The sequence below is a fragment of the Paraburkholderia youngii genome (genome assembly GCF_013366925.1).
Lineage (GTDB): Bacteria > Pseudomonadota > Gammaproteobacteria > Burkholderiales > Burkholderiaceae > Paraburkholderia > Paraburkholderia youngii.
This window is the reverse complement of the sequence record NZ_JAALDK010000001.1, coordinates 4,467,732-4,583,074: the sequence shown is the minus strand read 5'-3', so window position 1 is coordinate 4,583,074 and position 115,343 is coordinate 4,467,732. Positions and strand designations below refer to the sequence as shown.

Sequence of the window (115,343 nt, the reverse complement as noted above, 5' to 3'; positions counted from 1 at the left end):
GAACAACAAGGTGCGCGTGCGCATCGTCGCGAGCGCGGTGCTGCTCGCCGGCTTCTGCGTGCCGCTGCTGGCGGTCGGCCCGGTGGCCGAACGGATGCAGGCGCGCCTGAACACGATCGTCAATCTGCACGACGACCAGAGCTACGCGGCCCGCAACGAGTTCTACGCGACCTTCGCGAAGACCGCGTTTACCGACGTGTCGGGCGAGGGCATGGGCGCGACCGGCACCTCGACGAAGCTCTCCAACGACGGCGGCCAGCTCGGCCAGTACGGCAACTTCGACAGCGGCGTGATGAACGTTCCGTTCGTGCTCGGCTGGCCCGGCACCCTGCTGTACATGTCCGGCATCGTGTGGCTGCTGACGCGCGCGGTGCTCGCGTCGTTCAGGCTGCGCGACGACAAGTTCGTCTCCGCGTGCCTGAGCCTGTGTCTTGCGACCTTCGCGATGCTGGTGTTCACGAACTCGCTGGTCGGCACCGGCGGCCTGCTGCTTTTCATGGGCGCTTTTTCGATTCTTTCCGCGGTTCACTACGAAAAGATGAACCGCGCACGCACGCTATTTCTCCACGGAGGCACGGATTGAGAGTCGCCATAGTCACGCACGTAGTGCGTCATAACGACGGCCAGGGGCGCGTCAATCACGAGATCGCGCGCGCGGCGCTCGACGAGAACATCCGCGTGACGCTGGTCGCGTCGCACGTGGCGCCCGAACTGCTCGCGCATCCGAACGTGCGCTGGGCGCCGGTGAAGATCGGCCGCTGGTGGCCGACCAATCTGCTGCGCCAGCAGGTGTTCGCTCTCAAGAGCGCGCTATGGCTGCGCGCGCATCGGCGCGACTACGACGTGCTGCACGTGAACGGCTTCATCACGTGGATGCGCGCCGACGTCAATACCTCGCATTTCGTGCACAGCGGCTGGTTCGCGAGCAAGTACTACCCGTTCGGTTTGACGAAGGGCGTGTGGTCCGCGTACCAGTCGGTCTATACGCGCTGCAATGCGCTGCTCGAACGCTGGGCGTACCGGCGCTCGAAGGTGATCACCGCGGTGTCGCAGAAGGTCGCCGACGAAATCCGCGCGATCGGCCTCACGCCCCGCAACCGCGTGGACGTGATCTACAACGGCGTCGACACGCAAGGCTTCGCGGCGGCGAGCGGCGATCGCGCGAAGTTTCGGTTACCGGACGATGCGTTCCTGCTGCTGTTCGTCGGCGATCTGCGCACCCCGCGCAAGAATCTCGGCACCGTGCTCGCCGCATTGAAGCATCTGCCCGAGCACGTGCAGATCGCGGTGGCCGGCTTTCTGCCGGGCAGCCCGTATCCGGAACAGGCGAAGGCGCTCGGCATCGCGCATCGGGTGCATTTTCTCGGGCTGGTGAAGGAGATGCCAGTGCTGATGCATTCGGTCGACGCGTTCGTGTTTCCATCGCGCTACGAAGCGATGAGTCTGTCGCTGCTCGAAGCGATGGCGGCGGGCCTGCCCGTCGTGACCGCGCGCACCGCGGGCGGCGCCGAGATCATCACGCCGGAGTGCGGCATCGTGCTCGACGATCCCGACGACCCGCAGGCGCTCGCTCGCGCAGTCGCGCAACTCGCCGGCGACGACACCGCGCGCCGCGCGATGGGCCAGGCCGCCAGCGAGCTCGCAACCGGCTTCGGCTGGGCGCGCATGGCCGCGCAATACATCGCGCTGTACCGGCAACTGGCCGGGCAGCAGGAAAACCGCCGGCGTAGCCGGACGGAGGCGACGGTCGTCGCGCAGAACGATGCGCTGACACTGAATCATCTCGCCGGACAGAAGAGCGTGGAATGAACGCGCGAGCCGCGCCATCCACGCAACGGCATAGCAACTCACCGCAAGCAACACACAGGGGCACACCATCATGACGACTGGCTCAATCAAATCACTGCAGATCGGGATGCACTGGTTTCCCGAACGCGCGGGCGGCCTCGACCGCATGTACTACTCGCTGGTCGGCGCGCTGCCGGGCGCGGGCGTCGCGGTGCGCGGCGTCGTCGCCGGCTCGCCGAAAGTCGCGGCCGATACCGGTGGCGCGATCAACGGCTTCGGTTCGGCCGCACAGTCGCTGCCGTTGCGGCTGATGGCGGCACGCCGCGCGCTGCGCCAGGAGATCCGCAGGTCGCGGCCCGATGTGATTTCATCACACTTCGCGCTCTATACGTTTCCGGGCCTCGACGTGACGCGCGGCATTCCGCAGGTGTCGCATTTCCAGGGGCCGTGGGCCGACGAGAGCCACGTCGAAGGCGCCGATTCGCTCGGCCAGCGCGCGAAGCGTTATCTGGAGCAGTCGGTGTACGCGCGTTCGTCGCGGCTGATCGTACTGTCGGACGCGTTCGGCAAGATCCTGACGACGCGCTACGGCATCTCACCGGAGCGCGTGCGCGTGGTGCCGGGCTGCGTCGACGTCGAGCAGTTCAATCTGCCGATCACGCAGGCCGAAGCGCGTCTGCGTCTGCAATTGCCGCAGGATCGGCCGATCGTGCTGGCGGTGCGACGGCTGGTGCGGCGCATGGGTCTCGAAGATCTGATCGATGCGGTGAAGCTGGTGAAACGCAGCGCGCCCGACGTGCTGCTGCTGATCGCGGGCAAGGGTCGGCTCGAAAGCGAGCTTCAGGCGCGCATCGACGAGGCGGGGCTCGAACACAACGTGAAGCTGCTCGGCTTCGTGCCCGATCAGCATCTGGCGGCACTGTATCGCGCGGCCAATCTCAGCGTCGTACCGACTGTCGCGCTGGAAGGCTTCGGGCTCATCACGGTCGAATCGCTTGCGTCGGGCACGCCGGTGCTGGTGACGCCGGTCGGCGGATTGCCGGAGGCGGTGGCGGGCTTGTCGCCGGATCTGGTGTTGCCGGAGACCGGCGCAGCGGCGATCGCCGCGGGTCTCGCCGGCGCGTTCAACGGCACGCTAAAGCTGCCCGATGAGGATGCATGCCGCCGCTATGCGCGCGAGCACTTCGATAACGCAGTGATCGCGAAGCGGGTCGCGGCGGTGTATGCCGAAGCGATCGCGGGGGACGCACTGCATTGAAGCGCAGTGGGCTAGCGAAAAAAACAGGCCGAAAATAACGGCATTTTTCTGTCGAACTTGAGCCCGGATCAGCCCTTATTCACGAATTTTCGACCTTATTTTTCAAATCCCTAAAACGTGTGGTTCGGCATCGACTCCGTCACGTTGACGTCACACATCCGCGACGATAATCCCCGCGCCCGAAAGTACAAAAACACACGGGCGTCCCGCTCAATGCGTGGACCTTGTATTTTCAGACCTCGGGGATTCTCAGATGACCATCCGTCACCGCATCACGCTACTCGTCATTCTGATGCTCGTCGCGCTATCCGCCATTGGTGGATACGCTGTGCTTCAGACTCGCAACAGCGCCGCCAACGTCAGGCAGGTGACCCAGGGTGTCGTGCCGAGCGCGCTCGCGTCGGCCGACCTCGTGTCGCAGCTCAAGGACGTGCAGCTCGCGATGATGACGCTCGTCTATGCGCCTGACGAGAACATGGTCTCGCAGGCGCGCGACCTGCTGAAGAGCAAGGAAGCGTCGCTGCACGCGGCGCTCGACGTGCAGGCGAAGGCCGCGCAAGGTCAGGCCCAAACCGGGCTCGTGAGTCAGGCGCGCGACAGCCTCGCCAACTATTTCAACGCGGTCAACGACACCGCGAGGATGAAGGCCGACGGCAAGAACGAACTGGCGCAGGCGTATCTGTTCGCAAACGTCGCGCAATACCGCGATGAGCTCGAAGGCATCGTCGAGACGCTGCGAATCGAGAAGAACCGCCAGAAAGACGCCGCGATCGACGACCTGAACAGCGCGCTCGCCACCACGACGACGGCGATCGGCGCCGCGACCGGCGCGGCCATCGTCGTGCTGCTGCTGATCAGCGCGCTGCTGTATCGGCAGATCACCCGGCCGCTGAGCCGCATGCAGGTGGAGATGAGCGAGATCGCGGCAAGCCAGGACTTCACGCGCCGCGTGCCGGTCGGCCGCATGGACGAGATCGGTCATTCGATCGTCGCGTTCAACGGCATGATCGAGAAGATCCAGCAAAGCTCGCTGCAGTTGAAGCAGAAGACCGCCGATATCCAGGCGATGCTGCAAAACATGCAGCAGGGGATTCTGACTGTGGTCGAAGGCGTGGTCGTGCATCCGGAATACTCCGCGTATCTGGAGGCCATCTTCGAGACTCGCGAGATTGCGGGCCGTCCGCTGCTCGACCTCGTGTTCGGCGGCACCGGTATCAACAGCGATGAGCTCGCGCAGATCGAAGCGGCGCTGCACGCATGTATCGGTGAAGACAGCATGAACTTCGAGTTCAATCAGCACCTGCTCGTCAACGAGATCGCCAAGCCGATGGCCGATGGCCGCGTGAAGACGCTCGACCTGAGCTGGTCGGCGATCACCGACGAACACGACGTCGTGCAGCGTTTGATGCTGTGCGTGCGCGACGTGACCGAACTGCGCGCGCTCGCCGCCGAGGCCGGCGAACAGAAGCGCCGGTTGGAAATGATCGGCGAGATTCTCGCGGTGAGCCAGGAGAAATTCCATCACTTCGTCGAAAGCGCGACGGGCTTCATCAGCGAAAACGAGCGGATCATCCGTCAGCATCACGAGCCGAGTCTCGAAGCGGTCGCCGAGCTGTTCCGCAATATGCACACCGTCAAGGGCAATGCACGCACCTACAGCCTTCAGCATCTGACCGGCGTCGTCCACGAAACCGAACAGCGTTACGACGCATTGCGCCGCGCGGACGGCGGTGAAGCGTGGGACCAGCAGCTTCTGATCGACGATCTGCAGCGCGTGAAGGCTGCGCTCGAAACCTACGCGACGATCAACGAAGTGAGCCTCGGCCGCAAGGGTCCGGGCCAGAACGGCGCGGTGGATCGCTACCTGATGGTCGATCGCGAGTTGATCCAGAAGCAGTTGGACTTGCTCGAAAGCGCCGATCCGGCCGACCGGGACGCACTCGTGTCGATGCGCGAATCGTTGCAGCGCGAGCTGCGTCTGTTGGGCACCGAATCGATCTACGAAGCGCTCGCGGGCGTGCTCGAATCGCTGCCGTCTCTGGCGGCCGAACTCGGCAAGGAAGCGCCGATCGTCAGCATCGACAACAACGGTTATCGCGTGCGCAGCGAGGTCAGCAATACGCTGCGTAATGTGTTCACGCACCTGCTGCGCAATTCGGTCGATCACGGCATCGAGCCCGCCGCCGAGCGTATCGCGAACGGCAAGGACGCGGCCGGCGTCATCGGGTTGGAAGTGGGCGTCGACCATCACGCGCTGCAGATCACCATCAGCGACGACGGCCGGGGTCTCGCGCTCGCAAAGATCCGTGCCGCGGCGATCGAACGCGGCTGGATCGACGCCGATGCCGCGCTCAGCGACGAAGCGATTGCCGAGCTGATCTTCCGTTCCGGCTTTTCGACCGCGCAGAGCGTCAGCGAGATTTCGGGCCGCGGCGTCGGGATGGATGCGGTGCGCGATTTCGTGCGGCGCGAGCGTGGCCGCATCGAATTGCGTTTCACCGACGATCGTCGCGGCGCCGACTATCGCCGCTTTCAGACCGTCGTATCGTTCCCCGAGGACTGGGCGGTCGACAGTCTCGATGCGTCCACCGATGCAGCGCGCGAGCGTGACGCGGATGCGGTAGCAGGCTGATCGCCTGATCGATTGAACGAAGCGAAGGGAGCAGGTCGTGTTTGAAAGCTATCTTGTGGTCGCAGGCGTTGGCGGTATCGTCTGCGCGCTCGCGACGGGAATTTATTATCGTCGGGGGCTTCGCGCCAGTGCGGAAACGCAGCGTGTCGACACGCTCGCGCGGCAAGCCCTCGAGCAGCAACTCGACGCGGCGCTCCAGGCCGGCGAGCAGGCCAACGGCGAGCGCGCCGCCCTGGAGGCGATGCTCGCCGATCTGCGCGCGCAGGCCGAGCAGGGCGAGCGCAATCGCGAATCATTGCAGGCGAGCCTCGACGCCGCGAGCACGCGAAGCGACGAATGGCGGCAGCATGCGACGCGGATCGCGCACGAGGCCGCCCGACTGAAGACGCTGACGATCACGTTCGAGCGCTGGCACGAGCAGATGATTTCGCTGATGTCGCAGAACCGCGACATGCACAAGAAGAACCAGGAACTGTCGTCGATCGTGCAGCACGTGCTGATCGTTTCGCTGAATGCGTCGATCGAAGCGGCGCGCGCCGGCACCGCGGGTCGCGGCTTTTCGATCGTCGCGGGCGAAGTGCGCTCGCTCGCGTCGCGCTCGCAGGAACTGTCGAAGAGCTATCAGGAGAGTCTGCATCGCAACGATCTGACGACCGCGGCGACGTTCCAGGACATCCAGGCCGGCGGCAAGATGATCACGGCGTCGCTCGGCGGCGTCGAAGCGCTGGCGACCCAGTTTCAATCCAGGCTCGAGCAGGCCGCAGCGTGATTACCGATCAGGCGTTGCAAAGCATCGCGGACATCTTCTGTCACGCGGCTCGCGCGAGATTGCCCGCGACGCCGGGTGATGCGTGCGAGATCAGCGCGGTGCCGAGGTGGGATCGCGATCATCCGCCCGGACCTTGCGCGATGGCGCTGACGATCTCGTCGATCGGTTTTCGTCTGCTGTTCGTGCTGCATTTCAGCAAGGACGAAGCAACGCGCGCGTACTACGCGAGCGGCGACACGACGCGTTCGCTGTCGGAAACGCTGATGGAACTCGGCAACCTGTGCTGCGGCTACATGAACCAGCAACTGGTCGAGCATTTCCCCGATCTCGGCATGTCGACGCCGTATGAATTGAACAGCCGCTGTATCGAGTATCTGGACGAGTTGCGGCCCGATCACGTGTGGGCGTACGAGCTGACGATCGGCGCGGCGGCCCGGCTGGGCGTGACGTTATGCATATGCGCGCAGGCGCCACTCGATTTCAAGGCTGAACTCGCGGCGGCTGACGAGGCCGAAGGCGAACTCGAACTTTTCTAGCAACACTGCATTCGCAGACTGAAACACGATGAATACCAGCAAGCCCGTCAGCAAGGTGCTCGTGCTCGACGACTGTCCGGCACACGCGCAAGCGCTGAAACTCTTTTTCGACGAGCACAATCTGATAGCACTGAAGGTGCGCGACAGCAGCCGCCTCGGCTCGGTGCTCGCCACCAATATCGATCTCGGCGGCGTTCTGTTGGCGGACAACTACGGTGGATCGGTCGAACAGGCGGCGACGACCGCGGCGCGGATCAATAAGTTGCGCCCCGAACTGCCGGTAATCCTGCGTTCGAGCGGCAACGCGCCGCTCGAACAGCTTCCGAAGCCGTTGAAGAACGCGGCATGCGCGCATTTCCATGGCGCCGATCTGACGGCGCTGCGTGAAGCCGTCGATCAATACATCTTCAGCCTCGACTTCCCGAATGCGCTCGTGCGCGGCATCGCCGAGATCACGGAAGCGCGGCTCGCCACGTTATTCGACGGCGTCACCGTGCAACGCGACACGCCGAGCGTCGTACGCGATCGCATCATCTTCGGCGAGGTGTTCAGCCTGATTCCGCTCGAAGGCACCTGGTGCCGCGGCTATATGTTGATGCAGGCCGAAGAGGAACCGCTGCTCGGAATGATCGAGCGCGATCGCGCCGCACGCGGTCCCGGCATGGGCGCGGCGCAAGCAGGCTTTCGCGATCTGAACAATGTGCTCGGCGAATTGACGAATCTGATCTGGGGCGCGTTCAAGGACCGGTTCCTCGCTGCGCGGAACGCTCGCGAAGCGAGCCAGGTGCAGGTGCCTCTGCTCGTCAATCACAAGCACCGCTATATCTCGTTCGGCTCGGACAATCCGCAGTTGCGGTTTCAATACCGATTGAGCCACGCGGCGAGCGGACAGTCGGTGTCGATCGACCAGCGCTTCGTTTTCAACCTGAGCTGGTCACCCGAAGATTTTTCTGAAAACACGGTGGATGTCGACGATCTCGTCGAGTCCGGCGAACTGGATCTGTTTTGATACAACGCGTCGATGACGCAAGGGAATGGCTATGGCAAAGATTCTGGTGGTGGACGATTCGAGCACGGTACGCGAAGAAGTGGCGGGCTTTCTGGCGAAAAACGGTCTGGACGTCGCGACCGCCATCGACGGCAAGGATGGTCTTACGAAGCTGAAGACGGATTCGAATATCCGCCTGATCGTAAGCGACGTGAACATGCCGAACATGGACGGCCTGACGATGGTCGAAAAAATTCGCGGCGAACTCGCGAACAAGACCGTCAACGTGATCATGCTGACGACCGAAAGCAGCCCAGCAATGAAGGAGCGCGGCAAGGCCGCCGGCGTGAAGGGCTGGATCGTCAAACCGTTCAAGGGCGAAGCGGTGCTGGAGACGTTCCGCAAACTGGCGGGTTGACGCAATAGTGTGCGGCGAACCCGCCGCACACGGATGCCGTGTTAGAACGTCTCGTGGTGCTCGTTGCGTGCGATGTCCGCCTGCACCATCATCTGGCACAGCTGTTCGAGGGAGGTTCGCGGTTGCCAGCCGAGCGTGTCGCGCGCCTTGTCCGCGCAGCCGATCAGCAGGTCCACTTCGGCCGGCCGATAGAACTTCGGGTTCACGCGCACGAGCGTCTTGCCGGTTGCGACATTGATGCCGGTCTCGCGCTCGTCCTTGCCCGACCATTCCAACTGGAAGCCGGCCGCCGTGAACGCCATGCGCACGAAATCGCGAACCGTTTCGGTGCGACCGGTCGCGAGCACGAAGGTGTCCGGAGCGTCGGCCTGCAACATGCGCCACATGCCCTCGACGTATTCGAGCGCGAAGCCCCAGTCGCGCTGCGCGCTGAGGTTGCCCAGTTCGAGCACGTCCTGCTTGCCGAGCTTGATCTTCGCGACCGTGTCGGTGATCTTGCGCGTGACGAATTCTCGGCCACGTAGCGGCGATTCGTGATTGAACAGAATGCCGCTGCTCGCGAACAGGTTGTACGACTCGCGATAGTTGATCGTCGACCAGTGCGCGAACAGCTTCGCGATGCCATACGGGCTGCGCGGGTAGAACGGCGTGCTTTCGCGTTGCGGCACCGCCTGCACGAGACCGAACATCTCGGAGGTCGATGCCTGGTAGAAGCGCGTCTTCGGGCTCAGGATACGCAGGCCTTCGAGCAGATTCAGCGCGCCGACACCGGTCACTTCGGCGGTGGTCACCGGCTGGTCGAACGACACGCCGACGAAGCTCTGCGCGGCGAGGTTGTACAACTCGTCGGCCTGCGTGCCGTCGAGCAGACGCAGCGTCGAGCCGAGGTCGGTGAGGTCGTGTTCGACCAGACGCAGATTCGGATGATCGAGCACGCCAAGCTCACGCATGCGCCAGAAGTTGACCGAACTCGTGCGCCGGTAGGTGCCGGTCACGTGATAGCCCTTGTCGAGCAGCAGCTTGGTCAGATAGGCGCCGTCCTGTCCGGATACGCCGGTGATGATCGCTTTGCGTGGTTGGCTCATAGCTTGCCTTCTAGTTTGTGAATGAAAAAAGAACGAAACGCGCGTAAAAGCGGGGCTCAATGTGTTTCGTCAAGCAGTCGCCGCACCAACGGTTCGACGACTCGATAGTCCTGTTCGGCCTTCAGCCGGTACAACTCCGGTTTCGGATGCGCGCCGTCCGACATCAGCGATTTCCAGTCGGGCAGGCCGCTCACATACTCGTATTGATCGACGAGCGGCACCTGCTGTTCGGCGGCCACGCGTCGCGTCATCGCGACCATCGTCGCCAGCATCGCGTTGAGCCGGTTATCGGGCATCGGGTTCGAGGTCTGCAAAACAGGCTGCTTGCCGAGTGCTCGCGCCGTTTGCACAAGCGATGTTTCGGCCGCGTAGAACTGCTCGGGCGTCTGGCTTTGCATCACTTCGTTGATGCCGTAGTTGATCAGCACGATTCGCGCGGACGAGACGGCGAGACGTTCGCGCCACGGCAGGCCCCCCGTCGGTCCCGCGCGGCGATTGCCGGTGCCGTCGCGCAACTGCCAGGCCATCGTGCCGCCGACGCCGTAGTTCGTGACGCGCACGCGCTCGCCGTCATGCGCCTGCAACGCCTGCTGCAGATACGTGACGGCATTGCGCGCTTGCGGGCCGCAGTGGCCATCGCTGCAGGTGATGCCGAGCGTGGTCGAATCGCCGTACGCGTCGATCAGCACTTGCGTCGGCGATGACGTTGGCGGCTCGTCCACGGCCGCGCTCGTTGTCGGCGCGAGTAACGTCAGCGCCGACACGACGCCCAGCACGCGGGCAGCAACAACGGCCAGGTGGTTCATGCGCGGCTTTGCGGTGCTTGCCGCGCAACGCTGGCGCCGGCAGTCGCCGCCGCTCTCGTGCCGCGCGTGGCGAAAATCAGGCGCTTCTCGAACGCGAACCATGTGATGCTCGCGTACACGAGCGTGATCGCTAGCGCGATCACGGCGCTAAGATAGCGATTCAGATGCAGCGGCCACACCACGTACAGCACGCTCAGGTGAATCAGATAGATCGTGTAGCTGATCGTGCCGATATAAACGAGCACGGGGTTGCACAACAGTCGCTTGACGATGCCCTTGCTCTGCAGTGCGATCACCACGATCGACGTGCACAGCACCAGCGACACGCTATAGAGCCCCGCATTCGACAACGGCGTGTTCGCCGCGCGAAAACGCGGGAAGTGCAGATGCAGCCATGCCAGCACCGCGAGGGCGGCGAGCGCGCCGAGCACCGCGAGTCCCTTGTACGGTTCGAGCGCATTTCGATCACGCCGCACGGCCACCGCGAGCAGCGCGCCGGCCGCGAGCAGATCCAGGCGGAACGGCGTCAGGTAATAGATCGGCCAGAACGAATCGAACCACGGCGTCGCAAGCGCGCGCAGCAGCGGCACCAGCACGATCAGCGCCGCCGCCACGCCGCCGAGCAGACGCTCGGGTACGAGCAGGATCACGAACGGCCAGAAGATGTAGAACTGCTCTTCGACCGCGAGCGACCACAGCACGTTGAGGCTTTCGTGACCGCTTTGATTGAGCGCATCGCCGATATTGGTCGCGAAAAACGCGTACCAGTACCAGTGCTGTGCCCACGCGAGGCCGAACAGCACCGACGACACGGCCATCAGCAGCAGGTACGGCGGCAGGATGCGGCGCGCGCGCCGCGCATAGAAATAGCTGAAATACGACTGCTGACGCGACTTGCGATCGAGCAGGATGCCGCTGATGAGAAAGCCGCTCAAAACGAAAAACAGATCGACGCCCATCCATAGCGGCGCTTTCAACGCGTGCTGTGCGAATACCGCTAGCACGGCGATCGCACGCAGACCGTCGAGTTGCACGATGCGGGAATGGGAGGGCGCGAGGGGCAATGCGCTGGCTGTCATGAACCGTCCATGGTGTAAAGCGGATGGGCCGGGCGAAGGGCCGCGCGGTTCGCAACGGATAGCCGGCGAACAGGCGCGCGCTTCGCGTCGCAACTGAAGTGCAATCGATTCTAGGGAAAAGAAAATCGAGAAAAAATCTGTTGGAATGGGTTAATTGAATCAGATTGAAACAGGGTATTTCTTTGGCCATTCCAGAAAGATTTATATGGTTATGTGGCGGGCGCCGGGCAGTCCGCAATAAATGCGTATTGCGTGATCCCACATCGCTACGAACGGAAGATCGCGGCGACGGAGGCGCGCGCGACGCCGCGGCTTTCGTTTTCATCGATTTTTAAATTCATTTCTTTTGCGACGTATAAGCGAACGAATATTTTTGAATTATTTTCGACTTTCGTCATTGCATTTTTTCCGCGTAACTTAGTCGTGCGGACGGCTGCCTTCAGGCGCCGCGCTTCAATCGGTTGCGCTTCGTTTCGCTTTACCACATCACTGATTTTCGCCCCGAGCGGGCACGGGTCCGCGTGCATCGCGTTGACCGGACATCGACTGGAGGTTCCGCCTTGCGCCGCATCACGTTCAAAAGCTGGTTCGCCCTGACAGCCTGCGCCGCCGGCGTCCTCGCCGCAACGGCCGTTCTGCCGGCTCGCGCCGAAACCGCGTTGAACGCGAAGACCTCATGGATCGGCAACAGCTTTGGCTTCGGCGATGGCACATGGACGCAGATCAACATCACCGCGATCGCGGTCACGCCGGACGGCAAGGTCTATACGAACGCGCCGTGGGATGAAAGCGGCGCCGAAGCGAGCGTCTATCAGGACGGCAAGATGCTCGGCTTCGCGGGTGGCACGCATGGCTGGGGCAACGCCGGCGGCAATGCGATCGCGGTCAACCGCAAATATGCGTTCGTCGCGATCGCGGTCGGCAATGAGAAGGGGCACCTGGTCGAGCCGGGCGTATGGCCGGACAAGGGCAAACAATGGTTCGGCATTTCGCGGCGCCTGATCGGCGAGCCGAAGCGCGTGGCACCGTTTCAGCCCGCCGCCAAAAACGCGGACCCGCATGCGCAACTCGCGGCCGGCTTTCTGATGATGAACGAAGTGCCGACCGGCACGAACGCGGAGATCGACGGGCTCGCTGCGAACGACACGACGCTGTTCGCGGCCAATACCGCACGCAATCGCATCGAAGTCTACGATGCCGAGTCGATGCAGCAGAAGGCGACGTGGAGCGTGCACGAGCCTGGACGTCTCGCGCTCGCACCCGACGGCACGCTCTGGGTGCTGAGCGGCACACGCAGCGATCGCGCGCCGGGCATCGAGCATTACACCGCGACCGGTCAGCGCATCGATGAAACCATCACGCTGCCAGCCGACACGGTCGCGGTCGACCTCGCCGTCGATGTGCAAGGCCGCCTGCTGATCGCCGACAACGGTCCGCGCCAGCAGGTGCTGTTCTTCACGAAGCGCGACGGCCGCTACACGGCGTCGGGCACGCTCGGCGAGCGCGGCGGCATTTTCAGCGGCGTCGCGGGCAAGCCGGGACCGTTGCGATTCAACGGCTTGACTGGCGTGGGTGTCGATGCGCGCGGCAACGTGTACGTGTCGACCAATGGCATCGGTCCGCGTTACGAGCCGATCGGCGCGGGCCTCGGCGCGACGCTCGAAAGCTACGCGCCGGACGGCAAGCGCAACTGGCAGGTCGAAGGGCTGCTGTTCGTCGACGGCGCGTGGATCGATCCGGCCCGGCCCGACAGCGTCTATACCGGCAACAAGCGCTTCGAGCTCGATCTGTCGAAGCCGTCGGGGCAGGACTGGAAATACGCGGGATTCCTGTCGAATCGGTTCAAGTACCCGGACGATCCGGTGTTCCATACCGACCAGTATCCGGGCCTGCCGATCGCGCGGCGGTTGAAGGGGCGCACGTTCCTCTATCTGAGCGACATGTATGCGGACCATCTGAAGATCTATCGCTTCGATCCGCAGCACGACGGCGAGAGCGCGATTCCGTCTGGATTTATCGCAGGCCGCGAGCGCGCGGTCACGAAGGTGCCGAATGCGCCGCCGGGCGGTGACTGGATCTGGCGCGACACGAATGGCGATGGCCAGTTCGAGCGCGACGAATACACGCTGAACACGAGCGGCACGAAGCTCGCGGGCGGCTGGGGGTGGTGGGTCGATACGGCCGGCGACATCTGGCGCACCCGGGATACGAAGGGCATCTATCGCTTCCGTTTCGGCGGACTCGATGCGAAGGGCAACCCTGTCTACTCGTACTCGAACCTGGCGCAGTACCCGGTGCCGGCACCGTTCAGCGAACTGCATCGCGCGATCTATGAACCGGACACCGACACGATGTACGTAAGCGGCTATACGGCCGATATGCCGACCGCGCAGGGCTTCTGGAAGGAAGTGGGGCGTGTGCTGGTGCGCTACGACAAGTGGTCGAGCGGCAAGCCGGTGCAGCGTTACGCGATCGACTTGCCGTGGCAGACGCAGAGCAAGCCGATCGCGACGATCATCGGCGTCACCGTCGAAGGGCAATACGTGTTCGGCGTCGAGCCGGTCGGCGCGGTGCACGTGTGGGACAAGGACAGCGGCAAGGAACTCGGCGTGATCCGGCCGGGCCCCGAAGTGGGCCGCGCGTCGGGCTGGGTCGACGTGCCGAACGGCATCAGCGCGACGAAGCGCGCCGATGGCGAGTACCTGGTGTTCGTCGAGGAAGACGCGCGCGGCAAGGTGCTGATGTATCGCTGGAAGCCTTGAGGTGCGTTGGCCTCGCTGACGCAGCCCCGCACGCAATCTAACCGCAAAACCCAAGGGATTCGATGGACAAAGGCATTCTCAGGAACGTAGCGATCAATTTTTTCGGGCTCGTGCTGCCGACGTTCGTGTCGCTCGTGACCGTGCCGGCGTATATCCGGCTGCTCGGCGTCGAGCGCTACGGTGTGATCAGTCTCGTGTGGACGCTGATCGGCTACTTCGGGATTCTCGATCTCGGCATGAGCATGGCCGCGCAGAACCATATTTCGAAGGCGCGCGCGTCGGGCGATCAGCGGGAAAGCGCGCGCGTGTTCTGGAGCGCGACGTGGCTCAATCTGACGACCGGCGTGGTCGGCGGTTTGATCATCTACTTCGGTGCGTTCCTGTACACCGCGTATTTCACGAAGGTGTCGCCCGAGCTGCAGCACGAAGTGTATATGGCGCTGCCGTGGCTCGCGGTCGCGATTCCGATCGCGAACGTGTCGTGGGTGTTCGCGGGCGCGATCAATGGCGCGGAACGCTTCGGCGTCTACAACACGAATCAGACCATCGGCACGTTCCTGTTCCAGCTTCTGCCGCTCGGTGCCGCGTTGTGGCTCGGCGCGACCTTGCAGAATGTACTCGCCGCGGCCGTGGTCGCGCGGATTCTCGCGGCGCTGCTGCTCGGCCGCTACGCGCTGAAAGTGCTTGAGATACGCAGCATTGAACCGCCGCGGCTCGGCGTCTCGAAAGGGCTGTTCAACTTCGGCGGCTGGATGCTGATCGCGAGCGTGACGACGATGGTCGCCGATTCGCTCGATCGCGTGATGCTCGGATCACGCCTCGGCGCGCGTTTCGTCACGTACTACACGGTGCCGCAGAATCTCGTCACGCGTCTGAACATCGTGCCGACCGCGCTGGTGCGCACGCTGTTTCCGCGGCTGTCGGCGGTCGGCCGCGCGGATGCCGACACGATCACGCAGCAGTCGCTCGAATTTCTCAACGGCGTGTTCACGCCGGTCGCGCTCGTTGCGATGCTGGTGCTCGAACCGTTCCTGCATCTGTGGGTCGGCAACGAGATCGCGACGGTCGCGGCGCCCGTCGGCCGCATCATGATCGTTGCCGTGTGGCTCGTCGGCCAGGCGAACGTGACGCGCATCCTGATTCAGTCACAGGTCAATCCAGCCACCGCCGCGCGCATCGGGCTCGTCGAGTTGCCGCTGTTCGCCGGCGCATTGTGGCTCGGGATCACGCATTTCGGGCTGACGGGCGCGGCGGTCGCGGTTTCCGCGCGCGCACTGTTCGACTACGCGGTACTGCTGCATTTCGCGGCGATCCGCGCGCGCCAGATCGTGCTCGACATGCTCGCCCATCTCGCCTTCCTGCTCGCCAGCCTGTGGCTCGCGAGCTTCCTGCCGAGCCTCGCGCTCGCGATCGCCGCTGGCTTGCTGATGGTCGGCGCGAACGTCGCGTGGTCGATCACGATGACGCCCGCCTTGCGCAATCTTGCGCGTTCACTGCTATTGCGACTGAATCCGAGGAAAAGCGCATGAATCACGACGTCCTTGAAAAAAACCTGTTGAGGCCTGCGACGCGCGGCGCGCTCGACGAACTGACGAGCGTGCCAGGCATGCAGCCGGCAGTGCGCCGTACCACGCCGCGCGCGGACAGAAACGTGCGCATTGCGATCGTGCACGATTGGCTCGTCACCTACGCGGGCGCGGAGAAAGTGCTCGAGCAGATCATCGCGTGCTTTCCCGATGCGGACCTGTTCAGCCTCGTGGACTTTCTCGACGATCGCAGCTTCCTGCGCGGCAAGACGGTGACGACGTCGTTCATCCAGAAACTGCCGCTCGCGCGCAGCAAGTACCGCTCGTATCTGCCGCTGATGCCGCTCGCGATCGAACAGCTCGACGTGTCGGCGTACGACGTGGTGATTTCGAGCAGTCACGCGGTCGCCAAGGGCATTCTCACCGGTCCCGACCAGGTGCATATCAGCTACGTGCATTCGCCTATCCGCTATGCGTGGGATTTGCAGCATCAGTATCTGCAGCAGTCGAAGCTGACCAACGGCCCGAAGTCGGCACTCGCCCGGCTGATTCTGCATTACATACGCAACTGGGATATCCGCACGTCGAACTCGGTCGACGGCTTCATCGCGAACTCGGCGTTCATCGCGCGACGCATCAAGAAGGTGTATCAGCGCGACGCGCAAGTGATCTTCCCGCCGGTCGATGTCGACGCGTTCACGCTGTGCACGCAGAAGGAAGACTTTTATCTGACCGCGTCGCGGATGGTGCCGTACAAGAAAATCGATCTGATCGTCGAGGCGTTCGCGCGGATGCCCGAGCGCAAGCTCGTCGTGATCGGCGACGGACCCGACATGGCGAAGATCCGCGCGAAGGCGGGGCCGAACGTCGAGATCATGGGCTATCAGCCGTTCAAGGTGCTGAAGGACCGCATGAGCCGCGCGAAGGCATTCGTGTTCGCGGCCGAAGAGGACTTCGGCATTTCGGTGGTCGAGGCGCAGGCTTGCGGCACGCCGGTGATCGCCTACGGCAAGGGCGGGGCGCTCGAAACCGTGCGCGATCTGTCGGAGCCGAACCCGACCGGCATGTTCTTCGATGAACAGGATGCCGACTCGATCATCGCTGCCGTGAATCGTTTCGACGAGCTTGGGCACCGGTTCCAGCCGGAGCATTGCCGCGGCAACGCCGAGCAGTTTTCGGCCGCGCATTTCCGCGAGCGCTTTTTCGCGCAGGTGCGCGCGGCGGTGCCCGCGCTGCGCGCCGCGACGCTGCCGCCCTATACGCCATATCGGCCGGGCGCGCAGAGCGCAGCGAACGTGCCGCGCATTCTCGCCGTCGATCAGAGCGGCGTGCTCGGCGGCGCCGAGCTGTCGCTGCTCGAAATCGTCAAGGCGCTGCGCTCGCGCATCGAGGTCGTGCTGTTCGACGACGGGCCGTTCAATACCGCGCTCGCGAAGACCGGCGTCGAGGTCTCCGTGCTCGATGCCGGAGTGCTGAAAAACGTGCGCAAGCAGGGCGGTTCGCTGCCGAAAGGTCAGGCATTGAAGGGGCTCATCTCACTCGTGCGTGCCACCGCGAAACGGGCGCGCAATGCGGACGTGATCTACGCGAATACGCAGCGTGCGATGGTGATCGGCGCAGTGGCCGGCAAGCTCGCGAGACGGCCGGTGGTCTGGCATTTGCGCGACATCGTCAGCGCCGAGCATTTCGGCGGCAAGCAGCTCGCGATCATCAAGTGGTGCGCGCGGCTCGGCCTCACGCACGTGATCGCCAATTCGGCAGCGTCGGCGCAGGCGTTCGCGAAGCTCACGCGGTTCGACGGCAAGCGCATCGACGTCGTATTCAATGGGATCGACGCGGAGCCGTTCGACGCGTTGCGCACGGTGCCGCAAGCGGTGCTGCGCGAGCGCCTGAATCTGCCGCGCGACGCGTTCCTCGTCGGCTCGTTCAGCCGCCTTGCGCGTTGGAAGGGACAGCATGTGCTGCTCGAAGCGATGGTGCTCAATCCGCAGATGCATGCGGTGCTGGTCGGCGCGGCGCTGTTCGGCGAGGACCAGTACGAAATGGAACTGCGTGCCTTCGTTGCCGCACACGCGCTGGGCGAGCGGGTGCATTTTCTCGGCTTCCAGCACGATATTGCCGCCTGCATGTGCGCGGTCGACGCGGTCGTGCATACGTCGATCACGCCGGAGCCCTTCGGCCGAGTGATCGTCGAGGGGATGCTCGCGCAGCGGCCGGTCGTGGCGTCGCGCGCGGGCGGCGTGCTCGAAATCATCGAGGACTACGAGAACGGCGTCCTGTGTACGCCGGGCGACGCGCATGCGCTCGCCGATACGCTCGCCGAATTGCGCTCGAACGGCGACTTGCGCGACAAGCTGGTCGAGAACGGCTATCGGACCGCCCAGGAGCGTTTCGGCACGCGCAGCTATGTGGATGGGGTCGCGGGGATTCTGAAGAGTGTGGCGGGGCGGTAGAGCGGGGTTTTTTTTTTGCGCGAGGGTAGACAGGGGCTTGGCCAGTCCTTGCTTGGCGTGACGGGGCGGAAGTCGAATGACCTTCGCTCCGTTTTTTTGCGCGCCGCGCGCGTGGCATCTAACAACCCTCGCGCGGCGACCAGTAGATTACTCGCTCAGAAGGCGCTTCAACTCGTCAAGAAATGAGGCTGTAGTGTGGCCCCACAGATTAGGATCAAACCCTGAACCGTAATCTCTTTCGAACGCAGAATCCAAGTCGGACGGATGTTCATTCATGAACGAATTTATTTCATCAATTATCTCTTTTCGGTATTCCGTTGAACTATCATTTTTATAGCATGAGACAATTTCAGAGATTGTGTTTCCCCAAAGATCAAAATCTTCATTGAAATACGCACCGAAAAGCTCGTACATTCTGGGGTGGCGGTCAGATAACATTTTCCATTCTACGCTCCGTTTTTTGCAAGGGGAGACGAGTGCATTACTCGCTCAGAATGCGCTTGAGTTCCTCAAGAAACGATGCAGTCGTGTGACCCCATAGCTTCGGATTAAAATCATGTCCGTACATTTCATAGAAGGCACTATCTAGGTTTTCGCCGAAGTTCTCTGCCAGCTGGTTAATTTCGTTGATAGCAGACTTGCGCATTTTCGAAGTAATCGCATTCTTATAGATGCCGACGATTTCTTCAATCGAGTCCCCGATATAGTGATAATCCTGATTGAGATATCCGCCAAACAGAATATCGAGATTTGGGTATGAAGGGTTATTTTCTGTGTGGCTCATAATTTGGTTGCATATGACGTAATAATGTAATATGGCATTCCATTATATGTTTCATGCTTCAATACTAGCCGGATTCCATGTAGTCGAATTAACTCCCCTGTTTCCCTAACCACTCCATAGCCAATATCCCGGCCAGCGTTTTCGTTTAAGACTAAATGATAATTTGGCCGAGACCGTGACCAGGATCTGATTTTAATGGAATTAATTCGCACAATTCTCGAAATGGCCAATTCTGCTGTTTTCAGGTCGTAGAAAGAAGATGCGACGTCCATTTTAGGATATTTTCTCAGGCGCGCCCTCAAATACTCCTCTGACATTGCCAATGTGCTCCTTTATTGTATGCCCTCCGAGCCTCGGATTTAGGGCTTTTGCTTCATGCATTTGCAGATTGATCCGGCCCATCGTGACGCTGGCCACGCGCGCAGCCTTGATCGATCCCGCGAATCCAAACGGCACGATCATATCGACTGACAGGCCGATATTATTCGCCATGTCAGGACTGGCCTTCATCGCCTCGGCCAGTTTCGTCGTACCTTGCTGGATCAGCGTGGCGGTATCCCGGCCTGTCCAGATTTGGCGTACACCTGCCGACACCGTATCTGAGCCATGTACGCCGAACACAACACATCCGGCCTTGCTTGCCATCGTCGGTTCCGGAAGCACGCAAAGCGTTGCCGCCCCAACCATTTCCAGTACCCCGCCGACTACCTGCAAGCCGCCCCATAGCCGGTTGGAAAGCATTTCGGCGGGGTTGATAGACTGCCGGGAGAGCACCGCAGCCAGTTGCGGCGCACTGAGTATCACGCGCACTGTGCCCGAATCCTGTTGATACGACATCCTGAATTCCTCCGTAGCGATTGGGGTTGCCACGCTAGCAGGCGAATACGGGGATGTGGAATGGGCGATGGATGATTTTGATGGCCATTTGCGCGCGCGAATCAAACCGCGCATGACGAGCGCCTTTTCGCGGGCGGTCGCAATCGAAACTTCGGGATGCATACCTAAGCCCCCGTCGCGGCACTTGGCCGTTACGGGGTTGACACAGCGCAGGGTGTACTTACGCCTTGAGACTCCCCGACCACTTCATCGCGGGCATTTCGACCAGCCGATAGAAGACATAGGCAGCCGGCACCGCGACCAACATATAACCAAACGACGGCCAGATCGACACCTGCAGCGACGAACGAAACAGCCACGCCGAGAGAAGCACGAAGATCGGCAGATGAATCAGATACAGCGAGAAGCTGAAGTCACCCACGCGGGACAGCAAGCGCGACAGCGCACGCGACCCAGTGCGAAGCAGCGCGAGCACGCCACTCCCTTCGTGTTGCGGGTCATTGGGCACATCGAGCGCCTTGTACAGATAGCACGCGAAGCCAAGCGCCCAGATCTGGAACGCACCGTACTGACCGAAATGAAACGCGACGCAGCCTGCCGCGATCAATCCCGCCGCGAGAACGTACAGCAATGCGGGCGCGCGCGCCTCTCCTGCGTTGCGCGCCCTGACATCGGCGATCCACGCGCCGAGCATCCACGAGAACCAGTACGACGTGAAGAACTGCAGATCATGTCGCTCCAGCCCATACGCGGACGCAACGTTGATCACCGCGACGAGCGCGAGCACGGCATTCATGCCGATGCGCCGCCGCAGCGCGAACAGCAGCGGATAGATCGCATAGAACTGCACTTCGAGCGACAGCGTCCACAGCGCGCCGTTCGAGCCATACGTTTTGCCCGCCACACCCTGCAGTGAAAACAGATTGACCAGAAACGGCTGCCAGCCGATCTCGCGAATCTTGTGACTGACGGGCGGCAATTGCAGGCTCAGCGAATCGAGCGCGAAGGTCAGTACCAGCGCCGCGAGCAGCACCGGATAGATGCGCGCGAAGCGCCGCAGCCAGAAGTTGCCTGCATCGAGCCGGTAAGCGGGATTGCCCGCGAGCCGCAGCGCGCCGCCGCGATGGATGCAGTAGCCGCTGATCACGAAGAACATCGGCACGCCGGCCGAGCCCCATGCGATCGGAAACGTCAGATACGCGGCGAGACTGCCCGGACTCAACGAATGTCCGACGCTCTGATGAAACGCCTGCATGCCGACCCACGCGATCTGGCGGCAATGAAAATAGGCGACCAGCAGCGCGGCGAAACCTCGCATCGCGTCGATCACATGCTCCTTGCCGACGCTATCGATACGCGCGTCGCTGCGAGCGTGCGCCGCGGCCGGGTTTTTCTCGGGGCGCGGCAGCGGGGAGAGGGGCAGGGATGAGCCGGCGGCATCCAGTGCTGGGTCGCTCATACGCGGTCCTTATCTGAAGCGGAAAAGAGAAAAAATCGACGCGGAATCGGCCTTCGAGCGGGCGTCCTTGCGCACCCCGCGACGCATCCATGCTAGAGCACCACAATCCCACAAAATGATTAAAAAATTGCGTTTCGAATTGAATCGGCATCTATTTTGTGACGAATTGTAATTACGCGGTGATGTATCGAGCGTCGAATTATTTATCGCTTTTGTCGTGCTAATTTAGATCAAGGATTCTCTGACCCGAGGTGAAGTCATGAACCTGCATTTACTGGCCGGCATCGCCGTCCTGCTGATCCTGGTGGCCGCCTCCGCTTACCGCGATGCCTTGCGCAACGAGCCGATCCGTCGCTACAGAATGAACCCAGGCAAGCTGCCGCCCGTTGACGAACAGGACTGACGTGCTGCCGAAGCCGGTCGCCAGATCGCCAGACGGGCCACGCCAAGGCTGTCCGAAAGGTAAGACTTTCGGATTTGTCATTCGCCTCCCGGCAAATATATGCGTAGCAATTTGCTCTCAATTTTTCGCAATATCGCATTGCGATTGATGCATGAATTATCCGAATTAAATCGGAGAAAGACCGCTTCCGTGAACCTCGCAGATTTTTCTGCTAGTCTTGCGCCGACATCGATTGGCCGCCAGGTCCGCGAACACACCAACTTCTAACCGATGTGGGAATGCCTACCATGCTGAAAGTCACCAAAGCCGTGTTTCCCGTAGCGGGCCTCGGGACACGATTCCTGCCGGCTACCAAAGCAAGTCCGAAGGAAATGCTGCCGATCGTCGACAAGCCGCTGATCCAGTACGCGGTCGAAGAAGCGATCGCCGCCGGCATCACCGAGATGATCTTCGTGACGGGCCGCAGCAAGCGCGCGATCGAAGATCACTTCGATAAATCCTATGAGATCGAGTCCGAACTCGAAGCGCGCAACAAGCAGAAACTGCTCGATCTGGTTCGCAGCATCAAACCGGCCAACGTCGACTGCTTTTACGTGCGCCAGGCCGAAGCGCTCGGTCTCGGCCATGCGGTGCTGTGCGCCGAAAAACTGGTGGGCGACAGCCCCTTCGCGGTGATACTCGCCGACGACCTGCTGCATAGCTCGAAGCCTGTGATGAGCCAGTTGGTCGATACCTTCAATCACTACCACAGCTCGGTGATCGGCGTCGAAACGATCGCGCGCGAGGACAGCCGTTCGTACGGCGTCGTCGACGGCCGCGAGTGGGAAGACAACGTGATCAAACTGTCGGGCATCGTCGAGAAGCCGGCGCCGGACGAGGCGCCGTCGAATCTCGGCGTGGTGGGGCGCTACGTGCTGATGCCGACGATCTTCAAGCATATCCGCGCGCTGAAGCCGGGCGCGGGCGGCGAGCTGCAACTGACGGACGCGGTGCAGTCGCTGCTGACCGAAGAGCAGGTGCTCGCGTATCGCTACTTCGGCACGCGCTTCGATTGCGGCAGCAAGCTCGGCTATCTGAAGGCGACCGTCGAATTCGCGCTGCGCCATCCGGAGGTGAAGGCTGAATTCGAGGCGTATCTGCAGGCGTATATGCAGAACGAAGCGCCGGCCGGCGAGGCGGGGCAATTGACGGCAGAAGCCGCGTGAACTGACGAGGCCCTGAAATAAACAATGGGCGCCGCGTTGCGCGGCGCCCATCGTCGTTTCAGCAGGACGGTCTCAACCTTGCTGCTTCACCTCGAGCCGGAACTTGTGCAGCAACGGCTCGGTATAGCCGCTCGGCTGCTGGCGCCCCTCGAATACGAGCGCTTGCGCGGCCCTGAACGCAATCGTGTCGAAGCCCGGCGCCATCGGCTGGTAGAGCGGATCACCGGCGTTCTGCGCGTCCACGATCTTGGCCATGCGCTTGAACGTCTCCTCGACGAGCTCGCGTTCGATCACGCCGTGATACAGCCAGTTGGCGATGTGCTGGCTCGAAATACGCAGCGTCGCGCGGTCTTCCATCAGGCCGACGTTGTGAATGTCCGGCACCTTCGAGCAGCCGACGCCCTGATCGATCCAGCGCACCACGTAGCCGAGAATACCTTGCGTGTTGTTGTCGACCTCGGCGCGGATTTCTTCGTCGCTCCATTGCGCCTTTTCGACGACCGGAATCGTCAGCAGGCCATCGAGCAGTTCGTCGTACACCTTCGCGTAGTCGGTGCGTTCGAGTTCCTGCTGGACCGCCTGCACGTCGACCTGGTGATAGTGCAGCGCGTGCAGCGTCGCCGCGGTAGGCGAGGGCACCCACGCGGTATTCGCGCCAGCCTTCGGATGGCCGATCTTCTGCTCGAGCATCGCGTGCATCAGGTCGGGCATCGCCCACATGCCCTTGCCGATCTGCGAGCGCCCGCGCAGGCCCCCGCTCAAACCGACCAGCACGTTGCTGCGCTCGTACGCCGTGATCCACTTGCTCGACTTCATGTCGCCCTTGCGGATCATCGGGCCCGCTTCCATCGCGGAGTGCATCTCGTCGCCGGTGCGATCGAGGAAGCCCGTGTTGATGAACGCGACGCGCGCCGACGCTTCGGCGATACACGCCAGCAGGTTGACGCTGGTGCGGCGCTCCTCGTCCATGATGCCCATCTTGAGCGTGTTGCGCGGCAGCTTCAGCAGGTCTTCGACGCGCGCGAACAGCTCGCTCGCGAACGCGACTTCGGCCGGGCCGTGCATCTTCGGCTTCACGATATAGATCGAGCCGGTGCGCGAGTTCAGCTTGTTCTGACGGTCTCGCAGCGCGCACAGCGTCGTGATGACCGCGTCGAGAATGCCTTCGGGAATCTCGTGGCCGTCTTTGGTCAATACGGCCGGGTTCGTCATCAGGTGGCCGACGTTGCGGATGAACAGCAGCGAGCGGCCATGCAGCTTGACCTGCGACTTGCCGTCCGCGCCGGTGTACTCGCGGTCCGCGTTGAGCCGGCGCGTGAAAGTCTTGCCGTTCTTCGTGACCTGTTCGGTCAGGTCGCCGTTCATGAGGCCGAGCCAGTTGCGATAGAGCTGCACTTTGTCGTCGGCGTCGACGGCCGCGACCGAGTCCTCGCAATCGATGATCGTCGTGACCGCCGCTTCGACGACGACGTCCTTCACATGCGCCGCGTCGGTCTTGCCGACCGGATCGTTCGCATCGATCTGGATCTCGACGTGCAGGCCGTTGTGCTTGAGCAGCACCGCCGACGGCGCGCTCGCGTCGCCCTGATAGCCGACCAGTTGCGCGGGTGTCTTCAGCGCGGTAGTGCCGTTCTTCAGCGCGACCACGAGCTGGCCGTTCTCGACGCTATAGCGCGTCGCATCCGCGTGCGAGCCGTTCGCGAGCGGCGCGGCCTGATCGAGGAACTTGCGCGCATACGCGATCACCGCGGCGCCGCGCACCGGGTTGTAACCCTTCTGCTTTTCCGCGCCATCCGTTTCGGGGATCGCGTCGGTGCCGTACAGCGCGTCGTAAAGGCTGCCCCAGCGCGCGTTCGCGGCGTTCAGCGCGTAGCGCTGGTTCGACAGCGGCACGACGAGCTGCGGGCCGGCCTGCTCCGAGATTTCGCTGTCCACGTGGTCGGTCGTGGCCTGGACGCTGGCGGGCACGGGCACGATGTAGCCGATGCCTTCGAGAAACGCACGATACTCGCGCAGATCCCGCACCGGGCCGGGATGGCTCCGATGCCAGTTGTCGAGTTCGCTTTGCAGGCGGTCGCGCTCGGCGAGCAACGCCCGATTTTTTGGCGCCAGCTCGTGCACGAGGGCGTCGAAACCCGACCAGAAGGCGGCGCTGTCGATTCCGCTGCCGGGCAGGGCTTCGGTTTCGACGAACTGGTCGAGGTTGGCGGCGACCTGCAGTCCGCCGCGCGGGTTCATCTGAGTCATCGACTGCTCCATCTGTTATGGGACCGATGAGGGGGCATCGGTCCGCGTTGAGCCACGGGATTGCTGTGACGCGCGGCGCTTTAAACGCCGAGCGCCTGAATGCCGGCCTTCGCGATCTGCGCATCCTGCTCCGACTTGACACCCGACACGCCGACCGCGCCGACCACATGGCCGTCGACGATCACCGGCACGCCGCCTTCGAGCGTGCCCTGCAACGGTGCGCTGAGGAATGCGGTGCGGCCGTTGTTGATCATGTCTTCATACACCTTGGTTTCGCGCCGGCCGAGCGCCGCGGTGCGCGCTTTCTCGGTCGCGATATACGAGGTGGCCGGCGCCGCGCCGTCCAGACGCAGCACCGCGAGCGGATGGCCGCCGTCGTCCACGACCACGATCGCGACGGGCCACCTGTTCTTCTCGGCTTCCGCGCGCGCGGCATCGACGATGCGGGTCGTCTCGGCGACGGTCAACACGGGTTTGGTCAGCATAATGAATGTCCTGTCTCGGTGAGGGGAAGGTGGCGTCTTCGGCTTCTCTCGGCAACGGGTCGATGCGGCGCCTGCGCGCGCGTTTCGCAGCTCTGTCGCATGCCGCATGCCGCGCGCCGGCGCCCGCCTGATCTGAAGATTCTACTTCCCGCCGCCCCAGCGCGGAACGGCAGCTTCCCTGGTCGCCATCACCGATACACGCGCAGCGCTTTACAATCGCGTCTCCACCCAAAAACCGCGCTTCCCACGAGATCTCAGATCATGCCAACCATCAGCGAGCTGTTCGTCTATCCGATCAAATCCTGCGCCGGCATCCCGCTCGATGCGGCGCGCCTGCTGGCGACCGGCCTCGAATACGACCGCAACTGGATGATCGTCGATCCCGAAGGCGCGATGTTCACGCAGCGCGCGTATCCGCGCATGGCCCTGATCAAGGTCGAACTCGGCGCCGAGGATCTGATCGTCAACGCGCCGGGTATGCGTGAGCTGCGCACGCCGCTCGATGCCGCGCGCCTGGCCGGCGCGGCCCGGGTCGATACCGCGGTGTGGAGCGACGCCGCCTACGGGCTCGATACCGGCGAAGCAACGGCGGCGTGGTTCACGGAGTTCCTTGGTCTGCCGGCGCGCTTGCTGCGCTTCGATCCGGAGCGCGAACGCATCGTCGATCCGGACTACACGGACAGCACCGGCGGTGCGACGACCTTTTTCGCCGATGGTTTTCCGCTGCTGGTGGTCGGCCAGGCCTCGCTCGACGATCTGAACGCGCGCCTGAACCGCAAAGGCGCGCCGTCGATTGGAATCGATCGCTTTCGACCCAACATCGTGCTCACGGGCTTAGATGCCTATGAAGAGGACTATGTCGAGACGCTCGCCGTCGGTGCGGATGCGGACTCGAGCGCGCGCGTCGAGTTGCGTCTCGTCAAGCTGTGCTCGCGCTGTCCGATGCCGACCATCGATCAGGCGCGCGGCGCGCCCGATCCCGACTGGCCGAACGAGCCGACCGACACGATGCTCGGTTATCGCGTCAGCGAACGCTTCGACGGCGCGGTCACGTTCGGCAACAACGCGCTGGTCGCGAGCGGGGCGGGGGCCTGGCTGCGGGTCGGGCAGCAGGTCGACGCGGAGCTCGGGTTCGGCGATTGATTGGATGAAAGGCGGGCGAGGCCCGCTTCGATCGGATCTCAGGCCGCCCGCGCAATCGCCGGCGCGGGCAGCGTTTCCCCACCTTGTCCGGCGCGAGCTTCGCGTTCCCAGCACGGCGCTTCGGCGCTCTCGCCAACCGCATCGCCCACCAGAATCACCGCCGGACTGCCGAAGCCCGCGCCGAGCGCATCGGCGGCGAGCCGATCGAGCCGCGTCAACAGGCGCCGCTCGTCGCGGCCGCCAGCCCACTGCACGACCGCGGCCGGCGTGTCGGCCGGCAGGTGCGCGAGCAAGGCAGCGGCGATGCCGTCGATGCGCCGCATGCCCATATAGATCGCCAGCGTCGTGCGCGTCGCGGCGAGCGCGGCCCAGTCCGGCTCGCCGTGATCTTCGGTGTGCGCGGTGATGAAGCTCACGCCGTGGCAGTGCCGCCGATGCGTGAGCGACATGCCGAGCCCCGCCGCGGCCGCGAAGCCCGACGAGATGCCGTTGACGATTTCGACCGCGAGGCCCGCGTCGCGCAGCACCGCGAGCTCCTCGCCCGCGCGGCCGAACAGCAGCGCTTCGCCGCCTTTGACGCGCACCACGTGCAGCCCCTTCAGCGCATAACGCCGCATCAGCCGCTCGATGAACGCCTGCGGCGTCGAGCGGCAGCCGCCGCGTTTGCCGACGCGGATCACGCGCGCCCGCGGCGCGAGCGTCACGATGTCTGGATTCGCGAGGTCGTCGAGCAGCACGACGTCGGCGGCCGCGAGCGCCTTGACGGCCTTCAGCGTCAGCAAGTCGAGGTCGCCTGGGCCCGCGCTCAGCAGCGTGACCTTGCCGGTGTTGGTGTTCATGTTGTGTCCTTGTGCCGTGGGTTTCTCGTGGCTCGAAACGAAAACGGCGTCCGCCCGTGAAGATCACGAGGGGACGCCGTTGTCCATTGCATTGCCGGTTGACGGTTGAGTCTGCGCATCGCGACGACGTTGCCGCGACGACGTTGCGGAGGACCGATGCAAGGACCACGCCATCGATCGAATAGCGGCACGCAAGACGTTGCCACACGCTGCGATTCACGCGGAAAACAGCGTCACGATCGCACCTGGGTGCACCTTGGTTTCGCACGTCCACAGTGCTGCGTCGCACCATCCCTGTGCCTTGCCGCATCAAAACGCGTCGCGCTCGGGGTGCGCTTCGGAGCCGCGCGATTTGCGGTAAACCCACGCCACACCGTGCTTTGCGGCGCATCGATCTAAATTGGCACAGCCTTTGCAAGAAGCGTTGCCATCGAACCAACGTGGGTTCGTCGCGCTTGCAGCAGAAAGCAGCGCCCCGCAGCACCCCAACAGGACAACGGCGTCCCCCGGATTCAGCCTCGGCTGGATTCGCGGGACGCCGTTTTTATTTCCGCAATCGCTTTCGCCAGACACCAGAGGACAGCGCACTCATGAAAATCATCGTTATCGGTCACGGGATGGTCGGCCACAAACTGGTCGAATGCCTGGCGCTTCAGGACGCGCACGATCTCGACATCACGGTGCTGGGCGAAGAATCGCGACCGGCCTACGATCGCGTGCATCTGTCCGAGTTCTTCTCGGGCAAGACCGCCGATGACCTGTCGCTCGTCGAGCCCGGTTTTTTCGAGCGCCACGGCGTGCAACTGAAGCTGAACGCGCGGGCCGTCGCGGTCGATCGCGACGCGCGCACGGTGACGGTCGCGAGCGGCGAAACGCTGACGTACGACCGCCTCGTGTTCGCGACCGGCTCCTATCCGTTCGTGCCGCCGGTGCCGGGCCGTGAGCGCGGCGACTGCTTCGTCTACCGGACGATCGACGATCTCGAAGCGATGCGCGAATGCGGCGCTCGCTCGAAAACGGGCACGGTGGTCGGCGGCGGCCTGCTCGGTCTCGAATGCGCGAAGGCGCTGCGCGATATGGGCCTGCAAACGCATGTGGTCGAATTCGCGCCGCGCCTGATGGCGGTCCAGGTCGACGACGGTGGCGGCCGCGTATTGCGCAGCCGGATCGAAGAACTGGGCGTCACCGTGCACACGCACAAGAACACGACGGCGATCGTCGACGGCGAAGCGGGCACGCACCGCATGCAGTTCGCCGACGGCAGCCATCTCGACACCGACATGATCGTGTTCTCCGCGGGCATCCGTCCGCGCGACGATCTGGCCCGCGCATGCGGCCTCGAACTGGGCGCGCGTGGCGGCATCGTCATCGACGACGCGTGCCGCACCAGCGATCCGCACATCTACGCGATCGGCGAATGCGCGCTGTGGGGTGGTCAGTTGTTCGGGCTCGTCGCGCCCGGCTATGACATGGCCCGCGTGGTCGCGAAGCAGTTGCTGGGCGACTCGGCCGAATTCGCGGGTGCCGACATGAGCACCAAGCTGAAGCTGATGGGCGTCGATGTGGCCAGCATCGGCGACGCGCACGGCAATACGCCGGGCAGCCGCACGTACCAGTTCAGCGACGAGCGCAAGCAGATCTACAAGAAGCTCGTCGTGTCCGATTGCGGCAAGTATCTGCTCGGCGGCGTGATGGTCGGCGACGCGAGCGAATACGGCACGCTGCTGCAGATGATGCTGAATCGCATCGAGCTGCCCGCGTCGCCCGAATTCCTGATCCTGCCGCAAGCGGACGGCAGCGCGAAGCCCGCGCTCGGCGTCGAGGCGCTGCCCGCGGCCGCGCAGATCTGCTCGTGCAACAACGTGTCGAAGGGCGAGCTGTGCGCGGCCGTCTGCGCGGGCGCGACCGACATCGGCGCGTTGAAGAGCGCGACCGGCGCGGGCACTTCGTGCGGCGGCTGCGTGCCGCTCGTCACGCAAGTGATGAAGGCCGAGATGAAGAAGCAGGGCCTCGCGGTGAACAACCACGTCTGCGAACACTTCCCGTATTCGCGCCAGGAGCTTTACCACCTCGTGCGCGTCGAGGGGCTGCGCAGTTTCGGCGCGCTGCTCGCGAAACATGGCCGCGGACTCGGCTGCGACATCTGCAAGCCGGCGGTCGCCAGCATTCTCGCGTCGTGCTGGAACGAATTCGTGCTGAAGAAGGAGCACGCGTCGCTACAGGACACCAACGACTACTACCTCGCGAACATCCAGCGCGACGGCACTTATTCTGTCGTGCCGCGCATGCCGGGTGGCGAAGTGACGCCCGATGGCCTGATCGCGGTCGCGCAGGTCGCGAAGAAATACGGCCTCTACACGAAGATCACCGGCGGTCAGCGGGTCGATCTGTTCGGCGCGCGGGTCGAGCAATTGCCGTCGATCTGGGAAGAGCTGATCGCAGCCGGCTTCGAATCGGGCCACGCGTATGGCAAATCGCTGCGTACCGTGAAATCGTGCGTCGGTTCGACGTGGTGCCGCTATGGCGTCGGCGATTCGGTCGGCCTCGCGGTCGAACTCGAGAATCGCTACAAGGGGCTGCGCACGCCGCACAAGATCAAGTTCGGCGTGTCCGGCTGCACCCGCGAATGCGCGGAAGCGCAGGGCAAGGATGTCGGCGTGATCGCCACCGAGAAGGGCTGGAATCTGTACGTGTGCGGCAACGGCGGCATGAAGCCGCGTCACGCGGAACTGCTCGCCGCGGACCTCGATAAGGACACGCTGGTGCGCTACATCGACCGCTTCCTGATGTTCTACGTGCGCACCGCTGACCGGCTGCAACGTACCAGCGTGTGGCGCGACAACCTCGAAGGCGGTCTCGACTATCTGATCGACGTGATCGTCAACGATCGCCTTGGCGTTGCCACCGAACTCGAAGTGGAGATGCAGCACGTGGTCGACACGTACGAGTGCGAATGGAAGAAGGCCGTCACCGATCCCGAAACACGCAAGCGCTTCCGCCATTTCGTCAACAGCGACGAGTCCGATAGCAACGTCGCGTTCGTCGAGGAGCGCGGACAGATCCGGCCGGCCACGCCCGCCGAGCGGCAGGCGCCGCGCATCGAGATTCCCATTGTCGTCGAGACGGTTTGACCTCAACCGATTCCCGCTTAACTCAAAAGGAGCCCAGTCATGAAGAACGAACGCTTGCCCCGCGCCTGGACCGCGATCTGCGCCCTCGACGACATCGTGCCGAACACCGGCGTTTGCGCGCTCGTCAACGGCGAGCAGGTGGCCGTGTTTCACGTCGAAGGCGGTGAAGTGGAGTCGCCCGCCGAGCCCACGGTCTACGCGATCGAAAACTTCGATCCGGGTTCGCACGCGGCGGTGCTGTCGCGCGGACTCGTCGGCAGCCTCGGCGAGCGCATCGTGGTCGCGTCGCCGATCTACAAGCATCACTTCGATCTGCGCACCGGCGAATGCCTCGAAACGCCGTCGTATTCGGTCAGCGCGTTTGCCACGCGCGTCGAAAACGGCCAGGTGTGGGTCGCGGTTTGAGGTAACGGCCTCGCTTAATCGTTCAGAGTTCTAACCAGATCATTCGCGCATGTCTGATACCAGCGTAAAGAGCGTGTGTCCTTATTGCGGCGTCGGTTGCGGCATGGTGCTGCACGTCGAGGACGGCCAGGTCGTGAAGATCGCCGGCGACAAGGAGCATCCGGCCAACTTTGGCCGGCTCTGCACCAAGGGGCAGTCGGCTCACGTCGCGCTGCGCAAGTCGGGGCGTCTCGAAGGCGCGTTCGTGCGTCATGCGCGCGATGAAGACCCGGCGCCGCTGCCGATGGCCCAGGCGTTGAGCGACACCGCGGCGCGTCTGCGGCGTGTGATCGACGAGCATGGTCCCGATGCTGTGTCGTTTTACGTGTCGGGGCAGATGTCGCTCGAAGCGCAGTATCTGGTCAACAAGCTCGCGAAGGGCTTTATCGGCACGAACAATATCGAAGCGAATTCGCGCCTGTGCATGGCGAGCGCGGCGAGCGGCTACAAGCTGTCGCTCGGTGCGGACGGTCCGCCCGGCTCGTATGAAGACTTCGATCACGCGGATCTGTTTTTCGTCAGCGGCGCGAATATGGCCGACTGTCATCCGATCCTGTTTCTGCGCATGATGGATCGCGTGAAAGCGGGCGCAAAGCTGATCGTCGTCGATCCGCGCCGCAACACGACCGCCGAGAAAGCCGATCTGTTCCTGCAGATCGAACCCGGCACCGACCTCGCGTTGCTGAACGGCCTGCTGCATCTGCTGCACGAAAACGGCGCAACGGATGCGGCTTTTATCGCCGAACACACCGAAGGCTGGGACGCGATGCCCGCGTTTCTGGCCGAGTACACGCCGGAGAACGTCGCCCGCATCACGGGCCTCGCCGCTGACGACATCCGCCGCGCCGCGCAGATGATCGCGTCGGCCAAAGACTGGATGAGCTGCTGGACGATGGGCCTGAACCAGAGCACGCACGGCACGTGGCACACCAATGCGCTGTGCAATCTGCATCTGGCGACGGGCCGTATCTGCCGGCGCGGCAGTGGACCGTTCTCGCTGACGGGCCAGCCGAACGCGATGGGCGGCCGCGAAATGGGCTACATGGGCCCCGGTTTGCCCGGTCAGCGTTCGGCGCTGGTCGCTGAAGATCGCGCGTTCATCGAGGCGCTGTGGGGCATCGCACCGGGCACGCTCAAAGCGGATGCGGGCAACGGCACGATCGACCTGTTCGCGCGGATGGCCGCGGGCGACATCAAGGCGTGCTGGATCATCTGCACGAATCCGGTCGCGACCGTCGCCAACCGGCAGACCGCGATCGCCGGATTGCGCGCGGCCGAACTCGTGATCGCGCAGGACGCGTTCCTCGACACCGAAACGAATCGCTACGCCGACGTGCTATTGCCCGGCGCTTTGTGGGCCGAAGCCGAAGGCGTGATGGTCAACTCGGAGCGCAATCTGACGCTGATGCAGCAGGCCATCGAACCGCCCGGCGCGGCGTTGCCCGACTGGCAGATCATCGCGCGCGTCGCATGTGAAATGGGCTTTGCCGATGCGTTCAGCTATGCGAGCGCCGACGAAGTGTTCGCCGAACTCACACGCGCGGCGAACCCGGCGACCGGCTACGATCTGCGCGGCGCGAGTCATCGCCGCTTGAAGGACGCACCGCTGCAGTGGCCGATCGCGTCGGCGGATTCGTCCGAGCGCAATCCGCTTCGCTATCTGAATGACGGCGTGAGCCAAACGCTTAGGGAGGCTGAAGATGGCAGCCGCCCGCGCATTGCTTTTCCGACCGCGAGCGGCAGGGCGAAGTTTTTCGCGCGCGCGTATCAGCCCGCGGCCGAGTTGCCCGATCGCGAGTTTCCGATCGTGTTGAACACGGGCCGCGTGCAGCATCAATGGCACACGATGACCAAGACCGGCAAGGTCGCGATGCTGAACAAGCTGAACCCGGGACCCTTCGTCGAGATTCATCCGCACGATGCGGCCGAACTCGGCATTCGCGCGAAAGACGCGGTTGAGATCCGTTCACGGCGCGGCCGCGCGGTGCTGCCCGCCGTCGTCACCGATCGGGTGAGCGCGGGGCAGTGCTTCGCGCCGATGCACTGGAACGACGTGTTCGGCGACGAGCTTTGCATCAACGCGGTGACCAACGACGCGGTCGATCCGATTTCATTGCAGCCCGAACTGAAAGTCTGCGCGGTCGCGCTGAGCCCGGTGACGGCCGATCGCATCGCGGACACACGCAACGACGACGCGCTCTCTACTCCCGCCGACGCAGCGGCTTTTGCGCCCAGCGCCAAGGATCAACCCATGCCTCGTATCGAAGCCCTCACGACTTTGCTGCAATTGCCGCCCGAGCCCGTACCGATGCCCGCGCTCAGCGATCCGGAGCGCGCGTATCTGGCCGGGTTCGTCAGCGGCCTGCGTTCGTCCGAAGCGCAAGGCCTCGACAACGTGCCGGTGCTGCCGCACAGCGCACCGTTCGATGCGGTGAAGCGGCTCTATGTCGATGGTCTGCTTGCCGGACTGTATAGCCGCAGCGCGACGACGGCCCGGGTTTCAGCCACCGCATTGCCGCCGAATGCCGCGCAGGAAGAGGCCCGCGAATCGGGCGTGCGTATCGTGCGCAACCGGCCGAAGGTCACGCTGTTGTGGGCCTCGCAAACCGGCAACACCGAATCGCTGACCGAGCGTTTCGCGACGCGTCTGATGGAATCGGGCTTCGAAATTCGCACCGCGTGCATGGCCGACTATCCGTTCGCGGCGCTCGCGAAGGCGCAGTACGTGTTGCTGATGACCAGCACGTTCGGCGACGGCGATGCGCCCGACAACGCGCAGGACTTCTGGACGCATCTGAACGCCGCCACGGCGCCGCGCCTCGACGGCGTGCGCTTCGCGGTGCTCGCGCTCGGCGATCGCAACTACGATCAGTTTTGCGGCCACGGCCGTCGGCTCGATGAACGGCTCGCCGCGCAGGGCGCGCTGCGTCTCACCGAGCGCGTCGATTGCGACATCGAATATCAGTCGAGCGCAGATGCATGGCTCGAACGCGTGATCGTCTGTATCAAGCAGGCGGATGCCGCGCTGCATGCGGTGCCGCCGGGCGGCATGATCAACGCGGTGGTGGGCGCGGTGCCGACCAAGGCGCGGCCGGCTGCGTCGCGCATCGTCGGCAATTTGCGACTGAACCGGCAGGGCGCCGTGAAGGATACGCGCTACGTGTCGCTGCAAACGGGCGATTCCAACCTCGAATACGAAGCGGGTGATGCGCTCGGCGTGTGGCCGAGCAACTGCCCCGAACTCGTCGACGAACTGATCACGCTGAGCGGTCTGCACGCTGAAGCATCGGTGCACGTCACGGGTATCGGCGACATGCGCCTCGCCGATGCGCTCACCAAACACTACGAGATCGCGCGGCCGAGCGCCGAAGCGCTTGCGCTGGTCGCCGCGCGCAGCCGCAACGGCGCGCTGGGCGATCTGCTCGCGCCCGAACGCAAGGCGGATCTGAAGCAATGGCTATGGGGGCAGCAGCTCGCCGACGTATTGCACGAGTTTCCGGTGAGCCTCTCGGCCGCCGAACTCACCGGCATGCTGAAGCGCCTGCAGCCGCGCCTGTATTCGATCGCATCGAGCCCGAAGGCGCATCCGGGCGAGGTGCATCTGACGGTATCGGCGGTGCGTTACAGCAATGGGCGGCGGCACCGCAAGGGTGTGTCGTCGACGTTTCTCGCGGATCGCTCAAGCGACACCGAGGTCCCCGTGTTCGTGCAGAAGTCCGCGCACTTTCGTCCTCCTCATCAGTCGGACACGCCGATGATCATGGTCGGTCCCGGCACCGGCATCGCACCGTTTCGCGGCTTTCTGCACGAACGGCAGGCACGCGGCGAACGCGGACGCAACTGGCTGTTCTTCGGCGAACAACATGCCGCGACCGATTTCTACTATCGCGACGAGCTCGAAGCGATGCGCGCGAGCGGTCTCTTGACCCGACTCGACGTCGCGTTCTCGCGCGACCAGGCCGACAAGATCTATGTGCAGGACCGCATGCGCGAACACGGTGCGCAACTGTGGGCGTGGCTCGAAGACGGTGCGCATTTCTATGTATGCGGCGACGCGAACCGGATGGCACGCGATGTCGATGCGGCGCTGAAGGACATCATCGCGACGCACGGTTGCATGAGCGAAGAGAAAGCACTCGAATACGTGAGCCGTCTGACGCGCGAAAAGCGCTATGCACGCGACGTGTATTGAGCCGCCGACGCGTTTCGAAAAAGGCCTTAAAAAAGGCCTCAAAACACACAGCATGATGGCATGACGCTTGCATATTGAGTCCCGGTTAAAACTCCGGGCGATATGCCGGTGCAAAACACAAGTAACGCAGCAACCGGACTACCAGGCATTTTATTTACCGAGGATCTCTAATGAAAAACGTGATGCACTCCCTGCGAAGCGGCGATTGGCGCGCACTGGTCGCCTGCTTTCTGTATTTCGACACGGGCTTCACCGTCTGGGTGCTGTATGGGCCGCTCGCGCCGTTCATCAGCAAGAGCATCGCGATGACGCCCGCGCAGCAGGGTCTGCTGGTCGCGGTGCCGGTGTTGTCCGCGGCGATTCTGCGCGTGACGCTCGGCAATCTGTATCAGTCCGCGCATGGCAAACGCATCGCGTTGATGGGCGTGTTGCTATCGGCGGTACCGACGATCGTGCTGCCGTTGCTGCAATCGATGCCCTCGTACGAAATGCTGCTGGTGCTCGGCGTGTTCCTCGGCGTCGGCGGCGCCAGCTTCGCGGTCGCGCTGCCGATGGCCGGCAGCAACTATCCGCCGAAGGTGCAGGGCCTCGTGTTGGGCCTGGCCGCGGCCGGCAACATCGGCGCGGTGCTCGACGGCTTCCTGTTCCCGCAACTGGCGACGCGCTATGGTTGGCAACTCGCCGCGGGCGGCGCCTTGCCGCTGCTGGCGATCGCCGCGATCACGCTGTACTTCTGGGCCAACGACGCGGGCGTCAAAACCGGCAGCGTGCTGCGCGCGTTCGGCAGCTTCGCGACGACGCTCGCCGGCCTGATCGTGCTCGTGCTGCTCGTCGAAGCGGGGCTGTTCGGCGCGGGCAAGACCGGCGTGCTGCTGTTGCCGGTGGTCGGCGCGCTGCTCGCGATCGCGGTGCTGCCGCAACGCTACCGCTCGGTGCTCGCCGAGCGCGATACGTGGGTCATCATGCTCGTCTATAGCATCACGTTCGGCGGTTTCGTCGGCATGTCCTCGTATGTGTCGCTGCTGCTGACCAACCTGTATCAACTGTCGAAGATCGACGCAGGTCTGTTCATGGCGCTGCTCGCCGCGACCGGCGCGATGGTGCGTCCGCTCGGCGGCCTGATTGCCGACCGCGTGTCGGGCGTGCGCGCGCTGACCGTGCTGCTCGCGATCATCGCGATTTGCGACTTCCTGTTCGCGACGGCGATGCCGTCGTTCGCGGGCGGCATCGCATTGCTGCTGTGCATGTACGTCGCGTTCGGCCTCGGCAATGGCGCGACGTTCCAGCTCGTGCCGCATCGCTGGGCCGGCCGCACCGGCTTGATGTCGGGCATCGTCGGCGCGGCGGGCGGCATCGGCGGCTTTTATCTGCCGGTCGTGATGGGCATCGCGAAGGAGAGCACCGGCAGCTATCAGATGGGCTTCGCGACGTTCGGCACGCTGTCGGCGTGCGCGTTCCTTGCGATCGTCGCACTGCGCCGGCCGTGGATGGCGTGGTCGATGCAGACCGGCGTCATGCATGCGCATGCGACGGAGTGAGGCACGGCGCTGACAAAAGCGCAGTCGAATGCTTGCATATCGGTCGCGGCGTTTCTAATATGCAGCCAGGAGGCTGCATATGAACTCATCGACCGATCGTATCGAAAAGCAGATTCTGTTGAAGGCGCCGCGCTCGCGCGTCTGGCGCGCGCTGGCGAACGCCGAGGAATTCGGCAAATGGTTCGGCGTGAACCTCGCCGGCAAGCAGTTCGTCGCCGGGCAATCCACGCAGGGGCACATCACCTATCCGGGCTACGAACACCTGGTGATGGACGTGCTGGTCGAGCGTGTCGAGCCCGAACATCATCTGTCGTGGCGCTGGCATCCGGCCGCGATCGACATCACGATCGACTACACGCCGGAGCCGACCACGCTCGTCGAATTCGATCTGAGCGAGGTCGAGTCCGGCACGCTGCTGCGCGTCGTCGAATCGGGCTTCGACCAGTTGCCGGTCGGGCGCCGCGCGGAAGCGTTCCGGCTGAACGACGGCGGCTGGGGACAGCAGATGGTCAACATCGAACGATATGTCGGCGCGGGTTAAAGCGAGCTCCGCGAAGGCGGGTCCCAAGGCGGCGACGCTGCGCAGTTCGGCGGCGGTGTTCGCCGCGCTCGGTGACGAGACGCGCCTGCGTCTCATCGCGGCATTGTGTGCGGGCAGCGCGATGTCGATCGCGCAGCTGACGGCCGGCACCGACATCACGCGGCAGTCGGTCACGCAGCATCTGCAGGTGCTGGCCGACGCGGGGCTCGTACACGATGTAAAGGTTGGACGCGAGCGCCTGTGGGCGTTCGAACCCGCGCATCTCGACGCGGCGCGCCGCGCGCTCGACGCGATTTCGCGGCAATGGGATCAGGCGCTGCTGAAGTTGAAGACGATGGTCGAGGAGTAAAGGGCGGGGCGGTCGCGGCGATTGCGCGAACCGAACCAAGATGACGCGCGACGGCGCGTATCGCATTTTTTACCGACCGCAAGCGGCGCATCCTGCCCGGCAAGGGCGGAACAACGCAAAAGGGGCCAACCATTGGCCCCAAACCACCGCAAAAAAGGAAGAAAAACCAGCCCGCGGCTAATCGGCGATCCGCTTGTCGGCTAGCGCGCTCTGGCAGTCGGCTATCACCTGCCGGACGAGCCGGGCTTGTGGGTCGAGTTCGTCGGTATCGAGAATTTCCTCGACCGCGTCGCGCGCCCAATCGGCATCGACGAAGCGCGCGTGGCGCCGCGCGATTTCGACGGCGGTGGCGGACAGCTTCGCAATGCACAGCCAGTCGGCTTCGCGCGCGCGGCGGTCGAGCCACTTGTGCGCGGACTGCACGTGAAACGCCGCGTCGGGCCAGTCTTCGTTCAGATAATAAGCGCCGAGGCTTCCGCATGTGAGCCAGCACAACAGCTCCAGGCGGTCACGGGGACTCAGATGTTGGCGTACATCACTCATGGCGACGCTCGCTGCAGTAAATGGCTTCCCGGTGAGGCCGGCGGGCGCCGTCCTCCGCTTTTTATAAACATTAGCATGCGGAATTCCCGGGCGGCAATTCCTGACCAACCCTAGCGTGCGGCACCGCAACAGGCGGGCTTTCGGGCGATGCATCCGCGACGTGCGCCGGCCGCCCCGATCGAGCTCGGAGCATCCGCCGGAGCCCCGCCGCGCAGCGTTCAGCGGCTTGCGGCGGTTCCGGGGGCGGCCTCAGCGTTGGCCGCGCGTCGCGACGATGAAAAGCCGCGGAAACGGCAGCAGCACCGTGCCATCGGCGAGCGCCGGGTAGGCTTTGGCGATTTCGTCGCGATAGCGTTGCAGAAACGCGCTGCGTTCGGCGTCGTCGAGCGCGGCCAGAAACGGCCGCAGCGCGCTGCCCTTGAACCATTCGACCACTGCGTCGGGGCCCGCGAGCGGGTGGTGATAGACCGTGCGCCACACGTCGACGCGCTCGCACAGCGGCTTGAGCAGCGCGTAGTACCAGTTCGCGTCGTGGCGCACGGTGCGCTCGACACCCATCAGCCTGGGCGCCCAAGGCCCGTCGGCGGCGATTTCGCGCAGCAGCCGGTGCGCCGGTTCGTCGAGATTGACGGGCATCTGCACGGCGAGGCTGCCGCCCGTGGCGAGTTTTGCCACCAGTGCGGGGAACAGCCGCTCGTGGTCGGGCACCCATTGGAGCACGGCGTTCGCGAGGATCACATCGAAGGGGCCGCGCGCGTCCCACGTCGACACGTCGCCGACGTCGAAGCGCAATTGCGGCAGCCGCCGACGGGCCGCCGCGATCATGTCGGCCGAGCTGTCGATGCCGCTCACCGACGCGCCCGGCACCCGCTCGGCCAGCACCTCGGTCGAGTTGCCCGGTCCGCAGCCGATATCGACCGCGAGCCGCGCACCGTCCAACGGCACCGCCGCAAGCAGATCGCGCACCGGCCGCGTGCGCTCGTTCTCGAACAGCGTGTACTGCTTCGCGTGCCAATCGCTGTGCTCGTTCGTGGTTTTGTCGGTCATCTTCTGCTCCTTCGCGGGTTCGTTGCGGCCATTCTCGACCGCGATCAGCCCCGAGTAAAATGAATTTATGATTCTGATTACTTCATTTTTCTAATGAAAATCGACACGCTCGGCGTGCAGGCATTCGTCGCGATTGCCGATCGCGGCAGCTTCCAGAGTGCGGCGGATTCGCTGCACGTGACGCAAACCGCGATCACCCAGCGGCTGCGCAAGCTCGAAACCTATCTCGGCGTCACGCTGATCGAGCGCACCACGCGGTCGATGGCGCTCACCGAAATCGGCCGCAGTTTTCTGCCACAGGCGCGCCGGCTGCTCGGCGAACTGGCCGACGCGCTCGTCGAAATCCGCGAAACGGGGATCGCGCGACGCGGCGACGTGTCGATCGCGTGCGTGCCGACCGTCGGCGTGCAGTATCTGCCGCGCATCTTGCAGGCGTATTCGGCGCGCTATCCGCACAATCGCATCAAGATTCTCGATCATGCGTCGTCGGCGGTCGAGGAGGCCGTGTTGCGCAGGGAGGTCGAGTTCGGCATCAACATCGCGCGCGAGCATCATCCGGATCTCGCCACCGTGCCGCTCACCGAAGACCGCTATGTGCTGATCTGCCACGAAGACCATCCGCTCGCGAAGCGGCGGCGCATCGCATGGCGGCAGTTGCAGGCGTTCCCGCTGATTTTCGCCGGCGAGGTCAGCGGCAATCGCGCGCTGCTCGACGTCGCGTTGGCGTCGAGCGAACTCGCGCTGCGGTCGTTCTACGAGGTGCAGCGCAGTTCGACCGCGGTCGGGCTCGTCGCGCAGCGTGTCGGCGCGGCCGTGGTGCCCGCGCTCGCGCTGCAGAAGGGTGCGTATCCGAGCGTGCGCACCGTCGAGCTCACGCAGCCGACCGTGTCGCGCACGCTGGTGCTGGTCGCGCGCAAGACCGCGCAGTTGTCGCCGGCGGCGCAGGCGCTGTACGACATGATCCGCGAACAGGCGACTCTGAAAACCGGATGACGCCGCGCCGCGCGCAAGGCAAACTCATGGGCTGCTGAGTTTGATTCCTTCAACCTGTTCTACCGACGCGACATACAACCACTGATGCTGCAGATACTCGGCAAGACCACCTCGATCAACGTGCGCAAGGTGCTGTGGACCTGCGCGGAACTCGGGCTTGCGTTCGACCAGCAAGACTGGGGCTCGGGCTTTCGCTCGACCGATGTCGCCGAATTCCGCGCGCTCAATCCGAACGCGATGGTCCCCGTGATTCGCGACGGCGACTTCGTGCTGTGGGAATCGAACGCGATCATCCGTTATCTCGCGAACCGTTATCGCGGTGACGCCCTGTATCCGGCCGACCCGGTCGAGCGCGCGCGCTGCGATCAATGGATCGACTGGCAGGCGAGCGAATTGAACCGCTCGTGGAGCTACGCGTTTCTCGCACTCGTGCGGCACTCGCCCGGGCATCAGGACCCGCGGCAGATCGCCGCGTCGTGTGCGAACTGGTCCAAGCATATGGCGATCGTCGAGCAGCAACTCGCGCGCACCGGCGCGTATATCGCGGGCGACGCGTTCTCGCTCGCCGATATTCCGATCGCGCTGTCCGCGAATCGCTGGCTCGAAACGCCGCAGCAGCACGACGATTTGCCGGCGCTGGCCGCGTATATGGCGCGCCTCGCCCAGCGCGACGGGTATCGCAGGTATTGCCGTAACGGCACGCCGTAATCGTTGATTCACGCGCGCGTCGGCAAACCCGCCGATGCTGGCAGATGCCGCCTTGAATGCTTACGTATTGCTTTCGGATTGCCGTGCTCGACGGCTTCTGCGCGGTGCACCCCGCGTCGCCTACAATGGCGCCCATTTAGCGACATTGAAGGTCCAACGATGCGGGTAACTAAATTCGCGCTGGCTGCGCTGACGGCGTGTTTCACTCTGAATGCGAGTGCCGAGATGACTGCCGCCCAGTACAAGAAATGGGCGCACGCCGACAACAACTCGATCTATGCAGCGTACATCACCGGCACGATCAACGCGTTCGGCTGGGCGAACGGCGACCTGGTCTCGCGCAAACAGCGGCAGCTGTTCTGTCCGCCAGAAACGCTCGCGATCGGCAACCAGACGGTTTATCCGCTGCTCGATGCGTTCTTCGCGAACCACCCGGGCATTTCCGACGATTTTCCGATCGGGCTCGCGATTCTGCGCTCGTTGCAGGGCGCGTATCCGTGCTGACGTGTGGGTGGAAGAAGTGAGGGGAGGGAGTCGAGCGGGGGTAACAGCAGGGGCGAACTCGCGAAGCGGGGCCGCCCCTCGGGGGATCAAACCTGAACGAGATTCGGAATCTGCACGTCCGGATTGACGTCCGCGTCGTAATCGACGCCCTTCATTTCAAAGCCGAACAGACGCAGGAAATCGGTCTTGTAGCCGGCGAAATCGGTGAGTTCGTAGATGTTGTCGTTGCTCACCTGGTTCCACAGCTCCTGCACGCGGCCTTGCACCTGCGGATCGAGTTCCTTGTAGTCCGCGCGCAGACGGCCTTCGTCGTCCAGATGCGGCTGGCTGCCATAGAGGCTGTCCTTGTACAGGCCGTAGACCTGTTCGATGCAGCCTTCGTGCGTACCTTTTTCCTTCATCACCTTGAAGAGCAGCGACAGATACAGCGGCATCATCGGAATCGCCGAGCTTGCCTGCGTGACGACCGCCTTCAGCACCGCGACGCGCGCGTCGCCGCCGTTGGCCGCGAGCTTTGCGCGGATGCCGAGCACCTTCTGGTCGAGATCCTTCTTGGCCGCGCCGATCGAGCCGTTCCAATAGATGTCGTGCGTGATCTTTTCGCCGAGGTAGGTGAACGCGGTGGTCTTCGCGCCGTCGGCGAGCACGCCAGCCTCGCCCAGCGCGTCCATCCACATCTGCCAGTCCTCGCCGCCCATCACCGCGACCGTCTGCGCGATTTCTTCCGGCGTCGCCGGTTCGAGCACGGTTTCCTTGATCACTTCCTTGTCGGTGTCGATGCCGCGCAGGTTGACCGCCTTGCCGATCGGCTTCAGCACCGAGCTGAACACCTCACCGGTTTTCGGATGCTGGCGCTTCGGCGCCGCGAGGCTGTAGACGACCAGATCGACCTGGCCTAGATCGCGCTTGATCACTTCGATGGTGCGCGCCTTCACTTCGTCGGAGAACGCGTCGCCGTTGATGCTGGTCGCGTACAGGCCTTCGGCGTTGGCGAACTTCTCGAACGCCGCGGTGTTGTACCAGCCGGCCGTGCCCGCCTTGGTTTCGCTGCCGGCGCGCTCGAAGAACACGCCGAGGGTCGACGCGCCCGAGCCGAACGCGGCGCTGATGCGCGCGGCGAGGCCATAGCCGGTAGACGCGCCGATCACGAGCACCTTCTTCGGCCCGTTGGCGATGGGGCCGCGTGCCTTCACATACTCGATCTGTTCCTTGACGTTGGCTTCGCAGCCGGTCGGATGGGTCGATACACAGATGAAGCCACGCACACGCGGTTTGATGATCATGAAGCACCTCTTGTCGGAATTGGCGACATTATAGTGGCCCCGCCGGAGCCGCACGCCATCTCGCGAATGGGGCAAAAATCAGCGCACTCCCCACATCTTGGTACGATTGCGCCTTTCCCAGCCGACGACAGCACGTGAAGCGCCTCTTTTCCTCCTTTCTGGCGGCCCTCGACAAAGGGCTGACCCTCGCGAACCCGCTGTTCGCGAAGGCCGCGTGGCATCTGCGCCACCCGACCCGCCGCACGTTCGCATGGGGGGGCGCCGCGCTGCCGCTGCTGTTCGTGCTGTACGTGCTGCTGCTGATTCCGTTCACGCCGAGCATCGGCGACATCCGCAAGGCGAAGATCGAGCAGCCCGCGCAGATCCTGTCGGCGGACGGCAAGCTGCTCGCCGAGTTCAAGCCGTCGAACCGCGAGTGGGTCAAGCTGACGGACATCTCGCCGAACGTCGTCAACGCGCTGATCGCGACCGAGGATCACCGCTTCTATCAGCATTTCGGGCTCGACTGGCGGCGCACCGCTTCGGCCGTGCTGCACACGTTCTCCGGCGACCGCCAGGGCGGCTCGACGATCACGCAGCAGCTCGCGCGCAATCTGTATCCCGACGAAATCGGCCGCGCGCCGACTCTGACGCGCAAGCTGAAGGAAGCGATCACCGCACTGAAGATCGAGGCGTTCTACACGAAGGACGAGATCCTCGAAACCTACCTGAACACGGTGCCGTTCCTGTACAACGCGTACGGCATCGAAATGGCCGCGCGCACCTATTTCGACAAGTCCGCGTCCGAGCTGAACGTGCTCGAAGCGGCGACGCTGACCGGCATGCTGAAGGGCAACGCGTACTACAACCCGGTGCTGAACCCCGAGCGCGCGTTGCAGCGGCGCAATACGGTGCTCGCGCAGCTGGTCAAGTACGGCAAGCTGACGCCCGCGCAGTACGACGGGCTCGCCCGCAAGCCGCTGCGTCTGGACTTCGAGCGCCAGATCGAGCCGCCCGGACCCGCGCCGCACTTCACGCAGCAACTGCGCAAATGGCTGGTCGCGTGGGCCGATCGCAACGACTACAACATCTATTCAGATGGGCTCGTCGTGCGCACGACGATCGACTCGCGCCTCCAGGCGATGGCGACCCAGGCGGTCACGCTGCAGGGCAATCAGTTGCAGAACATCGCGAACTCGGCGTGGGGCACGCGCGCCGGCTGCTCGGCCGACAAAGACCTGCTGCGCACGTTCCTGCGCGAGACGCCAGACTTCCGCGCGGCCAAAGACACGGGCCTGTCCGACGACGACGCGCTCAAACACCTGCTCGCCGATCGCAAGCTCGCGCAAAGCGTGTGCGATACGAAGACGCGCGTGCAGGCCGACTTCCTCGCGATGGACCCGCGCACCGGCGAGATCAAGGCGTGGGTCGGCAGCCGCGACTTTGGGGTTGATCCGTTCGATCACGTGCAGCAGGCGCGCCGTCAGCCGGGCTCGACGTTCAAGCCGTTCGTCTACGCGGCGGCCTTCGAGGCCGGCGCGAAGCCCGACGACAAACTGCCGGACAATCCGGTCCAGATCGAACTCGCCGGCGGCGAACTCTGGAAGCCGAACGACGAGGACGAGCCGAGCGGCCGCATGATCAGCCTGCGCGATGCGCTCGCGTATTCGCGCAACCGCATCACCGCGCAGGTGATGGAGTCAGTCGGTCCGAACCGGGTCGCGAAGCTCGCGCGCGCGATGGGCGTGCGCGACAGCCAGCTCGACGCGGTGCCGTCGCTCGCGCTCGGCACGAGCCCGGTCACGCTGAAGGAAATGGTGTCGGCGTACGGCACGATCGCGAACCTCGGCGGCTACGTCGAGCCGCTGATGGTCACGCGCATCGAGGACCGCAACGGCAACCTGCTGGCCGAATTCAGCCCGGCCACCCCGAGGCGCGAGTTGCCCGCCGACGCGGCGCGCACGCTCGTCGACGTGATGCGCGACGTGGTCGGCCGCGGCACCGGCGCGAGCATCCGCACGCGCTTTGGCGTGCGCGGCGACGTCGCGGGCAAGACCGGCACGACCCAGGGCAACGCGGATGGCTGGTTCATCCTGATGCAGCCGCAACTGGTGGCGGGGGCGTGGGTCGGCTTCAACGACAGCCGCGTGACGCTGCGCAGCGATTACTGGGGGCAGGGTGCGCATAGCGCGCTGCCGATCGTCGGCGATTTCTTCCAGCGCGCGCAGCGCTCGCGGCTCGTCGACAGCCACATGAAGTTCGATACCGCGCAGCAGCCCGGCTGGTTCGCGGAGCGCGCCGAACGCTTGCGCAACTGGATCGAGAGCCTGTTCACGCGCACGCCGGCGCAGCCGGACAAGCCGGTCATGGCGCGTGCTCCGGCGCGGCGCGCGCCGGTGGCGCCGGTGCAGCCATCGGCGTCCGCCGTGGCTGCTCCGGCGGCGTCAGAGGCAGCGGGCGCGTCCGCGGTGCAGGGCGAGGTGCGCGAGTTGCCGCCGTTGCTGCCGGCGCCTGGGTCGGGGTCGGAAGGGGCTCCCACGACGCCGCCCGGTAATGCCGTCGACGGTGAAACGCATGGCGGCGGTGCGGCCGCGCTCGCGCCGACCCCGACGCCAGACGACGTCGTACCGCCCGACGCGGGCAGTCAGGGCGGCGCAGGGTCGAATAACGGCAGCGGGGCGAACTGAATGCGACCCGGGCGCGCTGCCCGGGTGCGAATCGAAGCGGGGGAGCCAGAAGGCTAAGGCCTCGCGACGCCCGTTTCACCCGGCGGCCGCGCATGCGGATTGCCATGCGCCGTCTCGAGCGACGTGTCGTGATGCAGCAGCAACACCGCCGCCACACCGATCAGCCCCGCGCCCGCGAGGCATAGCAGCCCGGCGCCGAAGCCGCCGGTGCTGTCCTTGATCCAGCCCATTGCGAACGGGCCGAAGAAACCCGCCAGATTGCCGAGCGAATTGATCGCGGCGATGCCGCCCGCGGCCGCGGCGCCCGACAGGAACGCGGCCGGCAAGGTCCAGATCACCGGCAGGCAACCGAAGATGCCGAAGCCGGCAATCGATAGCGCAATCATCTTAAGCACCGGATTGTCGAGTCCGGCCGAGACCGCGATGCCGCCCGCCGCAATGAACAGCGCAATCGCGACGTGCCAGCGGCGCTCGAGGTGGCGATCCGAATGCCGCCCCCACACAATCATGCCGATGAGCCCGACCACGTACGGCAGCGACGTGACGAAACCCGTCTGCAGATTGGTCAGACCGAAGGCCTTCACGATCTGCGGCAGGAAGAAGCTCAGGCCGTAGTTGGTCGCATTCGCGCCAAAATAGATCAGCGCGATGGCGAGCACGCGCGGATTGATCAGCGCCTCCTTCACGCTGAAGTGGCGCACCGCCTCGCGATGCTCGCGCTCCTGCTTCTGGCGTGCGATCAGCCATTCGCGCTCCTCGGTGCTGAGCCAGGTGGCGTCGGCGGGCTTGTCGGTCAAATAGAGCAGCACTGCGACCGACAGCAATACCGCGGGCGCCGCCTCGATCAGATACAGCCATTGCCAGCCGCCGAGTCCACCGATGCCGTCGAGCGACAGCAGTGCGCCGGAGATCGGGCCGCCGATTACAGTCGACAGCGGAATCGCCGCCATGAAATAGCCGACCACGCGCCCGCGATACGCGGCCGGAAACCACAAGGTCAGCAGAAAAATGATGCCCGGAAAAAAACCGGCCTCGGCAATACCAAGCAGAATGCGCAGGCCGAAGAACACGTGGGCGGGCGAGAGTCCGGTGAAGCGCGAGATGTCCGGGATGAAGGCCATCGCGCCTGCGAGTATGCCCCACGAGAACATGATCCGCGCGATCCAGCGGCGTGCGCCGAATCGTTCGAGCAGCAGGTTCGACGGCACTTCGAAAAAGAAGTACGCGAGAAAGAACACGCCCGCGCCGAAGCCGAACGCGCTCGCGGAAAGATCGAGCGCCTTGTTCATCTGCAAGGCCGCGAAGCCGACGTTCACGCGATCCAGATAAGCGATGAAGTAGCACAGCATCAGAAACGGTATGAGCCGCATCGTGACGCGATGAAGGGTACGTGATTCGAGATCCATATATGTCTCCTCCGGTTCGGCGACCGGTGTATGCCGCTATGTGGTGGGGTCCGTCCGCGGTTCGATATGCCTGTCTGTCGAACAGGCATCGCTACAGACTAAACGCTCACAAGGGATTCCGGAAGTCTTTTGTGAACCACATGGTCCGCTCATTGCCGAAGTCTTCGCGGCATGCTGCCCGCGTCCATTGTTAAGAGCCGCGCAACAGTGTTTTCGGTTGTATCGGCTGATCTTGCGCGAACGATTCCGGATAATGACTGCCTGACTAATCAGTTAAAAATGCAGGTGGTCCACGATGTCGAATCAGGGTTCGGACAGTCTTGCCGAAGCGTGCGCAACGGTGCGGGTATGCGAAGCCGATGGCGTTGCGCGAGTGGCGAGCGCAGAAAGGAAGAGTGCGGCGCTGCTCCTGCGTGTGCGCGGAGCGGTCGCGGTGGCGCTCGCGTGCGCGAGTCTCGTCGGCTGCGCGTCGAGCACGGATGTGGTCGCGAGCGACAAGCCCGGCAGCTACACGGTCGCCGCGAGCGCGACCGGAGGACGCATGGCCTGGGCGCGCGCGCACGAACTCGCGATGAACGAGGCGCGCGACTACTGCGATCGTCGCGGCATGCAAAGCAGCGTGAATAGGGAGACGGTCAGCGGTGTCAGCGCGATGACCGAGCACGCGTCGTCGGTCAGCTTCGAGTGTCATCCGCGCTTCTGATGCCGCGTTGCGCGCAGCTCGTTGCACCTGCATCGATGCGCGCGGGCGGCGAGTGCCGCCGCCCGATGGCGATTACTTTTTATCGAACGTCACCAGGTGCTGGTCGTTCGTATCCGCGACGAAAATCGCGAGCAGTTTTGCCGGCTCGCTCGTGCTCGCGTTCTCGCTGACCATGTGATGCGCGCCGGGCTTCTCGGTCCACGATTCGCCCGCATGGTAGACGCGCTCCCCGCCGTTATCGACACGGCTGCGGATCGCGCCCGACAGCACATAGCCCACCACGAACGCCTGGCCGTGCCGATGCGGCGCCGACTTGCCGCCCGGCGCATAGTCGACGACGAGCGCGGTCATCGTCTTGCCCGGCACGTTCGCGATCGGGACGGCGAAGGCGGGGGCGATGGTTTCGTGAGGGGCTGCGCTCGCCTCGGCGGTGTCGGCGGCATAGGCGGACTGCCACGTGCCCGTGATCGCGGCGCCGGCGAACAGCGCCGACGCGAACAAAGTGCGGATCGTATTCATAGCTTCACTCCGCGTCAGCCTGGCACAACGCCTCGGCTTGCCGGTTTGCCACGCGTTCGCCTTGTGCCCACTGCACCGCAACCGTGGCCAATTCTCCACGCGCGCGTTCGAGCGCCGCGGCCCGCGCTTCGGGATTGGCGAACTGCAGCGGCTGCGCATCGACGAAAGTCGGCGCGGCGACGCCAAGAAAACCGAATGCAGCCTTCAGCGCCGGCGTCAGCGCATCCATCGATTCATACGGCGAGCCCGCGCGCAGATCCGCGCCGCGGCTCGTGATGAACAACACCTTGTGCCGGCCGAGCTGCCCGACGATGCGACCGTCTTCCGCGTGCAGGTAGGTCACGCCGGTCCGCGTGACGCTATCGATGAACGCCTTGAACGCCGACGGCATCGACCAGTTGTACATCGGCATGGCGAACACCAGCGCGTCGGCGGCGAGCAGGCGCGCGCATAGCGCATCCGATGACGCGAGCGTCGCTTTCATCGCCGCTGTGCGCTCTTGCGCGGCCGTGTAGGTGGCGATCGCGAACGCTTCGGAGACGTGCGGTGGTGTGTCGAATGTCACGTCCAGATAGTCGACGTCGAACTCGACGCGCTCTTCGCGCAGACGCTCGAGAAAATAGCGGGCGAGCGCGCGGGAATTGGATCGCTCGCGCTTCGCGCTGGCGTCGACGTGCATGATCTTCATGGGGGCCGTCCTTGCGGTGGGTTTAACGTGAGCTCAGGTTCGACGGTCGACTGGCTTGGTGGAATAACCGGTTTTGTGGAATTCGAGGTAGCCACTTATGCCGCTTATGCGCGTTGTTACGACTCGCGTGATTTGGCGTTGGTCGAGCGTTTGACGAACGGTCCGCCTGAGAAACCAGCCGTTGCGCGGCCTTGCGCGGATGATTTTCCGCGGGCGCGGCGGGCAGGGCGCGCGGACGTTTTTTCTGTTCGCGCCGTCTCGATCTGCCGCGACAGCGTGTCGATACGCTGGCGTAACAGGTCGGTCGCAGCCACGCGTTCAGCCAGCAACGCGTCCTTTTCCGCAAGCTGTCCGCGGGTCTCGGCATGCCGCGCAGCCGAGGCAGCCAGTTCCGCCTTTATTGCGGCCAACTCGTTGCGCAGCGCGTCGCGCTCGGTTCGCGATTCGGCTTCGAGCGTCGCCGCCCGCTCCTGACTCGCCTGAAGCTCCTTGCGCAGACGTTGCGCCGCGGCCCGTTCACCGTCGATTTCGAGCAATGCGCGCTTTTCCGCAGCGGCGAGCCGCTGCTCGTTCTGCTCGTGCGAGCGGCGCAGCTTCGCGAGTTCGTCGGCGAAATCCCGGCGGGCATCGGCGAGCGCGGCGGCGCCTGCCGCGATTTCTTCCTTCGATGCCGTCAGTTGCGCCGTCAGCATGTCGTTGGCGGTCTGCAGTTCGACGATGCGCGCCTCGAGCCCGGCGAGCCGCGCGCGCAGGGTCGCGGCGTCGTTGGCCGACTTTTCGGCCTGCTCGACGGCTTCCTGACGCTGCCTGTCCCGTTGCTCGGCCTGTTTTTGCGCCGCGGAGATTTGGGCGTCGGCGTCCTGCCTGAACACGTCTAGCGCAGCGTTCGCGGCGTCGCTCGACAGACGCCACATCTGCGCCGCGAACTCGCCGGCGGCTGTTGCGACCTCGGCCGGCAGATCCGGCCGGCCGACATCGACACGCGTTTTGTCACGCACGTCGGTCCAGAAATCGCGCAACGCCTTGGCCGGCGCGCTCATGCTGCCTTTACGCACCAATTGATACAGGCGGTTTGCGGTCGGCGTTTCGCCGTAGCGGAAAAACAGCAACGCGCAGACTTCGCGATAAAGCGTCTGCGTGTCGGACGCGTTTTGGCGGGCGACTTCGATGTCGGCTTCGAGGGTCATGGTGGTACCGGCCTGGAAATAGGGATTGCGTTGATAATACAACGTAAAACGTTAGAAAGCCTACGCATTCGTGCCTTAAACACGACATTAGTACTATAATGTCGTGTATACCGTCTATTTGAACTTTGTCGAAATTTGTGATGATGTCTACCGGTGATAACGGCCTTCGAAATCACCGCGTCGTCTGGCATATCGTCAGATATTCGCTCGCCGCTTCGTAGCTCTCATCGTGCGACATGAACACGCCGTCGGCGGCGAGTTCTCCCGCGTCGCCGCCCGTCACCAGGTTGAGCAGCAGGCGTCCGCCGGTCGCCGCATCGAGCGTTGCCGCCGCGCGCGCGGCAACGCTCGGCCCGCCGAGCGAAGTCCGTAACGCGACCGGAACAAACGTCGCGTCAGCGGCGCGACGCTCGCCGCGACCACCCAAGTATCGAGCGGCCGCTGCCCGTGGGAATCGGCACGCCGTCGTAGCCACGCAGGTCGGCAGCGACAGCGATTTCGCCGAGGTAGGCCATGGTCGATGCTCGTGCGCTCGACGACTCGCCGAGATAGCGCGTGTCGCCCGATGTCGGCAAAAATCAGAAGATGTCGGGATTCATCAAAGTGTCAATGCGGAAGTGGAAGAGCACTGCTCGGGGCGCCGCCCGGACCCGCCCAGGTAAGCATCGCGCAACGTATCAAGGTCCAGCAGTTGCGCCGCGCTGCCCTGCGCGACCACTGCGCCGTTCTCAAGCACGTAACCGCGATGGGCATAGCGCAGCGCCACCGTTGCGTTCTGCTCGGCAAGCAGGAAGCTGACGCCTTCGCGATTGAGCGAGGCCACGATCTCGAAGATCTCCTCGACGATCTGCGGAGCCAGGCCCATCGACGGTTCGTCAAGCAGTACGAGCGTCGGTCTGGCCATCAGCGCGCGACCGATCGCGAGCATCTGCTGCTCGCCGCCCGACGCGTAGCCGGCCGGCAGCCTTCGGCGCAGCTTCAGCCGCGGGAACGTCGCATAGATCCGCTCGAGATCCGCTTCGAGCTCCGCGCGCCGGCCACGCCGCACGAATCCGCCAAGACGCAGATTTTCCTCGACGCTCAGATGGCCGAAGCAGCGGCGCCCTTCGAGGACCTGTACCAGACCGCGCTCGACGAGTCGCCACGGCTCATCGCGGGCGATGTCGACGCCATTGAACGCAATGCGCCCCGACGTCATCTCGCCGCGTTCCGCGTGCAGCAGGCGCGAAATTGCTTTCAGCGTGGTCGTCTTGCCGGCACCGTTGCCGCCGAGCAGCGCGACGATCTCGCCGGCGTCGACGTGCAGCGACACGTCATGTAAAGCGACAATGATCTGCTGCCATGACACGGCGAGTGAGGTCGCTTCGAGCAATCGGGCAGCGGCCATCGCTTAGAGCTCCTTCTGGCAGTCGCGAGGCGTGATGCCTTTTTCCTTCGCGTAAGCGTTCGCCGATTTTTCGATGATCGGCCGCAACAGCGCGCGATCGGCCTGGACCCAGTCGCTGATGACCTTCCAGTGTTGTCCGTCCCATTGCTGGAAGCGCACCGCCCCGCCGCCTTCGTGGTCCTCGCAGGTCAGCTTCAAAGGCTGGACGAGACCAAGCGCGCCCAGCTGTTTGAGTCGTGCGTCGTCGAGGTTCAGATGTTCGAAGCCCCAGCGGACCTGCTCGCCGCTCAACGGTTTGTTGCCGAACTTCTTCTGCGCGGTGCGCAGCGCTTCGACATTCAGGATCCCGTTCACGACGCCAAGGTTGTAATAGACCGTGCCGAAGCGTGCCGGATCCTTCAGATCACCGTTGCCGGCCTTGATCACGTACTGGTCGATCGCCTGAAGCACCGGATATTCAGTGCCGGACGGGTGTGTCGTGATCGAGATGAAGCCCTTGGCCGCCTCACCCGCGGGTCGAACGTCTTCTTCCGAATTGCTCCAGATATTGCCGATGATGTGATCGGTCGGATAACCGACTTTCTGGGCGCTTTTCAGCGCCACAGGATTCATCACACCCCAACCCCGCAAGATCACCCAGTCCGGTGCGATCTGGCGGATCTTCAGCCACTGCGAGCCCTGCTCGTTGCCCGGATGCGGTACCTCGATCTGCGTGACCTCGAAACCATACTTCTTCGCGAGCAGGTCGACCACCGGAATCGTTTCACGTCCATAAGGCGAGCCGTGGTAAAGCACGACGATCTTCCTGCCTTTGAGGTGCTCCAGGCCGCCAGAGCGTTGTCCGATGTAGTTCACGATCGCCGACACTTCGCTGTACGGATTGAGCTGCAGCGGGAACACATATGGGAAGACCGCGCCGTCGGTCGAATCGGTCCGGCCGTGATTGATCGTAATCAGCGGCAGCTTGTCTGCGCTCGAGCGATCGAGTGTTGCGTAGGCAATGCCGACAGACAACGGATTGGTTGCCGCGGTCGGTGCGCCGTCCGGACCGCTGTTCTTCAGACGTTCGTAGCACTCGACGCCCTTCTCGACCACGTACTCCGTTTCGCACTCTTTCCAGACCAGCTTGACGCCGTTGACCCCGCCGTCGCGAGCATTGATCAACTTCATGTAGTCGATAAAGCCGCCGAAGAATCCCGTGCCGCCGGCTGCATACGGTCCAACCCGATAGCTTTGCAGCGGAAAATATTCGGTTCCGCCGGCATGCGCCTGCGATATCGCCGCACCGGCTAGTGCCACGCTCGCCGCGAACAGGCGCAGAAGTTTGCCAGCTCCACCGGCGTTGAGTCGAGTAATGTAATTAGCCATGCTGATGTTTTCCGTCTGATTGATGAGTCGAAAGCTGGGAAGATTCAGGAAAGACTGTGTTAGCGCCCTTCCTGCCGTCTCGTTCGGCTGCGGCGCGCAACCTGAACGAGCCGGGCGAGACCATCGGGTTCCTTGATGAGAAACACAATGATCAAGGTGCCAAAGATGATCTTTTGCAGGTTCTGCAACTGGTCGGCCCCAATGCCGATCTGTGCGAGCGCGGTCGCGGCATTCGACAGCAGGATCGGCAGCAAAACGATGAATGCGGCGCCGTAGAGGTTGCCGCTGATACTGCCCATGCCGCCGATAATGATGATGAAAAGAACCTGAAACGACAGATTCAGACTGAAGCCGTCCGGCTCGACCGTACCGAGGTAGGCGAATGCCCAAAGCGCTCCCGCTATGCCGAGCACGAAGGAACTGAGCGCGAACGCAAGCAGCTTGCTCCGTCCGACCGGAATGCCGATCACGCGTGCGGCGATATCCATGTCGCGCACCGCCATCCAGCGGCGGCCGAGATCGCTGCGCACGACACTCGCGCCGAGCAGGAACAGCACCACCACGACGCCGAGCACGAACAGATAGCGTGCGGCCGGTGTATCGATTTGCCAGTGGCCGATTGCAAGGCGCGGCGCGCTAAGGACGCCCGACGTATCGTTATTGGAGAACCAGCTGACGCGAGTAAAGATCCAGACCACGAAGAACTGCGCGGCCAGGGTCGAAACAATCAGATAGAAGCCGCGGATGCGCAGGCTCGGCAAACCGAACAGCACCCCTACTGCCGCGCTGATGAAGCCACCGAGCAGCAGTGCAACAGGCAGCGGCAGCGCGGGTAGCCGGACCAACAGGTTATAAGCCGCGTACGCTCCCACCGACATAAAGGCGGCCGAACCGAGCGACAACTGCCCGGCATAGCCGGTCAGGAAGTTCAACCCCAACCCTGCCAGTGAAAGAATCAGGAATGGGACGAGGATCGCGTTGAGCCAATAATCGTTGGAGACCAACGGCACGGCCACGAACGCTATCAGTACGAGCGAGAACGGCGTCAGCCAGCGCTTGAGATCCGCGCGTCGCGCGTCGAAGGTTGTGCGGGTCAGTTCCATCTTGTCTCCATCAAACGCGTTCCACCGCCGGTTCGCCGAACAGCCCAGCCGGGCGAGCCAGCAGGAATAGCATCGCGATGACATAGGGGAACCAGTTCTCGATGCCATCGCCAATGACTGCGCCGAGATAAACCTCAGCGAGCTTTTCGCTAGCGCCCACCAGCAGTCCGCCGACGATCGCGCCAGTGATCGACGAAAATCCACCGATGATCAATACCGGCAGCGCTTTCAGGACCACCAGCGATAGCGAGAACTGCACGCCCAGACGCGCGCCCCACAGTAGTCCCGCGACGAGGCTCACGAAGCCGGCCAGTGCCCAGACGATTGCCCAGACTTGTGGAAGCCGCACCCCGACCGCGAGCGCGGCCAGCGGATCGTCGGCGACCGCGCGCAGCTTCAGGCCGAGACGCGAATAGCGGGTCAACGCGCTTAGCCCGATCACCAGTGCGCCCGCGACAGCCGCCGCGAAGAGGTCGAACTTACTGATCATGACGCCGCCCAGGCGCAACGGCTTGTCATCGATACCCAGCTCGAGCCCGTGCACCTGTGCTCCCCATAACAGTTGCGCGGCCCCTTCCAGGATCAGACTCAGGCCGAGCGTCGCCATGAACAGCGTGATCGGTGGTCGATTGACGAGCGGCCGCAGCACCAGCCGTCCGGTGAGCACCGCAATGACGACCAGCGCCGCCAGCGTGATCAGGATCGCGAGCCACGGGGCGATCCCGCGTTCGACCATGCACACATAGGTCAGCGCGCCGAACAGCACCAGCGCTCCCTGAGCGAAATTAAAGATCCCGGATGCCTTGTAGATCAGCACGAAGCCGATCGCAACGACCGAATACATCGCACCGGCAAGCAGGCCGCCCACCAATACTTCGACAAAGAATTCCATCGACTGGTCCCTCAGGCGTGAACTGACGTGCTCGCGTCGTGACGCGTACCGAGATAGGCCGCTAGCACGTCATCATTCGTGCGGACCTGGTCGGGCGTGCCGTCCGCGATCTTTTTCCCGTAGTCGAGCACCACGACATGATCGGACAGTCCCATCACGACGCCGATGTCGTGCTCGATCAGTACCACCGTGACACCGAACTGCGAGTTCACATCGCGTATCGTGCGAGCCATCTCCTGTTTCTCGGCCGCATTCATGCCCGCCATTGGCTCGTCGAGCAGCAGAAGGCGCGGCTTGGCGGCGACTGCACGCGCCAGTTCGACGCGCTTTTGCAGCCCGTAAGGCAGCGTGCCCACGGCGGCGTCGCGGTAGCGTTCCAGCTTCAGTGCATCGATCACCTCACTCGCATACCTGCGTTGCTCTGCGTCGTCCCGGCGCGCGCGCCCAACGCGCAAAACCTGCTCGATCCAGCTGCTGCGCCGATGCAAACTGCGGCCCGTCAGCACGTTGTCGAGCACGCTCATGCGGCGGAACAGCGCGAGATTCTGGAACGTTCGCGCGATACCGAGGTGAGCGGCACGGTAGGGATCGATGCGTCGATACGCGAGGCCGTCGAAGCGAACGACTCCCTGTTGTGCCCGATACACGCCATTGATCACGTTGAGAAGCGAACTCTTGCCTGCGCCATTCGGACCGATGAGCGCGCAGATTTCTCCGCGCGCCACCGAGAAGCCTATGTCGGTTATCGCCTTGACGCCCTTGAACGATAGCGAGATGTGTTCAAGGGCGAGCAACGGCGCTGCCGAGGTAGTCGCCTGCGTCATGCCAGGGCCGGCTGACGACGGCTCTCCAGTTCGCGAACCAGCGGAAGCACTTTGGCGCCGAAGTATTCGACTTCTTCGATGAAATGCAAGAAGCCGGTCAGTACCAGATCGACGCCGATCGCCTTAAGTTCGACGATGCGCTCGGCGATCTGCTGCGGCGTACCGATCAGATTGGTGCGGAAGCCGTCGTTGTACTGGACCAGATCTTCAAATGTGGATTTCGCCCAGTTGCCCTCGCCTTCAGGCGATGCGCTACCGGCCTGCTTGACCGCGTCGCCGAACGCATGGACCGCTTCCACATGCGCGTTGGCAATGATGTCGTCGAGCACGGCACGTGCTTCGGCTTCCGTGTCACGGGCGATCACGAACGCGTTCACGCCAATGCGCACCTGATGGCCGTTCGCTGCGGCCTTGGCGCGAATATCATCGATCTGCGCTTTGAGGTTTTCGGGCGTATTGCCGTTCGTGAAATACCAGTCGGACACACTCGCTGCGTTGTCGCGGGCAGCGCGCGAGCTGCCACCCTGAAAGATTTCGGGGTGCGGCTTTTGCACCGGCTTCGGACTCAGCGTGTAATCGTTGAAGCGGTAGAAGTCGCCCTTGAACGTGAAGTTGTCCTGCGTCCAGATCCCCTTGAGCGCCTGAATGAATTCCCTGGAACGGCGATACCGTTCATCGTGCTCGAGCCAGGGTTCGCCGATCGCGGTGAATTCGCCCTTGAACCAGCCGCTAACGACGTTGATCGCGATCCGGCCATTCGAGATGTGATCGATCGTCGCGAGCTGCTTGGCGACCACCGCGGGATGCCACGGTCCGGGCAAAATCGCTGCAAGTACCTTGAGACGGGTCGTGGCGTGCAGCAACGCCTGGCTGAACGAGACCGACTCGTGCTGATGCTCGGCGCCATAGCCGGCCGTAAAGCGGATCTGGCTCAGCGCGTATTCGAAGCCTGCCCGTTCGGCGGCCTGGGCGAGACGCTGGTTGTATTCAAGGCTCCAGTCGGTGCGTTGTTCGATCGTGCTGACTACCAGGCCGCCGCTTACATTCGGTACCCAGTACGCAAATTTGACGGCGTCTTGCGAGGTGGACAGGTTATGTGTCATGGAGGCAGATCTCGTCGAAATAGGAATGGTGTTACAGGGCAGATGTCATGCTGCGATCTGGACGTCGGCACGGCGCGGCCGTTGCGCGATGAGTGGCGCGGCACGCTCGATCGCGAGCGCGATGCGCGCGCTCAGCAGCGGACTGCTGACGCGGTGGTCATTGAAATCCGCCTCCGATCCATACACGCCGACAGGAAGCGTATGGGCCTGGAAAAAGCTCAGCAGTGGTCGCAACTGGTGGTCGATCACCAGCGCATGCCGCTCGCTGCCGCCGGTGGCGGCAAGCAGTACTGGCACGTCGAACAAGGTTTCGTGATGAATCAGATCGAAAAGATGCTTGAAGAGGCCCGTATAGGATGCGCGGTACACCGGGCTTGCAACGATCAGCGCGTCGGCTGTCTCGATCGCGCGCAAATGGGCTTCCAGGTCGCGGGCGGCACTCACGCGCGAAAACGTACGCGCTAGCGGTTCGGAGATTTCACCGAGATCCACGAGGTGAGAATGCACGTTGTGCTTATCGGCTACGAGCGCACGCTCGAGCCCCGTGAGCAAACTAACGGTAAGCGCACGCGTTCTCGAAGGTTGTTGCAAGCTTCCCGAAACCGCGACGATACGTAATGGTGTGGTCATAACAATTCCTCTCATCCTCGAAACGCACCGTACTCCCAGGAATTCGATCCGGCGACGGTGTGGGTTGATATAACGCAAGCAATATGCCAATTGCGATGTGTTTCTCGACTACCGCTGCAAACCCCGGCGATCAGGCTTGGACGGCCTTTGAAAATCCAATACGACAGGTCATTCGCTTAGTAACGCAAAGCATATTCATCGAGCGTATGAACGCTGTGGAGCAATCTGCTTTCGGTGTGCTGCCAGGCGAACAGCAGCAATTCAGATATGAATAGAAAGACGGTTTGAGAATGCTTTCGTTGAGCGCCCAATTGCCCAGGTCCCGGACCTTGTAGTCGATCGGATCATGCAACGTGTGCACGCGCGCACGCCATGCGGCGTCCAAGCCAACTGCCGCGCGCAAGCATGGAGTCCGGGTTCCCCCACCGTCAACTGCTGGACCAGCAGAATGTGAGCGAACTGCTCCTGGGTCAGCAACGCCGTGACGGATATGGGAGCTCTTTAACACCGCGCCGCTGCGCAAGCAGCATTTGGACTTTGAATATGAGAAATCAATGTTTCCAGCGCCGCAGCGGAGGTGGAACACTTGCTGCTCGATCAGCAATCTGGACCAGCGTCGTTGCACGATCGGGCCTCGAACGGGCTCTGTCGTAAAGCGGGTGGTCCAGTCCATACAGATGGCCCAACTCGTCTCCAGTCCAGCAACGCACGAAGAGCCGCACCCATCGGTGCAGCACCTGAATGAGAACGCTCGATCGCACTCGACGCCACAGCAGATCGCCGCGGATCTCGCCGCCCGCTTTTCGTTGACCGCGGTCGAACGGGATCAGCGCGGCGGGACGCCAAAACCGGAGCGCGACGCGCTGCGCGCCAGTGGCCTGCTGGCTCTCAGCATTCCATCCGAATATGGCGGACGAGGCGCTACCTGGCAGACGACCCTCGACGTTGTCCGCATCATTGCTGCGGCCGACGGCTCGCTCGCGCACGTATTCGCGTTTCATCATCTGATGCTCGCGACGGTACGGCTGTTCGGAACCGAGCAGCAGTGGGGATCATGGTTCGAAAAAACGGCCCGCCACGACTGGTTCTGGGGCAATGCACTCAATCCGCTCGACGACCGGACAATCAGCCGCAGCCGCGAGGACTGGCTCGAATTCTCCGGCCAGAAGAGTTTCTGTTCGGGGGCGCTCGACTCGGAAATGCTGATCGCGTCCGCGCGCGACGCGCTGACGAACGCGTTTCTGGTAGCCGCCGTGCCAACGCAACGCAGCGGCATCGCGGTCGCGGACGACTGGGACAACATCGGGCAGCGTCAGACTGACAGCGGAACCGTGACCTTCGAAAGAGTCCGGGTCGATCATCATGAAGTGCTCATCGAACCCGGCCCACTGTCAACGCCGTTCGCATGCTTGCGGCCGCTTATCGCGCAGTTGAGCCTTGCGCACGTTTATCTCGGCATTAGCGAAGCCGCCTTCGAAGACGCTCGTCATTACACGTTGAATGAAGCGCGTCCGTGGCCGGCGTCGAAGCTCGCAAGCGTCGGCGAGGATCCCTACATACTCGGCCAGTACGGCGAGTTCTGGGTCGGACTCGAAGCCGTGCGGACGCTGGCCGCACGGGCCGCTGACCGGCTCGACAGCGCATGGGCCCGGGGCAGCGCGCTGAGCGAGGCTGAACGCGGCGAAGTCGCGCTGGCAATAGCGACCGCGAAAGTCGCTGCCGCGCAGACAGGACTCGTCATCTGTACGCGGATGTTCGATGTCGCCGGCGCACGAGCGACGCACGGCTCGCTTAGGCTAGACCGCTACTGGCGCAATCTGCGCACTCATACGTTGCATGATCCTCTTGCCTACAAGATGCGGGAAATTGGCGAGTGGGCCCTCAAACGAACCTATCCGACGCCGAGCTTCTACTCATGAACGCCTCTCTTACCGATGTATGGGACAACGGCCTCGTTGAGCCGGTCTCTCCCGCTGGCGCACTGCCCCATGTGTACAGCCTGCCGAATCCGCGCGGGCTGAGCAAGTCGATTCGGGGGCGCGCACAAGTGTTTGTCGATCCGCGCTCGCTGGCTCTGCTTGAACGGGTGCAAAGGGTCGCGCCGAGTGACGCAAACATTCTGATCTCCGGCGAAACGGGTACCGGCAAGGAACTGATTGCCCGTCACGTGCATGGTCTCAGTCAACGTAAGGACAAGCCGTTTGTCGCCGTCAATTGCGGCGCGTTCTCCGAGACGCTGGTCGAGAGCGAGCTGTTCGGGCACGAGAAAGGCGCGTTCACCGGGGCGTTCAGCGCGAAGCCAGGCTGGTTTGAAGCAGCGAATGGCGGCACGCTGTTTCTGGACGAGATCGGCGACCTGCCGCTGTCGATGCAGGTCAAACTGTTGCGCGTGCTGCAGGAACGGGAGGTCGTGCGGCTTGGCTCGAGACAGAGCCTGCCAATCGACGTGCGCGTGGTGGCGGCGACCAACGTCCATCTGCCGCAGGCGGTGGCCGCCGGCCATTTTCGGGGCGACCTTTACTATCGGCTTAACGTCGTCCAGCTGGACGTCCCGAAGCTCTGTGAGCGACCCGGCGATATCCTGCCGCTGGCGCGCTATTTCATCGACGATTACCGCGGTCGTCTCGGTTACGGGCCGCGCGAGATCGCGCCACAAGCGGAGCGCAGACTGCTAGCGCATCGCTGGCCCGGCAATATCCGGGAACTCGAAAACGTCATTCATCACGCACTGCTGGTGGGCCGCCACGATACTTTGCAGGAAAGCGACGTACAGCTTGCGGCGTGCGCCCCACCCGCAATCGATCGCCTGCCACGTCCCGACGCACTGACACAGGACGCACAGCAGGCCCTCGAAGCCGCTTTGCGAGACCTTCTCGAGACCGAACGCGAAAATCTGTTTGAAGACATCGAGAATACCGTCATCAGGGTTGCATATGAGTACAGCCACCGCAACCAGATTCAGGCTGCAAGGCTGCTGGGGATCAGTCGCAACGTGCTGCGAGCAAGGTTGATTCGGGCGAAGGAGATTGCCGCGCTCAAATAACGGGCAGCCTGCATAGCCGCGCATCGCGCGGCTTGCTTCCCCTCGCGTTTGTCGCGGTCTTCGCTAGGCAACTGACTCGTTCGCGGCTGATTCCGTCGTAGTCGGCCCCGCCCCGATCTGCCATACATAGGGTGGCTCCGTGCGGTTGATTTCCCAATCGCCAACGATCCTCGCTTTGTAGATTAGCGGGTTGTGCGATGCCGCGGTTCGGGCATTACGCCAGTGGCGATCGAGACGGCGGGCCTCGCTGGTGCCCGATGCGCTGAGCGCGTTGAACAGATCGGTCGTAGCTTTGAGAATCAGCTCACTCACAACGACTTGTGCGCGCGCGGAGTCGAGTTCCGCTGCGATGTTAGCTTCGTGCTCGGCCTCCGCATTCCCGCCGAAACGTGCTTCGTAGGCGCGCTGAGCCGCCTCCGCCGCCTTAACAGTAGCAGCCTCGGCCGCAAAAACGCGAGCGCCTATCTCGCCGACGACCTGCTGCACCTGTGAGTCGCGGGCGACCGACGGTGCGTTGCCGTGACTGAAAATGCGGCGGCGTGAGCGGACCTCGTGCGAGACGTCGCGCAGCGCGGCTCGGCCTACGCCGGTCAGCACCGCCAGCAGCACGAGCTGATAGAAGGCAGTCTGATACTTGAAGCGGGTGGAGAAATCGATGATGTTCTCCGCCTCGACGAGTGCCGAGTCGAAACGGGTGGTGCCGCTGCCTGTCGAGCGCTGACCAAAGCCGTCCCAATCGTCGCTGCGAGTGACACCGGGCTGGTCGGTGCGGACCGCCGCGATGACGTTGCGCCCATCGTCGTCGAGCTGAGCGAATACGTCGATCCAATCCGCGAAAATGGTCCCTGTGGAGTAATACTTCTCTCCTGTGACGAGCCAGCGCTCGCCGTCGCGTTTGACGCGGGTTTGCACCTCGCCGATCGAGACATTCCCGACTTCGGTCCAGGCGTTACCGATGATCTCCCCCGCTACGAAACGAGCAAACCAGCGCTCGCGGTTTGCGTCAGCTGGAGCATTCAGCCGATCCTCCACGAACGCAAAATGCCCGCGAAGCGCCTGTGGCAGGTTCGAATCCGCCTCGCCCAGTTCGATCAGCAAACGGATCAGGTCGGGCAAAGATGCGCCTGCGCCACCGTGTTCGACCGGTATGCGAACGGCGCCGAAGCCTGCCTCCTTGAGCCACTTGATTGGGTCATAAGGCAAAGCGCGTCGTTGCTCGCGATCGAGCGTGCCATCCGCGATCTTCTGAAAGATCGGCCGGAAACGCGCGGATAGTTGCTCGTAGTCCGCACCGCGGGACAAGGAAGCGAAGGCGAGGACGGGTTCGGTTATATCAGATCGATGCAAAGTAGCCATGTGTTCTCCGGAGTGAAGGCGCGCCTCCATGAAGCCTCGCCATGCCATAAACACCTGCACATTGCGTACCAGTTCGCCAGACCCAGGCACATCGGCGACGGCCCAGTTTTTCCCGCAAGCACCGTGCTGTTCAGACAGCAAAGTGCTGCGTCTAAGCTGATAGAGCCGCAGTCAACAAATTGGATGCTCAAGACCGTCAATGCGCGCTCAAAGGATCTTCGAATTCGTCAGCACGCCCCCTTTTCACAAATAGCCGCCCTCCTCCGGCGCAAGCCTCGCCCCGACGTCAGATATCGCCGATCGACAGTGGCAATTGCGGTTCGCTCACGCCCCCGGAATTAATCAGCCTGACGTAGCTCACATATCTCGCCTCGGCGAGCGTCTGGGCAGCCACCAAACTCCCGGGCAGCGGCGCCCTCAACTCGTTAGGCAAAATCTCCGTCAGCAGCTGTTGATAGAGCACTCGGGCCGCCGGATCGCGGTAACGGTTGTCGAGTTCCAGTTGTCCTGCCGTCGTCGCATAGTCGTAGTACTCGAGTTGGCTTCGGCCCGAGATGGTCGTCGACTCCGGTGCCCAGAACGAATAGGTGCCAAGCTTGTTCGCCTGAGTGCGTACACCAATGATATGCGTCGGCGTACTGGACGCGTTTGGGATGTACGACTCAGGCAGTGTTTCGTCGGTCGTGAAGGTGACATAGGGCCGACCGGCTGCCGAATCGCTTTTCAGCATCGGAAGAAGATCATGCCTGCCGCCGTACAGCTGCGCGTAGTCGCCCGTTAGCCAATTGCGGTTACCGCCGTTGCCTATCGTCACCAGCATCGGAAGAATGTCGACTGAAGAAGTCAGGCCGTCGCGGATCTTGTCGACGTCGCCCGCATACTGTCCCGTAGGATCAACCACGATCAACGGGATGTTGTACGCCTCTTCGTAGCATGTCGAGGTCTTGCCGGACACCATACCGTGCGCGCCAGCGTATTCGCCGTGGTCGGACGTCAGGATAATGATCGTGTTGCGCGCGACATCGTGAGGCAGCGAGTGGACGATCTCGCCAATTCGTTCGTCGACGTCTGTCAGTATCTGCGTGTACGACTCGAGGCTACGCTTCCAGTAACTGAATGGCGATTTGCCGATCCCTTTCGTCACGCCCTGGATCGGCACAGGATATTCAGTGATGACGAAGTCAGCGCTATCCGGATCATCCTGAACACCACCCCATATAGCCTCCTGGATCATTCTGTTGAACGCCTGCGCTGCCGGCTTGGTGCGCTGGATGCGATCCGCCGACTCCCAGTTCGGCGGGACCGCCGCGTACGCCAGCGTCGGTGGATTCTTGAGTGGATTGGTATTCCAATCGTAGTTCGGCGGCCCTACCGTGTAGTCCCGCCATTGCTGATAACCGTTGGGGTTGTAGTTCGAGTTCGCGAAATAATCATGGTAAGTCTGGAATTCCGTTCCCGCCGGGAAGAACTCTTTGTCGTGAGGGTTCACGAGGCCTACGGTCAAACACCAGGGTGCTTCGTTCGGCTTGCGCTGGTTGAGCCACGCTACCGCCTGATTGGCGATGTACTCGTCGCTGTAGTACAGGTTGGGAATATCGCCGACGGTGCCCTGCAGGTTGCTGCCAGTTGGATCAGGGAAAGTCATCGCCTGAAATCCGTACTCCTGAAGCTCGCGCTGCCCCTGGACGGTGACCGACAGATGCCATTTGCCGATGTAGGGCGTCGAATAACCGAGGTTGCGCAGCAGCTTGCCATAGGTCGGAAACACCCGGCTGAGCGTTGGTTGAAGCGAACCTTTACTTGATGGATTATCGAAGATAGTCGTCAGCACCCAGGTTTGCTGCGAGTAAAGACCAGTGACCAAAGTGCCACGTGCTGGCGTACATGCCGAGGCGGCCGTGTAGTGTCCGGAGAACTTAACGCCCCTTCTCCACAGGGAATGCGTTTGAGGCATGAAATGCCTGAGGAAGTCGCCCGGACTGTTGATTCCCGCCGGGAACACACGCGGGTAGCGCATCTCGTCAAGCAGAATGAACAGAATGTTGGGGGTTCCCTTGTGCGCGGCGTCGCCCGTGGCCGCCCCGGATGCGCCAAGCGCGAGCTTTGGCGTAGTCAGTGCAGCGCCAATCGCCGATGTCTTCTTGATAAATTCGCGACGGTCCATAATCGTTTCTCCATGTTAGATAGAACGACGAAGGCAGCTGCCCTGTCGCGTTGCAGCGCAGTGGAGGCGATTCAATCAGCGTTGATTTATATGAAGAGACCTCTGTTCGGTCTCCTCTGAATTGTCCGGTTAAAGGGACGCGCGGTCCGCTTTTCTGAATTGATGTTTTCAGATCTGAGCCGGCAAAGAGAGGATGCGGGGAAGGCTGTGCGTTTGATGCTAGTTTCTTCTGCAGGCGACGGAAGAGGAAACGTCGAGATATGTGCGGTAGCGCACATTATTCTCTTGCCGTCCCTGCACCGCCAGTGATGATCGCTTCGCCGGCATAAGCAATGGATTCGGCCATAAGCTCCAACCGGACGGCTGTCCGCTCAGCGCAAGCCGCCCACGCTGCGCCCGTTGAAAGTGGGCAACGAGCCGTTCAGCGGATCGAAGGAGGTCGGCGGTTTCGGCGGCGCGCTCAGCGTGTTCGTGTAGTTGCGCACGACCGGCGGCAAATAGAAAAACTGCCAGCCGCCATAGGTCTTCTGATTTTCGAAGTCCTGATAGAGAAGCGGAAAACCAGCGCGTTTGATCGGCAAGTCGGTGGAACTGCTATACACGCCGTATATACGCGCGCCCTGTTGCATAAAAACCCAATCGTTCTTACCCGTCACCGGATCCGGATAGGCGCGACGCAAATGATGCAGCGGCACCGGAAAACGCGAGTCGTCGAGCAGTTCGTCGATCGACGCCGGCAGCGCCCTTCCAGCGCGGTAGTAGCGAAGAATCGCGAGCCGGTACTGATTGCCTACGAACAGCAGTTGCCGCTCCCGTTCGCGCTGCCGCTCAAGCGACCACACGTCGAGCGCGCCCATCAATGCGATCGACATCAGCATCAGCGCAATCAGGAGCGCCAGCAGAACCATTCCATCTTCGCGAGCGACAGGGTGACGTCGGATTGCCCGCGGGCTCACATCGCTCATTGCGCCGCTCCCGCCCGATCTTTCGGCATCCCCTGCGGACTGCTCGCCGGAATGACGTCGTAGACACCCGTCTTGCTCTCGTCAGGCGATGCCACCGCCGCCCATTTATCGTCACCGTTGACAGGGTCGACCGGAATTGCGCGCAGATAGTGCCTTGTCACCAGATCGTCGAGCGTGTCCGGGTATTGGCCGTTGTCGCCATAGTATTTGTCGATGGCGTCACGCATCACCACCAGGTTCTGTTGACGCACTTGCTCCTTGCCGCGCTCGATACTGTGCATGTAACGGGGCAATGCAATCGTCAGCAACAGACCGATGATTGCCATGACGACCACCAGTTCAATCAATGTGAAGCCTCTGGCTTTACGCGCGCGCACGGTTGTCATGATGCGGCTCACCACTGTTTGTATGGAATGCCGTTGATGCCGACCCGATCGGATTTCGATGTCACGTCGAACACGTCCTTACCGGCGCGCGAATTGCCGGCGGAGCCGTTGTCCGCGTCACCGCCCTCACCTGGGTTCGGTGCCTCGCCAAAGGCGCGCACGTTCCACGTGTCCTCGGCCGCAATATCCGCGTCGCCCGTAAAGAACGGATCGCGGGGCACGCGGCGAAGAAACATCAACAAGCCGCCTTTGGGATCTTTCGCATTCTTCACGCCCGTCACCATCACGGTCAGCGAGGGCGGATAGCCGGATGCATCCGCCTCCCGCTCGATCAGGCCGGTGTCGCTCGCTTCCTTGTAAGCGTCCAGTGCGGTGCGAATCTCACGCAGCGCCGCGCTCAGTTGCTGTTCCTTCTGACGCTGCACGATCAGTTCCGAGAACGGCATGATCGCGAGCGCCAGGATGCCGACAAGCGCCAGCGTAATCACCAGCTCGATCAGCGTGAAACCGCGCTGGCGAGCGCCAGACCGGCCACGCGAAGCCAATGCGTCAGCCTGCGCTTTCATGACTCAGTAACCACCGTTCTGAATCGGACGCAGCGGGTTGTCGCTCGGCATATCCCCTGGCGGCATCACGACGTTCCCCGGCGGAAACGCGGGCGGCGGAGCCGGCGCTTGAGCGGGTGCAGGAGCGGCCGCGGGGGCCTGAGCCTGAGTGCCTGGCTGTGCCGCATTCGCGTCTGGGGCCGCAGCGGTCTCAGCCCCGCTCTGCTCCGCTCCCGGAACCGCCACAGGGCCCGGCGGCGCCGCTGGCACGCTCGGCAGTGTCGAGAAACGGCCACCGTAGGGCGCGGGCGGAGGCGTGGTGCGCGGCGCCGGCGGCAGTTGGCCGAACGAACTGGTCGGCGGCACCGTGCCGGAACCCTGCGCAGCGGCTTGGGAATCGCGTGACGCCCCTGTCGTGCCGCCGCCGACACTGCCGGGCGCACGCACCGCGGGAACCGGCACCTGTTGAGTCGCCTCGGCGCCCACCGGATCGAGCCGCAACTGCTCCGCATGCACATTCACGTCGGTCCCCGACCACAGCTCTTGCGTATCGGCGTCGGCGGATTGCTGCGGACGCACGATATGCGGCGTAATCTGCAGCACGATTTCCGTCTTCAAGTGGTCGCCGTTGTGATTCGAGAACAGGCGCCCGAGCACGGGCAACTGTCCAAGCCCCGGCACTTTGTCGGCGGTCACGCGGTCCTCATCCTGAATCAGGCCGCCGAGAATCTGGCTCTCGCCATCGCGCACCCGCAGACTCGTCGACGCACTGCGCGTGCCGATCTGATAGGCGAGCGAAGTGAGCCCCGTTGACGAGTTACTGTTGGAAATCGTCTTGGTGATGTTGCTGACTTCGAGGTTCAGCTTCATACCCACGTCGCCGTCACGGTAGACCTGCGGCTCAACCTCGAGCTTGATACCGACATCGAGGTACTGAATGGTTTGTGCGAAAGACGGCCCGCTCGTGCTCGGCGTGCTCGAACTCGAAATCACCGGTACCTTGTCGCCGATCAGGATCCGCGCCTTTTCCTTGTTGCGCGCGCGAATGCGCGGGCTCGCCAGCAGGTTGGCATCGACGTCGCTGAGCTTGAAGTTCGCTGTGGCCGACAGACCGCTGACGTTATATGCATTGAGCGGCAAATGACGCAACGCGCCCCACGTGTCCACGGTAGACGGCGTCGACATCGTAAATGTATTAGGCCACTCGATACCGAGGTCGGTCAGCCGGTCGTGGGACACCTCCAGAACCTTCACTTCCAGCATCACCTCGGGCTCCGGCAGATCCTGCGCCGCGATCATATCCTCGGCGACGCGAATCGTGTCCGGCGTGCCCCGAATCGTGACGGTATTGGCGCGCTCGTCGACGACGACCTCCTTGATCTTCAACAGGCTTTTCAATAGCGACTGGACCTGCTTGGCTTCGACGTTCGACAACTGGAATGTGCGCACTTTCAGCTCCTGGTATTCGAGCTGCTTCGCAGCGGTAGCCGGGTAGATGAAAAGCGTGTTCGCGTTGAGCTGTTTCTTGTCGAGCTGGTTCTGCATCAGGATCATGTTGACCGTGTCCTGCAGCGACGCGTTGGTCACGAAGATCGTGGTCTTCAGATCGGCACGCACGTCCCGATCGAAGATCACGTTCAAGCCCGAGGTCCTCGACAACGCTTCAAACACCATCCGTACATTCGCGTCGCGGAACTGCAGCGTCACCGGTGTGCGCATGATCGACGAAGCGGCAATGTCCTCATCTTTCGCCGCACGTTGCTGCTGCCGTTTTTCGTCGATCTCCTGCGCCATCTGCAGCGCCATCGCATTGGTTGGATTCTGGGCCAGCACGCGGTGAATGCGTTCGGAAGCCAACGTATATGAACCGCGCCGCATCATCCGGTCGGCCTCCTGCAGGGAGACCAGATCGCGGCGATCCCGATCGATCGCTGCGCCGATATTGCGCCCGCGTTCGCTGTTCGGATCGAGCTGGCTGGCCGCGTAGAGCTTCTGGATCGCCACATCGAATTGATAGCTCTGACGCAACTGGTCCGCTTCGTCGAGCAGCGCATTGACCTTATGATCGCGGTCGCGCAGATAGTTGAGCTGCAACTCGGCGTTGGTCGGATCGCTCTCACGGGTCGGCGGATGAATGCAGCCGCTGAAAGCAAGCATGGTTGCGATGCTCAGCAACGCGAGCCGCCCCGCGGCCCAATTGACGGTGGGACGCTGGTCGCCAGGCGATCTGGCAGCCGACAGATGTTTGCACGAGCCGCTGTCACCGTGGCGGCTCTCACCCCGGTTGCGTGCGGTTTTCATTTATTGTCCTTCGCTTGCGTGGTTAGTATCTGTCTCTCATTGAGAGGCAGATAAGTCAGCACGACGCCACTCTCCGAAATCGACTCGATGCGATACTGCTCGTCGATGACTTCACCCGGCGAAACGATCAGCAGGCGATCGCCGTTGCTGAGGAAAACCTGGGGTTTTGCCGCTTTGGCGTCGAGTTCGCCGAGGTAGGTAAACGGCACGGGCGGCGCGGTGGGCGGCGCAACGGGCTCCGGTGGCGCGGGTGCCACGACCACGGGCGGCGGTGGCGGCAGCCACGACGACGCGGCGAACGGATTGTTCGCCGATTCAAGCGAGAGTGGCGTACGCAGCGCGCGGAGTTTGTCGCGCGCTGTCGGTGCTGATTTCGCTGACCCGGTCGTTTTGACAGGAGTCGGCGAACTTGCTGAAATTGCTGAGCTCGCGACGTTTGTCGCATTCGCCATGCTTGCCGGATTCGCTGCGTTCACTGTGTTCGCCACACTCGCGACATTCGGTGCACTTGCCACAGCCGGTGCAGCAGCCGGCACCGCACCGGCCGCACGCGCCGCCTCGTCGCGATGCAAGGCAACCATCCGCAGCGCAGCCCCGCTGCGAAGCGCGCCTTTCATCACCGTCACGACCGTCGGCGTGCGCAGCACGGGTTTCAGCTCACGCAAAGACATCCCTACCGCAGCGATCGCGCAGACCATCAGCAACACGCGGGCGACGAGATCGGGCTTCATGGCTGCGCTGCCCGATAGACGAGTTCGAAGCGCACCCGCGCATCCAGTACGTTGCCATCTACCGCGGGGCGCTCGACATGGATCTCGCGCAACGCCGCGTTCGGTACGTTATTGAGCACCGACGCCAGAAAACGCCGGATCGCACCATACTGATCCTTGACCGGCAGCAGCATCTGATAGCGCACAAAATGCGCGCTTGAATCGTTGGTCACGAGATACTCGGCCGAGCCGAGCGTCAGGTTGCTGTCGTGCGCCTGGGCGAGGATCGTCGCAATATCGTCGGCGCTCTGCGCGAAACCCGGGAACAGTTCGGGTAACGCATGAAGTGAAACCGCGTCGACAACCGCCGCACGCTCGGCGTCGGCATGACGCGCCCTGGCGGGCTGCGCAAGACGCTCAGAGTCGCGCAGCTCGTGCGAATCGACGTTTGCGTCGACTCGCATAGCCGCTACGGCGACCACCGCCGCCGCCCCCAGCAGCAATGCGCCGAGCAAGCCCGGCAGTCCGAGCGTGCGCCGCAGCTCGAAACGCCACGTGAGCAACCTGTCCTCCATCTGAGCGCCGTTCATGACTTTCTCCAGACGGCGGTGATCTGAAAGCGCACCGGCGTGCCAGGCACATTGGTTTCGATAACGTGATCGTTGAGTACGGCTTCGCGCAGCAGCACACTGTCCTGCAGATACCGGAGGTACGCGATCATCGCGTCGAAGTTCTTCGCTTCCGCCGTGATACGGATCTGGCTTTGCGCAGGACTCTGATCGATGCCTATCAGCGCGACGTCGTGGTCCGGATAGTCCTCGACGATCGACAGCAGGTCCTGCCACGGCACGGTCAGCTCGCGCAACACCGCGAGGCTCTGGTTCTCCGCGAGCCGCGTGGCCGGCGTCGGCGGCGTCTTCGCGGAGTGCGATTCCGCAAACAGCCGGCGCCGCTGCGCGTCCTGTTGCGCCTGCACGCGGTCGCTTTCGTCGTAGGCGTGCCAGAGCCGTTGACCACTCACCAGCAACAACAGGCTGGCGACACACAGCAGCACCATCCCCGCCGGAGCGCCCTGCAAGCGGCGACGGCCAAAATCGATGTGAAGGCGGGGCATCATCGCGCGGCCTCCATCAAACGATACGCGACCGGCTTGTCCATCGCCGGTTGCGCGACGCTCTGCGTCGCGCAAAAGCGCCCCTCGAATGGCGCAGGATCCAATTCGGCGCCGCACAGACATATTCTGCATGCCTCGCGTTTCCCGCTCGTTCGTCCGGCGAGACGCTCGAACGACTGTTCGGCGCGTGCGGCGATCCGCTCGGCGTCGCTGGCGTCGCCGGGAAAAATACGCTGCGAGTCATAGGCGACCCAACGGTTCTCCTCGAACAGCACAGCCTGCATCAGCGTGTCCGCGACAAACAACAGCAGCGCCGTGCCGGCACCGGCGGCGGCGTCCTGCACGCGATTGAGCAATTCTGGCAGGCATAGCTTGAGAGACCGGACGTCGACGCCCGCCGCCATCCCCACATCGTGGATGCCGTCGTGCAGCGTGCAAGCGATGGCACTCGCGAAGACCGCATGGCCCCCGCGCTGCACCGAAAAGCGCACCTGCACGGACTCGGCCTCGATGCCATACAGATCAGAGAAGTGAGCGAGCACGATCTGGTTGGTTTCGCTTGCGCTCAGTGTGCGGAAATCGCCTCGCAAGATGGCGTGGCTCGCCCAGAAATCGTCCAGCATGAGGTGCGCCTTGCGTTTGACCAATACCGTGCGCGCCGTCTGCCCGGCGTCGGCGGCTAATGCAATGTTCAACGCGTCGAGCACGCCTCTTTCGGTGAAGCACTGCTCATCGGGAATGGCAACGCTCGTGGGTTCCGCAAGCGCTGCGGCATGACGGCGCGCAACCCTCCAGCGCGGCGCCGTCGCCGCCATGACCAGTTCGCGTGTACCGACGCCGATGGCGAGCGGACTATTCAACCATGGTGACACGGTTGATCTCCTCGAGTGTGGTTTCGCCCTGCTTCACGAGCGAGAGCGCGGCCGTGCGCATGGTCTGCATCCCATAGCGCAGTGCGGCTGCCTTGATGTGCCCAAGTGGCGCGCGCTCCGATAACAATTGCCGCAACTCGTCGTTCATGCGCAGCGTTTCCGCGACCGCGCGCCGCCCGCGATAGCCGCTGCCACGGCAAGCCGCGCAGCCAGCGCCGTGGCGAAAGCGGTAGCTGCCCACGTTGTCCGGATCGATGCCGGAACGGGCCAAGGTGTCTCGATCGACCGTGTCGTCCACCACGCAGTCGGCACAGCACTGGCGCAACAGCCGCTGCGCAATCACGCCATTCAGGGCCGACACGAAGCTGTACGGATCGACGTCCATGTTCGTGAAGCGGCCTATCACGTCGAACACGTTGTTCGCGTGCACCGTCGTGAACACCTGGTGTCCGGTCAACGCCGCCTGCACGGCGATTTGCGCGGTTTCAGGATCGCGGATTTCACCGACCATGATCTTGTCCGGATCGTGCCGCAGGATCGATCGCAGTCCGCGGGCGAACGTCAGTCCCTTCGCTTCATTCACCGGTATCTGCAGGATGTCCCCCAGTTGATATTCGACTGGGTCCTCGATCGTGACGATCTTTTCCAGGCCGTCGTTGATCTCGGTGAGAATCGCGTACAACGTCGTCGTTTTGCCGCTGCCCGTCGGCCCCGTCACCAGCAGCATTCCGTAGGGCATGGACGCCACCGAGCGCATGAAGCGCGTATCGTCGCTACGAAATCCCAGTGTTTCGAGTGTCAATCCGCCCGGCGCCTGCGAAAGCTGATAACGGTCGAGAATGCGCAGGACCGCATCTTCGCCGAACTGGTTCGGCATGATCGACACGCGAAAGTCGATTTCGCGGCCCGCGTACACCGCCTTGAAACGACCGTCCTGCGGTACGCGGCGCTCCGCGATGTCGAGTTCGGAGATGACCTTCACGCGCGACAGCACCTGGTCCGCGACATCGCGTCCCTCGGCACGGCCGACCACGGTCAGCACGCCATCCACCCGGCACTTGATCTTCAGCCCGTTTGCACGGCATTCGAGATGGATGTCGCTCGCCATCATCTTCAACGCGTCGTAGATGGTGGAGTTGAGCAGACGCACCACGGCGCTGTCGTCGCTGCTGATGCCCTGCAACGTCAGCGCGAGCGAAGCGGGATCGGCGGTGTGCTGCACCTCATCGTCGAGGGCGAGCGAATCCATCGCGCGCACGTCTTTTTCGCGCATGGCGAGCCACGCGGTGAGGTCGCCGACGCTCGCCAGCGCCCAGCTATACCGCGAAGTGGGCCGCGCACGCATCCGGTGCTCCATCACGCCGCGCGTGCGGGCGTCGAGCGGATCGGCGATCACGAACAGCAGCGCGCCGTTCTGATCCGGCTCGCGAAAGCACACGCACAGCCGGGTGGTGGCTTCGACGAACGGCAGTACCTCGAAATCCGCTTCCAGCCGGTTCAATTCCTGCATGCCGATCGACTTCATGCGGAACTGCCCGGCGAGCCGAACCACCGTTTCGTCGGCGCTTAGCGACGCCTGCACCATCAACTCTTCCAGTGCGCGAATGCCCGAGCCGTGCCTGTCGCTGAGCGCGCGCAGCGCGTCACGCAATTCAACGCCCTGAGATTGTGGTGCCTCGCTGATCGTATCCATGCGTTTCCCCTCGACACGGCCTACTGGATGCTCGACGCAATCTCAAAGATCGGCATGTACATCAACACGACAATCCCTCCGATCACCACGCCGATGAAAATCATCATCGCCGGCTCGATCAGTCGGGAAATCAGATCGATCGTGCGCGACACTTGCGCTTCCTGGAATGCGGCGATTCTGTCGAGAACAGGACCCAGGCCACCGGTCTTCTCAGCGACGGTCAGCAAGCGATAGGTAATCGCGTTGGCGAGACCCGCTTGCTGGAACGCGTCGGAGATCCTCGCGCCATTGCGTACCTGCTGCATGGCACTTTCCACGGCCGTCTGATCGGCCCGGCTCACCAGTCCACTGGCGAGTGTGAAGGCACGCGTGGCGGGAATGCCGCCTTCGACCAGCATCGCTGTAGTGCGAAAAAACTGCGACTGCCGAAACACCCGGAAGTGCAGACCAATACCCGGCAATGCGAGCAGGCGATCCGCGATCCAGTTGCGCGCCGCGACCCGGCGCAGCGCGACGCCGACCGTCACCGCCACCACGGCGAGGCCCACAGTGATGGCCATTCCGTGGGCATGCACCATGCCGCCCCAGGCCATCAGTAATTGTGAGAGCAGCGGCAGCTCGCGTCCGCTATGCTCGAGCAGGGTCGCAAAGCGCGGCACGACGAAACCCAGCAGAAACAGCACGACGGCCGCGCCTACGAGCAGTAGCACGGATGGATAGATCGCGGCCGACACCACGCGGCCGCGCAGTTCGTGAAGCAGCGCACTGTTGCGTGAATAGCGCGTCAGACTGTCGGCAAGACCGCCGGTCTGTTCACTCGCTTTCACGCACGCCACGAGGATAGGGGGAAACACGCGGCTTGCATGCTCGAGCGCCGCGGACAGCGAGTGCCCTTCTTCGAGCTGCCGCAGCAGATCGCCATAGACCTCCGCCGACGCCTCGCGGCGCTCATTGCCGCGTAGCGTGCGCAATGCGTCGATAACGCCGACGCCGGCATCGAGCAATGCCGCGAGTTCGCGCGCGAACAGCTCGACGTTGAATTTCGCGCCCGGCATCGCGCCCCAGCCAGACCGGCGCTGACCTCGCGCTTGCGCGCGTACCGACACCACGCGCAATCCCCTTGCGCGCGCGAGCGCTATCGCGGCTGCGGACGAATCGCAGTCGACGCGAAGCGTCTGCACTGAACCGCTGGTATCGAAGCCGCGCAGCAGGTACTTCACGTCGATTCTCCTCGCTGAGAGCCGCACTACCAGGACGTGACGTTCGTGTTCTCACCGGTGCCGCCCACCTTGCCGTCCTTACCGAGCGAGTACAGGTCGTAGTCGCCATGCTCGCCGGGCGAGCGGTAATGGTAGGGGCGACCCCACGGATCCGGCGGCACCGCTTTCTGCAGATACGGGCCACTCCAGTTCGTTGCGTCCTGAGGTTTGGTCATCAGCGCCTGAAGGCCTTCCTCGGTTGTCGGATAGACGCCCATGTCGAGCCTGTATTGATCGAGCGCCTTGCTCAACGAGTCGATCTGGGCCCGCGCGATCTTGGTGTTCGACTTGCCAACCTGTTCGAAATAGCGCGGCGCGACCAGCCCCGCGAGCAAGCCGATGATGACCATGACCACGAGCAGTTCGAGCAGCGTGAAACCGCCGTTGCGCCGACGTGCATCGCCAATGCGTAGAGGGAGCGTCACGCTGCTGCGCATGGCGGCCCTGATCGGGAAAGATTCGTTGCGCACGGTGCCCCCTTTCTGTCGACCCACCGGCCCGATGACACCAGAGCCGTTTTGCCCATTCTTGTTCAGGTGGACACCGGCAAGAAGTAGGGAGACCAGACCAAAGGGATGGGTAAAGACCCTCCAGTTCCCGCGTCGTTCACAGGAAGCGATCGAGCGCGCGTGCCGGTTTCGACAACGGCAGCACACCCATGTCGAGCGCGATCAGCACGAGGCCGGTGACGTTCGTCACGTCGAGCTTGCGCATCAGGCTCGCGCGGTGCTTTTCGATGGTCTTCGGGCTGAGTTGCAGATACTCGCCGACCTGCCGATTGGTGCAGCCTTCCGCGACAAGCCTCAGCACCGCGCGTTCGCGAGTGGTCAAGGTGTGCCATAGCTGCGCATGGCGCGAAACGCCTGGCAGCGGATCGCACGATACGCCGTTCCCGGCATGCTGTTCGAACGCGGGGTTGCGTTTGCCCTCCATCACGAGGCGCATTTCGCCGACGAGTTCTTCGAACGAGGCGTCCTTGATCACGTAGCCATCGGCGCCCGCCGCGAACGCCTCCTGCACGTGCTCGTCGCTGCTGTGGATCGTCAGCGCGATGATCCGCACCTGCGGTATCCGATACTTGATCACGGCAATGGCCTCGATGCCGCTCATGCCAGGCATCGAGAGATCCATCAGGATCAGATCGGGCCGGATGGCCCAGGCGAGACTGCACGCGTTGATACCGTCGGTCGCCTCGCCCGCGACGGTGTAGTCAGGCAGGGAGGACACCATCGTACGGAGACCGCCGCGCAACAGATGCTGATCCTCGGCGATCAGTACGTGATAAGTCGTCGCCACTTTGCTCGCTCCCGGCGGCCCCCCATGACTAGTTCGAGGCGACGACGTCGTGGTAAGCACTCAGCAGTTCGGCCGGCGTTGCGAGACCGTCCAGACGCAGCCACGGCTTGCCGGGTGCCGCGCGGAAAAAGACCACGGCGGTGTGATTCATCTTGTCGCCACGATAGACGTTGAACGCGCGTTGAGCCGCGATACTAGCCTCGACGGTGCCGGTGTAGTGCTGCCACTCGGGGCCGGCATCGAAGCGGGCGGCGTAGGCCTTCAGGCGGGCTGTCGTGTCCTCTTCGGGATCGATCGAGATCGACACGAGATGAACCTTGTCACGGTCGGCGCCGAGCCTCGCTTGCAATTCCTCGAAGGTTTGACTGACCATTGGGCATATCGTCGTGCAACTCGTGTAGATGAACGTCAGGATGACCGGACGGCCGTCGTTCAGCTCGTCGAGGAGCGAAACAGCTTTGCCGTCGTCGCGAACCAGCGTCACCGCGGGCAGTGTGTATTGCACACTCGAGCGCACTGTGCCCGTGGTCATGTCATGGTGATGATGCATTTGCATCGCGGTGTCGTGGGCCATCTCATGGGCCATCTTCCCGGCAGGCGCCGGCTGCATGTCCGTCGCCTGATGATGTTGCACCTCGATCGCGGCGCCATCGGCGACGTCTTCGGCAGTCGCGGCCACGGCTCCGACGCCTGTCAGCCCTGCGCCGGTCAGCACGAGCGCGCCGATCATCCATGTGCGGTTCGTCTTCATCGGGGTCTCCTGAGACAATGGGACGGCAATGGCGCGATGCAAGAAGCACAGCGACGCACCCGGCCGTTCAATTCAGTCTCATGAAATCGCCCGCGCACGTCATTGGATAAAGTCCCCCAAAGCGCGGTAGGGTACGTCTACCAGCGGTAACATCCACCCCGCATAAAGCGGAGTGTCCCCCGCGTGACGTGCGTAGTTGTCCCGTTGGCAGAGCGACGTGCGCGGACCTACAATTCATAACCAATGCTTAAGGTTTCCTTAAGCAAACTCGCTGGGGAGATCCCATGCAGGCACCTCCGCCCGCTGCACGGCAACTGAGGTTGCGCGACCTTGTCGATGCGATGCGCAAGCTTGGGATCGCGGCGCGACTCGACGAAACGCGACTGGACAACGTCACTGACGCGCGCGGCGCCGCGCTTGCGATCCTGTCGGCGCATGGCGCGTTCCTGTCGGTGAACCGCAGCGCCGCAGCGTTGCTCGGATACGCGAACGGCGAACTCGTCGGCCGCTCGCTGCTGGACATGGCGCCCGAGGGCGAACGCGCATCGCTCGCCGCCCAGCTATCGGTCGATCCCGCTCACGAGTTTGCTCCGGTCACCACGATGCTGACCTTGCGCAATGGCCGTCCCACCTTGCTGTTACTGCACCGCCAACCGATCGCGTCCGACGAGGCGCAGCAGAAACCGCCCGATGGGCAAGCCGCGCAACTGATGCTCTTCGAGGAACCCCTTGCAGCCGATGCCTCGCTTGCGCCTGGCGTCCATCTCCCCAAAGCGGCGGCCCGCGATCGGCTGAAGTATCTGATGATCGGTCAGCAACGCGAGCGTCAACGCCTCGCCGCCGAACTGCACGACGGTCTAGGCCAGGCGCTCACGCTGATCAAGCTGATGGTCGAGGACTCGCGCATGCGCCTGCGTCGCGGACAAGCCGAAGACGCCGCGCAAAAGCTCGACGCCACCGTCCTGCAAGTGCGCGAGGCGATCGGCGAGATGCGACAGATTTGCGGCGAACTTCGTCCGCTAGCACTCGACCGGCTGGGTCTCGCCGTCGCGTTGAGCACGCTGTGCCGGCGCGTCGAGCGCAGTGCCGAAGGCCTGGCGGTGAACTTCCGCTGCGACGTCGACGACCGCGATGTGCCCGACTACCTGAAGGCGGACATTTTCCGCCTCGCTCAGGAAGCGCTCAATAACATCGTCAAGCACGCAGCGGCAACCGAGATCCGGCTCACCCTGCAACGGATCGACACCGGTCTGCTGCTCACCGTTCAGGACAACGGCACCGGCTACGATACGCGCCCCCTGTCACCTGAAGACATCGGTTCGATGGGCCTCGGCCTCGCCGGCATGCAACACCGTGTCGAATCGCAGGGGGGCTTTCTCTCGATCCACTCTTCCGACGCCATCGGCACACTCGTATCGGCGAGTTGGACGCTTTGACGGACACCGCCGGCTCGCCCATGCGCGCTGCCCTCATCCGGCTGCTGGTCCACTGAGCCTCGACGCTGGCAGTTCCTCGACATCGCCGGGGGCCGCTGGCGGCTCCGGATGCGCAACCGGCGGCTGGACTGGCTTGTCGGAATCGCGTTCCGCGCATTTGGTCGCGAGCGAGGTCAACAGCCCCATGCTGATCGCGACCAGCACGAGTTCCGTCAGATTCTCGATGGCGAGCTTGTGCATCACGCTCGCCCGATACTTCTCGATCGTCTTCGGGCTGAGGTTTAGATATTCTCCGACCTGCCGGTTGGTACGCCCTTCAGCAATCAGCTTCAGCACACTGCGCTCGCGCGCCGTGAGAATGTCCCACGCGTTCTTCGGCGCCACTGCTTCGCGGCCGGTAATGAAAGAGTCGACCATGTAGCCGTACACATCGGCGCTCAGATGCTTTTTTCCCTGCATCACCGCGCGCATCGCAACAATCAGTTCGTCGAACGAAACATCTTTCAGCACATAACCGTCGACGCCCGCACGCAGCGCTTCACGCACGTACTCTTCGTTTTGATGCACGGTGAGCGCCAGGATACGCACGTGAGGCGAACGGCGCTTGATCGCCGCGCTCGCGTCGATGCCGTTCATGCCGCGCATCGACAGATCCATCAGGATCAGATCAGGATTGAGCGCCATGGCGAACTGGCAGGCTTGCTTGCCGTCCGTCGCCTCTCCGACAACAGGAAATTCGCCTTGTGCTGACAGCATCGAGCACAATCCTTTTCGCAGCAGATCATGATCCTCGCTGACCAGGACGCGATATTTGGTATTCACGATCCCCACTCCTCGTTAGAGCATGGACGGTTGATTGATCAACCGTAAGCGCCTGTGGCAGGACGATTTTCTTCTTTCAAATATTTCTTTCTAATTGATTGGATATTTCTTTCTAATAAATTAACCTATCCTTACCTTGACTTAACATATTTTTTGACCACATCCGATTGCCCGCTCGGCCTTGCTGTGCAAGGTTCGCGCCATCTGGTCCAGGACCTTTTCCAGATTCGGGAAGCACGACGTGACTTTTAGTTTGATTAATTAAATCGGCGAAAAACGTTTCAAAACTGATACGTTCGACGGAAAAACTGATTTTGGTAAAAATGGGAATAAAGTGCGTCCTTCCTGTGTTTCGCGAATGCGAGGCAGTACAAACTACGTCATCCGCCCCTATCGGAACTATTTTCCTTCCTTGAAGCGAATGACGAACAGTAGCCAAACCAGGCGGATCTCACGATTCGTTACAAACGTAACATTTCTGCAAATCAGAAAATACCCTACTCGGCGCACCTCCAAAAGTAGGAGGGTGCCCCATTGCTCAGGTCCTTTTGCGCGACTCACAATGACGACGCGGAGGGATGTCGAACATGCGCAAGCGCTCTTCTTTGCTGTCGGCGAGTACGCTTCGGGCGGTCATGATGACCCTCGGCATGACATCAACTGGGCTCGCGCATGCGGACATCTTTGGCGCGGTCGACAGCCAAGGTGCGATCGTCCTGACCAACACACCGGGCACGGCGGGACTGCGCGTGATCGTCGCGGGAGACCCGCCGCCCGAGCGAAGTGCGAAACGTACAAACAGCACATTCAGCGCCGTGATCGAAGAAGCAAGCCGCACCTTTCGCGTGGCGCCCGAACTGCTGCGCGCGGTGATCGACGTTGAGTCGCGCTACAACCCGAATGCCGTATCGGACAAAGGTGCACAAGGTCTCATGCAGTTGATGCCCGACACCGCGCGGCGCTTTTCGGGCGGCAACATGTTCAATCCGCGCGACAACGTGCTGGCAGGCGCGCGCTATCTACGCTTCCTGCTCGATCTCTTCCAGGACGACATGGAACTTGCGCTGGCCGCGTACAACGCGGGCGAGAACGCCGTGATTCGGGCCGGCTATCGCATCCCTTCGATCCCCGAGACGCGTCAGTACGTGCCGCGCGTGCTGGACCGCTACCGGCGTCTGCTGACGGTCAGCGGCTGATGCGCGCCGGCGGCGCTGTCATGCCGCCCTGCCCGGCTGCTACGGCACGATCCACGCGCTATCGGCAACGACACGCGTGTCCTCGGGTTGCGCAAAGCGAACGAGATAACCGCCCTTCGAGGCAAAGCGCTGACCCGGCGCGAGCGTCAGGCGCGGATAGTAGCCCGTCAGGATCCGATGGTCGAGCATGTCATCGACGCGTTCTACCAGGTAGTCTCTGACGAACGCATCGACCATGTGACTGAGGGTCTCGGCGAGCAGCCCGCACGCGAGATAGGTATCCGCCTGAACGCGCTCGTCGACGACCTGAATATGCCTGATCGCGAACCAGCCGAACGCGTAATCGACACGCACACGTCGTCCCTCGGGCAGGTCGACCGGATAGGCGATACGCGCGGCGTCACGCCACCTTTGCGGCAAGGGTATGCGGTCGAGGCCACCCATCAGTCCCGACACGAAGACCTGAGTCGAAGCGGGCGGCTTGCCTGCGACCGCCGCGATATCAGGTGGCCGCAGCCACAGCACCAGCGCATCTGTTCCACGCGCACCGCGAAGCGCTTCGGCAACGCTATCGCCCGGCGCGAGCCTGTGGCTCGATACGCTCACGCCGTGGTCCTTCAGTGCGCTCGCGAGCGCAAGCGCCGCCGCCTCGCCACTGTCGCCCGCGCGATAAACCTGGCGTACGGTCTTCACCATGCCAGCCGGTGAGCCGCTATTCGCGTCGAGAATACGCTTCGCGATCAGCCCGGCCTCGAGCAGAACGCCCTTCGAGAAATACATCGAGTAAAAGTCCTGGTCGGTCTCGACTGGCACGTCGACGTTGGGAAAGAGGCACGGCACCGCTTCCTGCTCGCAGAAGTCGTGAACGGGCGCCCAGTTCTTGCCGCCGATTCCCGACAACACCGCAAATACGGGTTGCTGCGTCAGATACGCCTTCAACTGCTCGTGCCAGGTCTCGGGTGGGCCGTGCAGTTCCCACACATGCAACTCCCAGCGTCGGTTGACCATGAACATCATCTTGCGCGAGGTGCGCAGCGGCGGCGTTGCGCCGAGCGGCGAAGCGTTCTTGTCGGCGAAATAGTGTTCCAGCACGTCGAGCATGCCGCGCCGTTTCACCGGATCCGCGTCCGGTGTGATGATCGTCGCGAAGTGCAGCACGGTATCCGTGACGCCCGGCGCCCTGCGCCGGTCGAGCCGCTTCAGATAGCCGATCAACGCCGCCATGTCCGCGTCGTTCAGCGCGAACTGCGGCATCAGATTGCTGAGTGGCTTGCCCTCGGAGTCGACGCCTTCGCGGATCGCACGGGCGATCGTCGCGTCCGTGTACGGCTCGCGATTGGCCCGCATGCCGTCGACGTAGGGTATCTCCAGCTCCTCGGGATTCTGAACCCGCGGGTGGAACAGATACTGCCCGCTGATCGGTGGAATGGTGCTGTTGCCTTCGCGCGCGCCGAGCCCGCTGCGCCGGTGGCAATTCATGCATGCGACGGCGGCGCCTTGCATGCGCACGCCGCCATCGTGGCTCGCTTGAACCGCTTCACCGGAGCCGGCAATGCCGCGCTGGTAGATCGACTCGCCGGCATCGATGGGAGGCGCGCCGCGCGCTTGTTGCACGCCGGCCAGCAGCAGCGCGGCAAGCGCGGCCGCTACCCCAAAGAACCCGGCGCGGCGCATGACTAAGGAACCGGCCGGACCGGCGAGCCGCTCGCCGGCGAGGTATCGGCGCCGATGGTGACGGAAGCGTGCCGCCCCTGCCAAACAGGTTTGGCGAACGTCAATCTGTCGAGGGGCGGATTGAGCGTGACCTTCTCGATCACCAGCCGGTCTTTCCTATCCGTCCCGACCGGGCCGCTTTCGATGACGAACGGAATCCGCACGCCATCCACGTCCCTGAAGTCGCGATACATCACCTCGACGATCGCGGGCTGGCCCGAAGGACCGCGCGCCTCGCGGTCGGACTTCACATCGAGGAAATTCTGCGCGTCGACCCACACGTGGCGCGTCGCACCGGAGGGCAAGCGCAGCGACAGACGATAGGTATCGCGTCCTTCGATCTTGTCGGTGCCTTCGAGTGCGACGTCGATGCCCTTCGCGGCGTGATCGAGCAACGGGCCGTCGATGACCTGCGCGTCGCGCGCGAACTTCACTTCATCGCTCGTATAGGGGCGCACATCCGGACCGGCGCTTCCCGACGGGCGCACTTTCCAGCCTTCCTTGCCGTCGAATACGTGCACGATCATCTGATTGGCCGCCGTGACCTCGAAGCGAGTAAGGTCGGGACGTTTCAACGTGAGCATGAACGGCAGATTCGACGTGGGCGCATTCGGACTGTCCACGTGCCCGACCCACTCCATCGACATGATCTTGCGCCAGGCATCTGCGCCGCCGCGAGCCTCGGCGTTCCTCGCGACGATTTCCTCCGTGCCAAGGCGGTCGTCCGACCTCGCGGCCGGCATTTGCGCCAGCACGAACGCGGCGGCGATCGCCACAAGCACCCACCACCAGGCAATCCGTTTCATGACCTTCTCCAGGTGTGCTGCCGTCGCTAGCGAGCCGGCACCTTGACCATGGCCAGTTGCGGCTTGGCGAACAGCGAATCGTCGGCGGCTTGATTCACCGTCACGTGCTGAATCGTCATCTGATGGGTCTGCTTCACGCCCGCGACTATTGTCTCGAGCGTATGCGGCACGACCAGGCCGTTTTCCGCGTGGTAATCGCGGAAGTAGACGGCGACGTTGTGCATGCGCCCGTCGAGCTTGCGCGGGTCGCCATCCATTTTCAGCTCGAGAAAGTTCGTCGCGTCGATCCACACATGACGCTCGGTGTGATCTTTCGTCGTCAGCAAGAGCCTGTAGGCGCGGTGGCCCTCCACGGTATCCATGCCCTGCACCGCGACCTGGCTGCCCTTGCTCGCGTAGTCGATCAGCGGGCCGTCGAGATCGGCGGTGTTCGCGGCCGATTTCGCCTCGGCAGACGTATAAGGCTCGGCGTCATTGCGTCCGAGGAACGGCCGGACTTTCCAGCCTTGCGAACCGTCGTAGACCTGATACGCGGTCTGATTGTCGAAACGAAGTTCAAAGCGGCTCTTGTGCGGCCGCTTCATCGTCATCGTGAACGGCAGCTTGACTGGTTTGGTGCCGCCCACGTCGATCTGTCCTGTCATCGTTATCGTGTTGACGGCGTGCCACGCCTTCAGACCGCCGCGCGCAGCGACGTTGCGCTCCACGATCTGCGCCGCACTCAGGTCGGCCGCCGACGCCGCGGCCGGCATCAGGGCCGCGGCCAGTAAGGCCGCCATCGGAACCGTCGTCGAAAACAACCGCTTCATGGCTCACCCCTCCCTTTGTTCGCGGATCGCTGGCGCGATCATTCGACCACCAGTCCATCGATATGAAACGTGCCGATCAGCACGTTGACGCGATCGCCTGCCCTGATCAGATTGCCTTTGTTGGAGAACACCACCCAGTATTGCTGGCCGACCTCCTGCGGACCGGTCTGCCGAAGCTGGCCGATCGTGTCCATCACCGGCACTTCGAGCAATGCATGACTTCTCTCGCCATACAGATACGGCGTCGAGTTCTTGTCGCCAAGCAACTGCGCGACCGCCGGGTCGGTGACGCGATAGCTGAAGCGCAGCAGATTGCCGGAGGCGGTGCGCCGCACGCTCAGGTTGTCGACGCCATGCATCATTTGATACAGCTGCTGCGCGTGCTGCGGCACTTTCACCGGCATATACGGCGACGCCTTTGGCGAAGTCGCTGCCGCCGCCGGGTTCTGCTGCGCCGCGGCTGCATCCAGCATGGCCGCGGCCAGACAGACACCCGATAGAACCAACGCGGCTCGCCACGCCGGAGACGATGGGTGTTTCATGGCAAGAGTCCCCCGGGACCGAACGGCAGTAAGCTTCCTGTCACCAGCCCGGCGAGACCGGCATTTTTACCATTGCTCGGCAACTCGACCGCGCCGATATCGATCCCCCCGGCCTGCGGGCGCGCCGTGCCGAAGAAGTCGTGGTTCGGCGCACCAGCCGCCGTGGCTGCGTTGACGGCCGGCGAATTCGACTGGATCGAATAGTTGCCGAGCAGCACGCCGTAGCCGGCGGCGCCCGACTGGATCGTGGCGTTGGACAGCGACAGCGGCCCATACGACATGTTGATCCAGTTGTTGCCTTCATCCGGCGTGGCCGACGGCAGCAGGCTGAAGAGCGGATTCGGCAGCACCGTGTCGGCAATCCCCGGAGGCACCGCGAAGCCGATCCCGCCAGCTTCAGGCGGCACACGCGAGCCGTTGCAGTACTGGCTGACGACGCCCGGATTCGTGCCGATGTTGTGCGCGTTCGGGTAATCGACGGCATCGGTCAGGATCGAATACTGCGGGGCCAGCGTCACCCCCGACTCGTGAGTCGCGGGCTTCACATCGCCATACGCGCCGATGTCCCAATACATCGCATGCGGATCGCAATACCCGGTCTTCTGGCCCGCCTGGTTCAGCGTCGGGTTCAGCGTGACCATGTTCTGCCGGCCCTGAATGTTCGGATCGAGTCCGGCCACGGTGATATAGAAGGAGCGGTTTTGCCAGAACACGTTGTTCGTCAGCACCGGGTCGGAGAACGTCTGGCAGTCCGACACGTTGCCAGGACACTTCAGGTTTTTCTTCGAATTCGCGAACGCACTGATGAAGTTCGCCGTATGCCGCGCGACCTCGAGACCCGCCGGCTGGAACGTCGACGTCGTGATCGGGCTGCAGGTCGTTTCGGCGCCCACCGTCGTGCAGTTCGGCGGCCCGACGTTCGCCTGCGCAGCCAGTGCCGTGTTGAACAGCACACCGGCCGTGGAAGTCGAATCGTTCGAAATCACCGTGTTATTGACGAAGCTCACCGCCACCGCGTCCTGCAGCGACACGCCTCCGCCCGCCCAGCCCGCCACGTTGTTCGCGATGATGTTGTTGATGACGGTAACGTCGTTCCACGATTTGCTGTCACTCGGACTGCGCTGCACGTCCGTGCCGTTGATGTTCTGCAAGCGCAGACCGCCGCCTTTACCGCTTTCCGCGGTATTGCCGACAATCAGGTTGCCGTCGATCACGAGGCCCGGACCGACGCCATCGGAAAGCTGCGGCGCGCAGTCGATGTCGACTGCCGAGTTTTCACAGAAGGTGCCGTCCGGCGGCACGCCCTGGGCGATGATGCCGCCGCCGTACGTCGGCAACGTCGGGTTGTTGCTCTGGTTGAAGATCACCCAGTTGTGCGAGATGTCGCCGTTGTAGCTGAACCCGAAGTGAGCGATGCCGCCGCCGTCGCCGCTGCTGATATTGCCGCACACAAAGTTGTAGTTGAAGTGATAGTTGTCGGCGCCCGAGCAGAACGTCACGCCGGCCGCGGACGAAGGCGTCGTCGAGTTGATTTCATCGCCATACGATGCATTCGAGGTCACCGCGTTGTGGTGCACGTTCACGAATGTGTTGTACCCGAACGGCAGCTCCGTGACGCCGTTCGCCGAGATCGTGCCGTCCGGCACTTCGACCTGGCCGACCGTGATGCCGCCCGTGAGCGTACCGGCGTTGCTCGACACGCGGTTGTTCGACACCTCCGTGTAGTGGTTCCAGCCGTGCAGGAAGATCCCGCCGCCGCCTTGCGAACTATTCGTGAAGGTCATGCCGTCCACCCGCGACGGATTGCACAGGAAGTTGCTGGGGTACTGGGCGCAATCCTTTTTACTGCTGGTCAGCGGGGTGCAGATGCCGTTCGCCGTGCAGTTCGCGTCTGCCTGCCCGTTCACGTCGGCCACGCCCTTGGCGAGCACCGTGATGGCGGCGCCTTCGTAGGCACCCATCAGCGTGGGTTCGATCAGCAGTTCACCGAGATTGCCGTTGAGTGTGTTGTCCCAGCCTATCGTCGGTTCCAGCGGAATCGCATCCACTTGCCGTTGCATCGCGCTGCTGCACGAGTACGTGCCGGTCGGGTCGTACGAGTTAGTGGAGCTGATCAGGCCACCGTTGAGCGCCACGCCGAACAGGCAGTCGACCTGTCTGCGCCACGGGTCCATCTTGCCGGACGGGTGGGGATTCGCGTTGACCGTCACGGAGCTCGCGCCGACGCCTTGCAAACGAACCGGCTTCCACATCAACAGCATCTCCTTGTAGACGCCGGGGCCGACGATGATCATGTCGCCCGGGGTTGCTTTGTCGATGGCGGTCTGGATGGCGTTGCTCGTGCCGTTCTCGCCAGCCACATAGGTAGGTGCCTTACCGCCGATCGTGACCGTGACGGTATCGATCGACTTCTTGCCGTTGCCGGCCGTGATCACCAGTTCACCGCAGCTCGTCGCCGTGGTTACGCCCATCTGCTGGATCGTGCAGCTCGACTGCGTCTTGCTCAGCGTAGGCACCGTCACTGTGATCTGCATGTCGCTCCACGAGGTCACCGTCGCGGCGGCACCGCCGATCGTGACCGTGCCAGTGCCCTGCGCGGCCCCGAAGCCATAGTGACGCGTGACGAACTTCTGGTTGAACGGCGCCTTGGTCTGAGCCGGCCCGCTATAGGCATGGTTGACTACGGTCTGATCGCCGAGCGCTTTTATCGTCAGCGTATGGCCGGCCGCACTGACCCACGGACCTGCCCCACTGCCGCCGATCGTGTCGCCGGTCACCGTCGAGACGGCCGGAGTTCCGTCGGGATACGCGCAGTCAGGCTGGTTGTAGCCGTCCGCGAAGGCCTGGACCGGCACGACCGGGGTATCCATGTACTGCGTCTGGCCGGGCATGAACGGAATCTCGTAGCAGAACTGGCTGTACGCCGGGTTATAGAGCGAGTCGTGGATCGTCTGGCCGGGGTGCGCCGGATCGGGCTTGTCGGGATCGTTCATGCAGGCCACCATCATGTTCGGCGCGTAACCCGTCGGGTTCGGCGGATTCACTTCCCACGTCGAATATTGCAGCCCGTTGAAGATGCCCCACTGATCCGCATACACACGGGACACTTCATTGCCAGCGAAGTCCTTCAGCGAAACCGGCACGTTCGGCACCGCGAACTTTTCACCGAACTGCGGCGAGTACGGGTCGAACTCCGACGAGAAGTCATCCAGCATGAAGCCCGTGAAGTGAGCGGCGACGTGCGTGGAGCTGAATATCCAGAACTTCGCGACCGCCGACATCTGGTTGGTCAGCGTGACTTCCTTGCGGTCGCACAGGTGCCGCGACGCGCCCGCGAACGGTGCGACTTCCTGCGAACCGGGGAACAGGCTGATGAAGTCCGGCACGATCCGCAGCGCACCGACGCACGGCCAGGACGGTTGAATGATGCCCGTAACCTCTTCGTTGCGAGTCGTCATACCGAGATCCGTGGTCGGGTTCTGCGCATTGTTCGCGTTGTAGCTCGAATTCACCGCCGCCTGGTCGGGCAGGATGAAGATGTTGCCGAGACTGCCGAACTGTTGCGTCACCGGCGCGATGTAGTTATCGCCGATCAGGATGTTCTTGTCCTCCTCCTTCACGAGTTCATAACCCGGCGGCACGATGACTTCGACCACGTACTTGCCTGCGGGCAGCATTTTCGTGCCGTCGCCGGACGGATTCGTCACGCAGATCGAGCAGTTCGTGCCGGTCGGCTTGCCGGTGGTCGGGTTGCGGCCCGTCACGCTCGGGAACTGGTACATCCCGTCATACGGCGCGGGCTGCAACTGGTTGAACGCGTGCATGCCGTCATAGCACTTGAACTGAGAGTTTGCCGGCAACGCGCGCTGCTGGGTATCGAGCCACTGCTTCGAGTTTTTCAGCGTGAAGAAGAACGGGTCCGTGGTTTCCTGGCCCGGACAGTTCATGTTCGGCACGCCGTCCGAGCGGAAGCCCTGCGCCCAGTCGTCCCAACTGCTGGTCTTCGTCGTATCCACGAGCGCGAGGCTCTGGGTGCCGTCCGCGGCAATGGTCTCCTGATAGAGGTTCACCGTGACGTTCGGCACGTTCGGCGTCCAGCTCGTGTGAACGAGCTGGGCCGGGTCGTCGAACGGTCGTGTCGACGCATAGACCACCTCGCCACGAATGCCGCCGTTTTCGGTCGCGCCGAACGGCGTCTTGCCGAATTCGAGAAACGAGCTCTGACCGGAGAAGCCTTGCCAGCCCATGGTCGTCACCCACGGCGGATCGATCCGTCCCGTCGATGGATTGGTGCCTGAGCGATCGCTGCAGTCCGCGTCGTTGCAATACACCGATCCCGGAAAGCGCAGGTTGGTTGGCAGGTGCGCCGTCGCGGATTCCTTCGTGTTGGCGTAGTGAGCCGCAATGGTCGAGGTCCCGCCGCCGGGCGTGCCATCCGGCGGACCGCCCGCATCGTAGACCGCATGGACGCCGGTCTGCTTGTAGCGCGTCGTATCGGTCTCCGCGATGTACCAGTTGAACAGCGGGAATACTTCGTTGAACGACGCATAGCCGTTCAGGTCGGTGGTATTGAAGTTCGAATAGCTGCCGTCACGGAACCGGATCGTGGTTGGCACGAGCGCGATACCGGGCTTGCTGGCATCCGACACGCCATTGCCAGTGGTATCGAGGTAGGTTCGCGTGTACAGATTGGTGTGCCATTGAAGCACCGACAGCTCGCCGACGTTCGCCGTCTGTCCGCCCTTCACCGCTGCGGCCGTCGCCAGTCCGTCGACGATCTGATCGTTCCACTGATCGAACACCGTGATTCTGTACGTGCCGTCGGGCAAGCCGCTTATGCTGAACGTGCCATCGGCCGCGCACTTGGTGAACGCAACATCCTCGCCGTCCGGATCGCCGACGCTCACATAACACTGCGTGAAACTGAGCGAGTCGCGCGAGCCGGCGCCATAGAGGTTTTCGTTAGGCGGCCGGCTGTAGTGCAGGTTGGTAATCTTGCCTTTGATGCCGTTGTTGCAGGTCACGCCTTTGCAAAGAGCAGGCAGTCGCGCATTGATGATCTTCGGATTTGCAAAGCCGATCGTCACGTGAAAACCCGCCGGCCCGAATTCCTGGAAGTACGCCGGGCCGCCGACCTTGATGAACGCATCGTGCGCTTTCTGGCCGTCGAGCGTGTTGGTCTGCAGCCACTCTTCGCCGCGTCCGATGCGGTCGGCCGCGGGGTACGCGGCCACACCGTAGCGCCCCGGCATCAGATTGGCGATGATCGCCTGGCCCACCAGCGGCGACAGCGTCTTGCCGTCAGACTCGAATTTCGGGCAAGTCGGAATCATGCCGACGATGCCGTCATGGGTCGTCTTCGAGATCGGGCAAGCGTCGAGACCGGTGGCCGGGTCCTTCATTCCCGCCAGCGAGTTGGACAGCGGCATGTTGAACATGTCGTAGCTCATCTGGCCGGTCGCGTCGCCGGTGCCGCCCGCGTCGTCGAAGAGCTTGACTTCGAAGCCGCCGAGGCCCGGTTCGCGCGCCGTGCCGAAAGCGTCCGTACCGCCGCTCACGTCCACTTCACCGTTGACCGGCGCGTCGTCTTCAAACACGAACACGGAAATTTTCGCGGTCTGCAGCGGGGTCTGTTGCAACAGCACGTTCACCGCCGTTTGTGCCGGTGCGATCGGCGCGCCGCCCATCGCGTGACCACACTTGCCGGTACCGGGCGCGAAGTCCGCGCCGCTCGGGCCGGACGGGCAGTCCTTCGAGATGTCGAATTGCCGTAGCGCACCGTTCGTCCCTGCTACCGGCGCGCCGGAGCCTTGCGCGAACGTGTTGCCCGCGTCGCCCGGCAGGATCGAAATGTAATAGTGCTTCGTTGGATCAAGCGCCACTTGCGACGGATCGACCGGAGTCTGTTGCGCGGCGGTCGTGCGGCATGCTCCATCGCCGACGTCGCACACGGCCGCCACATGCGTGTTGGTGGTCGGATCAAACACCGTCTGCCCCGACTCGCACGCTATGGTTCCCACGCAGCCCGACGCGATGACCGGCATATAGCTGGTATGGAAACTGGTGCCGAGACTCGGCACAGGCAGCGGCGGGCAGGTACTCGGGCGCCCGGCGCCGTTCACCTGACAGGCGGGGTCGATCTGGAACGTGCGGTCCTCCTCGATGATCCAGCGATAGTCCTTGATCGCAGTGCCGGTCGGCGCGTCCTTCACCGCCACGGCGAGTCCGCTGCCGCCGTTGAACGTCACGGTGACCGTTGCGGCTGCGCTAGCCGTGTTCTGTGAATTGACCGCCTTGTAGTGGAACGTGACCTTGGCCGTCGCGTTGCCCACCGGCGGCGTCGACGGGACGGCGTTGAACGAACCATCGGCGTTCAGCGTGACGGTGCCGCCCGGGTCTGTGCTCGTCAGGACCGCGGTGAGCGGCAGGCCAGACGGGTCCGTGTCGTTGGCGAGCACGCCCGGAGCGCCGATGTGCAGGAGCGAAGCGACATTGCTGGTGTACGTGTCGTTTAGGGCGGTGGGTGCGCCGGACAGGCAATGAGCACTCGCCGTGCATGGCGCCAGCGTCACAGTGGCCGTCAGCGCGGGATTGCCGTTCGCCTGATAGACGAAGCTGTCCGACGTCGTGCCGCTGTTCGGCACATACGTGAAGGTGCCGTTCTGATTCAGCGTGAGCACGCCGCCTTTCGGCGGGGTCTTGACCTGCACGCCGGAGACGCCCACATCGTTGGCGATCACGCCGCGGGCGGGATCCATCACGCTCAACGTGTTGCCGGGCACGAGGAAATACTTGTCCGGGTTGGCTACGGCGCCGGTGTTGGCAGCCGTCGACACCGGCGTTGCGCCACCGTTCACGCTGATATACCCCTGCATGCCGCCATCGCGTTGATTATTGGTGGACAGGCTCAGCTCGCGATCGAACACAGGCAACGCGAGTGCGCCCGTTGCAGGCGCATTCATCAGCACGTCATAGGTTTTGCCGGCAGCGAGGAACACCTCCGACTGAACCCGCAGATTGCCCGGCAAAACGTTGCCGTCTTCCGCCAGCAGCGAGAATCCGGACACCGGCGGATTGCCGGTTTGCGCGCCCACGACGGACGGTACGTGCATGCGCAGCCCGGCATTGACGAAGCGCAGCAGCACGAGCCCCGTCGAGGCCGGCGCGGCAGCCGCAAAGGTCGACCCGGCCGCGTTGTTGCGGTCGAACGCGATGCCGTTGATCAGGTAATAGCGCGGGTCGTAGTTCACCGCCGGCGGATAGCAGGTGCCGTACGTAGACGACGACGGATTGCCGCAACCGCCCGGCTGACCGGACCAGACTCTGGTTTCGCTGAAGCCGGATGTCGTCACCGCCGAGGCCACTGCGGCATTCTGCACCGGATCGATTTCGCTCAGCACGAGCGGTACGTCCGCGTCATAGCTGACGCCCGGATAGGCCAGCGCGCGCGTGGTGCCGTTGGCCGGCGTTGTGACCACCAGCACGCCATACAGGCCCATGGGCCCCTGAATGGACGGATGCGTGCCCGACTCGATCAGGTAAGTGCCGGGGTTGAGATTGTTCCAGGCAAGGGTGGTCGTCTGGCCATTCGTCACTTCGTTCGCGAACGACTGCACACGCGGCGGCTGGGCGGGCGGCGTGAAAGTCGCGCCGCTCGTGCTGCTGGCGATCGGCCAGGTGGTCGCGGTTTGCGTCGCATGCACGGGGCTTGTTGTGCTCGTCGCCGTCGTGCCTTGGCCGACACCGAGTTGGCCGACCACGACAAGCGAAGTCGGTATCGAGCCCGGCAGACTGTTCTTGAGATTGATGGTCAGCGGGCCGGGCGGTACCGTGATCAAGACAGGCGACCAGTTCGCGCCCGCGCCAGGATTCGTCGCCGCGCAGGTAGCGGGCGCCGTCGCCGGCGCTGAACAGGTGTATCCCCACATCGGCACGACCTGTCCGTCGGGGAGTGCAACCGTCGAGGCCTGCGCCGTCAGATTGACACTTGTGGCCGAGGCCATGCCGCTCGCCGTGAGCAGGATCGTTGCGGCGACGCCCGCCTTGATCAGACCGAGGAGCGTCCCTTTGAACTGGGTGGATCTCATCGCGTTTCTCCCCGCCTCTAATTTCCTTCGTTGATCGTGAAAGCTTGTGGATCCACGAGCATCATCATCATCATTCCGCCTGGGAAGATGTTGTTCGTGGTGATCTCGCGTTCATTGTGTGAGTGCCACATGTAGGCGAAGCCGGCTTCGGCGGACGGTGGATTCACGACCGTGCCGCTGGGCGGCGTCGTCCCGTTGTAAGCGGTCGCACGAACGGTGGCGTCGGGCCCGAGGTAGGGACTGCCACCGAACCAGGCGCCGTTGGTCAGCACACGCGCATCCGGCAAGGTGACCGGACCGCCGCTGCCTACGTTGCCAAATGGATGAGCTTCCAGCGCCTTGTTGTGATCGGCGCACCACTCGTAGTAATTCGGCGCTTTCGGGTCAGCGGTGTAGTAGCCGTTCGCATCAGGAATACAGACGCTGCCGTCGCCCGGCTTGTGCCCGTACACGTCCCAATTCAGGCCCTTGCCGGTCCAGTAGAAAATGCCGTCCATCGCGAGTCCTGGCGTGGTCGTGGTCGTGAACAGCAAGGGACCGGCGAGCTTGGTCGCATCCGTCTTGCTGAGCAGCAGGTTGCCGTCGCGCGCCAGCACGCGCACGTGATTGCCGTGTTCGTGGAACGGATGCTGCCAGCGCCCCGTGCCGATCACCCGCAGCAGCACCAGTTCGCCGGGATGCATGTGCGGATTGCCGTTGTACGGCTGATTCGGATATTGCGGCGCGTAGTTCGGGTCCATGTCATCAGGCATGGAGCGCCCGTTGATCAGGAAATAGGCCGGGTGATAGGGCTCGGTTTCGACGGTCATGCAACCGGTGGACTGGGTGCACGCTTTGGCCGCTTGCTGTTCCGCCTGCGAGTGGATGCGCGGATCCATTTCGGCAAACTGGAACAGATACTCGCGGTCGTAGCAGGTCGCGCTATGGTTATAGGCCGCCGCAGCATTCCGGTAATCGGGCTGGCCGTCGGGCAGCGTCGAGGATACGGCGCGGCAGCCCGTCGGCACCGCGAGGGCCCCGGGCGCGGAAGTCGGCAAGACGATCAGCGCGCCGGACAAGCCCATTTCGATCTGCAGATCGCCCTGCGTGCCGCTGTAGTAGCTGTGCGTTCCCGGCGTCGCCGCCACGAAGCTATAGGTGACCGTGTTGCCGTGGGTCGCCTCGCGTGTCAACACGCCTGGCACGCCGGTCTGCGTCGCCGGACAGGTGCCGTCCGGGTTCAGCACCGCCGCGCATACCTGGAAGCCCGGAAACAGGATCGAGGTATTGCCCGCGGCGGCCGGCAGATTGTTGGTGAGCTTGACCGTCACGACGTCGCCCTGTTTGACGATCAGTGTCGGCCCCGGAACCTGCATGCTGGGACAGTTCGCGCCCGCAATGCCCGCTGGCGAAAATCCCGCGGGCGCCGTCCGGCACCCGTAACCCCACGCGTAAATGCTCGCGCCGTCCGGCTGGCTGACACGGTTCGCCTCGGCGCTCAGATCGAACGTCGTTCCGGTGATACCCGGCGCGGCAGCCTGCGCATGCAGGCAGAACAGTGCCGCCAGCAACGCGGCGCCGAATCGCGCGAAGCGTGTCAAACGCGCGATGCATGCGGGGTCCGCACGCAGGGCGATCCACCTTGCGTTGATGAAGTTACCCACGGTTGTTCTCCTAGGAGCAGGACTTCGTGGTCGGGTCCACCGAGTGGCAGATGTGGACCTCGGTCATCAACCCGCCGAAGTTCTCGGCGTCGTTGGACAGGTGATCGAGGTTCGGCGTGTACAGGTAATAGACCGAGCCCGGCGCGTATTTGGTCGTATCGCTCGCGTCGAGAATCACGTCGATCGACTCGCCGCCGCCCAGGGTGACCGAGTTCGTGTTGTAGGTCATGTCGTTGCCGGCCAGGTCACGAAGCAGCCGTGCATTCATGCCAATCACGTGCATTGGAATGCCGAGCGAAGCGAGCGTCTGAAACTCCGTGACGTCGAGGTCGGAGATTCTGAGCAGCGCGCGGCCGCCGGCCGGAATGTTGATCAGCGCGGGCAGCGGTTGCGAATAGTGCTTCGATCCATCCGCGACCGGCGTCTGCATCGGTCCTGGCGTGACCGTGTCCGGATAGCTGCGGCCGTTCAACATGAAGTGCTTGTCCTTCATATCGACGAACGGCTCCGGATTGAACGTCATGCCGATGAAGTGGAAGTTCGGATCGAAACCGTGAATCTGGACTGGATACTCGACGTCGTACGCAGTCGAACCGTCGCCGTCGTTGTAGGCGTAAAGCGTCGGCGTGCCGCTCTTGTTCTTCACGTGCATCACGCTGTTTTGCGGCGGCAGCGGCGTCGAGCACAGAATGTCGCTGCCGCATGCGGTGCGCGGATCGAGTTGTTGCTGCTGCAGCGAGGCGTAGAGCGTCCCCGTCGTGACGCGGTTCTGCCTCGGCCGCACGTAGATCTGCCCGACCATCCCCATCTGCAGATGCTCCGGCGGCGTGATGTGGCAGTGCCAGAAGTAGGTGCCGGCATCCGGTGCGAGGTAGTAGTACGTGAAGCTCGCACCGATGTTGATCGCCACCGACGCATCCGGCACGCCGTCGAAGAACGCGGACGCGTTCGGATAGCCGTGGAAGTGCACCGTGTGCTGCTCGAACAGGTCCGGGCGCATGATCATCCCGACGTTGGTGAGCGTCAGGAAGAACTCGTCGTCCTCGTCGATGGCCATCATCGGCGCGGGAATGTTGCCGTTCATCACGCCGATGTCCATGATCGGCCGCGGGTCGACGTGACCCGTCATCTGACCGGCCGGCACCGAATCCGGGTCGGGCGCGATGCCGACCGCGCCGTTGTAGTTCGGATTGGTTTTCGCATCGCCCTGGACATTGAACACCGAGGGGAACTCGGTGCCGGGCAGTCCGTTGCGAATATCGGCGAGACCGGATAACGGGCCGAACGAGAACATGTAGGTTTGCGTGCCGTCGCCCATCGTCGCGTAACCATCGCCGCCCGAAATCTGCTGGCACTTGATCGCGCCGTTGACGTTCTTCGTCGGGGTCGAGTTCGGTCCGGTCACGGACGGGCCGACGTAGGCCGGTTCGCCCGCACCAGCCGGCAGCGCGGTCGGATGAAGCGTCGTTGTCGGTGGACATTGCACGCGGAACGACTGAGCAAATGACGGCAACGAGAATAGCAATAACAGCAGCGCTGCAAAGCCGTTCCGACAGATTGGAATACTGAACATATGACCTCCGTCCAGGGGGCAGCCAGCGCGAACCGCGCTGGAGGTCATGCTCTACGGTGGGGCACTCACCGGGTACCGACGACCTGAACCCGTAGATTGATTCTGCAGACGCGTGCAGGCGTCTGGGATGGGTCAACTCCCTACACTTGCGGTAGGGGCGAACCCAGCGGGGGGCGGGAAGGTCTGCTGCAAGCGGGGCTCGTATACCCGCCATGAGCTGCGACCGCACAAGGCGAAGCGGCGCTCGCGATGCCCAGTGGATATCTTCGTGTTGGATCACACACCCGGGATGCGATGAGGTTGATCCTTGACCGCGTTGCCCGCTAGATTTGAAGGTTCAAGCGCCGCCAGTGCGAAATCACTTCCCGTACAAGATATCTGTAGAAGAACTTCGATGGGGTTGCGATGCGGGTTGCGGGGTCACGGAAACGACACAGCGTTTCGCGATGTCACCCGAAGCGACGGCAGCGAGCTCCTTGCTGTTCGCAATACGCGTGTATCGATGTCCGGCGCCTGCGTTAGAACGGCGAGCAACGCCAGTTTTCAGGCGCCGGTCCTAGGCGCAAGGCGCCAGGTTGCCGGTTGCACTACCTGAATTCACCTATAACAAGGACAGAACAGGTGGCAAACATGCTTTAACCGGCTCTCGAATTGCGTATTGCCTATTGCCTGTTGGCCTTCCGCAAAGCACCGTCAGCCTCTCGGGCACAAGTCCTGATGTGCTCTATCCGTCAGTTCGACCCACCTGCCACGACACTTCAACCAGCCGGGAGAAACGACGTGAAGATGATCGGTTTGCTGGGACTGCTGGCGAGTGCCGCTGTGCAGGCTCAGGTCACCCTGCCGTTGCCAGAGGCCTACCCGACGCTGCTCGGGGTCTCGTGCGGCGGTGTAAATGTGACCAGCTATGTCACGGGATTCGACGCGAACGGGTATATCCGCGGCGAGGTCTACGCGTGGACCCGCTGCGGCGCATCGGGGCGCGGCGGCGGCTACCACGCCCAAACCTATCAGTCCTGGCACACCATCGTGTGGGACATGCGCCAGAACTACAAAGTGCTGCCTTATGACAACATGGTTCCGGATCCGGCATTCACGGCCACCGACGCGTACGGCAATAGCATCCGGAACACCTGTTCCGTTACGACCGACGGGCAGCCGGCCTGCGTCGCCAGTGCCTATATCTACTATGCTCCGCCCACTATGACGCCGATTTCGGACACCGTGACCGTTAGCCCGGTGTGCGGGCAATAGCCGGCGCCGGACGCTGTCGTTAATGACCGCTCGACGGTCGGCGCTAGCTTGCCCCCACCGGCAGACAGCGCCAACTTTTTGCGCGCTGCTGAAATTTGCCCGAGAGCCGACGCGATTACGAGCGCATGCGAAACGGGTCGACGAGTTCGTTCATCATGTCAAGCAGCATGGTGCGATCGCGTTTGATTTCATCGATTGGGCCGCCCAAACTCAGTGTCATCGCGTCGTAGCCGCGCTTCATGGGCAGAAGCATTGCCAGTGCAGCGGCTCCGGGCATGGACACGCCCGTGGAAAGAGCAAAGCCGTCGCGGAGCGTCTGCGCGATGCTTTTGCGTACGTCCTCCAGTGCAAGGTGCAAGTCGGGATTGCGCTCGAGCGCGTTGACCTTGCGTAGCAGGTTCGCGACCTCCCTATCTGTTCTCGTGGTCAGCAACATCTTGCCGGCGGCGCTGTGAAACAGGGGACGCAGCGCACCGCTCGAACTCGTGAAGCTGCCGGCGCGGGTTGCTTGCAGCACGTGCAGATAACGCACATGGATTCCGTGCTGCGCGCCGATCATGACCGTGTGACCGCAGCGATCGAGCACGCTCCTCATCAGGCGCAACAGGCTTTGCGCGCTGTACATCTCCTCCTGAATCCAGGCCGTTGCGAGCGCAATCCGCAGGTTGGGCACATACAGCCCGGTCCGCGCTTCGTGATCGAAATAGCCCGCTTCCGTCAGGCTATTCATTAGGACCGAGGTACTCGATTGCGGATAGCCAAGCGATTGCGAAATCTCCTTGATCGTCGCGGGGCTTCGCGTTTCCGCGAAATATTCGAGCACTTCGAGAACCCGGTGGGCTGATTTGACCTTAGGAATGGAGTCCATAACGATGATTTTGAATCACATATGTGATTGTTGTGTTCCACGGATTATAGGCGGACTAAGCTGCATGCCAGCTCGCTGCGATCGGCGAGTGCAATGCACCGGACCAGCCATGTCATTGGTGCGCAGACATCCAGAAAAGGTCAGGGTCGCGCGGTTGCCGCGATCCATCAAGGCCAGGAGGAGGCAGAGTTTTATGGAAAACGTCGGAAACGTACTGTCCGCGGTTGAGGTCAAGAGAAGCTCGCGGTATCGTGCATGGCTCTTGTTGCTGCTCAGCCTGATCTACGCATCGAGCTTCATCGATCGTATTTTCATCGCCGTCGTGGGGCAGTCGATGAAGGTCGACATGAACCTGAGCGACCTGCAGATCGGGGTGCTCGGCGGCCTCGCATTCTCGCTGTTCTACGCGACGCTGGGCATCCCGATGGCCCGGCTCGCCGACCGGATGAGCCGGGTCACGCTGATATCCCTGTCGATTGCGGCATGGTCGGTGATGACCGTGCTGTGCGGCACCGCGGGCAATTTCGCGCAGTTGCTTCTGTACCGGCTTGGCGTCGGTATCGGCGAGGCTGGCAGCACGCCCACCGCTCATTCGCTGATCTCGGACGAGTTCCCCGAGGGACGCCGCGCCACTGCCCTCGCGATCTATGCGCTCGGTCCTCCGCTTGGTGCGATCGGGGGCGCGATCGGAGGCGGAATGATTGCACAACATTTCGGCTGGCGGCCGGCTTTCTGGGTCGTCGGCGCACCGGGGCTCATCCTGGCCGTCATTGCTTTCCTGAGCTTGCGCGAGCCCGAACGCGGCGCCATGGACCGGATCACCGCCGCTGATGCGCAGCGCAATGCCTCGCTGGGCGCTATCGCGGCCATCCTCTTGCGCAGTCCGTTGTTCGTGCAACTCCTGCTGGGCACAGTGATCGGCGCGTTCGCCCAGTACGGCATCAATCTGTTCATTCCGGCGTATCTAACACGCGAATTCGGCCTCAATGCCGCGCAGGCCGGAATGATGTTTGGTCTCACGATCGGTGTCGGTGGCGCGATCGGCACGACGCTCGGCGGATGGATTGCCGACAGGGCCGGCTCAAGCGACAAGCGCTGGTATGCCTGGGTACCGGCTTGGGGCACGCTGCTTGGCTTCGTGCCGGTATCCCTCGCGTTCATGCAGTCCGACTGGCATCTCGCGGCGGCGTTGCTGTTTCTCGCCACGATCCTGTTGAGCTCCTGGAACGGACCGACTTTCGCGGCGATTCACGGCCTCGTTGCGCCACGCATGCGCGCCACGACCTCGGCCTTCGTGTTCCTGATGATGAACTTCATCGGCCAAGGCGGCGGTCCGACGTTCATTGGTTTCCTTAGCGACCGCATCGCCGCCCATCTGTTCACGGCCGGCGACTACCCGAAAGTCTGCCGGTCCCCGCATGGCGCTCATGGTGCGATTGGGGCGGTGGCAGACTCGCCGCTCGCGCATGCTTGTGCAGACGCTTCGTCGGCCGGTCTGCGCTACGCGATGCTCTCGATGAGCATTGTCCTCGTGTGGGCTGCGTTCCACTACTTCCTCGCCGTGCGCCACGTCGACAAACGGCATTGACGCTGACCTCATCGACCCCCAACTACGAACACGATCATCATGCTTACCGAAGAACAGAATCGCCAACTGACTCAGGTTGGCCTGGGCACGCCGATGGGCGAGCTAATGCGGCGACACTGGCATCCGATCGCCGGCATCGACGAACTCGAGCGAGAGACGATCAAGCCGGTGCGCCTGCTTGGCGAAGATCTGGTGCTTTACAAGGACCTGAGCGGACACTACGGCCTGATGGAGCGCTACTGCGCGCATCGCGGCGCAGACCTGGCCTACGGCTTTGTCGAAGACCATGGCCTGCGCTGCAACTATCACGGCTGGCAATACAACTATGGCGGGCAGTGCGTGGCGCAGCCTTACCAGGATCTGGTGGCACCGCAAGGCACCATGCGTGAGCGGATCAAGCTCAAGGCCTACGAGGTCCGTGCGTGCGCTGGCCTGCTGTGGGCCTATCTCGGTCCTAAACCGGCTCCTCAGTTGCCGGATTGGGAACCGTTCCACTGGCGCAACGGCTTCGTGCAGGTTGCGTTCGCAAGCGTGCCCTGCAATTGGCTGCAAACCCAGGAAAATTCGATCGATCCGCTTCATTTCGAGTGGATGCACGCCAACTGGGGACGCCGGCAGCGCGGCGAGCGCGACTATGCGCCGGCGCATCTCAAGATGGCATTCGACGAGTTCGAGCACGGCTTCATCTACCGGCGCGTGACCGAGGATACCGACGAGTCGCATCCGCTCTGGACGGCTGGTCGTGTGTGTCTCTGGCCCAATGGCTTTTTTCTCGGGGACCATTTCGAGTGGCGGGTGCCCATCGACGACGAAAACACGCTCAATGTGACGTGGTCGTACGTTCGCGTGCCCCGCGAGTCCGAGCCCTATGTCCAGCAGAGCATTCCAACCTGGCATGCGCCGGTCACGGATCCGCAGAGCGGCAAATGGATCAGCTCGCATGTGATCAACCAGGACATCATCGCGTGGTGCGGACAGGGGCGTATAGCAGACCGTACCCGTGAAAACCTGGCTGCCAGCGACGCCGGCATTGTGATGATTCGCCGTCAGTACTTCCGGGACATGGAAGCCGTTGCGCAGGGGCGTGACCCGAAGGGCGTCCTGCGGGAGTCTGCCGGACCTCAGGGCATTCCGCTGCCCTGCGGCGACTGGCGGGATTTCTTCACGAACAGCCTGCCTCGCAGCGAGTATGAGCGTCATCCCAAGTGGAGCAAGCTACTGCATCATTTCCTGTTCCATCCGGGGCAGCCCCAGGCGGTTCGCGTGGCGTGCGAAGCTGCCACCGGCGTGACCATGAAGGACGTTGGCAGCGCGGCTGTGGCTGTTTGAGGTCGGTCGCGGCTCCCGGTATGCCGGAAGTCGCGAGGCATATTGAAACGCAACTCAGTGTTCAACGAACGCCACTTTGATCGAGAGGTTCGTCGCAACGTGTGCTATCACGCCAGTGTCTCGAGATCGCTTATAAGTTCCGGCACGATGGTGAACAGATCGCCGACGAGGCCGTAGTCGGCCACGCTGAAGATCGGCGCTTCTTCGTCCTTGTTGATCGCGACGATGACCTTCGAGTCCTTCATGCCCGCGAGGTGCTGGATCGCGCCCGAGATGCCGACCGCGACGTACAGTTGCGGCGCGACGATCTTGCCGGTCTGGCCGACCTGATAGTCGTTCGGCACGAAGCCCGCGTCGACGGCTGCGCGCGATGCGCCCAGCGCCGCGCCGAGCTTGTCGGCCAGCGGCTCGAGCACCTTCGTGTAGTTCTCGCCATTGCCCACACCCCGGCCACCGGACACGATGATCTTCGCGCTCGTCAGTTCCGGACGATCGAGCTTCGTCACTTCGCGGCTCACGAATTGCGAGATGCCTGCGTCGGCTGCGGCTTCGATCTTTTCGACCGCTGCGCTGCCGCCTTCGGCTGCGACGGCGTCGAAACCGGTCGAGCGCACCGTGATGACCTTGATCGGGTCTTGAGACTGAACCGTTGCGATCGCGTTGCCCGCATAAATAGGACGCTCGAACGTGTCGGCGCTATCCACCGCGGTGATGTCGCTGATCTGCGCGACGTCGAGCTTTGCGGCGATACGCGGCGCGATATTCTTGCCGTACGCGGTAGCCGGCGCGAGGATGTGCGTGTAGTTCCTGGCCGCATCTTGCACAAGCGTCAGCACCGTCGCTTCGACGTTTTCCGCGAGACCCGCTTCGAGTTGCGGCGCGTCGGCGAGCAGCACCCTGCTCACGCCCGCGATCTTCGCTGCCGCATCCGCCGCGGCTTGCGCATTGTGACCCGCGACCAGCACGTGAATATCACCGCCGATCTTCTGTGCCGCTGCGATCGTATTCAGCGTCGCGGCCTTGATCGACGCACCGTCGTGTTCTGCTACTACCAGGTTAACCAGATTCGTCATTTCTTGCGTCTCCTCACAGCACCTTGGCTTCGGTCTTCAGCTTCTCGACCAGCGTCTTCACGTCCGGCACTTTCACACCGGCGGAGCGCTTCGGAGGCTCGGCGACCTTCAGCGTCTTCAGACGCGGCGTGACATCGACGCCGAGGTCTTCGGGCTTCACCGTTTCCAGCGGCTTTTTCTTGGCCTTCATGATGTTCGGCAGCGTCACGTAGCGCGGCTCGTTCAGGCGCAGATCGGTCGTGACCACGGCCGGCAGCGTCAGCGACAGCGTTTCCGCGCCGCCATCCACTTCACGCGATACCGTCGCCTTGCCATCCGCCACGACCACTTTCGACGCGAACGTCGCCTGCGGCAGGTTCGCCAGCGCGGCGAGCATCTGGCCGGTCTGGTTGGAGTCGTCGTCGATCGCCTGCTTGCCCAGAATGACGAGCGAAGGCTGTTCCTTGTCGACCAGCGCCTTCAGCAGCTTTGCGACGGCCAGCGGCTGCAGGTCTTCGTTCGATTCGATCAGGATCGCGCGATCCGCGCCGATCGCGAGCGCGGTGCGCAGCGTTTCCTGCGACTGCGTCACACCGGCCGACACGGCGATCACTTCGGTCGCGACACCCGCTTCCTTCAGACGCACGGCTTCTTCAACCGCGATTTCGTCGAACGGATTCATCGACATTTTCACGTTGGCGATGTCGACACTCGTGTTATCCGACTTCACACGGACCTTCACGTTGTAATCGACGACGCGTTTCACCGACACCAAAACCTTCATTCATTTTCCTTTGACAATCAAATGAACAACCGAAGTTGCCCGAATGCTGGCGCCAGATCTCAGGCCATCAGGCTCAGTCATCACGATGACGGCCTCTAGAACGCGGGTAGAAACATCTGCAACCACCGTAACGGGCACACTCCCCCAACCACAATGGCGCTACGATGCGACCGGTTCAGACGTCTCAGCCGAGCAGCGCTGAAATCAGGCGACCAGATTGACCGCCGTTGCCGTCGCGAGCAGCTTGTCGTCCTGCCAGAGTTCGCCCTCGACATTGACGACGCGCGAACCCTGACGCACGAGGCTCGCGCGGCCGGTAATCAGGCCAGCCTTGCCCGGGCGCAAGAAAGACACATTCAGGCTCAGCGTCGCGCAATGCTTGTCCTCGCGGAGCGAGGCCATGCACAGCAACGCAGTGACGTCGTCGAGCATCGCCGCGAGCATTCCGCCCTGAACCTGCCCGGCAGGATTCGCGAATGCAGGCAAGCCCTGGTATTCGCATTCGATGCGGCCCGCCTCGATATCGACCAGGACAATCCTGTTGCCGAGCGTGGTGCTGATCGGCGGTGCCGCGAGTTCGCCTTCCATGATCTTGCGTATGTACGGATGGATCGCCGCAATCATTGCCAGATGAACCCCGAAAAAGATCGGGCGCAACATGCGCCCTCGATAAAAATGCGTTCAGCGGCTCTCAGCGCCCCTTGAATGCGGGCGCGCGCTTTTCCTGCCAGGCCAGCGCACCCTCGCGCAGATCGTCGGACGCATCGGCGCGAGCCAGATCCTGCGCGTAACCGACAGCATCGAAGCGACCCGCCGCGATGCGCGTCAGATGCTTCTTCATGCCGAGCAGCGCGAGCGGCGCCATGCCACCCAGTTGCGCGCCCAATGCACCGGTCACCTCTTCCAGACGCGCGGGTTCGACCACCTCGTCGAGGAAGCCGCAATCGCGCATCTGCCCGGCATCGAAGCTCGCGCCCGTGAGCAGCAGACGCTTGGCCACGTTCACGCCAAGACGCGAAACATAGCGGTGCAGTCCGCCCTGATAGAACAGCAGACCGAGCTTCGCGGCCGGCACGAACATCTGCGAATGCGTGACGCCATAGCGAAAATCGCAGGCCAGAGCGAGATCCGTCGCGCCGCCATAGACGCCGCCGTTCACAGCAGCGATCGTCACCGGCCGCGCGGTTTCCAGTTCTCCCGCGAGGGCCTCGAAGGCTTCGCCGATATTGCCGGCGCCGACGCAGCGGATATTGAAGCCCGAGCAGAAATGCCTGCCCTCGGCGCGCAGATGCAGAACGAGCACTTGCTCCATCGCATTCACTTCGCGCAGGTAGCCGCGAATCGTCTCGAGATCGGAGAACTCAAGGCGGTTCGCGACCTGTGGACGGCGCAGCGTGATGACGGCCTCGCGGCCATTGACCACCAATTCCGGCGCCTGGCCCGGTGCCATCTCGCTCATTGCCACCTCTCCTGTATGTTCGATTCAGTGAAAGCCGTAGATCTGCATCGTGGTCTCTCCGGCCTCGATGCGCTTGCAGATTGCCGCTTCATCGATTTCGCGCTGCGCGGCTTTCGCGACCACTTCGGACGCACGAGCCCGCGGTACCGCAACCACGCCGTCGCGGTCGCCGACGATCAGGTCGCCGGGCTCGATCGTCGTGTTGCCGAGCAGCACCGGCGCATTGAGCCAGCCGATCGCGCCATAGTCCTTGCCCGTGCCGCGAATCGACAGACCGCGTGAGAACACCGGGAAGCCGATCTGTTCCAGCAGGTCGGCATCGCGCACGCAGCCGTCGATGACGAGGCCCACAAGACCACGCACCTTGGCCGCCGTGGTCATGACCTCGCCCCAATAGCCATGATCGTACGCACCGTTCGCGTAGACGACGAGTACGTCGCCCGGCTTGGCCGCGAGGATGGCACGGTGCAGCCAAAGGTTGTCACCGCCCGGCGAATGCACGGTGAATGCCGTGCCGCAGATCCGGAAGCCCGGCGCGACCGGCTTGATCGAAGTCGGCAGCACGCCGATCTTGCCGCCGGCCTCGTGCAATGCGGCTGCCGGCACGTTGCGCGCGGCTTCGACGACCTTCGCGTCGACGCGCTCGAAATCGGTGCGAATCGTCGTCGACGAATCGTGTTCCTTGACGTTGTTCGTGGCGCTCATTACTTCCCCTTGGTCTGCAACTGGTGGTACTTGAACTGCCTGCGTGCCTCGTCGAGACGCATGCCGCCACGGCAGGCCTCGCGGATCGCTTCTTCAGCGTTGTGAATCGTTTCGGCGGCCTCGAGCACAGCGTCCTCATGCTCGCGCGGAATCACGATCACACCGTCGGCATCGCCGCGCAGCAGGTCTCCCGGCGCGACACGCGCCTCACCGATGTTGACCGGCACGTTCACGGCTTCGACCTGCACGCGGTCCTTGCCAGTGCGCATCCAGTGGTCGCGGCTGAACACCGGGTAGCCGAGCTTCAGGCACAGCGCGACGTCGCGGCACACTCCGTTGATCACTGTGCCGGCGATGCCGCGGCGGTGCGCGATCTCGGTCATGATGTCGCCCCACACGGTGGCGTCTTCACGGCCGCTGTTGTCGAGCACGACAATGCTGCCGACCGGCACGTCGTCGATGAAGTCGCCCACGGTGCCCGGCGGGTTCGAAGGCGGACCGTATTTGATCGTGTAGGCGCGGCCGGTGGTGCGAAAATCCGAGCTGCGGGGCCTGATCCTGTAGCACTGGCCCACGATGCCGAGCTTGTCGAGTGCGTCGGAAAGGGTCGCCGTGTCGAGCTTTGCAGCGCGCTCGACGTTCTTGTCCTGAGTCGTCATGGTATGGATTCCTGCGTATTTCCTGCGTTTGTCCAGATGCCGCTTACTTGAGCATATGCTCGTAGTTGCCGCCCATCACCCGCCCGACCGGCGTGCCGGCCAGAATCGCCTTGGCCATCGCGGCCTCCTTGTTGACGATCATTTCGGCAACTTCCAACACGGCTTCGATGTCGGCTGCGCGAATGAAAATCGCGGCGCTGTTGTCCGCCACGACGTAGTCGCCGGCTTCCACGCGAACGTCACCGATCTGCACCGGAATATTCGTGCCCTTCTCGACCACGCGGCCGCGCGCGGTGCGAGCCGTCGTCGAGCGGCTGAACACGGGCAGTTCATAGGCCACGGCTTCGTCGATGTCGCGCACCGGGCCGTCCGCGACCACGCCGGCCACGCCGCGCACCTTCGCCGCCAGCGACAGCAGACCGCCCCAGCAACCGGCTTCCACGCCGCTACTCTGCTCAATGACGATCACGTTCTCGCCGTCGGCCTGTTCGACAGCCGTGCAACCAAGGTGCACCGGCGGCCCCGGGGGCGCTTCGCCCGTGCCAAGCTTGACGGTGATCGCGCGGCCCGCGACGCGGCCCGCACCGGCGCGTTGCGGCAAACCGCTCACCACGCCGCTCAGCTTGAGTTTGTCGAGCGCGTCCGAGACGGCGCAGCAATCGAGCCGGCGCAGGCGCTGTACGTTTTGGTCAGCCATGATGTGTTGTACTTTCCTGAAAGAAACTTGAAGTGTCATCCGAGCCCCCGTGCTGAACGGACCGGGCTGCCGGGTTCAGTCGAGCGTATGCCAGGCCGCGAAAGCGAGGCCCGTGCCGGTCAGGGCCGCCGTGCGGTAACCGGGCACGTAGTGGACCCATTCGAGCTCGAGTGACTTCAGTGCCTCTACGCCGATGATCCAGTTACGGATCTCCGAGCTGCCAGCCTGCAACTTCTTCGGATCCAGCGCGGCCAGCCATTCACTGTCCTTGCGGCGGATTGCATCGATGATGCCGGTGTCGAGGTCCTCGTCCACGACGAAGTGCGACAGGCCACCGGAAGCCAGCACGCCCACTCGCAGGTCTTCCGGATAGGCCTCGATCAGCTCGCGCAGCGCCCGGCCGAGCTGGATGCAGCGGCGCGGCGTGGGCTGGTTAGGCGGATCGAACGTGTTGATGATCACCGGAATCACTGGCAGGTCGAGACCCTGCAAATAGCGGCGGTGAATGAATGAGAACGCATGGCCCTCGTACTGGTCGCGCTCGAGACCGTCCATCGCCGCGATGTCGAAATCGCGGTCGCACAGTTCGCGGATCAGCCAGCGCGCCATGTCGGCCTTAACGGGGTAGTGCACGTCGGCATCGGGCTCCTGGCGCATCGTGCGAGCGCGCGCATACCAGTTCGCGTTCGGGCTCACCTCGCGCTTCGCGTTGCGGATCGTGTCGCCATAGTAGATCGCGAATGTAGGGTTGTTGGTCGTGCGAAACAGTTCGGTCTGGTCGTCGCCGACCACGAGCAGCACGTCGAGTTTCGCCGCGCGGATACGATCGCGCACTTCGTCCATGGCGGCTTCGGCCTGATCGTAGCGCTCGCCCATCCTCTCGGCCGACACCATCGCCTCGGAATCCGTCGGGGCGATCTTGAGCAGCGCTTCATAAGTCGTGGGGTTGCCGAGGCGATCGAAGTAATGCGGATTCTTCGGATCGACCTGCTTGAAACCATGCTGCCAGTCTTCGCGCTGGCAAACCAGCATGATGCTGTGCGATGAACCGAATCCGGCGACCAGTCGTGCCATTTCGTCTCCCTCTCTTCAAAACCTGCTGTGAGCGTGCGTCAGACCACGAAGGCCGAGCGCCACTGCTCTATCTGTTGATCGTCGTAGCCAAGCTCGTTCAGGATCGCCTGCGTATGCTCGCCCTGCTCTGGCGCGAGGCGCGGCGTCTGCGCGCGCGGGTAGCGCGACAGACGGAACGGCGTACCGACGAACGACACTTCGCCCTTGCCCGGCACATCGGCCGGCCACGCGACGCCCAGATGCTTGACCTGCGGATCGTCGAATACTTCGTTGACCTTGTAGATCGGGCCGCACGGCACGCCGACCTTGATCAGCAGCTCGGTCCACTCCCGCGTGGTGCGCGTGAGGAACACATCGCCGACCGCCTTGTTGACCGCATCCCGGTTCTCGACGCGGGCAGGATCCGATTCGTAGCCAGGCTGGCCGACCAGCTGCTGCAAGCCGAGCGCCTCGCACAGGCGCCCGAACATCGCATTGCCGATCGCGGCCAGGTTCAGGAAGCCATCGCTGGTCGGGAACACGCCGGTTGGCACCGTGAGCGGATGCTCGTTGCCGACCTGCTGCGGCACCTTTTTGTCCACCAGCCACTGCGCGGCCTGGAAGTCGAGCATCGCGATCTGCGCTTCGAGCAGCGAGGTCTGCACCCACTGGCCCTCGCCCGAAGCTTCGCGCTCGAGCAGCGCGGTCATGATCGCCTGCGCGCAGAAGTGCCCCGAGCACAGGTCTGCAATCGGGATGCCGACGCGCATCGGGCCTTCGCCCGGCTTGCCGGTGAGGCTCATCAAGCCGCCCATGCCCTGTGCGATGGAGTCGAAGCCGGGCCACTTCGCATAGGGGCCATCCTGACCGAAGCCCGAAATGCTTGCATAAACGAGGCGCGGATTGATGGCGCGCAGCGTTTCGTAGCCGATGCCGAGGCGATCCTTGACGTCGGGGCGGAAGTTCTCGATGAAGACGTCCGCACGCTTGACCAGCTCGCGAAGAATCCCGAGGCCGGCCGGGTCCTTCATGTTCAGCGTCAGGCTTTCCTTGTTGCGGTGCAGATTCTCATAGTCGGCGCGGTTATGGTCGCGCCCGCCGATCATGTCGTCGCCGCCCGGCGCGCCTGGCGGAATCTCCAGCTTGATCACGCGCGCGCCCATGTCCGCGAACACGCGCATGGCCGTGGGGCCCGCGCGTACGCGCGAGGCGTCGATGATCGTGAAACGCGACAGCGGACCTTTCTTCGGATCGTGGCGGCCGTGCTGTTGCTTGAAATCGGCTGACATGCCTTGTCTCCTCTCTGGGTTTCGTTCAGGCCGGCGTGAACATTGGCACGGGGTATTCGCCTTCGCTCGGCTTGAAGACGAGCTTCACGCGCTGGCCAACCGAGAGCGCCGCGGGATCGCAGTCGACCAGATTGGTCAGCATCGTCACGCCTTCGTCGAGCGTCACGTAGGCGAGCGTGTAGCGCGCCTCGTCCTTGCCCATCGTGCTGAACGAATAGACCGCGCCCAGCCCCTTCGAATCGAACCATTCGGTGTTCGAACTCATGCAGTGCGGGCAGATGTCGCGCGGGTAGTAATGCGTTTCACCGCAGTCCTTGCAGCGCTTGATAAGCAGGCGCCCTTCCTTCGCGGCGACCCAGAACGGCATGGCCTCGGGTAGCACGCGCGGCGCGTGGATGCGGCGCGGGCCAGCGGGCTTCGCGGCGGGTCTGGCAGCAGGCGCCGCGCCCTGAGCCGGTGTGCCGGTGGTCGATTGGGTTGTGCTCATGATTACTCCCGTTCCATGATCAGCGTGCCCGCGGTGTGACGCGACGCCAGCGCGCCGCCGATACCGTTCGCGAGCGCGATATCGCAATCTTTGACCTGCACGGCCGGATGAGCCTCGCCGCGCAGTTGGCGCACGGCCTCGATCACCTTCGTGACGCCACCGCGGTTCGCGGGATGGTTGTTGCACAGACCACCGCCATCGGTGTTGAACGGCAGCTTGCCGACGCCCGAAATCAGGTTGCCGTCCATCACGAACTTGCCGCCGTCCCCCTTCTTGCAAAAGCCGAGGTCTTCGAGCTGCATGAGCACTGTGATCGTGAAGCTGTCGTACAGCGACGCGTACTTAATGTCCTCCGGCGTGAGGCGAGCCTCGGCGAACGCGGCCGCGCCCGACCACTTCGTCGCCGACCAGCTCAGGTCGATCTTGCCGCCGGCCGCGTGCTTGGGCGCCTCGCCCGTGCCCCGTACCTTGACGAGCGGACGGTTGAGCTTCTTTGCGATCTCCGGACGCGCGACGATCAACGCACCGCCGCCGTCGCTCATCACGCAGCAGTCCAGTCGATGCAGCGGATCGGACACCATCGGCGAATTGATGACGTCCTCGACGGTCACGACATTGCGCAGCATCGCGTTCGGGTTGTGCTGCGCGTGGTGCGAGGCCGCCACCTTGATCCATGCGAGTTGTTCGCTCGTAGTGCCGAATTCGTACATGTGACGCTTCGCGACCATGCCGTACAGGTTCTGCGTAGCCGGCCCGAACGGCAGCTCGAACTGCACTTCCGGCGCGTCCGGGTCCGGCGCCTTCAGCGACAGCGCGGCGCCTGCTGCGCGCGGACGGCCCGCTAGCGTGATCAGCGCCACGTTGCAACGGCCGGCCTTGATCGCTTCGGCCGCGTGCGCGACGTGAAGGATCGGCGCGGAGCCGCCGCATTCGGTCGAATCGACGTGGCGAAGCTTGAGGCCGAGGTATTCGGCGACTGTCGTGGTGCCGAGGCCAGGCGCGTCACCGGCGCAGAAGTAGCCGTCAATGTCGTCCTTGGTCAGGCCCGCGTCGTCGAGTGCGCCCTTTGCCACATCGGCGTGCAGGCGCAGCACCGACAGTTCGTCGGCCTTGCGCGTCGGGTGCTCGTAAGCCCCGACGATATAAGCTGCTCCGTTCAGGCTCATGCTTCCTCCTGTGCAAGACGCTGCGAAGTGAAGCGCTGCAGATGCCAGCTCGCGTCGCCATAGGTCATGTTGATCGCGAACATGCGCTTAGCGTAATGGCCGACGCGGCACTCTTCGGTCATGCCCATGCCGCCGTGCAGCTGGATGCCCCATTCGCCCGCTGTTCGGCATGCGTCGCCGACATAGGCCTTCGCCGCCGACACGAAACGGCGGCGCCGGTCAGGATCGTTCCCATCCACGGCCATCGCGGCGGCGCAGGCCATCGACTTGCTCTGTTCGAGCGAGATCAGCATGTCGGCCACCCGGTGTTGAAGCGCCTGGAACTTCGCGAGTGGCGCGCCGAACTGTGTGCGTGTGCTCAGGTGTTCGGACGTGTGTTCGAGCAGTGCTTCGAGCACGCCGACCGACTCCGCCACCAGCGCGGCGTTCGCGCGGTCGAGGGCAGCTTCGATGAGGTCGTGGGCCGCACCGGGCGAACCGATCAGATCGGCCTTGGTCACCAACACATTGGCGAACGTGACGTGCGCGGCTTCACGTGCGTCGATTGTCTCGAAGTTGCGCAGGCTGATGCCGGGCGCCTTCGCGTCCACGAGGAACAGACTCAGGCCTTGCCTGTCGCCGCGCTGGCCCGAGGTACGCACGGCCACCACGAAGGCACCAGCGATGGCGGCGTCAAATACAATGGTCTTCGTGCCGTTGATCTTCCAGCCGTCGCCGGTTTCGGTTGCTGGCACAGCCAGACGCGTGACGTCGTAACGCGACTCGGTCTCGCTAACGGCGAACGCCAGCACCTCCTCGCCTCTTACCACGGCTTCGAGCCATGTGACCTTCTGTTCGTCGCTGCCGGCCGAGCCGATCAGCGTGGCAGCCGGCAGCCCGCTCGCTAACCAGCCCGCTCCGCCGAGCGCGCGGCCCAACTGCTGCGCGACCAGCATCGTTTCCACCGCACCGCAACCGCTGCCGCCGTGATCGGCGTCGATCACGAGGCCGGTCACGCCCATCTCGGCCAGCCCATGGCGACGCCTGGCGGCAAGTTCGCGGTCCTCGGCGTTGCCACGCAGATGCGCGGGATATTCGCCATCGCAGAAGCGGCGCACGGCGTCTTGCAGCGTGACGTGATCTTCAGTCAGAGAAAAATCCATGTTCGTATTCCGCCTCAAGCATTGAAGAACGCGCGGCTAATCAGATTGCGCTGCACTTCGTTGGTCCCGCCGTAGATCGACGCTTTGCGAGCGTCGAAGTAGTTCGCCGCGACCGCGATCAGTTCGTCCGGGCTCGGGCCGTCGTAGCCGGCTGCATCGAGCATGGCCTGCTCGTCGAACGGCACTGCAAAAGGACCGGCGATTTCTGTCAGGAGTGCGTAGATGCCCTGGCGCAGCTCCGTGCCGCGAACCTTGAGCATCGGCGCCTCAACCGTAGGCACGCGGCTCGACTGATTCGCGCTCAGCATGCGCAGGCCCGTAAATTCGAGCGCCATCAGCTCGACTTCGAAACGGCTGATGCGCGACTGGAGCAGCGGATCGTCTTCGAGGCCGATCTGCTTCGCGAGATACTTGGCTCGGGCCAGCTGCTGCTTGCACGAGCCGATGCCAGCGATACCGGTGCGCTCATGGCCGAGCAGAAACTTGCCGTAGGTCCATCCCTTGTTCAGTTCGCCGACGAGGTTTTCCTTCGGCACGCGCACATTGTCGAGGTAGACCTCGTTGAGGTCGGTACCGCCTTCGAGCATCTTGATCGGGCGAACCTGGACGCCCGGCGCATGCATGTCGATCAACAGAAACGAGATGCCTTCCTGGGGCTTCGCGCTCGGATCGGTCCGCACGAGCGCGAACATCATGTCGCACCAGTGAGCGTACGAGGTCCAGACCTTGTGGCCGTTGACGATGAAGTGCTCGCCTTCATCGTCCGTGGCAAGCACGGCCGTCGTGCGCACCGCCGCGAGGTCCGAGCCCGCGCCCGGCTCCGAGAAGCCCTGCGCCCACCATGTTTCGCTGCGCAGGATCTTCGGGATGTACTTCGCTTTTTGCTCAGGTGTGCCAAATTCGTTGAGCACCGGGCCGAGCATGTTGATGCCGCTCGCCACGATCCGAGGCGCGCCGCCCAGCAGCGTTTCTTCGTCGAAGATGTAGCGCTGCACGTGCGTCCAGCCCGGTCCACCATGTTCTTTCTTCCACGACGGCGCGATCCAGCCCTTCTCGTACAGCAACGTGTACCACTCGACATAATCCTCGCGCTCGATGCGCAGGCCGAGCTCGGCCTTGCGCTTCAGACGCGGTGACAGATTGTTCTTCACGAACTCGCGCACTTCGCTGCGAAATGCCTGGTCCTCGGCGGAGAATTCCAGTTTCATTCGATGTGTCTCCTCAGATCCAGGGCTCAGTGATGGGTCGAGGCGCCCTGAGCGCCGCAGACGACGAGCGCGTCGAGCGCGAGCACACGGTCCGGGTAGGCCACCAGCGGGTTGACGTCGATTTCTGTGATTTCGGGGTTCGCGCGCATCTGGTCGGCAATCGCCGCCACGGCCTTCGCGACCGCACGCACGTCGACGCCTGCCGCGCCGCGCACGCCTTCGAGCATCGCGGCACCCTTCAGTCGGCCCAGCTCGACCAGGATGTCGTCTTCCGACAGGTCGGCCGGCACGAGGCGCACATCCTTGAGCACTTCAATGAAAATACCGCCGAGGCCCACGAGCACGACCGGCCCCCAGTCCGCGTCGCGTTTCGCACCCACGACCAGTTCCAGACCGCGCGGGCCCATCGCTTCGACCAGCGCGCCGTCGAGCACGAGTTCCGGACGATGCGACTTCACGCTCGCATGCAGCTTGTCCCAGCCGGCGCGCAGCGCGGTGGCATCAGCGAGGCCGACCGCCACGCCGCCGACGTCGCTCTTGTGCGGCAGTTCGCTTGCCTGGGCCTTCAGCACGACCGGGTAGCCGATTTCATCGGCGATCTCGAGCGCTTCGTCGAGCGACTTCGCGAGACCTCCCTTCGGCACCGGCAGACCGGCCGCGGCAAGCCAGCCCTTGCCCTGGTATTCGGCGAAGATGCCGTTCGGCGGCACGGCGCCCGGCAGCGGGATCACCTTCGACGCCTCGGTCCTCGCACGCTCGGCGCGCGCTAGCGATTCACCATATGCAGCCACGCGAGCGCAAGCGCGCAGCGCACGATCCGGGGAGCGGAAGAACGGCACGCCGCTCGCGGCGATCGCGTCCGTGAAGAAATCCTTGAGCGGGTTGTCATCGCCCATCACCACGAGCACGGCGGGTTTCGTTGCACGCGCCAGCGCCGGCACGAGGTGATCGGCCTTGTCGCGCTGAGCGATCGACGGGCCGCCCATGATCGCGAGCACGAGCGAACCGATGTTCGGATCGGTCAGCACCGTGTCGATCAGCTCGCCTATCAGGCCCGGGTTGCGTACACCGATCGTCGTGTAGTCGAGCGGGTTGTCGGCGACGGCGTAGTCGGGCAGCAGTTCGGTCAGCTTCCTGACTGTCGCGTCGGTCAGGCGTGGCAGCGTCAGGCCGATGTCCTCGGCGAAATCGAGCGTGATGTTCTTGACCGCGCCCGAGGCCGTCATCACGGCCGTACCGGCTGCAGGGGGGGCCGGGAAGCGGGCCAGGATCGTCGTCGTATCGAACAGTTCGTCGAGCGAATCGACTACCACCACGCCTTCGCGCTGCAGCAGGACACTCGCCGTCGCGTGATCGCCTGCCAGTGCGCCTGTGTGAGACTGCGCCGCCTCACGGGCGCGGGCGCTCTTGCCCGGCATCAGCATCACGATCGGCTTGCCTGCGGCGCGTGCTTCGCGGGCGAGCAGCAGAAAGGTCTGCGGACGACGGATCTGCTCGGCGTAGACCGCGATTGCGCTCGTCTGCGGATCGGCGATGAACCAGGCCAGGTAGTCTTCGATACCGAGGCTGGCTTCGTTACCGGTCGAAACGGTTGCCGTCATCGGTTGGCCACGGCCCATGAACGCGTCGCGCAGGTTCGCGGCCATCGCGCCGCTTTGCGCCACCACGCCCACGCCACGGCGGCCGCCGCTCGGGTACGGCGCCACGGCTTCGAAGGTCACCGGCACGCCGGCCTCGAAGTTCGTGAAACCCATGCAGTTCGGGCCGATCAGCGCCACGCCGCCATCGGCTGCCACACGCGCCAGCTCTTCCTGCTTCGCGCGGCCTTCGTCGCCCGCCTCGGCATAACCCGACGCAAAGATCACGGCTGCGCCTGCCTTCAGCGTGCCGAGCGTGCGCACCGTGTCGAGCACGCCCGACTCCGGAATGCACAGCACGGCCAGATCGATACCTTGCGGCAGCGCCTCGACGCTGCTGACACAGACGCGACCGTTGATTTCCTGGCTGCTGCGCGACACGAGATGGATATCGCCCGCATAGCCGAAGCGCTCGAGGTTCTGCAACACGAAATGACCGAAAGCGCGCGGATCGGCGGATGCACCGACGATCGCGATCGACTTCGGCTTGAGCACACGCTCGACAGGGTGCACGCCTGCGACATCTATAAGGCTCTTGCTCATCTGATCTGACCTGTGATGTTGATTGGATGCGGATCTGGCATACCAGACTCGGGTGTGATGTGATGCATTCTGGCATACCAGAGCAGGCTTCTCAATACACCAGACACTCAAAACCCATCCTGGTACTTTCCCTGGGCGGCGGCGCAATGCGTCCACCGGATCGACGCATCCAATTGAAACATAAGGACTTTATTGCCAGCACCGATGATTGCGAAGGAACGACTGTGATACGCTGGGGCAAACGCCGTGTTGCATACCACAAACTTGTATTGATATATTTCTCGCAACTTCCAACATACCGAGCGTGGCAACTCAATGAAACTTGCAGCAGACCCCACTCTTGAGCGTAGCGGCGCGGCGGGCGAAGCGCCCGAGCCGCCCGCCCGCGGTAGGGCCAGTCTCGCGAGCGGTATTCGGGCGACCCTGCAGGCCGAAATCGAACAGGGCAAGCTCGCACCGGGCACGTTGGTCGACGAGCGTGCACTCGCGACGCGCTTCAATGTGTCGCGCACGCCGGTTCGCGAGGCGCTGCAACATCTGGCCGCGCGCGATCTGGTCGTGATCTCGCCGCGCCAGGGCATTACGGTGGCCCGCCTGTCTATTGGCAAGGTGCGCGCCATGCTCGAATACATCGGCGAGCTCGAGACACTGTGCGCGCGTTTCGCCGCGCGCCGTGCGTGTGACGAACTGCGCGAGCAACTGGATCATGCGCTTCTGGCATGCCAGCAAGCAGCCGTGGAAGACGACGCCGACCAGTACGCGATCGCCAACGCGCAGTTCCACGAACTGATCTACGAAGGCAGCCGCAACCAATACCTGGCCGAGCAGATCCGCACGGCGCGCCGCCGCTCGGCGCGCTATCGCATGTCCGACCTGCGCAGCCGCGGCCAGATCGCGCGTTCGCTGCAAGAGCACTTCGGCATCGCGCGTGCGATCCAGAGCGGCGACGAAACCAAAGCCGCCGAAGCCATGATGAAACATGTGCCGGCCGGCACCACCGGTTTCTCGGAGTTCCTCGCGGCGGTGCCGCGCCATTTCTTCGATTTGGGCGCGGACTGACACGCGCCCTCCAACACGACTAGACACGGAGGAGACATGCCCCAATCCATCGACGTTCCCGGCCTCGCGCACAAGGTGCCGATCCCGCTCGGTGCGCGCGCCGGCAACGTGCTGTGCTCGTCGGCGATTGCGGGCAAGGATCCCAGCACCGGCAAGCTCGCCGAGACGCCGGCCGATCAGGTTCGCCTCGCCTTCGAAAACCTCAAGCGCTTCCTCGACGCGGGCGGCGCCACGCTGGACCAGGTGGTGAAGCTCGCCGTCTACGTCAAGGACGACTCGGTGCGCGCACACATCGACCCGCACTGGTTGGCCTTCTGGCCCGATGCTGCGCATCGCCCGGCACGCCATGTGACCACGTACGACCTCCAGCACGGCATGGTCATCCAGCTCGAAACCCTTGCGGTAGTCGCTTGAGCGCGACCCAAGCGCGCCGTACCCGAGTCATCGCAGTCTTTTGCTGAACACTCCGAACCCAACTGAGGCTCATCCATGATCATCGATTCCCACGCCCACGTCGTCATGCCCCCGCAAAGTTTCCGCTACATGGCCGAACTGGTCGGTGGACGCGCGAACCCGTCGAGCGCGCCGAATATCCCCGACGAAGCCGTGCGCAAGCAGGCCGAGGAACTCGTGCGCAGCATGGATTCGGTCGGCACCGACATCCAGTTCATTTCGCCGCGCCCCTACCTGCAGATGCACTCAATCAAGCCCGCGCGGGTGACGCAGCTGTGGACGCGCCACTGCAACGACCTGATCAAGCGTTTCGTCGACATGTTCCCTGACCGCTTCCGTGGCGTGGCCGGCCTGCCGCAGTCCATGAACGACTCGCCGGCGGAGCATTGCGTGGCCGAACTCAAGCGCTGTGTGAACGAACTCGGCTTCGTCGGCACGCTGCTGAACCCGGACCCGACCGAAGGCCACGGCCCGGCGCCGGCCGGTCTCGGCGATCCGTTCTGGTACCCCCTCTATGACGCGATGACCGAACTCGACGTGCCGGCGCTGATCCACTCCGCAGGCAGTTGCAATCCGCG

The 115,343-nt window shown here is 63.3% G+C and carries 97 protein-coding genes and 2 pseudogenes (2 of these 99 cut by a window edge); 35 read left to right on the top strand and 64 right to left on the bottom strand.

Features of this window, described 5'->3' with window-relative positions:
- The 8 genes from G5S42_RS20995 to G5S42_RS20960 form a co-directional block, all read left to right on the top strand.
- A protein-coding gene (locus G5S42_RS20995) for a glucose-6-phosphate isomerase (protein ID WP_176108556.1) crosses the window boundary here: on the top strand, nucleotides 1–583 show its 3' portion. The gene continues 920 nt to the left of window position 1, outside the view; only the last 583 of its 1,503 coding nucleotides appear in the window; its start codon lies beyond the left edge, outside the window; the stop codon is at nucleotides 581–583.
- Nucleotides 580–1,809: a glycosyltransferase family 4 protein gene (locus G5S42_RS20990; RefSeq protein ID WP_176108555.1), complete on the top strand. Its 1,230-nt coding sequence runs from the start codon at nucleotides 580–582 to the stop codon at nucleotides 1,807–1,809. Before G5S42_RS20995 ends, G5S42_RS20990 begins: the two co-directional genes overlap by 4 nt.
- A 70-nt stretch (nucleotides 1,810–1,879) precedes the next feature.
- Entirely contained in the window at nucleotides 1,880–3,046 is a 1,167-nt protein-coding gene (locus G5S42_RS20985; protein WP_176108554.1) for a glycosyltransferase family 4 protein, read from the top strand.
- A 253-nt stretch (nucleotides 3,047–3,299) separates the two neighbouring features.
- Nucleotides 3,300–5,678, top strand: coding sequence for an ATP-binding protein (locus G5S42_RS20980; protein ID WP_176108553.1), 2,379 nt, complete (start codon nucleotides 3,300–3,302; stop codon nucleotides 5,676–5,678).
- 37 nt (nucleotides 5,679–5,715) lie between these two features.
- On the top strand, nucleotides 5,716–6,447 hold the full coding sequence (locus G5S42_RS20975; protein WP_176108552.1) for a methyl-accepting chemotaxis protein: 732 nt from the start codon (nucleotides 5,716–5,718) through the stop codon (nucleotides 6,445–6,447).
- On the top strand, nucleotides 6,444–6,983 hold the full coding sequence (locus G5S42_RS20970; RefSeq protein ID WP_176108551.1) for a hypothetical protein: 540 nt from the start codon (nucleotides 6,444–6,446) through the stop codon (nucleotides 6,981–6,983). Before G5S42_RS20975 ends, G5S42_RS20970 begins: the two co-directional genes overlap by 4 nt.
- Before the next feature lie 28 nt (nucleotides 6,984–7,011).
- Nucleotides 7,012–7,992, top strand: coding sequence for a chemotaxis protein CheX (locus G5S42_RS20965; RefSeq protein WP_176108550.1), 981 nt, complete (start codon nucleotides 7,012–7,014; stop codon nucleotides 7,990–7,992).
- A gap of 31 nt (nucleotides 7,993–8,023) precedes the next feature.
- Complete coding sequence (locus tag G5S42_RS20960) at nucleotides 8,024–8,389, top strand: response regulator (protein ID WP_176108549.1); 366 nt, start codon at nucleotides 8,024–8,026, stop codon at nucleotides 8,387–8,389.
- Between the two features lie 41 nt (nucleotides 8,390–8,430).
- On the opposite strand, the gene gmd is transcribed toward G5S42_RS20960, so the two are convergent.
- The 4 genes from gmd to G5S42_RS20940 all read right to left on the bottom strand — a co-directional run bounded on the left by gmd (nucleotide 8,431) and on the right by G5S42_RS20940 (nucleotide 11,886).
- On the bottom strand, nucleotides 8,431–9,474 hold the full coding sequence (gene gmd, locus G5S42_RS20955) for a GDP-mannose 4,6-dehydratase (RefSeq protein ID WP_176108548.1): 1,044 nt from the start codon (nucleotides 9,472–9,474) through the stop codon (nucleotides 8,431–8,433).
- 56 nt (nucleotides 9,475–9,530) lie between these two features.
- The gene (locus G5S42_RS20950) at nucleotides 9,531–10,280 is read right to left on the bottom strand and encodes an SGNH/GDSL hydrolase family protein (RefSeq protein ID WP_176108547.1); all 750 of its coding nucleotides are present in this window, start codon (nucleotides 10,278–10,280) and stop codon (nucleotides 9,531–9,533) included.
- A complete protein-coding gene (locus G5S42_RS20945) occupies nucleotides 10,277–11,359 on the bottom strand; it encodes an acyltransferase family protein (protein ID WP_176108546.1) in 1,083 nt (360 codons plus the stop codon). Before G5S42_RS20945 ends, G5S42_RS20950 begins: the two co-directional genes overlap by 4 nt.
- 266 nt (nucleotides 11,360–11,625) lie before the next feature.
- Entirely contained in the window at nucleotides 11,626–11,886 is a 261-nt protein-coding gene (locus G5S42_RS20940) for a hypothetical protein (RefSeq protein WP_176108545.1), read from the bottom strand.
- Nucleotides 11,887–11,919: 33 nt separating this feature from the next.
- Here G5S42_RS20940 and G5S42_RS20935 point away from each other — a divergent pair, with 33 nt between their 5' ends.
- From G5S42_RS20935 to G5S42_RS20925, 3 genes are all read left to right on the top strand, one after another.
- Nucleotides 11,920–14,121: an NHL repeat-containing protein gene (locus tag G5S42_RS20935; RefSeq protein ID WP_176108544.1), complete on the top strand. Its 2,202-nt coding sequence runs from the start codon at nucleotides 11,920–11,922 to the stop codon at nucleotides 14,119–14,121.
- 62 nt (nucleotides 14,122–14,183) lie between these two features.
- Nucleotides 14,184–15,650 carry a flippase gene (locus G5S42_RS20930; protein WP_176108543.1) on the top strand — a complete coding sequence of 489 codons (1,467 nt, stop codon included), beginning with the start codon at nucleotides 14,184–14,186 and terminating at the stop codon, nucleotides 15,648–15,650.
- Nucleotides 15,647–18,100, top strand: a complete 2,454-nt coding sequence (locus G5S42_RS20925; protein WP_176108542.1) for a glycosyltransferase family 4 protein — start codon at nucleotides 15,647–15,649, stop codon at nucleotides 18,098–18,100. The genes G5S42_RS20930 and G5S42_RS20925 overlap by 4 nt, the downstream gene beginning before the upstream one ends.
- 147 nt (nucleotides 18,101–18,247) lie before the next feature.
- Here G5S42_RS20925 and G5S42_RS20920 read toward each other — a convergent pair whose 3' ends face one another.
- The 4 genes and pseudogenes from G5S42_RS20920 to G5S42_RS20905 all read right to left on the bottom strand — a co-directional run bounded on the left by G5S42_RS20920 (nucleotide 18,248) and on the right by G5S42_RS20905 (nucleotide 21,180).
- Nucleotides 18,248–18,514: a contact-dependent growth inhibition system immunity protein gene (locus G5S42_RS20920; protein WP_312883586.1), complete on the bottom strand. Its 267-nt coding sequence runs from the start codon at nucleotides 18,512–18,514 to the stop codon at nucleotides 18,248–18,250.
- A gap of 67 nt (nucleotides 18,515–18,581) precedes the next feature.
- Nucleotides 18,582–18,884 (bottom strand): contact-dependent growth inhibition system immunity protein, encoded by a 303-nt coding sequence (locus G5S42_RS20915; RefSeq protein WP_176108540.1) that lies wholly within the window; start codon nucleotides 18,882–18,884, stop codon nucleotides 18,582–18,584.
- Nucleotides 18,881–19,721, bottom strand: a pseudogene (locus G5S42_RS20910) (RNase A-like domain-containing protein). The gene G5S42_RS20915 and the pseudogene G5S42_RS20910 overlap by 4 nt, the downstream one beginning before the upstream one ends.
- Nucleotides 19,722–19,941: 220 nt before the next feature.
- Complete coding sequence (locus G5S42_RS20905) at nucleotides 19,942–21,180, bottom strand: acyltransferase family protein (protein WP_176108539.1); 1,239 nt, start codon at nucleotides 21,178–21,180, stop codon at nucleotides 19,942–19,944.
- A 259-nt stretch (nucleotides 21,181–21,439) separates the two neighbouring features.
- Between G5S42_RS20905 and G5S42_RS20900 the strand changes: the two genes are divergently transcribed.
- Together G5S42_RS20900 and galU are read left to right on the top strand one after the other, a co-directional pair.
- Nucleotides 21,440–21,583 carry a hypothetical protein gene (locus tag G5S42_RS20900; RefSeq protein ID WP_176108538.1) on the top strand — a complete coding sequence of 48 codons (144 nt, stop codon included), beginning with the start codon at nucleotides 21,440–21,442 and terminating at the stop codon, nucleotides 21,581–21,583.
- A gap of 287 nt (nucleotides 21,584–21,870) precedes the next feature.
- Entirely contained in the window at nucleotides 21,871–22,788 is a 918-nt protein-coding gene (gene galU, locus G5S42_RS20895) for a UTP--glucose-1-phosphate uridylyltransferase GalU (RefSeq protein WP_176108537.1), read from the top strand.
- Nucleotides 22,789–22,860: 72 nt separating this feature from the next.
- On the opposite strand, the gene G5S42_RS20890 is transcribed toward galU, so the two are convergent.
- Both G5S42_RS20890 and G5S42_RS20885 read right to left on the bottom strand, forming a co-directional pair.
- Nucleotides 22,861–25,035 (bottom strand): malate synthase G, encoded by a 2,175-nt coding sequence (locus tag G5S42_RS20890; RefSeq protein WP_176108536.1) that lies wholly within the window; start codon nucleotides 25,033–25,035, stop codon nucleotides 22,861–22,863.
- 80 nt (nucleotides 25,036–25,115) lie between these two features.
- On the bottom strand, nucleotides 25,116–25,520 hold the full coding sequence (locus G5S42_RS20885; protein ID WP_176108535.1) for a heme-binding protein: 405 nt from the start codon (nucleotides 25,518–25,520) through the stop codon (nucleotides 25,116–25,118).
- A 261-nt stretch (nucleotides 25,521–25,781) separates the two neighbouring features.
- On the opposite strand from G5S42_RS20885, the gene G5S42_RS20880 reads away from it, so the two are divergent.
- Entirely contained in the window at nucleotides 25,782–26,663 is an 882-nt protein-coding gene (locus G5S42_RS20880; RefSeq protein ID WP_176108534.1) for an MOSC domain-containing protein, read from the top strand.
- 38 nt (nucleotides 26,664–26,701) lie between these two features.
- On the opposite strand, the gene cobA is transcribed toward G5S42_RS20880, so the two are convergent.
- Nucleotides 26,702–27,502 carry a uroporphyrinogen-III C-methyltransferase gene (gene cobA, locus G5S42_RS20875; RefSeq protein ID WP_176108533.1) on the bottom strand — a complete coding sequence of 267 codons (801 nt, stop codon included), beginning with the start codon at nucleotides 27,500–27,502 and terminating at the stop codon, nucleotides 26,702–26,704.
- Between the two features lie 590 nt (nucleotides 27,503–28,092).
- On the opposite strand from cobA, the gene nirB reads away from it, so the two are divergent.
- The 6 genes from nirB to G5S42_RS20845 all read left to right on the top strand — a co-directional run bounded on the left by nirB (nucleotide 28,093) and on the right by G5S42_RS20845 (nucleotide 37,697).
- Nucleotides 28,093–30,633: a nitrite reductase large subunit NirB gene (gene nirB / locus G5S42_RS20870; RefSeq protein WP_176108532.1), complete on the top strand. Its 2,541-nt coding sequence runs from the start codon at nucleotides 28,093–28,095 to the stop codon at nucleotides 30,631–30,633.
- Nucleotides 30,634–30,672: 39 nt separating this feature from the next.
- Entirely contained in the window at nucleotides 30,673–31,038 is a 366-nt protein-coding gene (gene nirD / locus G5S42_RS20865) for a nitrite reductase small subunit NirD (RefSeq protein ID WP_176108531.1), read from the top strand.
- A gap of 49 nt (nucleotides 31,039–31,087) precedes the next feature.
- A complete protein-coding gene (locus tag G5S42_RS20860) occupies nucleotides 31,088–35,269 on the top strand; it encodes a bifunctional nitrate reductase/sulfite reductase flavoprotein subunit alpha (RefSeq protein WP_176108530.1) in 4,182 nt (1,393 codons plus the stop codon).
- 170 nt (nucleotides 35,270–35,439) lie between these two features.
- On the top strand, nucleotides 35,440–36,807 hold the full coding sequence (locus G5S42_RS20855) for an MFS transporter (RefSeq protein ID WP_176108529.1): 1,368 nt from the start codon (nucleotides 35,440–35,442) through the stop codon (nucleotides 36,805–36,807).
- Nucleotides 36,808–36,886: 79 nt separating this feature from the next.
- Nucleotides 36,887–37,348: an SRPBCC family protein gene (locus G5S42_RS20850; RefSeq protein WP_176108528.1), complete on the top strand. Its 462-nt coding sequence runs from the start codon at nucleotides 36,887–36,889 to the stop codon at nucleotides 37,346–37,348.
- Nucleotides 37,332–37,697, top strand: a complete 366-nt coding sequence (locus G5S42_RS20845) for an ArsR/SmtB family transcription factor (protein WP_176108527.1) — start codon at nucleotides 37,332–37,334, stop codon at nucleotides 37,695–37,697. The genes G5S42_RS20850 and G5S42_RS20845 overlap by 17 nt, the downstream gene beginning before the upstream one ends.
- A gap of 177 nt (nucleotides 37,698–37,874) precedes the next feature.
- Here the strand turns inward: G5S42_RS20845 and G5S42_RS20840 are convergent, their stop codons facing one another.
- Together G5S42_RS20840 and tam are read right to left on the bottom strand one after the other, a co-directional pair.
- On the bottom strand, nucleotides 37,875–38,240 hold the full coding sequence (locus G5S42_RS20840; RefSeq protein ID WP_176108526.1) for a hypothetical protein: 366 nt from the start codon (nucleotides 38,238–38,240) through the stop codon (nucleotides 37,875–37,877).
- Nucleotides 38,241–38,489: 249 nt separating this feature from the next.
- Nucleotides 38,490–39,287 (bottom strand): trans-aconitate 2-methyltransferase, encoded by a 798-nt coding sequence (gene tam, locus G5S42_RS20835; RefSeq protein WP_176108525.1) that lies wholly within the window; start codon nucleotides 39,285–39,287, stop codon nucleotides 38,490–38,492.
- Nucleotides 39,288–39,380: 93 nt separating this feature from the next.
- On the opposite strand from tam, the gene G5S42_RS20830 reads away from it, so the two are divergent.
- The 3 genes from G5S42_RS20830 to G5S42_RS20820 all read left to right on the top strand — a co-directional run bounded on the left by G5S42_RS20830 (nucleotide 39,381) and on the right by G5S42_RS20820 (nucleotide 41,492).
- A complete protein-coding gene (locus G5S42_RS20830) occupies nucleotides 39,381–40,280 on the top strand; it encodes a LysR family transcriptional regulator (protein ID WP_176108524.1) in 900 nt (299 codons plus the stop codon).
- 84 nt (nucleotides 40,281–40,364) lie between these two features.
- On the top strand, nucleotides 40,365–40,988 hold the full coding sequence (locus tag G5S42_RS20825; protein WP_176108523.1) for a glutathione S-transferase family protein: 624 nt from the start codon (nucleotides 40,365–40,367) through the stop codon (nucleotides 40,986–40,988).
- Nucleotides 40,989–41,213: 225 nt separating this feature from the next.
- Nucleotides 41,214–41,492, top strand: coding sequence for a hypothetical protein (locus tag G5S42_RS20820; protein ID WP_246392042.1), 279 nt, complete (start codon nucleotides 41,214–41,216; stop codon nucleotides 41,490–41,492).
- A gap of 86 nt (nucleotides 41,493–41,578) precedes the next feature.
- Here the strand turns inward: G5S42_RS20820 and fabV are convergent, their stop codons facing one another.
- Nucleotides 41,579–42,775 (bottom strand): enoyl-ACP reductase FabV, encoded by a 1,197-nt coding sequence (gene fabV, locus G5S42_RS20815; RefSeq protein WP_176108521.1) that lies wholly within the window; start codon nucleotides 42,773–42,775, stop codon nucleotides 41,579–41,581.
- Between the two features lie 134 nt (nucleotides 42,776–42,909).
- On the opposite strand from fabV, the gene G5S42_RS20810 reads away from it, so the two are divergent.
- A complete protein-coding gene (locus G5S42_RS20810) occupies nucleotides 42,910–45,441 on the top strand; it encodes a penicillin-binding protein 1A (protein ID WP_176108520.1) in 2,532 nt (843 codons plus the stop codon).
- A gap of 53 nt (nucleotides 45,442–45,494) precedes the next feature.
- Here G5S42_RS20810 and G5S42_RS20805 read toward each other — a convergent pair whose 3' ends face one another.
- Nucleotides 45,495–46,847: an MFS transporter gene (locus tag G5S42_RS20805; protein WP_176108519.1), complete on the bottom strand. Its 1,353-nt coding sequence runs from the start codon at nucleotides 46,845–46,847 to the stop codon at nucleotides 45,495–45,497.
- 295 nt (nucleotides 46,848–47,142) lie between these two features.
- On the opposite strand from G5S42_RS20805, the gene G5S42_RS20800 reads away from it, so the two are divergent.
- Complete coding sequence (locus G5S42_RS20800) at nucleotides 47,143–47,550, top strand: hypothetical protein (protein WP_176108518.1); 408 nt, start codon at nucleotides 47,143–47,145, stop codon at nucleotides 47,548–47,550.
- Nucleotides 47,551–47,622: 72 nt separating this feature from the next.
- Here G5S42_RS20800 and G5S42_RS20795 read toward each other — a convergent pair whose 3' ends face one another.
- The 11 genes and pseudogenes from G5S42_RS20795 to msuE all read right to left on the bottom strand — a co-directional run bounded on the left by G5S42_RS20795 (nucleotide 47,623) and on the right by msuE (nucleotide 57,251).
- Nucleotides 47,623–48,069, bottom strand: coding sequence for a cupin domain-containing protein (locus tag G5S42_RS20795; RefSeq protein WP_176108517.1), 447 nt, complete (start codon nucleotides 48,067–48,069; stop codon nucleotides 47,623–47,625).
- A 4-nt stretch (nucleotides 48,070–48,073) separates the two neighbouring features.
- Nucleotides 48,074–48,757: an FMN-dependent NADH-azoreductase gene (locus G5S42_RS20790; protein WP_176108516.1), complete on the bottom strand. Its 684-nt coding sequence runs from the start codon at nucleotides 48,755–48,757 to the stop codon at nucleotides 48,074–48,076.
- A 116-nt stretch (nucleotides 48,758–48,873) separates the two neighbouring features.
- On the bottom strand, nucleotides 48,874–49,944 hold the full coding sequence (locus G5S42_RS20785; RefSeq protein WP_176108515.1) for a DNA-binding protein: 1,071 nt from the start codon (nucleotides 49,942–49,944) through the stop codon (nucleotides 48,874–48,876).
- Between the two features lie 190 nt (nucleotides 49,945–50,134).
- Nucleotides 50,135–50,519 (bottom strand): annotated as a pseudogene (locus tag G5S42_RS20780) (LLM class flavin-dependent oxidoreductase); the annotation flags it as partial.
- A 23-nt stretch (nucleotides 50,520–50,542) separates the two neighbouring features.
- Nucleotides 50,543–51,331: an ABC transporter ATP-binding protein gene (locus tag G5S42_RS20775; protein ID WP_176108514.1), complete on the bottom strand. Its 789-nt coding sequence runs from the start codon at nucleotides 51,329–51,331 to the stop codon at nucleotides 50,543–50,545.
- Between the two features lie 3 nt (nucleotides 51,332–51,334).
- Complete coding sequence (locus G5S42_RS20770; RefSeq protein WP_176108513.1) at nucleotides 51,335–52,699, bottom strand: ABC transporter substrate-binding protein; 1,365 nt, start codon at nucleotides 52,697–52,699, stop codon at nucleotides 51,335–51,337.
- Nucleotides 52,700–52,758: 59 nt separating this feature from the next.
- Nucleotides 52,759–53,802 (bottom strand): branched-chain amino acid ABC transporter permease, encoded by a 1,044-nt coding sequence (locus G5S42_RS20765; protein WP_176108512.1) that lies wholly within the window; start codon nucleotides 53,800–53,802, stop codon nucleotides 52,759–52,761.
- A gap of 10 nt (nucleotides 53,803–53,812) precedes the next feature.
- Nucleotides 53,813–54,694 (bottom strand): branched-chain amino acid ABC transporter permease, encoded by an 882-nt coding sequence (locus G5S42_RS20760; RefSeq protein WP_176108511.1) that lies wholly within the window; start codon nucleotides 54,692–54,694, stop codon nucleotides 53,813–53,815.
- A gap of 11 nt (nucleotides 54,695–54,705) precedes the next feature.
- The gene (locus G5S42_RS20755) at nucleotides 54,706–55,518 is read right to left on the bottom strand and encodes an ABC transporter ATP-binding protein (RefSeq protein ID WP_176108510.1); all 813 of its coding nucleotides are present in this window, start codon (nucleotides 55,516–55,518) and stop codon (nucleotides 54,706–54,708) included.
- Nucleotides 55,515–56,621, bottom strand: coding sequence for a dimethylsulfone monooxygenase SfnG (gene sfnG / locus G5S42_RS20750; protein ID WP_176108509.1), 1,107 nt, complete (start codon nucleotides 56,619–56,621; stop codon nucleotides 55,515–55,517). The genes G5S42_RS20755 and sfnG overlap by 4 nt, the downstream gene beginning before the upstream one ends.
- A 45-nt stretch (nucleotides 56,622–56,666) precedes the next feature.
- Nucleotides 56,667–57,251 (bottom strand): FMN reductase, encoded by a 585-nt coding sequence (msuE, locus tag G5S42_RS20745; protein ID WP_176110582.1) that lies wholly within the window; start codon nucleotides 57,249–57,251, stop codon nucleotides 56,667–56,669.
- Nucleotides 57,252–57,928: 677 nt separating this feature from the next.
- Between msuE and G5S42_RS20740 the strand changes: the two genes are divergently transcribed.
- Together G5S42_RS20740 and G5S42_RS20735 are read left to right on the top strand one after the other, a co-directional pair.
- The gene (locus G5S42_RS20740) at nucleotides 57,929–59,170 is read left to right on the top strand and encodes an acyl-CoA dehydrogenase family protein (protein ID WP_176108508.1); all 1,242 of its coding nucleotides are present in this window, start codon (nucleotides 57,929–57,931) and stop codon (nucleotides 59,168–59,170) included.
- Complete coding sequence (locus G5S42_RS20735) at nucleotides 59,167–60,294, top strand: sigma-54 interaction domain-containing protein (RefSeq protein ID WP_176108507.1); 1,128 nt, start codon at nucleotides 59,167–59,169, stop codon at nucleotides 60,292–60,294. Before G5S42_RS20740 ends, G5S42_RS20735 begins: the two co-directional genes overlap by 4 nt.
- 63 nt (nucleotides 60,295–60,357) lie before the next feature.
- Here G5S42_RS20735 and G5S42_RS20730 read toward each other — a convergent pair whose 3' ends face one another.
- The 15 genes from G5S42_RS20730 to G5S42_RS20660 form a co-directional block, all read right to left on the bottom strand.
- Complete coding sequence (locus G5S42_RS20730) at nucleotides 60,358–61,650, bottom strand: acyl-CoA dehydrogenase family protein (RefSeq protein WP_176108506.1); 1,293 nt, start codon at nucleotides 61,648–61,650, stop codon at nucleotides 60,358–60,360.
- 286 nt (nucleotides 61,651–61,936) lie between these two features.
- Entirely contained in the window at nucleotides 61,937–63,814 is a 1,878-nt protein-coding gene (locus G5S42_RS20725) for a sulfatase-like hydrolase/transferase (RefSeq protein ID WP_176108505.1), read from the bottom strand.
- 371 nt (nucleotides 63,815–64,185) lie between these two features.
- Nucleotides 64,186–64,722 (bottom strand): type II secretion system protein, encoded by a 537-nt coding sequence (locus tag G5S42_RS20720; RefSeq protein ID WP_246392041.1) that lies wholly within the window; start codon nucleotides 64,720–64,722, stop codon nucleotides 64,186–64,188.
- 53 nt (nucleotides 64,723–64,775) lie between these two features.
- Nucleotides 64,776–65,165 (bottom strand): type IV pilin protein, encoded by a 390-nt coding sequence (locus G5S42_RS20715; RefSeq protein WP_176108503.1) that lies wholly within the window; start codon nucleotides 65,163–65,165, stop codon nucleotides 64,776–64,778.
- 8 nt (nucleotides 65,166–65,173) lie between these two features.
- Entirely contained in the window at nucleotides 65,174–65,731 is a 558-nt protein-coding gene (locus tag G5S42_RS20710; protein WP_176108502.1) for a type II secretion system protein, read from the bottom strand.
- A gap of 3 nt (nucleotides 65,732–65,734) precedes the next feature.
- A complete protein-coding gene (locus G5S42_RS20705; protein WP_176108501.1) occupies nucleotides 65,735–68,011 on the bottom strand; it encodes a type IV pilus secretin PilQ in 2,277 nt (758 codons plus the stop codon).
- Nucleotides 68,008–68,742, bottom strand: a complete 735-nt coding sequence (locus G5S42_RS20700) for a hypothetical protein (RefSeq protein ID WP_176108500.1) — start codon at nucleotides 68,740–68,742, stop codon at nucleotides 68,008–68,010. Before G5S42_RS20700 ends, G5S42_RS20705 begins: the two co-directional genes overlap by 4 nt.
- Nucleotides 68,739–69,311 carry a hypothetical protein gene (locus G5S42_RS20695; protein WP_176108499.1) on the bottom strand — a complete coding sequence of 191 codons (573 nt, stop codon included), beginning with the start codon at nucleotides 69,309–69,311 and terminating at the stop codon, nucleotides 68,739–68,741. The genes G5S42_RS20700 and G5S42_RS20695 overlap by 4 nt, the downstream gene beginning before the upstream one ends.
- Nucleotides 69,308–69,838, bottom strand: a complete 531-nt coding sequence (locus G5S42_RS20690; protein WP_176108498.1) for a PilN domain-containing protein — start codon at nucleotides 69,836–69,838, stop codon at nucleotides 69,308–69,310. Before G5S42_RS20690 ends, G5S42_RS20695 begins: the two co-directional genes overlap by 4 nt.
- Nucleotides 69,835–70,650: a hypothetical protein gene (locus G5S42_RS20685; protein WP_217709928.1), complete on the bottom strand. Its 816-nt coding sequence runs from the start codon at nucleotides 70,648–70,650 to the stop codon at nucleotides 69,835–69,837. Before G5S42_RS20685 ends, G5S42_RS20690 begins: the two co-directional genes overlap by 4 nt.
- A gap of 37 nt (nucleotides 70,651–70,687) precedes the next feature.
- A complete protein-coding gene (locus G5S42_RS20680) occupies nucleotides 70,688–72,400 on the bottom strand; it encodes a GspE/PulE family protein (RefSeq protein ID WP_176108496.1) in 1,713 nt (570 codons plus the stop codon).
- Between the two features lie 20 nt (nucleotides 72,401–72,420).
- Complete coding sequence (locus G5S42_RS20675) at nucleotides 72,421–73,620, bottom strand: type II secretion system F family protein (protein ID WP_176108495.1); 1,200 nt, start codon at nucleotides 73,618–73,620, stop codon at nucleotides 72,421–72,423.
- A 26-nt stretch (nucleotides 73,621–73,646) separates the two neighbouring features.
- Nucleotides 73,647–74,096: a type II secretion system major pseudopilin GspG gene (gene gspG, locus G5S42_RS20670; RefSeq protein ID WP_176110581.1), complete on the bottom strand. Its 450-nt coding sequence runs from the start codon at nucleotides 74,094–74,096 to the stop codon at nucleotides 73,647–73,649.
- Nucleotides 74,097–74,265: 169 nt separating this feature from the next.
- Nucleotides 74,266–74,955: a response regulator gene (locus G5S42_RS20665; protein WP_176108494.1), complete on the bottom strand. Its 690-nt coding sequence runs from the start codon at nucleotides 74,953–74,955 to the stop codon at nucleotides 74,266–74,268.
- A gap of 28 nt (nucleotides 74,956–74,983) precedes the next feature.
- Complete coding sequence (locus G5S42_RS20660; RefSeq protein ID WP_376776952.1) at nucleotides 74,984–75,541, bottom strand: SCO family protein; 558 nt, start codon at nucleotides 75,539–75,541, stop codon at nucleotides 74,984–74,986.
- Nucleotides 75,542–75,990: 449 nt separating this feature from the next.
- Here G5S42_RS20660 and G5S42_RS20655 point away from each other — a divergent pair, with 449 nt between their 5' ends.
- The gene (locus tag G5S42_RS20655) at nucleotides 75,991–77,142 is read left to right on the top strand and encodes a sensor histidine kinase (RefSeq protein ID WP_176108492.1); all 1,152 of its coding nucleotides are present in this window, start codon (nucleotides 75,991–75,993) and stop codon (nucleotides 77,140–77,142) included.
- A gap of 33 nt (nucleotides 77,143–77,175) precedes the next feature.
- Here the strand turns inward: G5S42_RS20655 and G5S42_RS20650 are convergent, their stop codons facing one another.
- Nucleotides 77,176–77,964, bottom strand: a complete 789-nt coding sequence (locus G5S42_RS20650; protein WP_176108491.1) for a response regulator — start codon at nucleotides 77,962–77,964, stop codon at nucleotides 77,176–77,178.
- Between the two features lie 587 nt (nucleotides 77,965–78,551).
- Between G5S42_RS20650 and G5S42_RS20645 the strand changes: the two genes are divergently transcribed.
- Nucleotides 78,552–79,160 carry a lytic transglycosylase domain-containing protein gene (locus tag G5S42_RS20645; protein WP_176108490.1) on the top strand — a complete coding sequence of 203 codons (609 nt, stop codon included), beginning with the start codon at nucleotides 78,552–78,554 and terminating at the stop codon, nucleotides 79,158–79,160.
- A gap of 39 nt (nucleotides 79,161–79,199) precedes the next feature.
- On the opposite strand, the gene G5S42_RS20640 is transcribed toward G5S42_RS20645, so the two are convergent.
- The 7 genes from G5S42_RS20640 to G5S42_RS20610 all read right to left on the bottom strand — a co-directional run bounded on the left by G5S42_RS20640 (nucleotide 79,200) and on the right by G5S42_RS20610 (nucleotide 94,333).
- Nucleotides 79,200–80,834 carry a c-type cytochrome gene (locus G5S42_RS20640; protein ID WP_176108489.1) on the bottom strand — a complete coding sequence of 545 codons (1,635 nt, stop codon included), beginning with the start codon at nucleotides 80,832–80,834 and terminating at the stop codon, nucleotides 79,200–79,202.
- 2 nt (nucleotides 80,835–80,836) lie between these two features.
- A complete protein-coding gene (locus G5S42_RS20635) occupies nucleotides 80,837–81,679 on the bottom strand; it encodes a LolA-like protein (RefSeq protein ID WP_176108488.1) in 843 nt (280 codons plus the stop codon).
- A 26-nt stretch (nucleotides 81,680–81,705) separates the two neighbouring features.
- Nucleotides 81,706–82,488 carry a LolA-like protein gene (locus G5S42_RS20630; protein WP_176108487.1) on the bottom strand — a complete coding sequence of 261 codons (783 nt, stop codon included), beginning with the start codon at nucleotides 82,486–82,488 and terminating at the stop codon, nucleotides 81,706–81,708.
- A 38-nt stretch (nucleotides 82,489–82,526) separates the two neighbouring features.
- Nucleotides 82,527–83,030, bottom strand: a complete 504-nt coding sequence (locus G5S42_RS20625; RefSeq protein ID WP_176108486.1) for a hypothetical protein — start codon at nucleotides 83,028–83,030, stop codon at nucleotides 82,527–82,529.
- On the bottom strand, nucleotides 83,027–91,117 hold the full coding sequence (locus tag G5S42_RS20620) for an Ig-like domain-containing protein (protein ID WP_176108485.1): 8,091 nt from the start codon (nucleotides 91,115–91,117) through the stop codon (nucleotides 83,027–83,029). The genes G5S42_RS20625 and G5S42_RS20620 overlap by 4 nt, the downstream gene beginning before the upstream one ends.
- Nucleotides 91,118–91,134: 17 nt before the next feature.
- Nucleotides 91,135–92,697: a multicopper oxidase domain-containing protein gene (locus G5S42_RS20615; RefSeq protein ID WP_217710134.1), complete on the bottom strand. Its 1,563-nt coding sequence runs from the start codon at nucleotides 92,695–92,697 to the stop codon at nucleotides 91,135–91,137.
- A gap of 73 nt (nucleotides 92,698–92,770) precedes the next feature.
- Entirely contained in the window at nucleotides 92,771–94,333 is a 1,563-nt protein-coding gene (locus G5S42_RS20610; protein WP_176108484.1) for a multicopper oxidase domain-containing protein, read from the bottom strand.
- 786 nt (nucleotides 94,334–95,119) lie between these two features.
- Between G5S42_RS20610 and G5S42_RS20605 the strand changes: the two genes are divergently transcribed.
- Nucleotides 95,120–95,587, top strand: a complete 468-nt coding sequence (locus G5S42_RS20605) for a hypothetical protein (RefSeq protein ID WP_217710133.1) — start codon at nucleotides 95,120–95,122, stop codon at nucleotides 95,585–95,587.
- Between the two features lie 115 nt (nucleotides 95,588–95,702).
- Here the strand turns inward: G5S42_RS20605 and G5S42_RS20600 are convergent, their stop codons facing one another.
- Nucleotides 95,703–96,455 (bottom strand): IclR family transcriptional regulator, encoded by a 753-nt coding sequence (locus G5S42_RS20600; protein ID WP_176108482.1) that lies wholly within the window; start codon nucleotides 96,453–96,455, stop codon nucleotides 95,703–95,705.
- Nucleotides 96,456–96,648: 193 nt separating this feature from the next.
- Between G5S42_RS20600 and G5S42_RS20595 the strand changes: the two genes are divergently transcribed.
- Together G5S42_RS20595 and G5S42_RS20590 are read left to right on the top strand one after the other, a co-directional pair.
- Nucleotides 96,649–98,043: a spinster family MFS transporter gene (locus tag G5S42_RS20595; RefSeq protein WP_176108481.1), complete on the top strand. Its 1,395-nt coding sequence runs from the start codon at nucleotides 96,649–96,651 to the stop codon at nucleotides 98,041–98,043.
- 39 nt (nucleotides 98,044–98,082) lie between these two features.
- A complete protein-coding gene (locus tag G5S42_RS20590) occupies nucleotides 98,083–99,372 on the top strand; it encodes an aromatic ring-hydroxylating oxygenase subunit alpha (RefSeq protein ID WP_176108480.1) in 1,290 nt (429 codons plus the stop codon).
- Between the two features lie 107 nt (nucleotides 99,373–99,479).
- On the opposite strand, the gene G5S42_RS20585 is transcribed toward G5S42_RS20590, so the two are convergent.
- From G5S42_RS20585 to G5S42_RS20520, 14 genes are all read right to left on the bottom strand, one after another.
- Nucleotides 99,480–100,436 (bottom strand): electron transfer flavoprotein subunit alpha/FixB family protein, encoded by a 957-nt coding sequence (locus G5S42_RS20585; protein ID WP_176110579.1) that lies wholly within the window; start codon nucleotides 100,434–100,436, stop codon nucleotides 99,480–99,482.
- 22 nt (nucleotides 100,437–100,458) lie between these two features.
- Nucleotides 100,459–101,208: an electron transfer flavoprotein subunit beta/FixA family protein gene (locus G5S42_RS20580; protein ID WP_176108479.1), complete on the bottom strand. Its 750-nt coding sequence runs from the start codon at nucleotides 101,206–101,208 to the stop codon at nucleotides 100,459–100,461.
- A 204-nt stretch (nucleotides 101,209–101,412) separates the two neighbouring features.
- Nucleotides 101,413–101,868 (bottom strand): PaaI family thioesterase, encoded by a 456-nt coding sequence (locus G5S42_RS20575; protein ID WP_176108478.1) that lies wholly within the window; start codon nucleotides 101,866–101,868, stop codon nucleotides 101,413–101,415.
- 31 nt (nucleotides 101,869–101,899) lie between these two features.
- The gene (locus G5S42_RS20570; RefSeq protein ID WP_176108477.1) at nucleotides 101,900–102,667 is read right to left on the bottom strand and encodes an enoyl-CoA hydratase/isomerase family protein; all 768 of its coding nucleotides are present in this window, start codon (nucleotides 102,665–102,667) and stop codon (nucleotides 101,900–101,902) included.
- Nucleotides 102,668–102,691: 24 nt separating this feature from the next.
- Nucleotides 102,692–103,372, bottom strand: a complete 681-nt coding sequence (locus G5S42_RS20565) for a 4-carboxy-4-hydroxy-2-oxoadipate aldolase/oxaloacetate decarboxylase (protein ID WP_176108476.1) — start codon at nucleotides 103,370–103,372, stop codon at nucleotides 102,692–102,694.
- Nucleotides 103,372–104,031: an RraA family protein gene (locus G5S42_RS20560; protein ID WP_176108475.1), complete on the bottom strand. Its 660-nt coding sequence runs from the start codon at nucleotides 104,029–104,031 to the stop codon at nucleotides 103,372–103,374. Before G5S42_RS20560 ends, G5S42_RS20565 begins: the two co-directional genes overlap by 1 nt.
- 43 nt (nucleotides 104,032–104,074) lie before the next feature.
- Complete coding sequence (locus G5S42_RS20555; protein WP_176108474.1) at nucleotides 104,075–104,728, bottom strand: RraA family protein; 654 nt, start codon at nucleotides 104,726–104,728, stop codon at nucleotides 104,075–104,077.
- A gap of 75 nt (nucleotides 104,729–104,803) precedes the next feature.
- Nucleotides 104,804–105,802 carry a DODA-type extradiol aromatic ring-opening family dioxygenase gene (locus G5S42_RS20550; protein WP_176108473.1) on the bottom strand — a complete coding sequence of 333 codons (999 nt, stop codon included), beginning with the start codon at nucleotides 105,800–105,802 and terminating at the stop codon, nucleotides 104,804–104,806.
- Nucleotides 105,803–105,840: 38 nt separating this feature from the next.
- A complete protein-coding gene (locus G5S42_RS20545; RefSeq protein WP_176108472.1) occupies nucleotides 105,841–107,070 on the bottom strand; it encodes a CaiB/BaiF CoA transferase family protein in 1,230 nt (409 codons plus the stop codon).
- Between the two features lie 25 nt (nucleotides 107,071–107,095).
- On the bottom strand, nucleotides 107,096–107,557 hold the full coding sequence (locus G5S42_RS20540; protein ID WP_176108471.1) for a Zn-ribbon domain-containing OB-fold protein: 462 nt from the start codon (nucleotides 107,555–107,557) through the stop codon (nucleotides 107,096–107,098).
- 2 nt (nucleotides 107,558–107,559) lie between these two features.
- Nucleotides 107,560–108,723, bottom strand: a complete 1,164-nt coding sequence (locus G5S42_RS20535) for a thiolase family protein (protein ID WP_176108470.1) — start codon at nucleotides 108,721–108,723, stop codon at nucleotides 107,560–107,562.
- Entirely contained in the window at nucleotides 108,720–109,865 is a 1,146-nt protein-coding gene (locus G5S42_RS20530) for an acyl-CoA dehydrogenase family protein (protein WP_176108469.1), read from the bottom strand. Before G5S42_RS20530 ends, G5S42_RS20535 begins: the two co-directional genes overlap by 4 nt.
- A gap of 14 nt (nucleotides 109,866–109,879) precedes the next feature.
- On the bottom strand, nucleotides 109,880–111,073 hold the full coding sequence (locus tag G5S42_RS20525; protein WP_176108468.1) for an acyl-CoA dehydrogenase family protein: 1,194 nt from the start codon (nucleotides 111,071–111,073) through the stop codon (nucleotides 109,880–109,882).
- A 26-nt stretch (nucleotides 111,074–111,099) separates the two neighbouring features.
- Nucleotides 111,100–113,253: an acetate--CoA ligase family protein gene (locus tag G5S42_RS20520; protein ID WP_176108467.1), complete on the bottom strand. Its 2,154-nt coding sequence runs from the start codon at nucleotides 113,251–113,253 to the stop codon at nucleotides 111,100–111,102.
- 315 nt (nucleotides 113,254–113,568) lie between these two features.
- On the opposite strand from G5S42_RS20520, the gene G5S42_RS20515 reads away from it, so the two are divergent.
- From G5S42_RS20515 to G5S42_RS20505, 3 genes are all read left to right on the top strand, one after another.
- On the top strand, nucleotides 113,569–114,312 hold the full coding sequence (locus G5S42_RS20515) for a GntR family transcriptional regulator (protein WP_176108466.1): 744 nt from the start codon (nucleotides 113,569–113,571) through the stop codon (nucleotides 114,310–114,312).
- A gap of 36 nt (nucleotides 114,313–114,348) precedes the next feature.
- On the top strand, nucleotides 114,349–114,726 hold the full coding sequence (locus G5S42_RS20510) for a RidA family protein (protein ID WP_176108465.1): 378 nt from the start codon (nucleotides 114,349–114,351) through the stop codon (nucleotides 114,724–114,726).
- A gap of 75 nt (nucleotides 114,727–114,801) precedes the next feature.
- Nucleotides 114,802–115,343: the 5' portion of an amidohydrolase family protein gene (locus G5S42_RS20505; RefSeq protein WP_176108464.1), read on the top strand. It continues 460 nt past the right edge of the window; the window shows 542 of its 1,002 coding nt (coding positions 1–542); it begins with the start codon at nucleotides 114,802–114,804; the stop codon falls past the right edge of the window.

What these genes read in the sequence shown, in the direction of transcription:
- G5S42_RS20985 (WP_176108554.1), top strand. Translation starts at nt 1,880, where the DNA reads ATGACGACTGGCTCAATCAAATCACTGCAGATCGGGATGCACTGGTTT.
- G5S42_RS20980 (WP_176108553.1), top strand. Translation starts at nt 3,300, where the DNA reads ATGACCATCCGTCACCGCATCACGCTACTCGTCATTCTGATGCTCGTC.
- G5S42_RS20965 (WP_176108550.1), top strand. Translation starts at nt 7,012, where the DNA reads ATGAATACCAGCAAGCCCGTCAGCAAGGTGCTCGTGCTCGACGACTGT.
- G5S42_RS20960 (WP_176108549.1), top strand. Translation starts at nt 8,024, where the DNA reads ATGGCAAAGATTCTGGTGGTGGACGATTCGAGCACGGTACGCGAAGAA.
- gmd (WP_176108548.1), bottom strand. Translation starts at nt 9,474, where the DNA reads ATGAGCCAACCACGCAAAGCGATCATCACCGGCGTATCCGGACAGGAC.
- G5S42_RS20950 (WP_176108547.1), bottom strand. Translation starts at nt 10,280, where the DNA reads ATGAACCACCTGGCCGTTGTTGCTGCCCGCGTGCTGGGCGTCGTGTCG.
- G5S42_RS20945 (WP_176108546.1), bottom strand. Translation starts at nt 11,359, where the DNA reads ATGACAGCCAGCGCATTGCCCCTCGCGCCCTCCCATTCCCGCATCGTG.
- G5S42_RS20940 (WP_176108545.1), bottom strand. Translation starts at nt 11,886, where the DNA reads ATGCACGCGGACCCGTGCCCGCTCGGGGCGAAAATCAGTGATGTGGTA.
- G5S42_RS20930 (WP_176108543.1), top strand. Translation starts at nt 14,184, where the DNA reads ATGGACAAAGGCATTCTCAGGAACGTAGCGATCAATTTTTTCGGGCTC.
- G5S42_RS20925 (WP_176108542.1), top strand. Translation starts at nt 15,647, where the DNA reads ATGAATCACGACGTCCTTGAAAAAAACCTGTTGAGGCCTGCGACGCGC.
- G5S42_RS20920 (WP_312883586.1), bottom strand. Translation starts at nt 18,514, where the DNA reads ATGTACGAGCTTTTCGGTGCGTATTTCAATGAAGATTTTGATCTTTGG.
- G5S42_RS20915 (WP_176108540.1), bottom strand. Translation starts at nt 18,884, where the DNA reads ATGAGCCACACAGAAAATAACCCTTCATACCCAAATCTCGATATTCTG.
- G5S42_RS20905 (WP_176108539.1), bottom strand. Translation starts at nt 21,180, where the DNA reads ATGAGCGACCCAGCACTGGATGCCGCCGGCTCATCCCTGCCCCTCTCC.
- G5S42_RS20900 (WP_176108538.1), top strand. Translation starts at nt 21,440, where the DNA reads ATGAACCTGCATTTACTGGCCGGCATCGCCGTCCTGCTGATCCTGGTG.
- galU (WP_176108537.1), top strand. Translation starts at nt 21,871, where the DNA reads ATGCTGAAAGTCACCAAAGCCGTGTTTCCCGTAGCGGGCCTCGGGACA.
- G5S42_RS20890 (WP_176108536.1), bottom strand. Translation starts at nt 25,035, where the DNA reads ATGACTCAGATGAACCCGCGCGGCGGACTGCAGGTCGCCGCCAACCTC.
- G5S42_RS20885 (WP_176108535.1), bottom strand. Translation starts at nt 25,520, where the DNA reads ATGCTGACCAAACCCGTGTTGACCGTCGCCGAGACGACCCGCATCGTC.
- G5S42_RS20880 (WP_176108534.1), top strand. Translation starts at nt 25,782, where the DNA reads ATGCCAACCATCAGCGAGCTGTTCGTCTATCCGATCAAATCCTGCGCC.
- cobA (WP_176108533.1), bottom strand. Translation starts at nt 27,502, where the DNA reads ATGAACACCAACACCGGCAAGGTCACGCTGCTGAGCGCGGGCCCAGGC.
- nirB (WP_176108532.1), top strand. Translation starts at nt 28,093, where the DNA reads ATGAAAATCATCGTTATCGGTCACGGGATGGTCGGCCACAAACTGGTC.
- nirD (WP_176108531.1), top strand. Translation starts at nt 30,673, where the DNA reads ATGAAGAACGAACGCTTGCCCCGCGCCTGGACCGCGATCTGCGCCCTC.
- G5S42_RS20860 (WP_176108530.1), top strand. Translation starts at nt 31,088, where the DNA reads ATGTCTGATACCAGCGTAAAGAGCGTGTGTCCTTATTGCGGCGTCGGT.
- G5S42_RS20855 (WP_176108529.1), top strand. Translation starts at nt 35,440, where the DNA reads ATGAAAAACGTGATGCACTCCCTGCGAAGCGGCGATTGGCGCGCACTG.
- G5S42_RS20850 (WP_176108528.1), top strand. Translation starts at nt 36,887, where the DNA reads ATGAACTCATCGACCGATCGTATCGAAAAGCAGATTCTGTTGAAGGCG.
- G5S42_RS20845 (WP_176108527.1), top strand. Translation starts at nt 37,332, where the DNA reads ATGTCGGCGCGGGTTAAAGCGAGCTCCGCGAAGGCGGGTCCCAAGGCG.
- G5S42_RS20840 (WP_176108526.1), bottom strand. Translation starts at nt 38,240, where the DNA reads ATGAGTGATGTACGCCAACATCTGAGTCCCCGTGACCGCCTGGAGCTG.
- tam (WP_176108525.1), bottom strand. Translation starts at nt 39,287, where the DNA reads ATGACCGACAAAACCACGAACGAGCACAGCGATTGGCACGCGAAGCAG.
- G5S42_RS20830 (WP_176108524.1), top strand. Translation starts at nt 39,381, where the DNA reads ATGAAAATCGACACGCTCGGCGTGCAGGCATTCGTCGCGATTGCCGAT.
- G5S42_RS20825 (WP_176108523.1), top strand. Translation starts at nt 40,365, where the DNA reads ATGCTGCAGATACTCGGCAAGACCACCTCGATCAACGTGCGCAAGGTG.
- G5S42_RS20820 (WP_246392042.1), top strand. Translation starts at nt 41,214, where the DNA reads ATGACTGCCGCCCAGTACAAGAAATGGGCGCACGCCGACAACAACTCG.
- fabV (WP_176108521.1), bottom strand. Translation starts at nt 42,775, where the DNA reads ATGATCATCAAACCGCGTGTGCGTGGCTTCATCTGTGTATCGACCCAT.
- G5S42_RS20805 (WP_176108519.1), bottom strand. Translation starts at nt 46,847, where the DNA reads ATGGATCTCGAATCACGTACCCTTCATCGCGTCACGATGCGGCTCATA.
- G5S42_RS20800 (WP_176108518.1), top strand. Translation starts at nt 47,143, where the DNA reads ATGTCGAATCAGGGTTCGGACAGTCTTGCCGAAGCGTGCGCAACGGTG.
- G5S42_RS20795 (WP_176108517.1), bottom strand. Translation starts at nt 48,069, where the DNA reads ATGAATACGATCCGCACTTTGTTCGCGTCGGCGCTGTTCGCCGGCGCC.
- G5S42_RS20790 (WP_176108516.1), bottom strand. Translation starts at nt 48,757, where the DNA reads ATGAAGATCATGCACGTCGACGCCAGCGCGAAGCGCGAGCGATCCAAT.
- G5S42_RS20785 (WP_176108515.1), bottom strand. Translation starts at nt 49,944, where the DNA reads ATGACCCTCGAAGCCGACATCGAAGTCGCCCGCCAAAACGCGTCCGAC.
- G5S42_RS20775 (WP_176108514.1), bottom strand. Translation starts at nt 51,331, where the DNA reads ATGGCCGCTGCCCGATTGCTCGAAGCGACCTCACTCGCCGTGTCATGG.
- G5S42_RS20770 (WP_176108513.1), bottom strand. Translation starts at nt 52,699, where the DNA reads ATGGCTAATTACATTACTCGACTCAACGCCGGTGGAGCTGGCAAACTT.
- G5S42_RS20765 (WP_176108512.1), bottom strand. Translation starts at nt 53,802, where the DNA reads ATGGAACTGACCCGCACAACCTTCGACGCGCGACGCGCGGATCTCAAG.
- G5S42_RS20760 (WP_176108511.1), bottom strand. Translation starts at nt 54,694, where the DNA reads ATGGAATTCTTTGTCGAAGTATTGGTGGGCGGCCTGCTTGCCGGTGCG.
- G5S42_RS20755 (WP_176108510.1), bottom strand. Translation starts at nt 55,518, where the DNA reads ATGACGCAGGCGACTACCTCGGCAGCGCCGTTGCTCGCCCTTGAACAC.
- sfnG (WP_176108509.1), bottom strand. Translation starts at nt 56,621, where the DNA reads ATGACACATAACCTGTCCACCTCGCAAGACGCCGTCAAATTTGCGTAC.
- msuE (WP_176110582.1), bottom strand. Translation starts at nt 57,251, where the DNA reads ATGACCACACCATTACGTATCGTCGCGGTTTCGGGAAGCTTGCAACAA.
- G5S42_RS20740 (WP_176108508.1), top strand. Translation starts at nt 57,929, where the DNA reads ATGGCCCAACTCGTCTCCAGTCCAGCAACGCACGAAGAGCCGCACCCA.
- G5S42_RS20735 (WP_176108507.1), top strand. Translation starts at nt 59,167, where the DNA reads ATGAACGCCTCTCTTACCGATGTATGGGACAACGGCCTCGTTGAGCCG.
- G5S42_RS20730 (WP_176108506.1), bottom strand. Translation starts at nt 61,650, where the DNA reads ATGGCTACTTTGCATCGATCTGATATAACCGAACCCGTCCTCGCCTTC.
- G5S42_RS20725 (WP_176108505.1), bottom strand. Translation starts at nt 63,814, where the DNA reads ATGGACCGTCGCGAATTTATCAAGAAGACATCGGCGATTGGCGCTGCA.
- G5S42_RS20720 (WP_246392041.1), bottom strand. Translation starts at nt 64,722, where the DNA reads ATGGTTCTGCTGGCGCTCCTGATTGCGCTGATGCTGATGTCGATCGCA.
- G5S42_RS20715 (WP_176108503.1), bottom strand. Translation starts at nt 65,165, where the DNA reads ATGACAACCGTGCGCGCGCGTAAAGCCAGAGGCTTCACATTGATTGAA.
- G5S42_RS20710 (WP_176108502.1), bottom strand. Translation starts at nt 65,731, where the DNA reads ATGAAAGCGCAGGCTGACGCATTGGCTTCGCGTGGCCGGTCTGGCGCT.
- G5S42_RS20705 (WP_176108501.1), bottom strand. Translation starts at nt 68,011, where the DNA reads ATGAAAACCGCACGCAACCGGGGTGAGAGCCGCCACGGTGACAGCGGC.
- G5S42_RS20700 (WP_176108500.1), bottom strand. Translation starts at nt 68,742, where the DNA reads ATGAAGCCCGATCTCGTCGCCCGCGTGTTGCTGATGGTCTGCGCGATC.
- G5S42_RS20695 (WP_176108499.1), bottom strand. Translation starts at nt 69,311, where the DNA reads ATGAACGGCGCTCAGATGGAGGACAGGTTGCTCACGTGGCGTTTCGAG.
- G5S42_RS20690 (WP_176108498.1), bottom strand. Translation starts at nt 69,838, where the DNA reads ATGATGCCCCGCCTTCACATCGATTTTGGCCGTCGCCGCTTGCAGGGC.
- G5S42_RS20685 (WP_217709928.1), bottom strand. Translation starts at nt 70,650, where the DNA reads ATGGCGGCGACGGCGCCGCGCTGGAGGGTTGCGCGCCGTCATGCCGCA.
- G5S42_RS20680 (WP_176108496.1), bottom strand. Translation starts at nt 72,400, where the DNA reads ATGGATACGATCAGCGAGGCACCACAATCTCAGGGCGTTGAATTGCGT.
- gspG (WP_176110581.1), bottom strand. Translation starts at nt 74,096, where the DNA reads ATGCGCAGCAGCGTGACGCTCCCTCTACGCATTGGCGATGCACGTCGG.
- G5S42_RS20660 (WP_376776952.1), bottom strand. Translation starts at nt 75,541, where the DNA reads ATGGCCCATGAGATGGCCCACGACACCGCGATGCAAATGCATCATCAC.
- G5S42_RS20655 (WP_176108492.1), top strand. Translation starts at nt 75,991, where the DNA reads ATGCAGGCACCTCCGCCCGCTGCACGGCAACTGAGGTTGCGCGACCTT.
- G5S42_RS20645 (WP_176108490.1), top strand. Translation starts at nt 78,552, where the DNA reads ATGCGCAAGCGCTCTTCTTTGCTGTCGGCGAGTACGCTTCGGGCGGTC.
- G5S42_RS20640 (WP_176108489.1), bottom strand. Translation starts at nt 80,834, where the DNA reads ATGCGCCGCGCCGGGTTCTTTGGGGTAGCGGCCGCGCTTGCCGCGCTG.
- G5S42_RS20635 (WP_176108488.1), bottom strand. Translation starts at nt 81,679, where the DNA reads ATGAAACGGATTGCCTGGTGGTGGGTGCTTGTGGCGATCGCCGCCGCG.
- G5S42_RS20630 (WP_176108487.1), bottom strand. Translation starts at nt 82,488, where the DNA reads ATGAAGCGGTTGTTTTCGACGACGGTTCCGATGGCGGCCTTACTGGCC.
- G5S42_RS20625 (WP_176108486.1), bottom strand. Translation starts at nt 83,030, where the DNA reads ATGAAACACCCATCGTCTCCGGCGTGGCGAGCCGCGTTGGTTCTATCG.
- G5S42_RS20620 (WP_176108485.1), bottom strand. Translation starts at nt 91,117, where the DNA reads ATGAGATCCACCCAGTTCAAAGGGACGCTCCTCGGTCTGATCAAGGCG.
- G5S42_RS20610 (WP_176108484.1), bottom strand. Translation starts at nt 94,333, where the DNA reads ATGTTCAGTATTCCAATCTGTCGGAACGGCTTTGCAGCGCTGCTGTTA.
- G5S42_RS20605 (WP_217710133.1), top strand. Translation starts at nt 95,120, where the DNA reads ATGATCGGTTTGCTGGGACTGCTGGCGAGTGCCGCTGTGCAGGCTCAG.
- G5S42_RS20600 (WP_176108482.1), bottom strand. Translation starts at nt 96,455, where the DNA reads ATGGACTCCATTCCTAAGGTCAAATCAGCCCACCGGGTTCTCGAAGTG.
- G5S42_RS20595 (WP_176108481.1), top strand. Translation starts at nt 96,649, where the DNA reads ATGGAAAACGTCGGAAACGTACTGTCCGCGGTTGAGGTCAAGAGAAGC.
- G5S42_RS20590 (WP_176108480.1), top strand. Translation starts at nt 98,083, where the DNA reads ATGCTTACCGAAGAACAGAATCGCCAACTGACTCAGGTTGGCCTGGGC.
- G5S42_RS20580 (WP_176108479.1), bottom strand. Translation starts at nt 101,208, where the DNA reads ATGAAGGTTTTGGTGTCGGTGAAACGCGTCGTCGATTACAACGTGAAG.
- G5S42_RS20575 (WP_176108478.1), bottom strand. Translation starts at nt 101,868, where the DNA reads ATGTTGCGCCCGATCTTTTTCGGGGTTCATCTGGCAATGATTGCGGCG.
- G5S42_RS20570 (WP_176108477.1), bottom strand. Translation starts at nt 102,667, where the DNA reads ATGAGCGAGATGGCACCGGGCCAGGCGCCGGAATTGGTGGTCAATGGC.
- G5S42_RS20565 (WP_176108476.1), bottom strand. Translation starts at nt 103,372, where the DNA reads ATGAGCGCCACGAACAACGTCAAGGAACACGATTCGTCGACGACGATT.
- G5S42_RS20560 (WP_176108475.1), bottom strand. Translation starts at nt 104,031, where the DNA reads ATGACGACTCAGGACAAGAACGTCGAGCGCGCTGCAAAGCTCGACACG.
- G5S42_RS20555 (WP_176108474.1), bottom strand. Translation starts at nt 104,728, where the DNA reads ATGGCTGACCAAAACGTACAGCGCCTGCGCCGGCTCGATTGCTGCGCC.
- G5S42_RS20550 (WP_176108473.1), bottom strand. Translation starts at nt 105,802, where the DNA reads ATGGCACGACTGGTCGCCGGATTCGGTTCATCGCACAGCATCATGCTG.
- G5S42_RS20545 (WP_176108472.1), bottom strand. Translation starts at nt 107,070, where the DNA reads ATGTCAGCCGATTTCAAGCAACAGCACGGCCGCCACGATCCGAAGAAA.
- G5S42_RS20540 (WP_176108471.1), bottom strand. Translation starts at nt 107,557, where the DNA reads ATGAGCACAACCCAATCGACCACCGGCACACCGGCTCAGGGCGCGGCG.
- G5S42_RS20535 (WP_176108470.1), bottom strand. Translation starts at nt 108,723, where the DNA reads ATGAGCCTGAACGGAGCAGCTTATATCGTCGGGGCTTACGAGCACCCG.
- G5S42_RS20530 (WP_176108469.1), bottom strand. Translation starts at nt 109,865, where the DNA reads ATGGATTTTTCTCTGACTGAAGATCACGTCACGCTGCAAGACGCCGTG.
- G5S42_RS20525 (WP_176108468.1), bottom strand. Translation starts at nt 111,073, where the DNA reads ATGAAACTGGAATTCTCCGCCGAGGACCAGGCATTTCGCAGCGAAGTG.
- G5S42_RS20520 (WP_176108467.1), bottom strand. Translation starts at nt 113,253, where the DNA reads ATGAGCAAGAGCCTTATAGATGTCGCAGGCGTGCACCCTGTCGAGCGT.
- G5S42_RS20515 (WP_176108466.1), top strand. Translation starts at nt 113,569, where the DNA reads ATGAAACTTGCAGCAGACCCCACTCTTGAGCGTAGCGGCGCGGCGGGC.
- G5S42_RS20510 (WP_176108465.1), top strand. Translation starts at nt 114,349, where the DNA reads ATGCCCCAATCCATCGACGTTCCCGGCCTCGCGCACAAGGTGCCGATC.